The organism is Paenibacillus sp. PAMC21692, assembly GCF_014303795.1.
Classification (GTDB): domain Bacteria; phylum Bacillota; class Bacilli; order Paenibacillales; family Paenibacillaceae; genus Pristimantibacillus; species Pristimantibacillus agaridevorans.
The window spans coordinates 5,176,339-5,291,681 of record NZ_CP060293.1; the positions used below are offsets into that span (position 1 = coordinate 5,176,339).

Sequence of the window (115,343 nt, forward strand, 5' to 3'; positions counted from 1 at the left end):
CCACGGCTTCCGCTTCGCGCGGGATCGCATTCGCCTTCATGCCGCCAGTTATACTCGCAAGATCGAACGAGACACGGCGGTCAAGCTCGCCCAGCGCTCTCCCGAGCAGCTTGTTCGCATTCCCGCGTTCATGGATGATATCGTCGCCGGAATGGCCGCCCCGCAGTCCTTGCACAACGATGACATAAGAATCGCCGTCCTCCTGCTTGGCTTCGCGCCAGCCGATAGGCACCGTATGGTACAGATTCACTCCGCCGGCACTGCTGACGAACAATACGCCCTCGCGGTCGGAATCGAAGTTGATCATACGACGGCCCTTCAGCGTGGAAACATCCAATGCGAATGCGCCGCCCATCGTCGTTTCTTCTTCCGTAGTCATTAAAATTTCCAGCTCCGGATGGGCCAGTTCGGCGGAATCGATCAAAGCAAGAGCGGTTGCGACCGCAATGCCGTTGTCGGCGCCCAGCGTCGTTCCATCTGCATAGATAAAATCGTCTTCCACGCAAAGCGTTATGGGGTCATTCTCGAAGTCATGTTCTGTGCCTTTATTCTTCTCGCACACCATGTCGAGATGCCCCTGGAAGATGACGGGCTCCGCGTGTTCATAGCCGGCCGAAGCCTGCTTGCGAATAATGAGGTTATGGCGTTCGTCCTGCAGGACCTCACAGCCTCTTTGCCTGGCGAAATCCGCCACGAAGTCGCTGATCGCCTTCTCGTTGCCAGATCCTCGCGGAATCGCGGACAACTGTTCGAAAAGCTGTAGTACTTTCAGATCGCCGGCATACTTTGCGTTTACGGATTTTTTCATCGTGGTACCCCCTATGCGCTTCACTTAGAATTCCTCGGATTCCATCAGTTTAACACAGTCGCTCATCCGTTCGACAGCTCGATCCGTTCTGTCGCGATGGCATTGGTGAATTCTCGATCGTGTTCGACGAACAACAAGGTAGGCGCATAGTCCAGCAAGAGCTGCTCAATCTGCATGCGGGAGATGACGTCGATAAAGTTTAGCGGTTCATCCCAGACGTGCAGATGCGCTTGTTCGCATAAGCTTCTGGCGATCAGCACCTTCTTCTTTTGTCCGCCGCTGTATGCCGATATATCTTTTTCGAACTGCACTCTGGAGAAGTCCAGCTTGCGCAAAATCGACTTGAACAAACTTTCGTCAATCCCATAATCGCGTGCATATTGGCTCAGATTGCCGCTAAGATGCGATGTATCCTGGGATACATAAGAGACGACAAGCCCGCTGCCTCTTCTCATCGTTCCCGTATATTTCAGCTCCTCCCCGCAGATCAGCTTAAGCAAACTCGACTTGCCAGAGCCATTGCGTCCCGACAATGCGATACGTTCGCCCCGTTCGATGTCGAAGCTGATTTCGCCGGTTACGGGCGTTTCTCCATAATAGATCGATACGCGATCCAGCTCTACAAGCCGGCTTTTGTGATAGTGCAGCTGCGTCAGCTTCAGGCTGTCGACACTTTCTACGTTTTTGAGCAGCCTGGATTTCTCTTCGATGGCATCCGATTGTCTGCCTTCAATCGATTTGGAGCGTTGCATCATTTTCGCGGCTTTATGGCCGACGTATCCCTTGTCGAGCTTCGATCCGGAATTTAATGTGCCGTTTTTTGATTTCTCCACTTCATCGGACCAGTTGCTTGTGCGTTTCGCCGCCTCCGACAGCCGCTTAATATCCTTCTTCAGCTTATCGTTTTCGGCGAGCTCGAAGTTGTCCTGCCGCTTCTTATTCTCCCACCAATCAGAGAAGTTGCCTCTCTGCACCGTAATATCCGTTCGGTTGATGGACAGGATGTGATCGACGCAATTGTCGAGAAAGGCACGGTCATGGGAAACCAAAATATATCCTTCCTTGCTTCGCAAATATTGACTGACCAGCTCCCTCGCTTCCATATCAAGATGGTTGGTCGGCTCGTCGATTAACAAAAAATGATTGTCCTTGAGGAACAGCGCCGCAAGAAGCATCTTCGTCTGCTCCCCGTTCGACAGCGTTTCGAAGGATCGATACAGGACATCTTCGCCAACCTGGAGCAGGTTCAACTCGCGCATCAGCTTCCAATGCTCATAATCCGGAGCGATGTCTTCGACAACCTCGATCGCCATCCGATCACGGTCCTTTACCTGAAAGGGGAAGTAATCAAATTCGACGGAAGCGGATATCGTGCCCTCGTACTCATGTTTGCCAAGCAACAGATTGAGAAAGGTGGTTTTCCCCCTCCCGTTGCGCCCGGTGAAGCCTAATTTCCAATTCGTATCGATCTGGAAGCTGACGTTCTCAAAGATGGGATCATAGCTGCCTTCATATGCAAACGTTAATTTCGAAACTTGAATTAATGACATTAAGGATTACCTCCCGTATGGAAAAAATAAAAAAGCCGCAAGAAAGTTACTCTCTCGCAGCTCATTGCCATACAACTTTAATATCCGCGCCAGAACAAAAGGCGGGTCCATTAGAGATATGCCGTATGAGACTGAAGCCGATGAAGTAACTTTCTTGAAGTCACGCGACAAAACAAACGGATGATGTCCTCATACGTTCGCCCATTTGTCTACTCGCAACGATCAAGAAAATCCTACATCCTGCATTCAGCTCCATTCATGAAATTAACAGTAGATTATCACAATCATGTGCCGCTGACAACCCTAATTCTTTGTCAGGCTCGATCGGATATCCTTCAAAAAAAATTTTTTGGTCAGAAAATGGCGTCATTATGCGGAAAAAGTCAATTACCATTTTTTACATGACATTTCTTTTGAATAGGCATGTATATCTTGTTCTATCATGCACACAATAACCTCACATCCCATTAAGGAGTGATAATCAATGAGCAGACAAAGTTCAAACAACCTGGTAGTACCGCAAGCTAAAGCAGCACTGAATCAAATGAAAATGGAAGCGGCATCCTCGCTTGGCGTATCCCTCTCCCAAGATGGATACAACGGCAACCTGACAACTCGTGAAGCTGGTTCCATCGGCGGTTACATCACGAAAAAATTGGTCCAAATCGCCGAGCAACAAATCGGCGGCGGCCAACGTTTCTAGAAGTCGGCGACGAGCAGGATAACCAAGGTGCAACGGCTGTCGCCGCCCTTTGGCGGCGCAGCTCGTTTCATCCCGAGAATTATAGGTCAAGTATGGCGAACACTTATACTTTTCTATAATTCAAGAAGGCAGCCGGTCATCCGGCTGCCTTTCTTATTTTGTGTGTATGATGTTGCGATCCCGCAGGCCGTTTACGGCATCTAACAAGCCGGAAAACACATAATCCGGCTCAATGCCGAAAGGAACGTTGTCGCCAATAAATACCGTATGAACGCCTGCGCTGCTTCCTGCCATGATATCGGTGTCGCGATCACCTACCATGAAGCTTGCTTTTCGGTCAATATCGTACTTTTCGATCAGCTCAAGCAGCATGCCCGGTCTTGGTTTGCGGCAGGAGCAGCCCGCACGCGGCTTATGCGTGCAATAACGAGCTTCCACAATATCGCCGCCTTTTTCACGAATAAGAGTAACCATGTAACCATTTATGCTCTTGAGGGCCGACTTGGTCATGAAGCCCAACCCGACTCCTCCTTGATTCGATGCCACGAATACGCCAAAGCCCATGCCGTTTAACGCTTTGATCGCCTCCGTTACGCCGGGCAGCAACTGGAATTCGGATTTTCGGTTGATGTTCCCCCCTTTATTGATGACTCCGTCGCGATCCAAAATAAAGGCCTTCATGCTTGTGGTATTCGCTCCTTTTAGTTAAAGGGATTAATTAGTAAGTTGTTTGCCAGTCCGCTCATAAACAGCTATCGTTTGTCTGTTATAAGTTTCTCCTATAAAGATGCCGTCGATTCTTTCCGGCTTAACGTTCAGAAAGGAACGCCCGGTCAGGACGCTCCTCAAAATGACTTATGATTGTCTTTGAATCAAATAATGGAGCAGATGCGCCAAAAAGGCCGAATCACGAGGAAGTTCGTTCAGAGCTTCCGACGCAAAACAAAAATGCTCCCACATGGTCTTCGTTGCACCGTCTTTGCCAAACAACGTCACGAACGTCGAGCTGCTATTGCTCTCGTCCTGTCCAACCGGCTTGCCAAGCATCGCGACGTTACCCTCGGCGTCAAGCAAGTCGTCCTTGATTTGGAACGCAATGCCGGCATGATAAGCGTATTTCTTTAACGCTTGAATTTCCTTCTCATCCGCACCGGCGAGAATGGCAGGCATAAGGAGCGATGCTTCGAATGCGATACCGGTTTTGTAATAACATAAGATGTTAAGCTCTTCGAGCGTAAGAGCCTGACCGCGCGTGCGCAGATCCATCTCTTGGCCTCGGCACATATCGGCCGCCTTCGAAGATGAATATTGGATCAATTGCAGGACGGATTTCGGCGAGAAGCCGGTCAACGAAGATTGCTCCTCGATTGCCTTCTGAATCAGGAACAGACCGGTCAGCTCGGCTGTTGCGCTATTGTGCACGAGATGAAGCGTCGGTTTTCCTCTGCGGGAGGAGGCATTATCTTGCGTCGGCAAGTCGTCGAAGATGAGCGACGCCGTATGCATATATTCGAGCGAACGGATGAGCGGAGCGATCGAGGACGGCGATAAACCGTATTCCTCTACGCACATCACCCATGCGACAATGGGCCGTAATCGCTTTCCGGAGCCTTCGAGACTATAGTTGGCCGCATCGGTTAAGAATTCGCCGAGTATTTCGGATCCTCCCTGTGCTTGTAACGGCAGAAGTGCATTGATCTCTTCGCGTAAGCCTTTAACGGTGTCGGAAAATCGTTCTTTTTGTTCGCGATTGGAGCGCAGCGTGGACACCATCTGTTCCCGAAGCAGTTTATCGAAAAAATCGACGCGATCGGCCTTTTGTATAAGACGTTCCAGCATATTGTCGAAAGAGGCATCGCCTACGGCGAATACGCGCATGAACGACTGATAGGTATCCACTCCGACCTTTTGCTTAAATCGCTTAATTCCGCCGATCGCCCTCTCTAGAATGACCTTGCGGGCAGTGGGTTGCGACCGATACACCCGATGGATCAAGTGAGCCACTACAGCCCAGTATAATTCAAAAGGATTAAGCAGATCAGGCCGTTCGCGATGGTTGTTCCAGTAGTAGGTGTATGGCGTTACAGCGCCTGCCGCCAAATCATCGTACATATCCGCGAAGTCGTCAGCCAATTGGTTATATAGGCCGTAATAGAATGTTCGCTGATCGAAGGCCTCGTCCTCTTGCGCGCCGATAACCGAACGGACGATCAGCCGTGAGGATGCTGATTTAATAATGATAGGCAACAGTAATTCTTCGTTCGTGTAATTCGTTACTTTCGGCGATTTATCCCGATCGATGTCCTGGGATTGGAAGAAAACATAAGACTGCTCGTAGAAAATGGGCAGAGACTCCGGGTTCTGATGTTTCCTGATCGTCTCAAACGCTTCGCGGAGCTCGCCATGCACATATTGGATCAGACCGGCGTTGTTCCCCGTCCAATTCTTGACATCCGGCACGGAGCCGTGCAATAGTGTGTGACGAATCATGCGCGCATATTGCGATTTCTCCGCGTCGTCAAGTACACCGGAATCCATTAAATCGTCAATGAACGGATAAGTTAATCCATAGGAATACCCTAATCGAATGCCTTGATCCAGTCTGCGAGAACGTTCGGCGGGCGGTATATGATCGTCCATGTCATCCATGACGTGAAGGACGACGCCGATCATGATTTTGATCAGTTTGCGTACCGCATGCTCGGCATTCATCTCGGGCGGAATGCGATCGGAAACTCGTCTAAGCTTGTTAATCGCCCAAATGACGGCCAACTCGACACCCTCCCGCTGCGCCCAACGATAGATCCCGGCCAGACTCATATGGTCTGGAATCCCTTTGCTGTCGTTCGACGAATCTGATGAAGGAATCAGATGCTGCTTCAGGAAGGCAACCAGCTTTTCGATTCGCCTCTGAGTGCTGGGCGATGCAAGGTCTTTGCCAAGATCGCGCATGTACATATAAGTAACGCTGCGTTCCAGATAGTCGTCAAGCCCGCCTGTAAGCCGCTGCCATCGCAGAAATTTTCCGTAATCCTTGTAATCGGGTTTGCGGCCCGCCAGTGATAAAGCGGATTGCCAAGCGGAAGGTTTGATAAGCTCCTTCTCCCATAGCCGGAAATCAGCCAAAAGCGTGTCCCTGTAAGATTGATGTCCAAGCTCTTCTTGCAGCAGCGCCAAGTAATGGGCGGCTTTGCGTTCCGCATTCGTATACCAGCTATCAGCAAGTTCTGTCGTCGTATTTAATTGTTTCATCTCGGAAACGCCCCTTAATTGTTGCACTTAATCATACTCGCGCTTCGGCAAGTAGTTGAGTATACGCGCTCACCCTTGGCCGGGTTGCTATTAAATATTGTATAAGTTATTGCGCTATAAAAAAACCGACCTCGGAAGGGGATTTCTTCTTTGGTCGGAAATATGTTATTGCTTAATCGTTCCATTCCCTTTCGGATAATGGGATATGTTAACGGTCTTGTCTTCTTGTCCATAAGAAATCGTAGCTTCAGCGTAGACCTTATCGTCATACATTACATAAGTAAACAGTGTATCTAGGCCCTCTTTAAACAAGTCGCCCCCCAATATTTCTATAAATTTGTTTAGGAAGGTGGATTGGGCTGGACTCGGCAAGCTATTAAACAAGGCAAGATCTTCTTTGGCTGGTAATTCAATAAATATTATAGCTTCATTACGATCCAAATCAAATTCAGTCTCGAGCATACCATCTACGATATTATATCCAGCATGTTTCAATAAAAGCTTAACATGATAATCGTCTGTGACTGGAGGTGCCTCTTCACCAATGTAATTATCATTCTCCCAATAGCCGACGTCGGTGATCGTCGTACCGTCTGGTTGAACAATGAAGCCAAAGCCGTCCATAGTGTCGTTAAACACTTCTCCAATGTAGCGTGAACCATCGGCCAAGTAATATATACCTATTCCAGTAATGATATTATTTTTCACTTGACCACGATAGTATTTCTGACCATTTTTCGAAAAGACGGTACCATATCCATGAGGAATATTATCCGCAAAAAAACCTTCAAAATTTAATGCCCCATCAACATAGTTTTTTCCGAAAAATCGATTGTTATCTATGAACTCTCCAGAAAAATCAATTTTACCATCAATATAATATTCCCCTTGCCCGTTAAGCGTTCCATGTTGAAAAGACCCTTTGTAATAAGTGCCCTCACTGTAATAGATAGTTCCTTCACCATGCAATTTATGACCGTTAAAGTCACCTATATATACAAGTGAACCATCCGCGTCTACGATTTTACCAGAACCCTCAAGCAATCCATTGACAAACTCACCTTCAAAGTAGGATCCGTCCCGGGTGACAAGTTTTCCTTTTCCATGGAACAAATTATTTTTGAATTCACCTTCATAATAGGATTTACGGTGGCCGGGGTCATACAATGTTCCTCTCCCTTCTATAGCTCCGTTGACAAATGTTCCTTTATAAAGCTGCAATCCTGAAATGTTAAGAGTTCCAGACCCATGAGGAACACCATCTTGTGTCTCACCTTTATGTTCGGTAAATTTTGAATATACGGCATTCGAATAATAAGTTGCATATGTGCTGTCGATGCGAATCGTTCTGCTTTCGCTATCCCATGAAACATTACGTCCAGTCGCTTCACCAATAAATCGAAGCGGGACCATTGTGGTTCCCGATTCTAGAATAGGAGCGGTGGCCAAAGAAACCGTACGTCCGGCGACTGTTGCCGTTTTACTACTAATGACCAACTCAATCTTGAATTTATCCTTGGTTCCAGTTACTTTCTTAGTTGATTGATCCCAACCAACCTGAAGTCCGAAAGCCTCAAACAACGTTCGGAAAGGCACCAGCGTGGAACCATTCTTAACAATGGGATCTATGTCGAATTGAATTAACTGTCCGTCAATATAAACAACAATAGGGGACTGAGATGAATTATCCGGATCAGCCTTCAAATCGACGATGTTGACACCTTTACTTTTCAATTCATCAACGATCTTTTGTCCGAATGAATTTAATCCACTGCGATCAATGCCCAATACAGATAATTGCTCGACTTCCTTCAACGCAGTAATGTCCATCTCCCCATGACTTCCGTTAACTATGATCGTGTGAAGGAACAAGGCTTCTTCGAGACCTTGAAAACTTTCGATATGCGATCCATCGTCGATATGAAGGCTTGTCAGGATGGCAACTTCATCGTACGTAACTTTTTCTTTGACCGGCAACCCCAGCTCTTCTCGGATTTCTGATTGCAGCCCCATATCCAAGGTTGGTTTGGATAGTGCCAAAGCCCCTCCCGAGGTGCTCCAAACCATTGCTCCCCACGTGACTGTGCTAGCAATCACAATCTTGCTTAACTTCCCGAATATACGATTCAATGTTACTTCCACCTTCCAACGTGCAATAGGATATTTGAACTACTTGATAATTACGCGATACTTGCAGGAAATCCTTCCATTCTTGACCAGAGATTGAAATTTTTTTTGGAGGTTTGTCTTTGGCCAAGTACACCTCGACTAACGGACATAGAAAATAAACTTTTAGACTAGAGTCGTTGATTTAACGTGGTTTTTGAATTGAAGAATCGTTAGCTTTTGAGAAATAAGTTCTAGACTGATCCATTAAAAAAAGCAGCGGTGGACCAAGACTTGAAAAAGTCTTAGACCGCCGCTGTTGTCATTATTACTATCGTTCTCCGTTAGTTTAATCGATCGGCACCTTAGCTTTATACAACCCCTAAAAGTACTCAATAAAATATCCTTCCGTGGTCCAACTATCTTCAAGTTTTATATACATGTCATCTATAGTTTGCTTTGATTGCCCGAATCTTCTCATCAAGTCTTCCCTATATTGGCTCATTGAATTTCCTTCATATATCGAATCAGTTGCGCAAAACTCATCCGACATATAGATACAGTAATTGGTATCGAAATAAGTGCAAAGTTCTTTGCAAACATTTCTTAATATCGATTGTGTTTCCATATCCTTCAAAAAAGAACGCCACCTAATATAAGAAGAGAGCTCAATGATATGTAAGTTAAAGTTCATTTCAAGAATTGAATCGGGTCCTTTTAAGCTTAATCTGTCTTCACTGATGAGTTCTTCCCAAATGTTCGAATACTTGTATCTCTTCTGTAATTTTGCCGCCTCTACTTTTCTTTTCAAATCCTTTACCCAGCTGGTCATTTGATTTCCAAAGGAAATAGGTAAGTCTAATTCCCGTATCCACTCCCACTGGTCATTTTCATGGTTTGTTAATTTATGAATGGCTGGAAAGAGGTCTGTTCGAAAAATTAAATCTTCAAGAAACTTTTCAAGGCTATTTTTATCTCGAAGATTATGTTCTATTACCGCTGAAAAATTCGCTCCCATATTTCCTCCCTTATTTAGGGTCGAACAAGTACACTTACTTGCCATTGTATTTTAACACAAATTGGAACTAAACTGCCCAATAGCTTAACGACACAAAGAGCAGCTGCCGCAGCGGCAAACTACTCCTGGATCGTTGAGCTAAAGTTCTCCGTTAGTTCAATCACCTGTTACGTACTCAATAGTCCCATCAAGGCACTTGCCTATTCCTTACAAGCATCTACAAGTTTTTTTGCCGCCATTAATGACATACCTGTTTCTACTCTCACAAACTTTACAGTTTTAACCTCACCAATGGAATTCAACTTTTCTTTTACTAAGGAAATCAATTTCTCGCTGAATATTTCAGTATATTCCATCTTTATGCCCTCCTTTCAATCAAAATATTATACGATTTTATTGCTTTTTCTGTTTCAATTTTATTTTACTGCCCGTTACTTCAACGGACAAAGGCAGCCGATCGCGTAGCCGGCTACCGTCATGTCGTGGCGCTATTGTCTCCCGTTAGCACAATACTTTAGTCAAATGTGGATCGATGAATAAGTCCTTTAATAAAGGACTCAAAATCTTTTGCTAAAAGGGTAATTTGGTAATCCGCTTCTAGATCAACATGTACGACTTCAGGCTCCCCATCATTTCCACATTTCCGATAGTCAAGCATTATTAAGTCGTGTCCAGCAGACGGGCAATTGCATATTACTACTCCAATTTGTGGATACTCCCATTCGTCAATCATAAATTGACTTCCTAATTCTCCACAAAGGGAGCAGGTTCTATTACGCCCGATACCCATGATTCCTGTTATTTGTATATGATCTTCTGCCCATGATGTTGGGCTGTTTGTAGGAAAACAAGTGTATTGGGGAATCCCCCCATTTTGTTGTTTCATTAAAGCTATAAAAGCAGTCGGCAATTTATAGCCCAGTTCTTCTTCAATTGAATTTATTAATTCTTCCGAAGGAAAATCTTCCACGTACTTATTTCTTGCATATTCACTCTCCTTCCAGAAATCGGCGAGATTCATATCCGAAAAGCAACTCATAATTGTATATACCCCCCTACAAATTTATACTTTAAGTTCAGATATTACTTTATAATCCCCAAGTTCGACCCGCCTTTTGAGCGAATCCAATGTACTTAGTACAACCTCAATGGAACCAAATTGCGACCATATGACATTAGTATTTGGCGAATCAATTAAAGTCCTCACCTCACCTAATAAACCCAATAAATCATTGATATTTCGCAATTCGAACCACTCCGATAATAAATTAGTATGTTATCTGAATATTTCTATAGATAATCGAACTATCCTGCCCGATAGTTCAACGACAAAAGGAGCAGCAGCCGCAGAGGCAAACTGCTCCTGGATCATTAGATCATTAGACTAAGATTCTCAGTTAGCTCAAATACCAAGGTAAATAATTTTGTATTCGCCCGACTCCACTATGGTTGAAAATTCAATTATCCTACTTAGAGTATCAAGCATTTCTTTTCTGTTAAATGACAGTTTATCATATGCCCCAGTTGTTTGTGGGTTCTCATCTTCACTCCACGTATACCATCCCGTTAAATTTATTTCTTCGGGAGATTCTGAAAACATAAGATACCAGGCTTTCATCAGCTATGTTAATTTTGTTGCTCCCGTTTTTTCAATTATAGACCATCCATAATAATTAAATCCCATAGCAATTTCGTTTTTGTCAGGATTTATGGTCTCTATCCATTTCAATGTATCTTGCATGTATCCAAACATGTCATCATGTAATTGAACAACATTTTCTGAATTACTGTCCCTGTAATTAAATATCCCACTTAAAGAAATCTCTTCAAATTCTTGATTTGAAATAAGTATGAAGTCATGAACTAAAGCTATATTGATGTCCTCCTTTTGCAAAATAAGTTCTTATATTTATACTACCATGAATTGGAACTATTCTGCCCGTTAGCATAATGATGCTCACCATGTGTCAACAAGCAATTCAACGAGAACGACCGTTCATCATTGTCATATACAAGCCCGCCACGTCTCCGAAATTCAACCGCCCGACCAATAAAAAACCACCCTTTCGGGTGGTCATAAAGAGACGCTCATATGTAATCTGCTGCGCCAAGAACAAGAAAACGCAAGCATCCACTTGCTCCCAGGCTGCCCTCCCATGCTTTCTTAACGTCATTAACCATTATCGACATTAACCAAGGATTTCCTCCAAGCCTCGACGCCGAGCGCCAAGGATCCGCATAATGCCGCATTATCGCCAAGTCCAGGAGAAACGACATAATTATTTATGTCATTAATTATAGCATCAACCTGAACGTATCCGTTCAAATTCCGTTGGACTTCTTGCCGAATGAGTGGCAGAAGATGCTTCTGATGCATGACGCCGCCTCCAAGGATGACCCGTTTCGGAGAAAGCAGCAATATCGTCGATGTGACGGCTTGTCCGATATAGTAGGCTTCCATCTCCCATGCCGGATGGTCAGGAGCAAGCTCGCTGCCCTTCACTCCCCACCGCTTCTCGAGCGACGGTCCTGCCGCCAGACCCTCCAGGCAATCTCCATGATAGGGACACGCACCTTCGTAACGATCGTCCGGATGCCGTCTCGGCAGAATATGACCGCCTTCCGGATGAGCCAATCCGTGCACAAGCCGTCCCTCCGAGTAAACGCCGACGCCGATGCCGGTACCGATCGTGAAGTAGACGCAGCTATCCAGTCCTGCCGCGGCTCCCCATACCGCTTCGCCATATGCGGCGGCGTTAACATCCGTGTCCCAGCCCATCGGCACATCAAAGCTTTCCTTTAACGTGGCGAGGAACGGAAATCCGGACCACCCCCGCTTCGGTGTCGTCGTTACATATCCATACGTCTTGCTTGCGGGGTCAATATCGATTGGGCCGAATGTCCCAATGCCAATGGCTTCAACGTCTTTGTTGCGGAAGTAGTCGATAATGGCAGCCATGACTTTCTCCGGCTCCTCCGTGGGGAAGCTGATCCGGTCTTCGATTACGCCTTGTTCATTGCCGATGCCGCACACGAATTTCGTGCCGCCCCCTTCAATGGCTCCGATTCTCATTGTTGTTCATCCTCCTGTTTCGTTCATGTTACAACAAAATGACTGTCCGAGCGGACAGCCAGGTCACTTCTACAATCTAGCCACAAAAATCGCTAATTGTCTATCCTTAATGCCTAATCTTCTACCGCGAACCGATACCCGATTCCGGGCTCCGTCAAAATGTACTGTGGTCTCGTAGTGTCGGTCTCCAGCTTCTTGCGTAGATGGCCTACGTATATGCGCAGGTAATGCTGTTCCGTCTCGCCATAGTGACGGCCCCATACTTGCTGCAGCAATTGGCGCTGAGTCATCACTTTGCCCCCGTTGGAAGCCAGCGTTTTGAGCAAATCGTATTCGGTCGGCGTCAACTTGACCCGTTCCCCTCCAAGCTCCACGTTTCGCATAGCGAGATCGATCGTTAAGGCACCGAAACGAAGGACGGGTTCGCTGACGGAACCCGCGACATGCCTGAGCGCGACGCGTATGCGGGCGACGAGTTCCCCCATGCCGAACGGCTTCGTCACGTAATCGTCCGCGCCTTCGTCGAGCGCGGCGATCTTGTCCTCTTCCCTGTCTCTCGCGGTCAGGACGATGATGGGAGTCTGCGACCATTCGCGGATCCGCCTTAGTACGTCCATGCCGCCCATATCGGGCAAGCCCAAGTCGAGGACGATCAAATCCGGATGCGACATCGACGTTTGCAGAATGCCTTCTTCGCCGCTGCCGGCTTCGGCCACATCATAGTGATGGGCATGAAGCGTTACTTTGAGCAGCTTGCGAATTTGCGGTTCGTCGTCTATGATCAATATTTTGGCTCCTTTATCGGATGCGCTCATGGTGCGTCCATGCTCCTCTCCAACATATGTTCCAGTGAATTTTCCTGGTTTTGCAGCGGGAGACGAATCGTGATGACCGTACCGCGTCCTCCGTTGGGTGCCGCCGATATACGGCCGCCGTGCAGCTCGACAATTCCCTTGCATATGGCAAGTCCTAAGCCCGTTCCCGGCAAATGACTCGTTTTATCGGCCCGATAGAATTTGTCGAAGACGCGCCCTATCGCAGCCGCTTCAATACCCATGCCTTGGTCGGCCACGGCAATCGACAACTCGGCACCGACGGTACGTACTTCAATGACAATTTCACTTCCGTCAGGGGAATACTTGATCGCGTTGCTGACCACGTTCGTAAGTACTTGCTCCAGGAGTACTTCGTCTCCCGGGACGGGGGGCACGGTCTCCGCAATGATCACCTTCAGCTTCCTGTTATGTTGGAAGTCCCTGACCTGAGACAGCACGACGCTAATCATGTCTTCCGCGTCGCACCATTGCTTGCGAAGCCGCAGCATGCCGCTCTCCAGTTGGACCATTCCCAGCAGGTTGGAGACGAGCCGGTTCATGCGAAGCGCGCCATCCCGGATCGTGCCGAGCAGTTCCATTCGGTCCTGCGAAGTAAACAAGGCATCATTGTCCATTAAAGCGCCCGCTGAACCGATCATGCTTGCCAGAGGCGTTCTCAGCTCATGGGAGACTGAGTCCAGTATCGCGGTACGCAGCTGTTCCGATTCTGCCGTCAATTGCGCCAGCTTCGCCTCCTCGCTCAACTTGACTCTGGCCATGGCAATGGCCGCAAGCCCCCCGAGCGCCTCCAGGAAAGAGACGGAGTCCGAAGACAGCACGACATCATCCAGCTTTACGCCAAGTACGCCATGAACGCGATCCTCGGCGCGCAAAGGCAAATACAACCCCTTCGAAGCATTCAGCGTCGAAGTTCCTTTTCCCGCTCTGTACCCGTTTCTGTAGACCCAATCCGCAATCGTCAGCTCTGCATCGCCGCTCCCCCAATCGTCTGGTTGTTTGGTGGATGCCGAAACCGCCAGAACATCCAGGTCGTCCGGCAAAAAAATGACGGCTGGCGCCCCTACGCTGATAGATACTTGATCCGATACGTTATGCAGAAGCGATTGAATGTCTGTAAATGCGCTCATTTCTTTGCTAATCGCGTATAACGAGGCGGTATAACCTTCCTTCCGCTCGGATTCCTTCAACTGAGCCTTGAGCCGTGAAGCGAGACTAGCCGTTAATACCGCTACGACGTAGAAAACGACAAACGTCGATAAGTTGCGAAGATCCGAAACGGCGAAGCTGAAGAATGGCGGGACAAAAAAGTAATTAAACGAAACCAGCCCTAGCGTTGCAGCATACAGAGAAGGACCTTTCCCGCCGTACACTGCCCCCATCAGCACAGGCAACAAATAAAGCAGAGCGATGTTTACAAGTTCAACCGTCGGCCACCACTTCGAAAACACGAACGTCAAAATCACGTTCGCAACGGTGACCCATAGGTATACCTGCTGCCTCATGACCTTCATCCCTCACACGTTAACTTTATAAACACCATCATACACAGGAGAACGAAGGCATGGCAACTTGGCTACGACAAGCACATCCATATGCCTCCCGCGGCTCAGTAAGGTCTTTACGACGGAACCTCGTTGCAAGAACGGCATCCAGCGTTTGGACGGCTGTCCTACGATCATCTGCGTCGTTTCATACGCTGAAGCCATATCTAACAGGATGCGGGGAATATCGCATTTCGACTCGGTTGCAGCGTATTCGAAACGCCCTCCAAGCCTCGCTGTAAACGCACAAATTTCGTCGACACGTTTCTGCTCTTCCTCCGTAAGCCGAGAATTGGCGTGGATATAGACGACATGCCATACCGCCTTCAGCCGATGCGCGATGCGGAAGCCCCGCCTAACGAGCCGTTCCGCGCCCGAACCCAGCGTAACCGCTACGAAGATGCTCTCCCGCCTTCGCCATGGTCCCCGCAAATATTCCTTCCGATCCCACGCTTCCAGCCGTTCGTCGACGTCGTCCGCGATTTCCCTTAAAGCAAGCTCGCGAAGCGCGATCAGATTGCCTTTCGAGAAAAACCGGCCTAACGCCTGTTCGATCTTGTCCGGCGCGTAGATCCGGCCTTCGCGCATCCGTTGCCGCAGCCGGTCGGGCGAGACGTCGATCAATTCGACTTCGTCGGCAATGCCCAGCATCCAATCCGGCACGGTCTCTCTCACCCGAATGCCGGTGATTTGCTCCACGGCATCATTTAAACTCTCCAAGTGCTGGACATTCATAGTGGAGATGACGTTAATGCCAGCGTCCAGCAGCTCCAATACATCCTCGTACCGTTTTTTGTTTTTGCTTCCCGGCACGTTCGTATGAGCCAGCTCATCGACCAGAACCACCTCCGGATTTTCCCCCAAAATAGCCGGAACGTCCATTTCCCTGAGCTGCGTCCCCCTGTAATCGATGACGGATTGCGGCACGACGGGAAGCTCGCCTATTTGAGAAACGGTCTCTTGCCGTCCATGCGTTTCCAGCAGTCCAATTACAATTTGAACTCCTTTGCGTAGAAGAGCATTGCCTTCTCTCAGCATCGTATAGGTTTTGCCAACGCCGGGGGCGGCGCCAATATATACTTTGAACGACCCTCGACTTATCCGATCGATTCGTCGATCCCTCTCTTGTTCGTTCAATCGTTTATAAGACTCGGAGCGTTCCGCTACCCGGTTAGACTTTGCCGGCATAATACGTTCGCCTTCTTGATCCGCCCTGTCTGCCACAAAAAAGACATCCGTACTGCAGATCTTATTCAGCAATCCGTTTACGATAGAACCTTGCCGCCATTCCTTCCACGGACCGTGCTTGGAATGTCCAATGACGATTCGCGTTACGCCATTGTTTATCGCGTATTGGACAAGCGAGTCGGGGATGCGGCGCCTGCCGGGGTACGGCAGCTCTGTAAAGGTTGCGCCGATCTTCGAAGTTAATTTCATTATGGAGTCCTTGAACATGGTCTCTTCCTTGTTTAGCGCAGAGCTGCTTTTTGCAAACGAAACGACATGCAGATCTCCATTCAATCGCTTGGCGATCTGCTGGCCGCGGCGGACATAAATAGACCCGTTCCAGTGATATTGAGCGGATACGAGAATCCTCTCGCTGGCTCCCGATGGACCGGTCAGTCCCAACTCTCCCCGATGCTTCTCCAACGATTCGTTGACCTCTTCGGCCATCTGCCGCAGCGCAAGCTCCCGCAACACGCCGAGATTGCCTCTTGCCAGCATGGATGCTGATCGGACGCCGGTCAGATTGCCTTCTTCGATCCGTTTCAGCATCGTCTCCGGCGTGACGTCGATCAGTCTCACTTCATCGGCGGATTCCAGCGTCTCGTCCGGCACCGTCGCCTCCCCTTGTATTCCCGTCAACTTGTGCGCTACATGCGATACGCCTTCCAACTCGTAGACGTTTACGGTCGTCATTACGCTGATCCCTCTGCCAAGCAATTCGCGTATGTCCTCCAACCGGGTTGGATTAGAGGCCCCTTTGCGATTCCGATGCGCCAGTCCATCGACCAGTACGATTTCGGGATTGCGGGCAATCAATGCCTCCAGATTTAAATCCTTCTGCGGGACATCGTCTTTCTGCCAATGAATGCTTGGCACCCGTTCCAGCGTCCCCAACTGCTCCATCGTTTCGGGCCTCCCCATAGTCGAGACCGCGCAAATCACGACGTCCATGCCTTGCTGCTTCAGGCGTTGCCCTTCCCGCAGCATGTGATAGGTTTTGCCCGAGCCGCTTACCGCGCCGATAAAGATCGTCAATCTGCCTTTGCGCAGCTTGGTTATAGTAGACAATATTTCTTCAGGCGTCTTGCGTCTGTAAGAATTCATGAACGGGAAATCATCGCTTGAAGCGCCATGTTGAGCTTTAATACATTGACCCTCGGCTCGCCGAATAAGCCGAGATCGCGATCTTCCGTATGCGCTTTGACAAGCGAACGAAGCTGCTCTTCCGTCAGATTCGTCAGGCTCCTTATTCGCGGAACCTGCACGTAGGCTGACTCAGGCGTGATATGAGGGTCAAGCCCGGAACCCGAATTGCTTATTAGCGCGATCGGGAGTTGTTGGATCGGGACTTCGGGATTGTTCTGCTTCCATTCGTCAATAGACGCCCGGGTTCGCGCCAGCAAATCAGGGTTCGAAGGAGCGTAGTTGTTCGATCCCGACGCTTCCGCCTTATAGCCGATACTGGATACGCGGCCATGAAAGTAAGCGGGGTCTGTAAACTTTTGTCCGATCAGTTCAGACCCGACGACATCCCCGTTCCCGTTTTTCAGCAAGCTTCCGCCCGCCTGATTCGGCATGAGCAGCCCGGCAAGACCCGTGCATAACAGCGGGTACAGCAATCCGCACAAGACAATAAACGTGACGCCCGCTCGGATTGCGATGAGCAAAGACGTTCTCCCCGAACGAAGTTGATCAGTATGATTTGACATTAGTCGCGTCTCCTTCCTTACACCCAAAGTTGTACGATCATATCGATTGCCTTGATGCCTATAAACGGCACGATGACGCCTCCGAGCCCATATAGAAACATATTGCGGCCAAGCAGCCTCGAAGCGCTCAACGGTTGATAACGGACGCCGCGCATGGCGAGCGGGATTAACAGAGGAATAATAATGGCATTAAATAGCAGCGCCGACAAGATCGCGGATGCGGGAGATCCCAGATTCATGATGTTAAGCACGCCCATCTCGGGAATCGCAAGCATGAACATCGCCGGGATAATTGCAAAATATTTTGCAATGTCGTTTGCGATGCTAAACGTCGTCAATGCTCCGCGCGTCATGAGCAGCCCCTTGCCGATCGCCACCACCTCAATGAGCTTGGAAGGATCGGAATCCAGATCCACCATGTTGGCCGCTTCCTTGGCGGCGGCAGTCCCGCTGTTCATCGCCAGCCCGACGTCGGCTTGCGCAAGCGCGGGCGCGTCGTTTGTGCCGTCTCCGGTCATCGCGACGAGCTTGCCTTGCTCCTGTTCTCGGCGAATAACGGCAATTTTGTCCTCGGGCGTGCTTTCCGCGATAAAATCGTCCACTCCCGCTTCCAGTGCGATCGTGGCCGCCGTCAACGGATTGTCGCCGGTGCACATGATCGTCTTGATGCCCATCTGCCGCAGCTGCTCGAACCTCTCGCGCATGCCCGGCTTAACCGTATCCTTCAAATAAATGAGTCCGTATACGCGGCCGTCGACGGCTACCGCCAGGGGCGTTCCCCCTTTGGACGCAATAGCATTCCCTTTCTCTTCCAGATCCTTGGGGATCGTGCCGCCCGAAGCCGTTACCCATTTCTTTATGGAATCAACAGCGCCTTTGCGAACCTTGCGGCCGTCGGCCAAGTCCATGCCGCTCATCCGGGTCTCCGCTTGGAAAGGAATGAACGCGGCGCCTTTTCCAAGCTCGGCCGAATAATTCCCTCCCGTGTTTTTCATGTAGTCAAGCACGGAACGCCCTTCCGGCGTCTCGTCCAGCAGCGAGCTGATCGCTGCCCACCCGGCCAGTTCGCTCTCCGTTGCATCTCCCACGGGAATAAGGGCGCTGGCCATCCGATTCCCGTACGTGATGGTTCCCGTTTTGTCCAAAATCATTGTATTAATGTCGCCGGCAGCTTCCACGGCTTTGCCGGATGTCGCAATCACATTAAATTGCGTCACGCGGTCCATGCCGGCGATGCCGATAGCCGACAGCAACCCGCCGATCGTCGTCGGGATCAGACATACGAGCAGCGCGATAAGGACCGGCACTTCCAGGTCGACTCCCGCATAACTGGCGATTGGCGGAAGCGTAACGATCACGATAAAAAAGATTAGCGTCAGACTTGTCAACAGCGTGTTCAACGCCAGCTCGTTCGGCGTTTTTTGGCGTTTCGCTCCTTCGACCAACGAAATCATGCGATCGATAAACGATTCCCCGGGGTCGCTCGTAATCCGCACCATGATCCGGTCGCTCACGACGCGAGTTCCTCCCGTTACCGAGCTGAAGTCGCCTCCGGCTTCCTTAATGACGGGGGCCGATTCGCCCGTAATCGCGGATTCATCGACGGAGGCTAGCCCGTCGACGATTTCTCCGTCGCCCGGGATCCATTCTCCCGAAGCGACCACGACCATATCCCCTTTGCGCAGCTCCGTGGAAGGAACGACCTTTATCCCGCTTCCGACGATTTTGTTCGCCATCATCTCCCCCTTCGACCTCTTGAGCGTATCGGCTTGCGCCTTGCCCCGCCCCTCGGCGAGCGCTTCGGCGAAGTTCGCGAACAGCAGAGTAAACAGAAGGATCAGGAAGACGGTTAAATTAAATCCGAATTGTCCCCTTGCTTCGAAGTAGTCGGGAAAGATCGTCATCATCAGGACGACGAATGTTCCGGCCTCCACGACAAACATGACGGGATTTTTGATCATGGACATGGGGTTTAATTTCTTGAAGCTGTCGATCGCGGCATTTTTTACGATAGCAGGCGTCAACAGCGCTTTGCGTTGCTCATTCATTCTTTTCGTCACCTCATTCTTCGCATTAACGAAGCGTCAGCTGTTCCGCGATCGGTCCCAGAACGACCGCTGGCAGGAACGTGAGCGCTCCGATGATAACAACCGTGCCAATCAGTATGGCTGCGAACAGCCCGTTATCCGTACGGAACGTCCCGATCGCCTCGGGCACCCATTGTTTGGCGGCCAGAGAACCGGCTACGGCAAGCATCGCGATCATGGCGACATACCTTCCCAGCAGCATGACGATCCCGGTAGATATGTTCCAGAACGGCGTATTGTCGGCGAGACCCTCAAAGCCGGACCCGTTGTTGGCGGCGGATGAAGCGAATTCGTACAGAACCTGCGTTATGCCATGGAAGCCGGGATTCGTGATCGACCCTTGACCAAGCTGGGTCAGAAACGAGATGGCCGTCGGTCCCAGTATAATGAGCGGATGCACGAGTATGACGATTGCGATCAGCTTCATCTCCTTGGGCTCGATCTTTCTTCCGAGAAATTCCGGCGTCCGCCCCACCATTAGCCCTGCCAGAAACACGCCGAGAATGGCGTACATCAGCATGTTCACGATGCCGACGCCCTTGCCCCCGAACACGACGTTCAGCATCATCTCGGCCAGCGGCACAAGTCCGCCGATCGGAGTCAGCGTATCATGCATATTGTTGACCGTACCTGTCGTAGCGGCAGTCGTAACGGCCGTAAACAAGGCGGATTGCGGAATGCCGAATCGCACTTCCTTGCCCTCCATGCTGCCTTGCGAGGCATCGATGCCTAACTCGTTGAAGACCGGGTTGCCTCGCGTCTCCGCTATATATACAGTTGTAAGGAATAGGAGGAACAGCGTCATCATGGCGCTGAACACGACCCAGCCCTGCTTGCGATTCCCTGCGAACAGCCCGTATGTATAGGGCAGCGCAGCTGGCAATAACCACATGGATAAAATTTGGATGACATTCGTCAGCGGACTTGGATTCTCAAACGGATGGGACGAGTTGGCTCCGAAAAAACCTCCGCCGTTCGTTCCGATATGCTTGATGGCTTCCAGCGAGGCGACGGGTCCAATTGCGATGGATTGCGCCTCCCCCTCCAGAGTCGTAACATTTAAAGTCGATTGAAGCGTCTGCGGGACCTGCAGCGCAACAAGAACAAGTGTTACGAGAACAGCAGCGGGAATGAAAATACGGGTATGCGCCTTGACGAAATCCTGGAAGAAGTTCCCGATCGTCGTTCCTCTGCTCGTTAACCCGCGAATGAACGCGATCGCAACGGAGAAGCCCGTTGCCGCCGACGTAAACATCATCATCATAATGACGGCCATCTGGGAGAAATAACTAAGTCCCGTTTCGCCGCTGTAATGCTGCAGATTCGTATTCGTCATGAAGCTGATGATGGTATTGAAGGCGAGCGTCTCCTCCATGCCGTCGATTCCGCTCGGATTGACCGGCAGCAGATTCTGCGTTCTAAGAACGATGTAACCTATGGCTACTAATACAACGTTGGTAAGCAAGACGCTTAAGGCATAGGCCATCCATGTCATGCCCGCAAACGATTTTAAGCCAATAAGTTTGTACAACAAGTTTTCGATCGGTCCGAATACGGCATCGCTCCGGTTCCGCTTATTCGAGAACACGTGATAAACGTAAGTGCCAAGCGGCTTGACAAGCAGAATAAGCACGATCAAGACGATGGCGATTTGTACAATGCCCATGAGGCATCCTCCTTTGGGTAGGTTTGGGCCGGGTCAGAATTTCTCCGGATGGATCAGCGCGTATATCAAATAAACAAAAACGAGCAGGGCACAGATCAGCAGCAAAGTCACAGGGAATCCTCTCCTTTATCTTCAATGACATGCCCGCACCATGCCGCGAATCCGTAAAATACGACAAACGCGGCAGCCAGCGTCGCAGCCATGTACACATCCATCATTTCGTGTCATCCTCTCCCGTTGGTTCTTGACCCGTCATCTCGTCCGTTATTAAGAAGTTGGAATCCTGGCCGCTTGCATAAATAACGTAGTTGGCGCCTAGACCTCGGTACATCAGCTTGGGCCTCACCTGTTCCGTAATGACATAGATGGGATTGTTGCTCCACTTCCTGCAGATCAAGAGATAGCGGCAGATTTGATTCAAGCTTCGTTCGAACAAATACACTCGGCCTATGCCGATGTCGGGGGCCGCCGACCAGACTCCTTCGTCCGACGTGTCCACCGCTATAATCGTCTCGACGCCTAGTCCCAGCAGCCGCTCGTATTCCTGCTCATTGTTGACGATCGCTGTAAAAGGAATATGCCTATGGAGAAGAGCTCTTACGAACTGCTCTCCCCTCAGGTTAGGAGCCGAAACTAATATGACATTCTCGTGTTTGTTCATGTTCGTTTTCTCCTCTGTTTGCTTCTGGCCCAAAGCTGAAGCTGCGGCATTTCATGAAGTCCGGATTCACACTTTCATCTTAGAACGGGTTCGGGTAAAAAGGGGGTAAAGAAATAACGCCTTGATATAAAAAAAATATAAAAATCGCCAATACTCTTCTGTACGCAAAAAAGCCCTTGAGCAACATGCATGCATGCTCAAGGACCTTATAATGTTTTTTTCGGTTAATCGCTTATGCTTGACGAGGCATTCGCGTATACATGCTTTGATCCTGGAGTCGGATGAGCACCTTCCCGAATCGTCCGCCCTCCTGGTATTCCACATGACCGTCAGGGTATGTTTGCTGCAAATATTCCGAAATGATGGATAGGCTGTTTTCGTCCGCCGGCAGACCGTGGATTTTCAGCCAGTTTATTACCTCCTTATAAGCAGTCTCACGGTCGCTTTTTGTCGTTTTGACTTCACGGGAAAGGAGGGATTCGAACGAATATCCCTTCAGATAGAGAAGGTGCAGCAAATAGGCAAATTCCATGATCTCGTCACGAATCGGCTCCTGCGTGACTAGCGTTCGCACATCATCCAGAAGGCTATGCTCCCTGCGTCCTGCCGGCATGCTGATATAACAGAAACCTCGGGCGCAGCCGAGTACTTTCTCCGCGCCCTCCCAATCATTAATGACTGGACACATAGAGACGAACACGAGATCGTATTTATTTAGCCAGCCTTTGCTCTCCAGGTCGATATCTTCGAAAGGTTCGGCGATCACTTCGACGCTTCCTTCGGGCAAGTGCTGAATATTCTCTTGCAGCAGCTCTCTTAGAGGACCGTTTGGCTCGACGGCTGTGACGCGGGCTCCTCTCTCCGCGAACGCAACAGAGAATCCGCCGGACGCGGCTCCAATATCCAGCACCGTCATTCCATTAAAGTTCACATTCTGGCCTTCAATCCAGCTCAAGATACGATTGGTACGTTTTTTCCCCCCTTCGCTGAACACTTCCTTATTGAATGCGACCGCTCTTTTATCAAATACGCGTGTCGGGTCCATGCCTGCGTTCAACATTTTGTTAATGGCGGTATTACGGTCTTCCTTCCAGGCTTTCTCCCACACGGATGCGTCAAAAAAGTCATTCATCATTATTCCTCCGATTTTATTGAGATTTTGTAGAGTTGTTATATCTATGATTAAAGCCGAGAAAAAAACGTCCGTTAAGGCACGTTTTTTATCGACTGGGCCAAATCGTATATGGTCTGTTCGCGCAAGCGCCGCTCCATCTGATCTTCCGCAGCCAGCACCACCTTCTGAATAACGCATTCCGGACCATGGTCCAAGCTGCATTCGAACAACGAGGTCGTACCTTCAATAGCATGGATGATATCGAGGAACGATATTTTTTCCCAATTTCGTTTGAGCCGGTATCCTCCGCTCGCTCCGGATGCGGATTCGATCATGCCGGCTTTGACGAGCTTCGTCAATATTTTGGACAGATAGGTTGGCGAGACATTCTGCTTTTCCGCAAGCTGCTGGACGCCTATGGGCTTCTCCGGAGTGGCTACGGCGAGAAAAAGCATGCTGTGAAGCGCGTAATTCGTCGCTTTGGAATATTTCAACGGTATCCTCCTTCCGATTTCATTGCAGATATAATGAGTCTATAATAACTTCATTTAATGGATTCGTCAATTCCGCTTTCGATTTGATGCGAATTTTCTTCAAAACTCTATTGATCACTAGTCAACCAAGCTATGCAAAAATCCCGGCACCTTCCCTCCCACTTGGGACAGACATTGTGCCGGGATTTTCTCAATTAAAGGAGTTTAAGTCCTCTCCATAATTGATTTATTATTCATCTTCCTCCAAATAACGAACCAGTCTTAGAATAACGGTAACTGCTTCCGCTCTCGTCACCTTATCCAAAGGCGCGAATATGTTGCCCGGGCGGCCGTTCATGATGCCCAATACCTTTAGCAATCGAGCTGCGGGTCTCGCCCATGCCGGAATAGTCGCTTCGTCGGCGTAGCCGGAAGCCGAATTCACATTAGGAGCGTCGGTGCCAAGCGTCCTCGCAAGGAGTACGGCGAGCTGTGACCGCGTTAATTCGTTTTTCGGTCGGAACGTTCCGTCCTCGTAGCCGGACATTAATCCCATCTCATCCGCTAGTGCAATAGCTCGCGTTGCCCACGATGATAGATCAGCACCATCTTTGAATGATGGAGCAGCCGAAGCTTCTTCGTTCGGTCTGAGCGCATTCATGACCATCACGATAAATTGTTCTCTTGTGACGGACTGATTCGGACGGAAAGTTCCGTCGCCGAATCCTTGCGCGATGCCGCGTTCGATCACTTCATGAATCTCTTTGTTCGCCCAATGCTCCCCAATGTCTTTTATCGCCGGCTTCGCGCTCGACTTCGGCGTGGGACCCGGAGTAGTAGACGGTTTAGGCGCGTTTGTCGGTGCCGGAGTGGCCGAAGGACTCGGCATGCTGGCTGGCGGCGGCGTTGATCCTGTCGACTCCGATGGCGACGGCTCCGGCGTCACAGCAGGCTCCTCCTCCGTCTCGACATGAATCATGACGTACCCATTGTTCGATGTAAACGAAATCGCTTCGCCGTTCCAACGAACCTGCTCCGCGCCAGGCGCATAGATGACAAACGTCCCGCGATCAATCTCTACGCCATTGTTTAATGTGACATTAAGAGTCGCGCCGTCCATATAAGCAAGCAGACTAACATCCGAGGTGTCCATCTCGGCGCCCTCAAGGAAAACATATTGAAGCTGTCCCGGCTCAAGCTCTCCGAACTCGTATTGGAACAGATTCGTGCGCCCATCCGTCAGCTTCACTTCAATCTGTTCGATGGGCTTCGAGTTCAGCCGACGAACCGACTGGATCTTGCTCTCGCCGCTAAAGGGCTCCAGTACCGACACGTAGCGGGCCTCCGTCCCGTTCACGCGATTGACGACCGTTGGCGTATAAGCATCCGTATCGTTGCCAGGACCCGGCGACTCGCCCACAATCATCGTAGTCGGCTGTTGTTCAGAGCTCGTCAGGCTGAACAGCTTCAGGCCGTTGCCTGCCGAAGTGCGCCATGTCCCTTCCCAGATGCCGTCTGCCTGCGCCGAATGTCCATTGCGGAAAAAGGAATAAGCATCCTCCGTGCCAAGCGGCTCAGTCATCGGTTCCATCTCGCCGTCCGTCTCGAAGCTTCCGATTCCGCGCATGATCCAGTCGAATTGGCGTTCGCTCGCGGATGCCACTTTGAACAAGTCAATCATATAGTCCGGGGTGACAGCCACGGTACGTTCGTATTGGCTCATATTGTCATAAGCTTTGCTCGATGTATTCGTCATGATGCCGAAGCTCTCCGAAGGGAGATACAGCTTGGTCGGTTCGTAGCTTTCAACATTATTGACGGTAGGAATATTTTACGTCTTTCCGTCAACAGCTACGGTATTATGAGAGAAGGACATCTTGTAATAAGATGTGTACATGGAATTGCTGTAGGGCGGAATGCCGAGATCGGGCGCCAGACGCTCGCCTTTGCCGAATATATCGAGATGCAGCTTGTCCGGATGTCCATGATACCCGCCGTGCAGACCGTAGTCGACCAAAGCGAACAACTGGTCGTTGCCCTCGCCTACGCGAATGACGGAATGGCCCAAACCTTCGAAATTCATGCTTTCGGAAGGCAAGCTTCCCCCTGACAAGATATCCGTCTTGCCGTAAAACACCGCCTGTTCGCCGACGATTCCGCTGGAGGAATTGTTCGAAACAACATAACCACCGCGCGGTCTCTCCTTGTCGATATATAGCGTATTCAGCAAAGCCGCATAAGAAGAATCATTGTATTCGGCATACACAGCTTCGTAATCCATCGGCACGACTCGGCCGGGAGCGCCCAGATTCGTCGGATATTTGCCGGAATCGTTGCTGTTGATGATGCCGAGATCGGGATAAGCATACTGCAGCGTAACGTCGAACGTCTTTTTGAAGTTCGCGTTGCCGAACAGATCGTAGCCCATCTCCTTAAGGGATTGCGCATGAAGCAATAACGCCATCTGGGCGTAGAAGTGATAGCCGATCGCTCCTTCGTACCAGAAACCGTCGGACAATACGCTGTTCGTCATTTGATAATCGAAGCCGCTTCGCCCCAGGACGGAGAAGTCCATAAGCGTCTTGTCCTCCAGCACGGCGCCGATGGCTCCAATTGCGGCGTTATGCCACGTTTGCCAGTTGGACTTGCCTACATCGTAGCCTTGCAACGTCTTCGCCGACGCCGCGAACAAGTTCTGTTCGATGCCATAGGACTCTGAAACGTCAAGCACTCCGCTTGGCTTGATGAGATCATAAGCTTGCACGAACTGGATCATTTGTACCGCTTCGTCCAACGTCTGGAAAAACAGCTTGCCGTATTGCGGCTGCACGGGATAACTTGGATACAGCTCGGAATAACGGACCAGGATTTCCTTCGCTTTCTCGGCGTATTTCTCTTCGCCCGTCAACGCATACACAATGGCGAGATTGCGCGCCGCTTCCGTATTCAGCGTGTGGGTCGTAAACCGCCAGCCTGTATCGACCTGATCGCCCGTTACATATTCATTGGTGGCGGGACATAGATGGCTGTTAGGCGAGTCGTAGTTGTACGTCAAAGTCACGTCGCCGCAGACGAACCAGGTGGTCTGCCCTGCCGGCTGAGTCGGATAATAGATTTCCTTCTCCAGCCAAACATCCGCTTTCGCCTTAACGGCTGCAAGATAGTCGGCTGCCCAGTCGTAATGCTCAATCTTCTCCCTGGATTCCTCCAGTTGTTCCTTCGTAGTCATGATGTACGGATGCTGCTTCGTCGCGCTTCGCTCCGAGCCTATGGAGACATTGAGCTCAAGCTTCAACGCTTTGCCGCCTGCGGAAGGCTGAACGGAAATAATCGCCTTCCTGGTTTCGCCAGGCTCAGCGTCCGCCGGTACTTGCACTTCGAATTCGATGTCAATTGAGCGTCCTACCTCAACAATGTCCGTTACGCTGTCGTACGTGACCAGATATTCCGTACCGAAGCCGGACTCTGTCGTCAAGCTATAGGCCGTGCTCGCCTCTCCTATGTTTTTAAGGGATAGGCTGTAATGCAGTGTGCTGCCCGGGAGCGCGCTTTGGCTGATTTGTTTGATTGAAGGCTCGACCACGTTTTTGGCTAAAGCAAGATTGTCGAAATACAGCTTGTCCGTCGGATCCGGCGCGGGATCGAAGCCGTACCATTGCGGGTGGACGATCAGCTTGCTGATCTTGTTCATCTCCGCGCTTCCTGTTGAGTTCAAAAACTTGTTGAACGGCAGCTCGATTTTTTTCCAGCCTTTCCAATCGACAAAAAAGGATGTCATAAAATATTCGTTGCCCGGCGTTGCGGGATCGTTGGCATAAAGCAGAAAATACACCTTTTTGTTGGAGGCCTTCTCCGAATACAGCCAGAACTCGATTTGATCGTAATTTTGCCACTGGATTTGGTTGAGCTCGGTAATATGCCCCGCGTTTGTCCCATCATGCCCGACAATGTCGATCGGAGTCGCGGGATTCGCCCAATAACCGGAGTATTGACCGTCAGCCGGCGAAGCGGCGTTGGTCGTATTGGTCCAACGGATAGAGCCCGTCGTAAAGTTTTCATTGTTGCCGAGCGGCGTGCTGCCCGCGCTGGACAGGTCGATCGTATAGGCGTATGTCATCAGCTCGCTTGAGTAGCTTCCGATCATCGCTTTTGTCACAAGCACGGCGTTCTCGTCGATCACGATCGGGCTGTTGTACAACCGGTAAGCGGAATCCTCCTCGCCTTCGTATTTATAATAAATTTGCGCATCTTCCGATTCGGACGTCAATGTAACGTTCTGTGCTTGCGGGAAGGTTCCCGATTTGGGAGCTGCCTCGACCTCGCCGACGAAGTTCGGATCGATATCCACCGTGTAGCTATAGGTCGTTTCGGCGCTGCTCACGCCGTTCATGACGGACTTGACGACCAACTCCGTTGTTTGAGTCAGTTCCAGAGCGCCGGAATACAGTTGGAAGTCGCTGTCTACTTCTGAACGTTTGTAGTAAATGCGGTTCGCGCCAGAGGGCGTGGACGCACTGACGAGATTCACTTTCACTTTGTTCATATAGGTGCCGCTAGGCTTGTCCGCCACGGCTGGGAACAATTCGCCGCTTCCGGTCAGTCGGAAGTCATCCAGATATACCGCCAATTCGGGGTCATTCGTCGTGCTGCCAAGCGCAATAGGATTAAATCGGAGGTAGTCAAGGGGACCAAACGGTTTTGGAGCCCCCGTAATTTGCGATTTTATCGTGGCTAGCGGAATTTCGATTTTTTTCCACCCCGTCCAATCCAGCAATAGTCTGTAATAATAATAGGCCGACGCGTCGCCTTTCATATAGAAACGAATTTCCACCGGTCTGTCGGTTTGATTGCCGGTACGCTGTTTGACCGAATAAGCCCAGAACGACAGCTTATCGTAGCTGTTCAAGTCGACGCTGGGGTCCTCCTTGGAATAAATCATGGCGCTTCCCGGAACCAGACTCCCCGGGTTAGCCTGATCCGGGATGGCCAAAATCCATTTTTTTGAACCCGTCCCTTCGTGGACATAATCCGGATCGGTATTGATTTGGACCGCGAGACCGGAGGTGCTTGTCGTATCGCCGGCTGTATTATGAGCGCTGGAGTCCATATTGTTCATTTGGAAATCCAGATCGAGCGGAATCCCTCCCGCCGCTTGAACCGCGGTCGGCATAGCCAGATTGGCTGATGTTATTAACCCTAACAGCAAAGTGATTACAAGCAAGAAAGATAACGGTTTCATAATTTGTGATGATGCCACTAATCCTCATCCTTTCGCTTGACAGTTTGTCGGAAGACAAGCCCCGTTAAAGCTAACGAGGCTTGTCGAATCATTGCAAAATATTACTTTACAGCCGCAAGCGCACGTTCATGCGCCGTCTTGTACAGACCTACGATCTCTTCGTAGCCAAGCTTCTTCTGCTCTTCCACAAAGCTGCTCCACTCATCGAAGCTGCGCGTGCCCATGATAAACTTCGCGAAGTTCTCATCGCGGTTGCTGTTGAGCGAATCGCCTTTCGTGCTCAGAATTTGCTGCTCTTCCGGCGTAAAGGAGATGGAGATTTTTGGATCGCTGTCGTATTTCGGCGCTTCCGCGTAAGCAACCTTCAGCTCCGGCGACGACAGAGAAATGTGGGCGTCGTAATCGAACCAAGCATAAGTGCCGTCCGTAGACAGTCCGGTTTTCTTGCGCATATCGGCAACGTCGGCGTATTTCTCGATGAACGCGCCGTTTGAGGATGTCTCGCCTTCTATGCCCCAGCTGGACAATTGTTTGCCTTCTTCGGAATAGAAGAAATCGATGAATTTCACGGCATCTTCGATTTTGTCCGTCGTCGACGCGATCATAAAACCTTCTTCGCTCGTTTGCGTATACGCGTTCTTCTGAGGTCCGCCTTCCCAGCCTGCAGGCGGCGCCATAAAGTTCATGTTAAACGCGGCGTTAGCCGGACGAAGCGCGTTGTTGTAGAAGTCGATCCGTCCGATATAATCCAGCGTGACGAACGCGCGATCCGTAGATACGATATCCTGCCACATCTTCGTATCGATCGTCAGGAAGTCTTTCGGAATCAGATTATCTTTGTAAAACTTATTGAAGTACTCCAGCATTTTTTTGTACTCTTCTTGAATGGCAGCATACTTCCACTCGCCTGTAGCGTTATCATGGATCACGCTCGCCTTGGAAACTTCGACGTCGGCGGACACGTTGAAGGCCGCGCCGAAGTCGTAGAAGTAACGAAGTCCGTTACGGAACGTAAGCGGATAGCTGTCCGGATACTTCTCTTTGAGCGTTTTCAGCACGCTGTAGAGCTCGTCCCACGTTTTCGGCGTTTGCAGGCCGTTTTCTTTGAAAATATCCTCGCGATACATCCAAACGCGGCGGTTCGTATCGCCGATGCCTTGGTTCGGAGTCATGTACATCTTGCCGTCAGCAGAGATAAAGTTTTGTACTTCCTGCGGATATTTCTCCATAAATGCTTTGAAATTAGGCATTTGATCGACATAATCCAAAATGTTGGCCAGTGCGCCTTGTTGGCCGAACTTGTCAGCTGCCGCTTTGGATTGAATCCACATCAGATCCGGCATTTCGCCGCCCGCGACCGCCAAGCTGATGGAGTCTTCCAGCAAGTTGCCGGATGGAAGCTGGATATCGAGCTTAACGCCCGTCTTCTCCTTGATCATATCCCATACCATCCAGTTCTCATCGTACGGCCAGCTCGGATTGCTGTAATTCAAGAACGTAAGCGTTGATTGCTTAAGCGGCTCGCTTGTCGCCCCTGCGCTGTCGCTCGGCTTCGTCGTCGCGCTAGCGTCAGGCGTATTGCCTCCATTGTTGTTGCCGGAACAGGCGCCCAGCGCCAAACTTGATCCCAGCACGGTTGCGAGCATAACGGTTGACCATTTCTTCTTCATACTTTGCCCCACTCTCCCTTAATTTGGTGTACAATGACTTGCCCGCTTGCTTGGTGTTACTTCCCATGGATTCTATATTAACCTTTGACCGACCCGATTAGCGCTCCTTTTGCAAAATACTTTTGGAGGAAGGGGTAGACCAAAAGGATGGGAACCGTCGTCACGATAATCGTGGCGTACTTCAATGCTTCGTCGACGATCATGCTGTCGCCGCCGATATTGCCCGCGCCGTTTGCGCCGCCGGCGCCTTGAAGCACCATGTTGCGAATAATGACCTGGAGCGGCAATAGATCGGCATCGCGCAGATAGAGCAGCGCGGAGAAAAAATTGTTCCAGATGGCGACGCCGTAGAACAGACCGATCGTCGCGATGATGGCGCTGGATAGCGGAAGCACCAGACGGAAGAAGATCCCAATGTCCGTCAATCCGTCGATTTTGCCCGACTCCTCTACCTCCTGCGGCATGTTCATGAAGAAGGTGCGCATGACGATAAAGTTCCAGGAGCTAACCGCCGTAGGTATGACCATGGCCCAGATCGTATCGATCAAGTTATAGCTTTTGACCACCAAAAACGTAGGAATCATCCCGCCGCTAAAGAACAGCGTAATGACGATCATGATCATAAAGGGGCGCTGGAACAGCATCGTTTTTTTGGAGAGAGCATACGCTCCTGCTGCTGTAACAAACAAGGAAATCGTTGTGCCGAGCACGGTATAAAGGATGGTATTGATATACGCTTTGCCGATATCGGGATTGTCGAATACGACGGAATACGTATTAAGCGTGAACTCCTTCGGCCACAAGAATACTTCGCCTCTTAATACGGGCACCGTGCCGCTAAGCGAGACGGCGATCATATAGAGGAACGGGTACAAGGCGGATAAGGCTACGCAGAAGATAACAAAATAGATAATGACATCGAATACCGTAAATTTGATTTTCATAGTCCCGCTCCTTCCTACCATAAGCTCGTGTTGCTGACTTTGCGGCTAATCCAGTTGGCGCTGAGGATAAAGGCAAGGTTAACGACGCTCGTAAACAAGTCGATCGCCGTACCGTAGCTGTAATTCATGGCTTGTATGCCCGTACGGTATACGTAGGTGCTCAGCACATCCGCCGTGTTGTAGATGGATGGATTCAACATCAGCAATACTTTCTCGAATCCGATGTCGAGCACTTGCCCGATATTCAGAATGAACAAGATAATGATGGCGGAACTGATGCCGGGCACCGTAATATGCCGAAGCTGATGCCATCTGTTCGCGCCGTCCACTCGCGCTGCTTCGTACAGCTGCGGATCGATCGCGCTTAGAGCTGCCAAATAAATGATCGTCTCCCAGCCGATATGCTGCCATATTCCCGAGAGGACATACAGAGAACGGAAGTAATTATCATCCTGCATAAAGTTGATCGACTCGTAACCGAACCACTCTACAAGCTGGTTGACGATTCCGTTCGACGGCGACAAAAACAGGAACATCATGCTGACGACAACGACGTTGGAGATGAAATGCGGCAAATAGCTGATGGACTGCGCCACGCGTTTGACGACTTGAATTCTTACTTCGTTTAATAGAAGCGCAAGGATGATCGGCGCCGGGAATCCGAAGATGATCTTGTAGACGCCTAGCAGAATCGTGTTGCGAAGCAGCTTCAGAAAATCGGGACTCTCGAAAAACATCTTGTAATATTTGATTCCGACCCAATCGCTTTCCCATACGCCCTTAAACGCGTTGTAATCTTTGAAAGAGATCAGAATGCCGAACATCGGAACGTACTTGAACATGATGTAATACACAAGCGCTGGCAAAAAGAGTATGAGCAAGTATTTGCTTCGATTGAATCTGGTTAGGAATTGCGCCATCCCTTATCCTCCTGTCTGGTCTGCATAACGTGTCTATGCCGTTAACGATAGCGGGTCAATGGCCCCTTGGACAATCGCCAGTGCTTGCGAAACCTTGCAATTATGCGAGCACTCGCATTTTCGACAATGATCTTAATTGTTGCGAAGCGGCAGCTTAAACCAGTACCTCCGAGCGCAGCTCGCTGGAACGGTATAGTCCTTCGACGGCCGCAACGACGCTTCGCGAATAGGCCATCGAGCATTCCGGCTCCTCGCCGCTCTCGACGGCATGCAGCAGATCCAGGATCTGCATGGCCAGCGCCGGACCCGGCAATCTCTCGGCATGGACCTCCGAATAAGCTCCGCCCGTGCTGATCCAAACTCCGATGCCGGTTCGAAGCCGCAGGCTACCTCCCGTAAAGAGCAGCTCCGTCTCGTCGATGGCAGCCCCCGGGTATCCCGATTGGCAGACGATCGCCGGTATCCCGCCGGAGGTTTCCAGATAAGCCAATCCCCCTCCCTCCACATCGCCACGGCCCAAACCGTAATCGACCGATGCCCGCACCTTCGTTATCGTATCGTTCGTCAGCCATTGAATTTTGTCGATGGAATGGGAGCCCAGGTTCATCAGAATGCCTCCGCCGGCTTTGGCGCGTTCGAAAAACCATTGCGGACGCTGCGGTTTGTCGTAAGGCAGATGTCTGCGATCATTGATCATGACCAGTCTTCCGAGTTCGCCGCTTTGCAGTGTTTTTTTGGCCAATACGTTTTCGGCGGAATAATGCTGCGTGTGCCCAACCATCAATTTGACGCCTGCCGTTCCGACGGCCAGTTCGATCTCGTCGCACTCCTGCACGTTCATTGCCATGGGTTTCTCAAGCAGAATATGGCAGCCTTGCTCCGCCGCAAAGATCGCCGCTTCCTTGTGCAAATAATGAGGCAGCGTAATAATCGCGATATGCGGCCGCTCGGTTTTAATCATCACTTTGTAATCGATATAAGGCGTAATGTTGTAAGCGACGGCCAACTGCTCCGCTCGTTCCTCCGCAATATCGGCTACGGCGCAAGCCTCCGCCTGGCCCATTTCCTTAATCGCCGTCAGATGCGAAGCGGCAATGCTTCCGCCTCCGACAACTGCAATCCGGTATTTTGCCGTCATAAAAGTTTCTCCCCTCGTCGTTGTGTTCGGAGGTTAGCTTACAAGACGTCGGCTCTTTTGTGTATCGTGGAATCTTGGTTTCCTTGTCCGATTTCCGTCAAAATCGCGTTATTTCGCCCATTTCATAAGAAATGATAAGGATCGTAAGCGTTGATTATTGAGCCATTGTTAATACCTCGTGCTATACTCGCTATATGAATTTTGTAAAGCTGTAAAGCAGAGCAATTAATGAAAGGAATAATGGCATGAAGCGACTGATCCCGTTCCCGAACATTTCGAACAACCAGCTGTCACTTTTTTACACCTTACTCTGCAGCTTTATCGCCATCATTCTGCTGCTTGTTTCCATCCACCTTGTCACGTATTCTTTTTTCCGCGATCGGATCAAAGAGGAGATTATCGTCAACAGCGGTCTTAACCTAAACACGACGGTCACCAACTACGAGAAACACTTTAAGCTCATGCGAAGCTTTATGCTCAGCAACCTGTTCGAAAACGATACGCAAATATTGAAGAACGGCACCAGCGCGTTTCATTACGATATCGTATCGCGGGTTCAGCGAGAGCTTCGCAATACGATGAACAATTCGTTGCTCTACCTGGACAACATTATTTATTACTTCAAAGACACGGGTTTTGTGTTCGATAAGGAAGGGACGAGGAACGCGGAGACGATGTTCGGCAAATTCTACGTCAGCGATACTTATTCCGTGGAATTCTGGAAGAGACAAGCGGAGTCCGTCGACAGTTTCAAAGTTTATCCCACTACGAACTTTCGTATGGAGACGGCATTCGAAAAATTCTCTTACGGCAATCTGACTCCTATTCTGGTCAAAAGCGCTTACGATGATCGTCTGGCCTTCATTCTGCTCCTCAAAAGCGCCAGAGCCTTCGAAGCGTTCCATCAGCCCAAACCCGGCAGCAGCCTGCTTATACTGGATGAAGATCAGCAAGTCATCTACTCCTCTTCTCCTTCGATCAGCATGCCGGACAATCTGAAGATGGAGGCTGGGACCTACCCGGGACTGGGCGGGTACGCCAAGCTGGACGACAAGTATTATTTTTTCCGTAGCGGCTCCGAGACGGGGTTCACTTATGTTGAGGTCGTGGCAGACAGGGGGCTGACGAATCAGCTTCGCAATTTAAACGTGCTTATGTTCGTCCTGTTGGCTCTGTCGATTTTGATCAGTCTGGCCGTATCCTATATCCTTGCGAAAAAGTTCCATAATCCGCTTGCGAAGATGATTCGATCCATTCAGACCTACAACGTTCTGGGAGGTCCCGGCGCGGCGAGCAGCCGAATCAAGGAATTTAATATGCTGCATTCGACTTTGCGCGACTTGTCGCGCTCTAACGAGAAATTCCATCATGATCTTCAGACCAAAAACACCATGCTCCAACAGTTCGCCTACATGTCCAAGCTTAAGAAGATCGGCGGCGGCGCCGGGCTGGAGACGAGAATGGACGAAGATCGTCCCTACAGACTAGTGTTATTCCACCTTGAGTTCAAAGAACGTTTCCTTCTGGAAATCTCAAGTTCGGTGCATCGAGCTTTCAATACGTACAAGGAATTGATCGATGCGCATTTCACCAGTCTGTACGGCGAATCGTTGACCTTCCAGCTCGAAAAGGATCAAATCCTGACGATTCTGTTCCTGGATGACGATCAAGCGGATAAACCGGAAGCGGAGATGCGCACGTTGATCCGGATCTTCGATTCGGATGCGCCCTACTGCAACTTCACGATCGCGCCAAGCCCCGTTCGCAAATATGCGACGGATTTCGCGGAGACGTATCAGAACGCGCTTGATCTGATCCGGCAGCGCAAGCTTGGCGAGGACGTTCAGATTATTACGCAATGGGAAGCACATCCTTCCCTGCTCGTCCCTACTCCTTCCGAAGAGACGGAGCTGGTAGCCAATCTGCAAGCCGGCATCGAAACCGTAACGATCCCGCTAGTCGAGCGATTCCTCGATCATCTGGATAAAGCCGGCGCAACAGCGGGGCAGTTTCAGGAGTGGTCCAAGGATATCGTCAATCGAACAATCAAGGCTATGTATGCTCAGAATGTGTCGGTGGCTTCCGTCGTGGATGGCAGTCATCTGCATGAGCAGCTGAAATCCTGCTACACGTTGGAGCAATACAAAACGTTTTTCAGACGTTTGCTCACAAGGTCCGCGATTGCCATTCAGGAGAAGAAGTCCGAGACGGATGCTATTACGAAGTTTGTTTTCGAATACGTGGAGGCGAATTATGGCGGCGATCTGTCGCTGGATGCCATTGCGCACAAGCTCGGCATAACCGGACCTTACTTGTCGAGTTACTTCAAGGAGAAGACGGGAACCAACTTCAGCGATTACATCTACACCGTACGCATGAACAAGGCGACAGAGATGCTTATTGAAACCGATCTGCTTATTCAAGATATCGCTTCTCTGGTCGGCTACTTCACGGTAGCCTCCTTCAACCGCGTTTTCAAGCGGTATACAGGCATGACGCCCAGCGAATTTCGAAGACAGAACATCAAATGGGAGGAGTAATCCTTGCAGCCACTATTGCCGCTCGTATAGCGGACAACCATTTACGACCAAAGCAAAAAGGCAGTTGACCAATTAATGGGCAACTGCCTTTAATCAAGGCAAATTTAATCTTATATCGTCAACCTTCGTGTTTGAAAATTGTTGAATAAAAAGATCCATTACCGTAGCATCCACTCTTAGGAGCAAATAGGGGTTTTCGCCAAACCGCGGATCTTTATTTTCAATGCTCGCGTATTGGATCCTCATCAGGCTTTCATTCCCGAACACATTCAACAACTCAACAGAATGTTCCTTGCCCGCTACCAGCAATATATAAAGCGTATCGTCTGCGGTAAAGTGATGATGTCCCGCGTTTCTAGCCGAGATTTTTTCGTTGGCTTCCTTTAAAATACCCGGATCGCCAATGCTTGCAACATCAATAAATTCATATTTGACCGATTGTTCCGGGGGCATGGCTCCGTCTTCTTTAAACTGTGCAAAATTGGTTACTGTCCAAATGCCGTTATAATTGTACCATTTTCGAAGCTCAAGCATGTAGGTGTTTCCTTCCGTCGTCCCCACCACCACTTTTCTTGGATTGTAGGTGCCATCCACACTATCTAGATAGCTGGCTTCGTGCCCCAATTCCTGCCGCATATAATTTTTAATGACGGCAACGTAATCCTTTTGCATGTCGTCCTTAGCCCAATTGGCCATATCCGCTTCGGTATACTCCCTGGATGTCCCCGTAATTATCCCGTACTGTTCTAATTGGTCCAGATTAAGAAACGACACATTGTCTGGCTGTGCGGTTTCATTCGAAACTGACTCGTTGGGTATGCCGGTTTCGCTGGTGACGCTAGTTGCCAAGCTTCCCCCGGAGTCGTTGTTGCTTTCCATCGTGCATGCAGGCAATATACATATTGCCGCTAAACACAGCAAATAAACAGATACTTTCAACCCTTTCCCTCCATTCCCTGATTTACAATCATTCACCAAATTAGACGGAAAGATTTGCATATTGTTGCGATTATACAAACCATTGTCAAATCCGCCGATCCAACACAAAAACTTGATCTTTCAACAAAAATGGAGCCCAGAACTGTTGCCAGTCTGTACTCCATAATAAATATCCATTATAACGGTCATTCTGGCCGAAACGTGGAACTACCCGTAAGATCGATCGTTTTCTCGAATTTCGCATAGGTTCTCCAGCTTGTATACCCAAGCTTGCCATAAAAATCGACGAACGGCGTCGTATCGATTACGATATGGCGACTGCCCCGCTCCAGCAAGTAGTGGATCGCCGCCTGCACAATGGAGATGCCATATCGATATCCGCGATAGGTCTCGTCGATGCCGAGCGGCCCTATTCCTCCCAAAGGATCGTCGAAAAGCGGAGCCCAATAAATATTTTGCGCAAGCAGCGGCGAACGTTCGTCGTTCATTCTGCAAAACCCGATGATGTTGCCTTCTCTCTCCAGCAATACGTATTCCCTGCCTGTTCCGCCGCGCTTCCAATACTCCTGGTGCTGATAGTCCCACGTCCCCGGGAAACAACGTCTCATAAAATCCGTCATTCGCTCACGATCCTCCGGGATTGCGACTCTAAACTGCGCATCCTGCACTTCGGGCAGCGCCACTCCTGCTTCATCCCCATACCTGTTAAGCAAATCATAGACTTCTTCTTTAAAAGCATACCCTCGTTTCTCGAACCAGCTTTTCGTTGCCCCTTCCGGCCCCGGCAAGCCGGGAAACAAGCGGCTTTGCAAGTCATTGCCAAGCGATATGCGTTGAACGCCTAACCTTCGAAGGGCTTCCTCCCCCCGGCGAAGCAGCTCGCTCCCTATGCCGATGCCCCGGCTGTCCTGCTCCACGATGAGAGCTTGAATCCATCCCGCGTCGGACTTAAGGCCATATTGCGCAAGTTCTTCCCGGTACGCCTTCGCTACAACGAATCCGACAAGCCGATCTCGCTGTTCATCTATGGCTACCCACGAACCATGACGCAGCCAATTGGGATCCTCGAACACATTTTGAGCGATTAATGGCTCTCTCATGGGAAACACCCGGACCCATTCTGAATTCCAGACGGATACCATTCCATCCAGATGTTTTTCCGACATTGCCTCGTAACGCATGACATCGCCCTCCTCGAAAGTTTCGATCCTATAGGGCAACTTTAAACGAAAGCTCGTCAAGTTCCAATTGTCTTTTCTTTCGAAACTTCGTTCGAATCCGCCTTGGACGGCTGTCTATCTTTACGAAACAAGATGGTTGTTCCAGCTGCTAGATTAATCAACTAAAATGTCATATGTATTGCGGGAATGGCTCGTGAAGTGGCGGCCCCGATCCTTTTGACTGGATCGGGGCCGCCATTGAGTATTTCGAATGGTTTATTGCTTATTGCTTGAACTGGAACCAATTCAAATTCAATCCGGCCGTATAGACCAGGTACACATCATGTACGCCCGATACGCTGCTTAATGCGGCTTGAGCCGTTGTATAGGTTTGATAGGAGCCGGTATTTACCCCGTTCACCGTACCGATCAGCGTACCCGTCGGACTGCCGAGTCGTATCTCGATCTTGCCTACAGTCGAACCGGCGATACGGGCATCCACGGAGGTTGCGCCCAAGCCGAAGTTGACATCCTCATAGACCGTATAATCTCCCGTTCCGATAAAACCGAGATTATCCGACCCTTCGTTGCTAGGCTCGGCCTGTACGGAGCCGCTTTTGGAGCTGTAATGTTCCGCTTCGATCTTAGAAAAGGCACTGGTCAACGAAGGATTGCCGGTTCCTTTGAGTGCGTTATATATCGCTGTGGCGATAGCCGTCGACCCGGCATCGTTGGGATGGACATTGTCGGGGAAGTTATGCCCCATGTTCTGTGTGCCCGGATTGACATGAATGACAGTGCTTCCCTTGTTGGCCGCAGCTTGAATCTGCAGCGGCACCACCTGACTCGTCACGACGTTTCCCGGCCAATAATTATGAGGAGAAGTCGCAACGTAGACGGTCGGCTGCGAAGCCAGGCCTCGATAATGGTCGATCATGTCTTCATAATCGGACACAAACTCCGAGCTGTACTGCCAGTTGATCGCCGTAGAATCGTTAGTGCCGAGCATGATGACTACGATATCCGGCTCCCAGTTCGAGCTGTTGACGAATTCCCAGCTGTCCCAATACGGGTGATCGCCGTTTTTCAGCATCGTCGTACCGCCAGATCCATACGGATTAATATAATAGTTCGGGCCAAGGAGCGTTTGCAGCTGCGCAGGGTAACTGCCCGTCGTAATGCTGTCGCCGATAAGCGCGACATTGATCACTTGAGGCGGCTGTCCCCCAGCCTGGCTCAACGCGAACACCTCCTGATCCGTCAGCGTTCTCGGATACATCCGGAGCTCGTCGATGGCGCCGTGGAATACCTCGGCGGCGCCCTGCGAGGCGGCATTTTGCCCGCCGATTCGGAACGGATTCGGATTATTGGTCTGAACGATATCCGACGAAGCCGATTTGGTCAAGGCGAGCTGGCCGTCAATGTACAATTTGAACTGGCTTCCCGCCTTCGATACGGCAACATGAGTCCATTCGTTAAGCGGAATAGAGCTGCTTGCGGTCGCGAAAGGCCATAAGGAATGGCCCTGGCCAAGCGCATCCGCCATCAGGAATTCCAATTTGCCGTTTGCGATCCACCAATTGAACATGTTCGTCTGGCTGCCGGTAATGCCTTGACCGAGAATGATCCGATTCGCGCCGTCGGACTCCGGCTTGATCCAGGCCGCGAAGGTGAAATTGTCCTTGACGATGGAATCCGTCACGATCGACGTATCCGATCCGTTGAAACGCAGCGCCTGGCCGACTTTGCCCGGCACCCAGCTGTAGCCGCCCTCAATGGACAGCGCCTGCCCGCTTACGCTTTCCGTCGCCGTGGAGCCTTGGCCTTCATCAAAGTCGAAGTATTGCTCGCGGTCTGCATCCTGGCTTCCGCCGCCGGCACCCAGCTCGCCGATATCGTATACGCCGGCAAAGTTAAGCAGAGGCGATGCCTGGGAAGAGAGAATATTAATGCGAACCTGATCCGATTCCACTTCATCAAACGTGACGATGCGCTTGTAGCCAATCGTTGTGCCGGTCGCTACCGTCGTCCAGTTGCCACCTATCCGCACCTGCACGTTGAATCCCGATATGCGCTGACCGAGCGGAATATACTCCTGCAGCGTAACCGCATTAAACGTTTTCGTCGCTCCCAGATTCAAATCGACATGAGCCGAAGTCACCTGGTCGTCCGTTGCCCAATAGCTGTCATATTGGCCATCCGTCAGTTTGCCCGCCGCGTATGCGGAAGCATTGCCCCTGACATTGCTTGCCGAAGCGGATGACCCCGCTGCCAGATTTACTCCGTAAGCCTGGTCGATCCAATTGCGCAGCTCCATCAATCTGTTAATGTCGCTGTCCACCAGCTTGCCTCGTTTATCCGGCGATACGTTAAGCAGCAGGTTGGCCCCTCTCCCTATCGATTTCTGATAAATATCGATCAGCTCCGGCAACGTTTTAATATGGGTATCCTCCCAATCATGGTAGAACCAGCCTGGCCGCAGCGGTACGTCGGCTTCGCCGGATTGCCATGCCGTGCCGTTCGGATTGCCCTCTCCATATTGGTTGGGCGTCCAGTAAGGATTGCCCGGCTGTTGCGGGACAACCTTGGCCCAGTTCGTTTCGCTTGCGATTCCGTCTTCGTTGCCGATGTAGCGAGCATCTCCAGGAGCGCCCCATATAACGATATTGGGCTGCAATTGCTTAATGACGGAATACCATCTTTCCGTATCGTAATCCTGCGGGGTATTGTCTCCCTTCGCGCCGTCGAACCAGATTTCGCTTATTTCGCCGTAGTTCGTCATCAGCTCGGTCAATTGGTTGACGAAAAAATCATTATAAGCCAGCCCCGAACCGTAAGTCGGCTCGTGCATATCCCATGGCGACACGTAAAGTCCGAATTTAATGCCGAACTCCAGACAAGCATCGGAAACTTCCTTGACCACGTCGCCCTGCCCGTTTTTCCATGGACTGCTCGCTACGTCATGCGTCGTGTAAGCGCTCGGCCACAGCGCAAAGCCGTCATGATGCTTTGCAGTCAGAATCAGCAGCTTAAATCCCGCATCCTTAAGCGCGCTGACCCACTGCCTCGCGTCAAAATCCGTGGGATTAAACAGCGACGGACTCTCGGTTCCCGTTCCCCACTCCCGGTCCGTGAACGTATTCATGCCGAAATGGGCAAATGCGATCGTCTCCATCTTCTGATAGGCAATCTGCGGCTCCGTCGGAATCGGCAGATGCGGTAGGACGGGCGCCACCGCAGGCGGCTGGTACGGAATCTCTTCCCCGTATACTTCGAACTCTTGGACGCCGTAGCCGCCGGTTCCGTTCCGTTTCGTACCGTAAACGCGGACGAACCTGACATCCGTATCCTGGAAGCTGACATCCACCACGCTGCCGTTCCCCGTCGTCGTGGAATATACGTCCGTCCATTGAATCATATCGTTTGATACTTGAATCTTGAACGCCCGACCCGACCCGCCGCTCCCCCAAGAGAGCTTCGTGCGGTTGATCCGGTGAGGTTTACCCAAGTCGGCAATCAGCCACTGCGGATCGGAGGCCTCGCTCTCCCATTTCGTTCCGGCAGACTCGTCGAATGCGCGCGATCCGACGTTGCCGTCGCGCGACGACGAGACAAGCGCGGTTTTACCGTAAGCCACGTTGGAAACGGCCATCAGCGTCTCCACCTCCTTTATTGCCGGCTCCCCTTCGGTTTCGATCCCGCTCAGCTCCCGAATTCGATCCGCCGATAGCGCCTCGGGATAAAGCCTCAACTCGTCGATTGCGCCGTGAAAACCTTCGGAAGGACCGCCCTCGCCATTGTTCTGCGCGCCAATCCGGAACGGATTGGGATTAATGAGCTGATTTTGATGATGGGGCACGGTTTTCGTCAACACATTGTCGCCGTTTAGATACATCTGGAACGTATTGCCTTCTCTCGCGACGGCCACATGAGTCCATTCGCCCAGCGGCACGGAGCCAGGCTCCGTGTTGAACGGCCACATGCCATGTCCGGCACCTTCCGCATCGCTAACAAGGAAATACAACTGCCCGTTAGTAATCCACCAGTTGAACATATTCGCCTGGCTTCCGGTAATTCCCTGGCCTAGGATCGTATGGTTGTGCATATCGGATTCCGGCTTGATCCATGCCATAAAGGTAAAGTCGTCCTTGGCAATCGGACTGATTTTGACCGAATTCCCGTAGAACAGCAGCGCCTTGCCTTCTTTGCCGTCCACCCAGACCGGCTCTCCCTCGATGGCATAGGAGATGCCGCTTGCGCTGTCCTTCGTCGTCGTTCCCTCTCCTTCATCGAATGCGTAATATTGCCCCAAATCCTCGATTACCGCGCTGACCGACGCTTCCTTTCCCCGGTAAGACGCCGTTATCGTAACCGGTCCTTTCTCGCCCGTGAAGGTCACGGTTCCGTTTGCGACAGCGGCAATATCGGGATTGCTGGACGACCACTCGGCATGCGTAATCCGCGATACGAAGCCGTCATCGAAGGTTCCCGTCGCCGTCAAAGTCACGGGCAGGGCGCTATAAGCAAGCGGTTCATTGATCGACAGACTTTCCAGCACGCGGTCAACCTGGCCGATCAAGCGCATCGGCTTGAATTGGCCCGGGTCTTTGATGCCTCCGATGCCGCCGCCCCACTCGATCCATCCTTTGCGCCCGTGACCGTCATTGTCGTTCGCCAGCAATGAAAGGCCGAACAATCTGTCATCAGGCAAGATTGGCGAAAGCTCTGTCCAAGGGAGAGCAAGCTCGTAATATGTTTCTTGACGCGTCTCGTCTCTTGCAACGGCCAGCGCTGCATCCGCAATCAACCCGGCTTCGCCTCCGATGGCTGACCAGCGATACAGTTGTGGCCCGGAAGGAGTCAGTGCCATCCCGAACTCGTACATGCTTGCATGGTCGCCAGGCATTCCAGGAGACAGGGCAAACTGGATACTGTCGCCAAGCCATATTTGGCCTTCCGATTGCTCTTGCGAATGGACATTGTCTCGAATGGCGGCAGCTATGTTCAGGTACTCTTCATCCCAGGTCACCCATACGCTGCCGCTTGCATCCGCCGCACCGCCATACCCCGGAATTTGGACCGCTCCTTCCTCCGCCAGTTGAATAACCGGCAAGTCGGCCAAATCGTCTCGTTCGCCATCAACCGCGATGCTCTTGTTCGCCAGCAAAGTGGCGAGAGTCACTTGTCCTTCGTAAGCGAGGGATACTCCTCCGGCGGCTTCCAGCGTAATCTTGACCGGGTAGCTGCTCGAAGGGCGATAGGCATCCAGCGGGAGCAGGGCAACATAATCGCCGCCTGCCGGAACGGAGGCTTGCTGCGCTTCGATTCCGTCCTGCTCGCCGATCGTCCATAACAGCCCATTGAGAACTCTGTTCGTATCCGAGACATTGCGGATTCGGACTCGAAGCGCTTCCCCATTTTCATTCAACTCATGCTTAACCTCCATCTGCAGAGGTTCAAGCACTTCAACATTTGCAGCGATCCGGGCAATTGCCTTCCCATGGGAGACGATCTCTCCAACCAGCCGCAAGCTGCCGGCCAACTCGGAAGCAGGAACACTCACTTCGATTTCGGCTGTCTTGCCAGAAGCCACCTTAACCGGTATCTCCTGTCCCTCAATGAGAAGCCGGGCATTGATCGCCGAGCGGGGCTTGCCCGTGTTATCCACTGTGAGCTTAAGACGGATCGCATCGCCGCGGTAAGCGCTGCTTGCCTGCAGCGCGTATTTGCCGCTTGGCCTTATCTCCTTCACTTTGCCCGTCAACTCCAGGGCAATTTCCGACAGGGTCAGATAAACATAACCGGCGTTATCGGGAGAATAAGACGTTGCTTCCCCGTCGGCATCCTTTACAATCAACTTTCCATTGACTCGGATCGCAACCTCCTGTGGCATCGAAGAGGAGAGCATGCGGACTTCCTTGGCTTCCTTCTTGAAGAGATAGCTGTTAATTCCGCTGCCAATCTGTTCGTTTTCAACGCCTTTGCCGTTATAGGCACCGCGGTTCGGAGCCTGGGTGGAGGACACGGCATTGCCCCAATAGTCCTTGCCACCGTTGTCCGCAATAACCGAACCGCTGCCCAGCGAAGGAGAACCTTCTCCCAGCCGGTAACCGTCGACGGTCGAACGCCCGGTCCCGCCGGAACCGGCTCCGATCAGGAGCGGGTCGGAAGTCAGCTTGTTGGGATCGTCCGGCTCGCTTGGATCATGGTTGCCGTAGAAGGTATTGGAGTCGAACGTACAGGTCGCATTGCCGCAGTAATAGGTCATGTCTGTTCCCAGATTATAGATGATGTTGTTTTTGAAGCTCATCGTGCCCTGGGGCATGTTGTTGCCGTCAGGCGCCTTCAGAAATTGAACCTTCATGTCCTCCGACGTGTAGAAGGTATTGTTGTATACCTGATAATTATCCATTCGGCCGACAGCTTGAACGATCGCGTGGTCATCGTTTTCGCTTATGTTGTAGCGAACGATGCCGTTTTTGTCGTAGCCCGTGCCGTCCCCGCCCCTCCTGCCTACAAGCAGCATAAAGCCGCCTTCGTTATCATGGCTGTAATTGTGCTGCATCACGCAATTGTTGCAAAGCTCGTCAATGTCGAAGCCCATCCCGTCCATTGTCGTACGGGTCATATAGGCCTCGTTGTACTGGAACAACGCGTTATCGGAATTGATCGCCCATATCGCGGCGTGGTACCCTACCGAATCGTAATAGCTGTTCGCCGCGACGTTGTATTCGATAAGAGGCCCTTCGCTTTCGCATACGATGATCGCGTCTCCGCCGGTTCGGTTCAGGCTGTTGCCTCGGATAACCACTTCCGTGAAACCGAGCCACGGTCCTACACCGTCCGTTCTTGTATCGCGGTTGCGCCAGTTGCTGCGCACGTAAATGCCTGTACTGTCTACGTCCACGAACGTATTGTCCTCGATGAGCAGATCGTGGAACTTGGTCGGGGTCGCGCTGCCGGTGACGCGTACGATGATGCCGCCGGATTCCAGGTCCTGCACCTCGGTCTGGCCGTTTACGTCATGGATATCCAGATTTTTAAGGTAGATATGGTTGGCCGTTCCGATATCCTGGGCTTCGATCCATACTGCCCTGCGCGTGTCTCTGGCCTCCCCGGTGTTTGTAATCTCCAGATTGTTAATCTCCCAATACTGCTGGTTGAATAGCTTTACCGTCTCTTGGTATAAGCCGGCTCCGTGTATGACCGGTTTGGGGCCGGATCCGTACTTGTCGATGACGATCGGACGCCCGTTAGAGCCGGAGCCCTTGGGCCAAAGCTGGCCGGTCCAAGCGGAACCCGCCTTCAGCAGGACCTTGTCGCCCGGCTGGAACGTCATGGCGTTTACCTTGTCCAGCGTCCTCCAGGCGGAGCCTTTGCTTTTGCCGGATTTCGTATCGTTCCCGCGGGACGAGTCTACGTAATAGGTCGTGCCGGAACGTCCGCCGACGTGCCTGTCCGCACCTTCTACCGAATCCTCCTTGGCTGCCACAGCGTCTTGCGCGGTTGATGGATTGGCTGCCGCCACCCCGAAAGGGAAAAGCAGAAGCGCAACGGAGAGCAGCAGGCACAACATTTTCCCTATTTTGGATTTTGTGATCATTTTTTCATGTACACCTCTTTCTAATAGGAGATGGCTGCAAGCCGGCAGCCCTACTGCAGCGTAACCGGATGGAACAACGCGGTATTTTTGGAGCCGCCGATGCCGCCGCCCCACTCTATCCACCCTTTGCGCCCGGAACCGTCGTTATCGTTCGCCAGAAGCGACAGACTGAAGGTTTGATTCGCCGTTATAATCGGGGATAATTCGGTCCATGGCAGCGCAAGCTCATATACCGTTTCGTTCAAGATCGCGTTTCTGGTAATAGACAGCTGTCTATTCGTTACCGTACCGCTTGAGTTGTTGATCCCGGACCAGCGGTATAGCTGCGGACCGCTCGACGTTAGCGCCATACCGAATTCATTCATCCCGGCATGCTGGCCAGGCAGCCCCGGCGATACCGCGAACTGGATGCTGTCCCCCAGCCAAATATTGCCGCCCGATTCCGGCTGGTGAAAGGTATCATCCTTGATTCTCGCAGAGAGATAGAGATGATTGGCATCCCAAGTCAGCCATACCATTCCGCTGAGGTCGCTCGCTCCGCCGTAACCCGTCATCACAACCGTGCCTTGCGTCCCCAGATCGATTCCCGGAACGGACGTAAGGTTATCCAGCGTACCGTCCACGGTGATGGTTCGGGCTGCAATCGGCGCCCCTGCCAACCCTGGTCCGCCGTAGGCACCGCGATTGGGAGCCGCCGAGGAGGATATCGGATTGCCCCAATAATCCTTGCCTCCGTTGTTCGCAATGGGCACTCCGCTGCCCAGCGCGGGAGAACCCGCCGCCAGCTTGTAGCCGAACACCGTATCCCGACCCGTGCCGCCCGATCCGGGATCCAGCAGCATCGGATCCGTCGTCAGCTTGTTGGGATCGTTTGTCGGCTCGCTCGCGTCGTGGTTGCCGTAATAGATGTTGCCGTTATACGTGCAAGTCGCATTTCCGCAGTAATAGGTCATATTCGTGCCCAGGTTGTAGATGATATTGTTTTTAAAGCTCATCGTTCCCTGGGGCAGGTTATTGCCGTCAGGCGCCATCAGAAACCGGACATTCATGCCGGGAGAAGTATAAAAAGTGTTGTTGTATACCTGATAGTTTTGAACGCGGCCGACGGCTTGAATAAGCGCAAGCTCATCGTTTTCGCTGATGTTGTAGCGTACGACGCTGTCCTGATCGTAGTCGACGCCGTTGCCGCCCCTCTGGCCTACCAGCAGCATAAAACCGCCTTCGTTGTCATGGCTGTAGTTGTATTGCATAATCGAATTGCTGCTCAGCTCATCGATGTCGAAGCCCATTCCGTCCATCGTATTCCGCGTGAGGTAAGCCTCGTTGTACTGAAAGACGGCATTATCCGTGTTGATGCCCCAGATCGCTGCATGGTACCCAACCGAATCGTAATAGCTGTTCGCCGCGACGTTGTATTCGATGAGCGGAGCGTCGCTCTCGCAGACGATGATGGCGTCCCCGCCGGTCCGGTTGAAGCTGTTGCTTCGGAGCACGACTCCGGTAAATCCGAGCCACGCGCCCGAACCGTCCGTCCGGGTCAGCCGGTTTCGCCAATTGCTGCGGATAAACACACCCGTGCTGTCGACATCGGTAAAGGTATTGTCCTGGATCAGCAGATCATGGAATTTGGTCGGCGTCGCGTGGCCCGTTACGCGTACGATGATTCCACCGGACTCCAGATCCTGCACCGCGGTCTGGCCGTTTACATCGCGGATATCCAGATTTTTGAGATGAATGTGGTTTGCCACCCCGATGTCCTGCGCTTCGATCCAGACAGCCCGCCTCGTCGTCCTGGAAGCTCCCGTGTTCGTCAGCTCCAGATTGTTGATTTCCCAATATTGCTGGTTATACAGCTTGACCGTTTCCTGGTATTGTCCGGCCCCGTGAATGATCGGCTTATTCCCCTCGCCGTATTTGTCTACAATGATGGGGGAGCCGCTTGATCCCGATCCTTTGGGCCAAAGCTGTCCGGTCCAGACCGACCCGGATTTTAACAATAAGCGGTCCCCGGGCTGGAATGTCGTCGAATTGACTTTGGCCAGCGAAGCCCACGCCGTCCCGGCGCTTGTTCCCGAATTGGCGTCGTTGCCGTTCGCGGCGTCCACGTAATAGTCCGTTCCTGCCTCCACGAAGTCCTCACCCTCCATCACCATGATGATCTCCACGTCTGTAAGCGCTTCCCCAAATACGTTGAATTCATCGATCAGGCCATCGAATACCCCCATCGGTCCTCCGCCCGACGCGTTCTGCGCTCCTATCCGGAGCGGATTCGGGTTGCCTGACAAATCAAGGTTGCCCGAAGCCGACTTGCTTGCCGCCAGGACACCGTTCAAATAAAGCTTGAACAGATTGCCCGAACGCGACACGGCCACATGCGTCCATTCATTGAGCGGGATCGAGTTCTCTGTCGTAGAGAAAGGCCATAAGCCGAAGCCGTTCCCCGATTCGTCGCTGAGCAGAAAAAACAGCTTGCCTCCGTTTACCCACAGATTAAACATGTACTCCTGTTCGCCTGACACGCCTTGCCCGAACACAAAATGATTGTACGTGTACGAATGCGGTTTAATCCATGCCGCGATCGTAAAGGCTTCCTTGTTTACCGCATCCATGACTACCGATGTGTTCACTCCGTCGAAATCCAGCGCATTCCCTTCCTTACCCGCCACCCAGGCAGGCGTGCCCGTAATCGTACGCGCTTGTCCGCTCACCCGCTCCTCCGTACTGCTCCCCGATCCCTCGTCAAACGTATACGATTGACGGAGAACAGGCCCGTCTGCGCTTGCCCGGTCAGGTGCCGCGCTCATGCCGGCAAGCAAAGTCACGCTCATTGATGCTGCCAATAACAGGGATAAGATTTTCGAACGCCATCTTCTCATTTACACAATCCCCTCTCCTCATTGGACTTGTGTCCCGGCATTGCTCTGCCGGCCTATTATCGCTGCCCCGGATCACCTCCTTCCGGCGGAGGGTCGCAAAACCCTCCGCCGGAACGATCATCATCTACTTCGTAACCTGAACTTGGCTAACGTTCACTCCCTGTCGCGTAGCAGCTGAGTCTTCGAATAAGAGGCGTGCCTACGGAAGACATTACGCGCAGGCGCAGTCCGTCCGCATGCACCGGTCCGACGCGGTCGATTTTTTTATGTCCGATAGCCGATCCCGTCGCAAGCAGAACCCATTTGCCATCCACTCTGGCCTCCAGCTTATATTCCCTTATTCTCTCTCCTTCAGCAATTTCCTCCATAAGCACGACATGGTCGAAGGTTTCTGCTTGTTTCCACTCCAGGCTAACCGTCTCTCCGGTACCAGACGTCTCGCCGATCGGATTGCTGAATCTGCGCCGCATCTCTCCGCTGAGCTCAAGCAGCCGATTAACGTCCGGGTCGGGCAGCAGACCTCTGTCATCCGGCGAAATATTTAACAGCAGATTCGTTCCGTGTCCGACCGAACGGTAATAGATGTCTATCAGACGATCCAGCGATTTTAAGCTGTGCTCATCGTCCGGATGCCAGAACCAATGGAGTTCGCGGATCGGGACGTCGCATTCCGCTGGAACCCAGCCCGGCGTATCCGGCAGCCAGGTCAACATATCCTTCGTGAACATGCTGACCTTGGCCGTCTCCGCGGTATTCCAGCATGGATAAGGCGCTACGCCGTCTTCGTTGCCGACCCAACGGATCGTGGGACGTCCCAAGTTAAACACCATGGCCTCCGGCTGATGCTCCGTCACCAGCGACATGATGCGGCCCCAGTCGTATTCCCTGCCTTCCGATCCCGCGCCATCGAACCAAACCTCCACCAGCGGGCCGTATCCCGTCAAAAGCTCCGTTAGTTGCCTGCAATAAAATTCGTCGTACGCTTCTTTGTCCGGATAACAGGATTCGTGTCGATCCCATGGAGACAAATAGATGCCGAAGAGAATGCCGGCTTCCGCGCACGCATCCGCCACTTCGCGGACCACGTCCCCCCCGCCGTCCTTCCATGGACTCGCCTTGACGGAATGATCGGTCGTCGCCGTTGGCCACAAACAGAATCCGTCATGATGTTTCGCGGTCAGAATCAGGTAGCGGAATCCGGCGTCCTTGGCCGCCTTCACCCACTGGGTCGCGTCGAAAGCGGTCGGATGAAATCGCTTTGGATCCTCCGTTCCATGCCCCCACTCCTGGTCATAAAACGTGTTGATGCCGAAGTGGCAGAACAATCCAAGCTCCAGGTCCTGCCAGCGCAGCTGTGCCGCCGTAGGTTTAGCCAATTCAGTTGTCATCGCATAAGGCTCCCTTTGGTTTATTCCAATCCCAATTCCTTGCGGACGGTTGGCGAATGAGCGTTAAATTCTTCTCCCCATTTCTGGAATACGCTGAGATCTCCGCCGTTATTAAACAAACCGCCGGTTTCGCCCGCCCACCATTGAATATATTTGTCTTCCCCTGGCATCGTGCGAATCCAGCTGTCCGCCTGCACCGCGTCCTTAATGCTTTTGCCTGCCCAGCTTCCGGTTTGCTGCACTTCTTCCCATAGCGCCGGATCTGTCGTGAGCGGAATGTTGCCGTCCGACATCAATACCCGCTGTCCGTCTGGGGATAAAAGCCAAGAGAGGAACTTTGCCGCAGCGTCCGCGTTTTGCGTGCCGTTTAGGATGCCGATCGGCGATATGGCGTTGTAGCCGACCTGGCTCTGCGATCCTCTCGGAAACGGAATAACGTCCCAGTCGAATTGTGCGCCGGCCTTGCGCGCCGTGCCTTCCCACGTTCCCATAATATCGAAGGCGATCTTGCCGGACAGCCAGCTTCCCCAGCCGTTGGGGTCGATTCCCGCATCCTGCGATTGCTTCTCCGAGGGACGGGAGCCGTCCACCCAGCCCAGCTCTGCATACCATTGCACCGCAGACAATACATTGGGATCGGCAATAAGGCTCTGCGTCCAATCCTCGTTCATGAAGTTCAGATTCGGCGCCAGCCCGTTAGAAACCGCGTACACCTGCGGAGTCGTCATGTAATTAAACGGGCCGGGGGCAAGACCGTATTCTCCGGCGGTGGCATCGGTAGCTTGTTTGGCGATTTCCCGGAATTCGTCCCAAGTCCAGTCCTTGGACGGCATGTCGATGCCGTGTTTGGCCAGAAGATCCTTGTTGACGAACATGACATGCGCGTCAACGGCGCGCGGCAGAGCGACAAGCTTGCCCTTCCAGGAGAGCGCATCCTTTACCGGCTGGCTTAGCTCGGCGGTCGACAGCACCGGGTCGGACTGCATATACGGGGTCAGGTCGAGAAGGAGGTCATCCTTCATAAAATCCGGAATGCCCGGAACCCATGTCAGATCGGCTGGCGTGCCGGCAGCGCTCAAGGCCGTAATTTTTTCCAATACGGAAGCGTTGTCGCCGCCGTCGATTTTCTCCACCTGCAATGTAATATGGGGGTACTTCTCATTAAATTTCTCCGGAATTGTTTTCGTCCAGAGCTCGGGTCCCCAAACGACCAGGCGAATTGTAGCAGGCGTTTCCGGAGCAGGAGGATCTTCATCCGAGTTTCCGCTTTCGGTCGGCGCGACACTGGGCGGATTGCTCCCGGTTGCCTGATTGCCAGGCGTATTGTTGCCTCCTGAGCAAGCAGCAAGCAATGCGACGATCAGAATGTACATCATAATGTAAACGAACCTTTTGTTTTTAACCATGTTCACATCTCCCTTTTTCACATTTGGACTCGCTTAACCCCTTGCAAAATGCCTTGCTCCAACCCGCTTCGATTTCAAGTATGCAACCGCGCCCGCATCACCTCCTACAATAAATTTTGTTTCAGGCTTTTAATCGACCAGTCCGGTGCGTTCGATTCCTTCGACGAACCACCTCTGAGCGATCATATAGACTAGCAGCGGCGGGAACACAATCAGAAACGCGCCCGCCATCTTCGTTCCTTCCGTTACGGGATTAACCGCAAGCATCTCCATCGACGGCGCTTGGCCGAAGATCTCCGTCTCCAGATTGGACAATCGGGTAGAAAGAGGGATGAAGTCATGCGTCAGAAACATGGATGAGAGATATCCTTCATTCCAGTGCCAGACAAACGAGAACAGGAAAACGACAAGGCAGGCCGGCACCGATAAAGGGATGATGATCCGGAAGAACAGCCTGAACATCGACGCGCCGTCAATCATCGCCGCTTCTTCCAGCGCTTTGGGCAGCGAGAGGAAGAACTGCCGGAAAATAATAATAAACAGCGCGCTCTTGAGTCCCTGTCCGAATAAGGCCGGGATGATAAAGACAAACGGCGAATTCAGCCAGCCCAGCTTGCTGTAAATCACATACAGCGGAATGATGATAATCTGAGGCGGGATCAAAAAAGTAATGAAGATGAGCGCAAAAAACAGATTTTTGCCGGGGAATTGAAGCCGGGCCAGCGCATACCCCGTAAGCGAGCAAATCAATACCGAGATGAGCGACGGTACAACCGCCAGCGTCAGCGTGTTGACAAGCGACTCCGAATAATTTAATCCGTCGAGCGCCTTCCGAAGATTTCCCCAATCGATGACGCGCGGAATCCATTGCACGGTAGGGTCCAGAAGGTCGCCAAGCGACTTGAGCATGGTAGAGATCATGTAAAAGAAAGGCTGCAGGTACAGGTACGACACGATCGAAAGCATAAAATAAAGAAACAGCTTGGCGGCCATGCCGTCGTTAATGTGCTGTCCCAGCAGCAGAAGCTTCAGCTTCTGCGAGCGCCTGCCAATGAGAATGAGCCTTGCCTGGGACGTGAGCTGCTTCATAACGGTTTCCGCTTTCATCTTCAACCCCTCCTCTCTCTGCTCGAGCGGTTTAGAAACCATAGAATAATCAGGATCAGTACGATAATAAGCACAAAGTAAAACCAGGCTAGCGCGCTTGCGTATCCGTAACCTGTCGACACGTTGAACATGTTCAACTTGATTTGCTCCATCACCGGATTAAACGGGAAGGTAAACAAGTCAACCATGGTGTATAGCAGGTTCAAGCCGATGAACGGCTTGATGCCGGGAAGCGTTATTTTCCAAAAGCTGGTCCATGGCGATGCGCCATCGATTCTGACGGCCTCGTAAATTGACTTCGAGATGGTCTGGAAGCCAGCAATAAAAATCAGTATTTGCACGCCGGAAGACCAAAGAATCAGAATCGTCATGCCAAGCAGCTCCGTTATCGTAGCCGCCATGGCGGGACTGAAATTCTCCTTGATAAACGCGTCCGCTCCGTATTGGGACAAAAATGGCACATTGCCCGCCCCTTGCTGAAACAGCTCGGTCAGCACCTGGCCGGTCGAGAAGATGACCGGCAAAAAGAAAATCGCCCGATAAATAAACCGGCCCTTGAAGTTCTGATTCAGCATGACGGCAACCAGCAGCGAAAAGATAAGGATGACCGGAACCATCAAAATCATCTGCTGGAAAAAGGAGATAAGCTCGATCGGATAAACATTGTCCTTAAACAGGGCGTCCTTGAAATTTTGCAAGCCGACAAATTCGTAGGAGAACAACCCTCCGCCGGTCAGCTTTACCTTCTGAAAGCTGAGATAAAGCGACCAGCCGATCGGGAATGCCATAAAAGCGCAGAAGCCGATCATCCAGGGGAGCATAAACAGGTACGCCGTCCCGCGGCTTCTCCACATGTAGTGCCATCTCGCCTTGCGGTGCCGCCTGGCGTTCGCGCTCATGTACCTCCCCCTCTCTCAACGCGAAACGTCTTCTCGTTGTAATCGACAACGACGACAGTCCCGTCCGCGTATTCCGTTTCGTAAACCCCTTCCGTCCGTTTGCTGTGGCCGGTCATCTGCAGATGATGGAGAGAGGCCAAACGGTTAAACGACTCGTATTCCGCCGCCGCCTTCTCCTTCCATTGCGAGAATTGGCTTGTAAATAGGCCCCAGGTTTTCGTCTGCATCAACGTCCGGCTGCTCTCGGCCGTCAAAATAAAGGAAGGAACAGCTCCGTATTCGATCGCCCGCAGAAATTCGTCGTCGTACTGGCTGCGCAAATTGCCCGGCACCATGGAATAGGTTATATGGCCGTGCACCGCCATCGGATAAAAAGGAACGGTCTCGTCAATCGCGTAATACTGATGCGTCTCGCCGGGGAACTGCTGGATATCGCTTAGGTAGCGGAGCGCATAAGCATTGCCGAGATAGGCGCTGCCGGCGCCTAACGTTCCCTGTGTCTGTTCCAGTATCCGGTTATAGAGATAAGCCGTATCGTTTCTTGTATAAGCAAATCGCGGATTATAATCGCGGAACACCGTTTCTCCAATACCGCTATAATGGATGCCGTCCGCCTGGAGGACGGCGGCTTCGCTAATCAATTCCTGCGCATAGTTGTAGGTAATATTGGGATTCAGAAAGAAAAACTCGTAATCGAACAAGGTATCTCCTTCCACGGAACGGATCCCGTACGTCTTGGGCGGCAGCTCCGAACCTTCGGAATCCGCATGAGTCAATACCGCGTTCAGGTACACCTTGAAGCCCAGCCCATGCGCGGCATCGATAAACGACTGCAATCCCGGCTTGCCGCCGAGCTTGCGCTCGACATTTAGCCTCAAGTCCGGCGCAAGAGTTCCCTTGTGCTGCCAATTTTGCCAAGTGATCCGAAGTTCATGCACGTCCGCGTCCTTCAGCTCCCGAAGGATCTCTTCCCCCTGCTCGAACGTTGTCGCGATCTCGTATTGGCTGTCACCGTAATAGATCGTGTCTCCGCCAACGATGGTCAGATGCATCGGAATATTGGAGCTGGGAGCAAGAGCCGGTCCAAGCCCGCCTGTATCCAGCAGATGTTTCCTATACCGCCGGGCCATCCCCGAGTAATCCGCCTCATCCTCTTCCATGAAATAATATTGGATCTGGCGGTCCTCCCGGAGCAGCTCGTTCTGGAAGACGCGGATCGCTCTCCCCCCCAAATTCAGGCGTCGGTTGTATTCCTCCCTGTAAATAAATCGGGTATTGACCGAATTGAATGTGCTGACCAAGCCGGGAGTCAACGCGCGGATGGCCGAAGCCTTTTCCCCCTCCGTAATAACGGCCAGGAATGCCTGCTCCCCTTTTTTTATCCCGAATACCGGCATGGAGACGGTAACCGGGTCAAACGATTTGTTCGTCAGTTCAGGTCCGTAGACGTATTGGTAATAGCCCGCGCCTACGCGCTTCTGTTGCTGCGGGTACCGAATGAGCGCGCCCGGCCCGTCCGGTATGAACATATATCCCGGCTCGGCGGGATCATCCTCCGCCGCTCCGAAAAACGGCAGCGGATCGATGGACAAAATGCGGAATGGACCCGATTCCGTGATGCTGGCTGCCGGAATAGCGACGTGGAAGCCGTTGTCCGTCAATCCGTACACAAGGCTGAACCGGAAACCCAGCTTCTCGAATTCGTAGTTTGCGGCAACCCCGTTGTCCGTCGCGGAGAACGACAGCTTTACGCCGGGATCCTTGCCGTTTACAACCAGACGCTGCGCTTTGTTCTGCTCCGCGTATTCCAAAATAAACGGCGACTCCAGATTCGTCCGAAGGATGCCCCCTACCGTCTGACTCTCCAACTGCACGGTCGTTGGATTGCTTCGCCATTGAACGCCGGACCGCAGCTCTTGGACGATAACTTGCCCTGACGCCGGATTGACTAACAGCTCGTGGCGGCCGGTTCGGGCCGCGGACGCGAAACCGGCAACGTCCCGTTTACCGCTTAACCATGGCGGCCCCGAAGGGTCGGCCATAGCTGAAGCTTCATACGCGGGGATGTCCAGCTCGCTGGATATGCCGGGGCTGGACAGCGACCATAACGCCAGCCCGACAACGATGATTGCCAATGCCAGGCCGCCAAGCAGCCATGTTTTTCTCCCGCCCGGATCCGCAATAGCCTTAATATTAGGCAAGGACTGTCACCTCCTTGTAGAGCTGATAGAAGAAGTCGTAGAGATTGTATGACAGCCCTGTCGTCAGGCTGATAAACAGGAACAATATTCCGATCGTAACGACTGTAATGGTGCTATTTGCGATATTCTCTACAAAATCAAAATTATGGATAACCTGAGAGCTGATGATAAACAAAGCGCCGATCCAGAGCCACATGACCGTATGCAAGGAAGAGTAGAGAATGCCTTCCTCCAACACCAAGATGTTGGACAATAAGAGAATCGGCATGGTAAGCGTAATGTACGGAACAACCGCGAACAGGCTTGCCTGTACGACATCCCTGAATCGTCCCTCGCCGTCCTTAACGGTGCTGACCAGATAATTGGCGACAACCCAGGCCAGGATGGGCGCCAGAAAACCGATCAGTTCGGGCCAGAGTCTAATCCGGCTTAGGTCGACGGGGCGGAAAATAAATCCGGTCCAGTACAGTGCCGCCATCTTCGCAAGCACCAGTAGCAGCAAAAGCAGCAGCATCGTAAAGACGGAAAGCTTGCGCCCCTTGATCCGGTAGAAGCCCTCATAAGGATGGAACAGCGTGTACCATGCGTCTTTAAGCTCCCCCACGACACGAGCAAGATGCTCCGGCATCCTTCGTGTCGACCTTCTCGCCAACATTCGAAGCCCGTATCGAAAGAGCAGCCATAAGGCAACAATAACTCCTGCGGCATAAGCAAAGTTTTGTTGAATCCATTCCAGTCTGTACGTCCAAAACGCTTCCGAATATCCCTGATTGTCGTACGACATCTTGAAGTATGCCATGGCGTCGCGGGTACGCTCCTGCTTCTGCGCCACTTCTCCCAGACCGACATAAGTCAGGCTGATGATTTCGTTAAGCGACTTTACCTTGTTCCAGTTTGCTTCGCTCTTTTCGTAATCGCCGATGTAATAATCGGCGGCAGCCGTAAGCACCGCATCCCCGAACTCCGTACGGTCATAGGCTTGGGCCAGGCTTTGGTCGGAATCCAGCACCCATAGCCGGTTCCCCGAGTCGATGCCGATGCTTGCCGGATAGGAGAGCACGCCCCGCTGCTGCGGAACCTTTCGGCTCTTGCCAAAGGAAAAAAGCTGGGTGCCGCCTGGACTGTAGATGGAGATCATCGCATCGTATCTGTTCTCCTTGCGGTCCAGCACGTAGAAAAAATGGCGCTTATCCGTCGCGACATCCACCATCTGGTCCGACGCCGCGAAACGGGCGGACTTTAACGATTCGAAGCGATTTACCCCTGCGGCTGTCAGCTTTCTGATCTGATCGTTTAACACGCCGGTCGTCGTGGCGAAAATATAACCGTCATGGTCAATGGTAACGTTGCCGATCTCGGCCGGTCGCTTCAACTCCTCCCTGGCAAGCTGCTCCTCCGTAAAAATCTGGCGCTTTAGCCGGTCCATCCAGGTCCCGCTTGTTTTGTTGCTGCCGAAAAAACCGGTAAACTCGCCGTTGTCCCCTCTCATCCGGACCATTCCCTGATAAGAGCCCTTAGACACGATATACATAACGCCGCGATCGTCGACGGCCACCTTGACCGGCACGAAGAAGTAGCTGGCGGGCATCAAACCTTCCTCCGGCTTCTTGTACTCTCGGACGAAGGTTCCCTCTTTATCGAATACGGCAATGCGCTGATTGCCCGTGTCCGCTACGTAGATATCCCCGGATGGAGTGACGAACACCCCCTCCGGCGCCTTCAGCGATCCGCTCCCTTCCGCGTCGCCGATCGCCCTTACCCACTCGCCATCCCGGTTCAGCTCGATAACCCGGTTATTGCCCTTATCCGCAATATACAAGTGGTCGTCGGCCGCTATAAACAGGTCGGCCGGCTGTTTCATCGCCTGATCGCCTTGGCCGACAGCCGTATGGGACACCGTGTACACGTCCTGCATCCAGAACGTTCTTGTGCCCGCTCCTCCCGTCCCGTGGGAAATAAAGAAGGTATCGTATGGCTGCCAGGCCGAGGAAGTACCGGGAAACAGGAAGAAAGCGGCCATCAGAACAGCTATGAAACGTGTGTATTTAGCCATCACGTCAACCTCTTTCCTTAAAAATGCCTTGCGCCTTTATTTCACGCCGGAATGCACCATCGTCTCCATAATTCGTCGCTGGGCGAACAGGAAGATGATGAGATTAGGCAGAAACATAAGCAGCCCGGCAGCCGCTGCCATACCCTGACCGGCTACGGTATTCGCCATGCCGCTCGTCAGCGTCGTAATATAGTAGGGCAGTGTCTTCATCGTTTCGTCCTGCATAAACAGCGTGGAAGCCGAAGCGTCGCCCCATACTCCCTGGAACGTAATGATCGAGATGGTTGCTATCGCCGGCATCGATAACGGTATGATAATGCGGATAAAGATGCGTAGCTCGGAAGCGCCGTCCATCTTGGCTGCTTCCAGCAGCTCCGCCGGTATCTGATCGATAAACTGCTTGATCAGGAATACCGCGACCGGAGAGGCGATAACCGGCAGGATATGGCCAAAGTACGTATTGTTCAGCTGCAGCCAGCCTACGATCAGATACCTCGGAATCGCTACCGTCTCCGGCGCGAACATGAGAGCCAGCATAATCATGGCCATTACCGCCTTCTTCAGGCTGAACTGAAGCTTGGAGAGCACATAGGCAGCCATGCAGCTGGAGAGGATGACGGCGACCATGGATAAGGCGGCTACGATAATGCTGTTGTAGAGATACCTAGAAAACGGCACGATTCTGGCCACCGGCCGCATAAACAGCTCATAGAAGTTGGTCAGCGTCGGGTCCTTCACCAGGAAGGTGGGCGGAAACAGGAACAACTCATGGAACGGCTTGAACGCATGATTAATAATGAACACGATCGGCAGCGACATAAAGGCCGCCAACAGGAGCAGGGCCAGAAGCAGCAACGTCTCGAACAGAGTGAGCCTTCTGATTTGTTTTACGATAGCCATCATGTTATTCACCGTCCTTCGGGCCGAATAGCCGGTAGCTGAGCTTCATCGCGGCATACGAGAACAGCAGCAGGACAACCGACAGCATGGAAGCATATCCGAGCTCGAAGCGAATGAAGGCATAGTCGTCGATATGGTTCAACATCAGATGGCCGGCATATTGCTTCGTAATCGGCATTCCCGTCAGTTGAACGGAGATGGCGCCCGCTTTGAGCGTGCCGACAATCGCCATAACGGCGCTGAACAGCATCTGCGGTTTCATCGACGGAACCGTAATATAATAAACCTCCTGCAGACGGGTGGAGATGCCGTCGATGCGCCCCGCCTCGTAAAGCTCCCGATTTACCGTATCGAATCCGGCCAGCATCGCCAGGAACCCTACGCCGAACCCCATCCAGATCGTAACGACAATCATCACGTTGAGCAGATATTTGGGATTTTGCAGCCATAGCACCGGCGTTTCGATCAAGTTGTAATTCATCAAAAATTGGTTTAAGTAACCTACGTAGTCGCCGCTGAAAGCCGCTTGCCATACGACGACAAGAGCGATGCCGCCGGCGATCGAAGGCGCATAGATCGCAAGGGTAACCAGATCGCGAACGCTCTTGGGCAGCTGATAGATCAGCCAAGCAATAAAGAAAGTGAGCAAGTAGCCGATCGGTCCGACAAAAAAAGCGAATTTGATCGTATTCGGCAGCGCGTGTTTCATGAACACCGTATCCTGCGTGATAAGCGAGATATAGTTTTTGAAGCCGGTAAAATGCGGGATTCGAAAGGCATCATACGACGTAAAGCTCATCAGGATCGCCATCAGGACGGGCAGCAGGATAAACGCCGTAAAGCAAAGCAGAAACGGCGCCATAAACAGATAAGCGATGCGCTCGCGATATAAACTTCGGACTAGCCGCTGCAGCCGGGTTGGCGGCGCCGGATGTTTTAGGGCTGCCGAGACCGCAGCTTTATATGCAACCTGTTCTTTCATTTTGGCGCTTCCCCCCAATCATAAGGCTGATCAACGACCGGGAAATCCAGTCTCTGCCCGTTCCGGATGCCCAAATCCTGCTGCTTTCTTGCTATCTCGCGGGCCATGGCTACAAAGGAAGTGTCCAGAGAATCCTTGGCCGGAATCTTCTGCACAATCGTCCGGTTAAACGCAAATTCCATCTCCCGGGCGAGCAAGTACCCTCCCGGAAGGAACGGCACGTTGCGGTTCCATCGGTTCTGCTCCTTAATGGCCGCGATATGCTCCGCAGGCCAAGGCATGGCTGCCATCGCCTTCATATTGGCCGTATTCCAACGATATTCCGGCCCGTAAAAGGATTCGATCGCGTTGCCGTATTCCAGCTGAACGTCCGTGGACGTCCACCAATCGATAAAGCGCCATGCCTGCTCCTTCTTATCGCTTTTGTTCAAAATCATCGCAGAAGTCATCGTGTTCATCGCCCATCTCGCTACGCTGCCGTCCTCTTGCACGGTCCCGGGCATCGGCGCGATCTCCCAGTCTCCGAGTATTTCGGGGGCGGAGGTCAGCAGTTGGACATACGTATTAAAATCCGATACGCCAATCGGCATCGTGCCCAGCTTAAAGTGCTGGAAAAAAGCCGGAACCTCCTGGGGCAGATCGTATTTGCCGAACAGCTCCGTCCATAAGGAAAACGATGCATAAGCCGCTTCCGTATCAAACGCCGCTTTCATCCCGTCCGGCGAATAAAACTCTACGTCATTCTGATAGAAGAAAGGAACAAAGTCCTTTGCGTTGTAATAAAATTGCATGCCGTTTTCCTGCAGGGTCGGCAGTATCCGCTGCAAATCCTCCCAAGTATCCGGCGCCTCCAGCTCCAACTCCTTCATAATGCTCTTGCGGTAGAAGAGCAGATGGTAAGACTGGGTTTCCGGCAGCGCATATACGCCATTTTTATAACCAAATGAGCGCATGACGCCGGGGTGAAAGCGTTCGGCCACTTCTTTAAAGTTTGCGAATTGCGTCAAGTCGACGGACGCTTCGCGCATCGCGTAATCGACGGGCATATCCTGTACAAGACCAAGCGCGACATCCGGCTGATCTCCCCCCGCGTTGCTAAGCGTAAGCGCGTTCGCATCGGGCATGAAATTAACGTTGACCGCAATGCCGGTTTGAGGCGTGAAGCTTTGATCGATCATCTCTTGCAGCAGTGAAGCATAGTCTCTGCCCCGGCCAACCCATATCTCGATCGCGTCCTTATCGTTTAGATCCCTGGCGTTATAATTCAAATAGAAGGTGCGCGCAAAATTGATTAACGTGTAAGGTACCTTGGACAGAGTGGAGGTTTCCTTATACGGATGGACGGCGGAAGGACTCCTGACGACGATATAATCCGCGGACATTCCCCCGTTTGCCATCTTATCCATCCAAGTGCCGATTCTCATTTGCAAGTCAGGGAACTTGCCCAGCCTGTTCGGAATTTGATTGATCTCATCTAACAGTCCGTCCAGAATCGCTACCCCGATCTTGAGAGACTCGGTCGTATCGTTCGTTTGGCCGTTCAATCCGTTTAGATAATCCATGCTCAGCTTCAATTGATCCCGAAGGCCGGCAAGTTGATCCTCCAGATCAGGGAAGTAGCTCATCATATCCCATGTGCGGTTCGCATCGCCCGTATTCGTTCCATAGTCGCCCGTCAGCTTGCGAAGCTTCTGCTCGATGCCGTACAGCTTGCGGATCGCCTCCTGCATCGAAAGCACGACCGGATTTAACGGCGAGATATCCGTTACCAGCCGCAACGCGTGCTCTCCCTTATCCAGATAGAAGCGGTAAGGCTCTCCGGCGCGGCTGCCGAGCGTATGCATCTCCAGCTTGCTGTTGTAAGGAAACGGATAATGAAGCAGCTCTTCGAAAGGCGTCTTGCCGTCAATCAGCACCGTCCGGAATGCATTGGCTTTGCCGACGAAGCCCTGATAATATTTCACGTCGATTTCATACCAGCCTGCGGACGGCACTTCAAAGGTCCACTCCGCCCACTCCCCTGCCCTTTTCCATCGCTGGCCGTCCAAGACGTTATACAGCAGGCGCCCTTCGCCATCCGGAGATACGTTTGGTTCGTTGATCGTTCCGGTTTGCACCGAGGGGTGGGATTTCTGCTCATAACGCTCCCCTTCAAGCAGCGCGTACCATGTTTCGATAGCCGGTGGAGCGTCCGCCCGATCGGGAGCGCCAGCCTGCTCCGATGTGCCTGCCCTCTCCAGATATTCCGCATAAGCGGGTATCGCTTCCGGAGCCGTCAGACGGATTGGCCCCCAAGACATCGGTTCGTTTTGTGCGGCGAACCTCAGCGTATGTATGCCTTTGGTCAACGGCAGCCGAAGCGGGACGGACGAAACCGCATAATTTGTTGCCGGAGCCGTTAACCAGCCCACCGTTTCCACTTGCATCGATCGAATCTCGTTGCCGAGCGCATCCTTCCGGTAAGGAACATCCTTGTCCCTCCATCGTTTCAACAGCTCGATTCCATTTGCCTCCGAAAACGGAATCTTGCCATCGACCGATAGAGCGTAGAAAACCGAGCTGCTGCTATCCCTCTTGGTCGGCATATAGGTTAGTTCCAGCTCGTACAAGGCATCCGCCGGAATCTCGACCGTCCATTCCACCCATCCCTTGCCATTTGTCCAGTGAAGAACTTCCCCATTTATATCCGCATCATATCCCGTCCGGACAATCGCTTCGGCAGAAGCCGCGCTGTAAGCGATCGGCTCTTTTGCAATCGGCGGTCCCGTATACGGCAGCATGCCCGACTCTTCCGCTTTCCTGAGCCGATCCGCGTAGAATAGGATGCCATCTCCGTCTCCGCTGCCGAAATCCATCGCATCGGCGCTGACGACGGGGAAGTTCTCTTCTTCCTGCAACCATGACCTGGCGGCATAGCCCAACACAATTAAAGCCAGCAGAGCGGTATAAACCATCCATTTGCGAAGCATGATGCTCTACCTCCCGTATTGTGGTCAAAAAATGCCAAGATTGCCGCCCGATTCCGCATCAAAAAAATGAGCCATTTCCATCCGGAATCCGATGTCGATTTTGTCCGTCACATGAAATTTCGAGCCTGGTTCGATCGCCCTGGCGATCACACGGATATCCCCCATGCTCAAATACAGGTAAGAATCGGAGCCCATTAGCTCTATAACGTCGATAACGGCTCCATAAGAATCATTGGAATCCTCCAGCGCCGGCTCTAGCAGCACATGCTCGGGACGAATGCCCATGACGACGTTTCTTAACTTGCCGGAAGCGAGGAACGGCTTATATTGGGGCGGAATTTCCAACCGCAGGCGCCTGTTGCTGAAATAGTGCGTTCCCCCGTCCTCCTCGATGCTCCCTTCGATTAGATTCATGGCCGGGGAACCGATAAATCCGGCGACGAACAGATTGGCCGGCTGCCGATAAATAAATTCAGGCGCTGCCGCCTGCTGAATGATGCCGTCCTTCATGACTACGATTCTGGAGCCCATCGTCATCGCTTCCGTCTGATCATGGGTCACATAAACCGTTGTCGTCTGCAATTCCTGATGCAGCCTGATCAGCTCCGATCTGGTTTGGGTTCTCAGCTTCGCGTCGAGATTGGACAAAGGCTCATCCATCAGGAAAACCTCCGGCTCGCGAACGATCGCCCTGCCGAGGGCAACCCGCTGCTTCTGTCCGCCCGACAGCTGATTAGGTTTCTTATCGAGCAAAGCGGAAATTTCCAAAATTTTTGCGGCCTTCTTTACCCGGAGTTCAATCTCGTGTTTGGCCGTCTTCCTAAGCTTTAGGCCAAGCTCCATATTCTCGTAGACGGATAAATTGGGGTATAGCGCATAATTTTGAAACACCATTGCAATATCTCTGTCCTTTGGAGAGACATAGTTGATATAACGATCCCCGATGTAAATCTCGCCTTCCGTTATGTCTTCAAGGCCGGATAGCATCCGGAGCGTCGTCGTTTTCCCGCAGCCGGAAGGGCCTACCAGCACCACGAATTCCCCATCCTCTATCTCCAGATGAAAGTCGGTAACCGACGTTTTCTTTTCGGAGCGGTACTGTTTGTAAACATGATGAAAAGATACCCGAGCCATTTAATCTCTCCTTTATATCACTTTAATGTTTTTGTTTAACAGTTTATAAGTGTAAATCTCCCTTCCCAAACCTATTTACATGAAATTTGAGCAGGCTTAAATTGGCTTACGACTAGCGCAAGCCCTTTAAGTCACCTTTTTTATAGTCGATGCTGAATTTTTATTGTTTATATTGGCTGTAAGAAAGCTTCAATTCTTCGACAATTTTACGATAATCTTCGGAAGCCGTCAGTTCGTTAACGTAGCTGTCCCACTCCGCCTCCGACATAACGCCCATGACGTACTTCACCTTGTTCCGTTCCAGATCCCGAGTCAGGTCGCCCCACTTGTCGCCCACAACGGGCGACGATAGATTAAACGCCGGATTTGTATACGTCGATTTGAGCTGCGAATCTTCGAACACTTCCTTATACCATTTCACCCGTTTCGGATCGGCGTCCCATAGCAGATAATTGTCGGCTCCCGTATACGTTCCGTCATTCCATGTATAAGCCTCGATGCCTTCGCTTTTGTATTTCTCATTGCGGATGATCTTGCCGTCCTTCACTTCGTGATGGATGCCTTCGATCCCATAGAGCGCAAGTTTTTGATACTCCGTCGATGAGGTATAATCGATCAGCCTGAGCAGCCGGGGAATATCCTCCTTGGGAACCTTCGAGTGGATCATCAAGTTGGTCCAAGAGCCTGTCGCTGCGCTGGTCGTATATCCCCGAGGACCCTTTAGCACTTTAAGCGTCAATACATCCGATCCCGGCTCGTTGCGGTTCAGGGTGTCCAGCCAATCCGGTATTGTAAACATATGAGTATTGGATGCGACGACGGCGTACGTGCCTTGCTTGAACAGATCAGTTTCGCTGCCTTCGACAATGGGAAACTCGGGATGAATAGCCCCTTTTTCGTACAGCATCTTCAACCAGTCCAGATATGTCTTGAACGTCGGCATAAAATCCCGGTATTGAAAATTCCCGTCCTCGTCAACCGACCAGTTCTGAATGCCGGTAATGGCATTGGCAATGACATCCCCGCTTGACGTCGACTTCATGGCAATCCCGTATCGCTCCGGCGGATCGCTAAGCTTCAAAATAACATTCGTCAACTCTTCCAAAGTGGTCGGCGGCTCCAAACCAGCTTTCTCCAGCAAATCCTTGCGGACATGAACGGTTGTAAAGATCGGCGGATTGGGATGTCGGGGTATGCCCCAAATCTTGCCGTTATATTGCATGTTGTTCCATATTTCATCCGGGTACGCCGCAAGATTCGGATAGTCCTTTAGGCTCTCTCCCGTTAAATACGGAGTAAGATCATGGAACTTGCCGGCCTGAATCGCATCATGCGTCGCTGTCTCGTAAATAGGGTTGCTCGTAGGCACTTGGGTAATTTCCGCCAAATCTCCGGTGTTCAGCGCGACTCCGAGCCTCTCCTTGTAGCCGTTAAGGGGAATCCACTGCCAGCTGATCACCGTATTCGTCTTGTCTTCGATTTGCTTGCCGACGGCGTCTCCGCCAAGCGGCGGCGTGCCGTAAGCGATATTCGTCCATCGGACCTCTAGCGGCTTCTCGTCGGCTTCACGATCCGCGCCAGCCGATCCTCCTGAGCCGGAGCAGGCGGCAAGGAACAGCATTGCAAACATTGCGGCGCACGAAAGCCGTTTACTTTTATACGGTATCATTCTTCGGACCTCCCGGGTTTATGAACACGCCGCCGACGGCTCATACGAACGCAAGCCTTCTCTCTTGGGTCTCATGTCGTCAAAGGTTCTAGTGAAACGTTTCTTACTTGTATAGTAAATCTTGGCGGTCGACAGTTACATGTCGGTTTGAATACATTCATGATGTTTTCATCACCATTCCCTTTGTTCGCCATGCGAACCCCTCCTTTGCGGCAGCAATTCATAGTATAATAGGCTCATATTTGACAACGCTTACACCAGTTAGGAGGATCTGGCATGCCGGTCAAGATGACGATTTTCCGCAAGCTGATCATCATGCTGCTGCTTTTAATCATCCCGATACTTATTCTGCATACTTATTCCAACCAGGTCAGCGTCAATGTTGTCCGCAACGAAATCAAAGAATCGAATCTGCAGCATCTCTCCTTTCTGTTAAGCCAGGCGGAGGCGACGTTGGAGCAGCTGTCCATTGCCGCCAATACGATCGGGCGATTCCAGGTCATCGATGATTTGATCCATATCCATGAGAAGGATAATAATTACGACAAGGTGGTGATCAAGCAGGATATCATCGAGAAGCTGCGCTTGTCCGGCGCCTCCAGCAATTGGATCAATCAGTTTACGGTTTATTCCCCGCAGGCCGGAACTGGCGTAACGACCCTAAATGAAGCCGACTATACGAAGATGTTCGCTCCGGATCGGATAACGGAGAACTGGCTTTACAGGGAAACCTCCGAGAACGGTACTCCGATCGAACAATTCGTCAAACATACCGTATATCCGGGTTCGCGGCTCATTGTTGAAATCAGCTTTACGGTTAACAATATCCGCAACATGCTGGATCAGATCAAGATGACGGGCAAAAACGACCCTTTTTTCTATCACGAAAATAATCGGCCCATCCTAAACCGGTCAGCCGATCAGTCGTTGGCACATGACGTCGTCCATTTTCTCAATGGAAGCGAGACAAACCATAGCGGCACGGAATACGTGAAGCTTCAAGGAAAGCAGTACATGGTCAACTACGTAAAGTCGGACGCGCTGAACTGGACTCTCGTGGATTACGTGCCTATGGAATACCGGTTAAGTCCCATTAAAAACAGTTCGCTATTATTTTACGCGTCCATGGCCACCCTACTTGCGATGGGTATCGTGGTCGCGCTTATGCTGTACCGCAACGTTCAGGTCCCCGTATCCCAATTGCTCCATGGGGTAAGAAAATTAGAGATGGGCAACTTCTCCGTCCGGCTGGAAAACAAGCAAAGAAACGAATTCGGGTTTTTGCTCCAGCGATTCAACCAGATGGCCGCCCAGATCGAACAACTGATCGAGAACGTCTACTCGGAACGGCTGAGGTCGCGGGAGGCTACTCTTAAACAGCTGCAATCGCAGATTAATCCCCACTTCCTTTACAACTCTCTTGCTTTCATCAAAAGCATGACCGAGCTTGAAGAGAAAGAGGCTGTCATCGCCATGACCTTGAACCTGAGCCATTATTACCGGTACACGACCCGCGTGGAAAATCAGGAAACAACGCTGCGGGAAGAGCTGGAGCTCGTTAAAAATTATTTGAACATCCAAAGCTTGCAAATGCAGCGGCTGGAGTACGAGATCCATATTCCCGAAACGATGCTGCAGCTTTCCATTCCGCGTTTGCTCCTTCAGCCGATCGTGGAAAATGCGATCATTCACGGGCTGGAGCCCCAGATGAAGTGGGGCAGGATGTCCGTAACCGGCGAACGGGTTAATAACAAAGTCCGATTGATCATAGAAGACAGCGGCGAATCGCTGAGCGATCAAGAGCTGGATCGACTCAAGCAAAAGCTCGAAGCCCCGCTCGACGGCGAGATGGGCTGCGGGTTATGGAACGTGCATCAGCGGCTGAAATTCCGGTTCGGCCAGGACGCCGGCGTCCTTCTGTCGCACGCCGCTCTCGGCGGACTATGCGTGACCCTTCAATGGACGGTCATTGACTAATTTTATCGGAGGTGGATTGCCATGCATCAAGTATTAATCGTTGACGACCACATGCATCTCGTGGACAGCATGGAGAAGACATTGCCCTGGAGCGATATGGGGGTAAGCAGCGTGCACAAAGCCTATTCCGCCTTCGATGCGATGGAAACGCTGGAATCTCATTCGATCGATCTCGTCATTACCGACATTCGCATGCCAGTAAAGTCCGGCCTGGAGCTTATCCGCGAAATTCGTTCCCGTTGGAGAACCATCAAAATCATCCTGCTGTCGGGCTATTCCGACTTCGAATACGCCAAAGAGGCCCTGCGCCAGGATGTCGAGGATTATTTGCTCAAGCCGGTTCCCGATGAGGAGCTTATTGCTTCCATTCGGCGCGTTTTGGAGAAAGCCTCGGTCGAATGGCACGCCGTCATCTCGAACCAAAGGGCGATTCAAACGCTTCAGGCGCATCTTCCGCTGCTTCGGCAAAACTTGCTGCTGGAGCTCCTGCAGGGCCGGAGCATGACGGAATCGGCGCTGCAGGACAAATTTTCGCTCTATCAGCTCCCCTTCTCTACTGGCATCACTGCTTCCATGGCTCTCATACGGTTGGAGGATGATTTCGCCCGCCATGACGAGCACTCCGTGTCCTTATTCGAATACGCGATCGCCAATGTAGCAGCAGAGATCTTCCAAGACGACTTCAATCTGTGGAACTGTCGGGACGATTACGGCTATCTGGTCTTCATGATAGCTGCCACAGACAAGCTGAAGGAGCAGACGGCCGACAAGAGAAAGCAGCTTCTGGAGCAGCATGCCGTCCAGCTGCAGCATTACGTACATGTTTACTTAAAGGGCAGCATCTCCGTGCTGGTGAGCGAATGGTTTATGTTCCCGAATGATATCTCCGTTTATTACCAGAACTGTTTGTTCGCTTTCCGTCAGCGGATCGGGGACGAGCAGGATTTATTTATGACGCTGACCGGCAGCGAGAACAATCAAAAGATCGCCTCCTTCTCCAGCCTGTACGAACCGCCAACACTCAAACAATGCATAGAAGCCGGCCAATGGAAGGAGCTGCACGCGAAGCTCGAGAGAATTTTTGAGGAATTATTGCGGGATTGGTCTCATTCCGAAGAGCATATTCTCGAGGTTTACCTCGAAATATGCGGGATGCTCACTTACATCGCCCACAAAAACCATAAGCGGCTCTCCGAGCTGATCGGCGAGGAATACGAGAAGGTCGTCGGCGGGCTTCCGTTCAAGACGGTCAAACCTCTGCGCGACTGGACTTTTCGCAGATTGGAACAGCTCTCCGACATCGTCGACCGCGAACGCAAGCATTCCCATGCCGCAATCGTCAGTCAAGTAAATGAATATATCGAACACAATTTGCAGCATGACGTATCCATTCAAACCGTGGCGAACCACGTCTTCCTGCACCCCTCCTACCTGTCCAGAATATACAAGACGGAATCGGGAGAGAGCTTTAGCGACTATGTGCTCAAGGTCAGGATGGAAAGGGCCGTCTCCCTGCTCCGCAATAAAGGAATCAAGGTATACGATATTTCCACGGAGCTGGGATACAATCAGACACAACATTTCATCAAAATGTTTAAAAAACATTTTGGCCTGACGCCGCAGGAGTACCGCGAGCGAATGCTTTAAGTCTGCTTTAAGGCAGCGTTACTTCGTCGAATTGCGCTTGTCTAATCTCGATGGACGCTTCCCGAGTCTTTTGGTCGATAAGCTCCGTATAGCGGTAGTTCATATATTTGTTTTTTACGTCTTGCCGAACCTGATCGAAGGGCTGCGCTTCCGCAGGCAGCCTGTTCAAGCAATAAAGCAAATACAGCGCATTGTTGGTTTCGATAATCCCGCTTGTTCCGCCCGCCGCAAGCTTCATCGCTTCTTGCCTCAAAACGCCTCCCGACATTTGGTCTTCGCGGGCTGTGGTACGATCAAAAACTTGCACTCCGTAGCTGCTCTGCTCTTCTTCCGTCTCATTGAGCTGCTCCGCAAGCGCGGCGAAGCCTTCTCCTTGTTCCAACCTGACTTGCGCTTCCCGCATAAGCTCCCATGCCTGTTCCTCTTTCTCGGGGTTAATCGCTCCGTCCTGCCCAATGTATGAAATTCGGATTTTGTGTACCTGAACGGCATCCTCCCCCGTGTAATATTCCTCCTTGATCGTCTCGTAATATTGCTTCAAAAGCGGCTCCGTTAGTGGAATCTCGGCTCCTTCCAACCGCGATTGCAGTTGAATCAGCAAATTGGCCGTCACGTATTCGAAGTATGCCTCCTCCGTGTACTGAAGCGGTCCGTAGATGACTTCATTCTTCTTTACCGCCTCCTTTCTGCGCTCGTTTTCTTTCATTAGGTTTTTGAGAAAAGCGGGATAGGATATATCCTCGATTAGGCCTTTTCTGCGCGCCATCATCATCTGCTGCTTCGTCCGAACCACGCTTTGAAGCGCTTTCATTCTTAGCCGTTCGATAGGCGTCTCTCCTTCATACCGGCTTGTCCAGAATCCAGGCTTTTCCTCCAGTCCATGCTCATGGTAATAATACATGGCAATAGCATGACGTTCCTTCTCCATGCTTTTCTGCAGCTCTGCGGCATAGATCGGCTCTCCGTCTACATACGCAACGATAACGGATTCCGGCTGTTCGGACAGGCGGTCTGCCAGAAAAAATCCGGACAGCAGAACGATCAAGACGCCGACTCCCGATGCGACCTTCGAGCTCTTGCTCCATCTGGGCATTGTTTTCCCTCCACCTTCGCAACGAATACAAAATATCATTTAACAAAGCTGCAATGCCGTAGATCAACATGCCGAGATGCCGGGCCAGCTTTACCTCAATATACTTATCGCTTATATCTGCTGTCAAGATGCGTTTTTCAATCGAAAAAAGGCCAAGGGACATACCCTGGCCTTCTTTCGATTTTGCCCAAAAATCGTTCGTTGGCTACACGCCTACCGAATGTTTTTCGCGAGCGAGCTTCGTCGCGTCAACCATGTTGCGCAGCGACGCAACCGTCTCTTCCAGACCGCGAGTCTTCAGGCCGCAATCCGGATTGATCCAGAACAGCTTGGGATCCAGCACGCGCAGCGCGCGATCGATCATATTCGTCATTTCGTCGACGCTCGGCACGCGCGGGCTATGAATGTCGTAGACGCCAAGGCCGATGCCGAGACCGTACGTATTCTCCTCGAAGCTGTGGATCAGCTCGCCGTGGCTGCGCGAGGTTTCGATGGAGATGACGTCCGCATCCATCGCCTCGATGGAGTCGATCATGTCGTGGAATTCGCAATAACACATATGCGTATGGATTTGCGTCTCCGGCTGTACCGTGCAAGTCGTCATGCGGAACGCTTTGACCGCCCAGTCCAGATAGTTTGCTTGATCCTTCGCTTTCAGCGGCAATCCTTCTCGAACGGCCGGTTCGTCGACCTGGATCATGCCAATGCCCGCTTTCTCCAACGCTTCTACCTCTTGTCTCAGCGCATAGGCCAGTTGATACGCGATTTGCTCGCGCGTTATATCTTCGCGAACGAACGACCAGTTCATGATCGTGATCGGACCCGTCAACATCCCTTTAACAGGCTGTTTTGTCTTGGATTGCGCATATTGCGTTTCTTCTACCGTCATCGCTTCCTCGAAAGCAACGTCTCCGTAGATGATCGGCGGCTTCACGCAGCGTGAACCGTAGGACTGCACCCATCCGAATTGCGTAAAGGCAAAACCCGCCAGCTTCTCTCCGAAAAATTCGACCATATCCGTTCGCTCGAATTCTCCGTGTACGAGAACGTCGAGGCCGATGTCTTCTTGCAGTCCGATCCAGACATCGATTTGCTCCCGAATAAACGCGTTATATTGCTCGTTGCTCCACTCGCCTTTGCGCCACAGCTGACGCGCCTTGCGCACTTCGGCCGTTTGCGGGAAGCTGCCGATCGTCGTAGTCGGGAAAATGGGCAGTTGCCATTTCGATTGCTGCGCGGCATGACGATCCCCGAACGGTTTGCTGCGAACGGGCTCTTGACCGCTAATGGCTGCGACAGCCGTTCTGACTTCCGTACGATTACGGGCTGCGGAACGGCCAAGCGCACCGACCGCCGCTTCACTGCTCGACAGCTCTTGCTCTACAGAAAGTTCTCCTCCGTTAATTGCTTTCGTGAGCACAACCAGCTCGGACAACTTCTCGTCCGCAAAAGCCAGCGCGTTCTTAAGCTCTTCGGGAAGCTTCGATTCCGCTGCAGTGGTAACCGGTACATGCAACAAGCTGCATGACGATTGAATAATAAGCCGATCGGACGTTACGATGCCTTCCAGTTCGCGAACCAGCTTCAGCTTCTCGCGAAGATCCGCTCTCCAAATTCCGCGACCGTCGATGATGCCGGCGCCAAGCGTTTTGTCCTGCGGGAAGCCGAACTCGCGAATGGCGGCCAGATTGCCTTGCAGACCGTGCACGAAGTCAAGACCGATTCCCGCAACAGGCAGAGCAACGAGGTCCGGGTAAAACTCTACGGATTCGAAATACGTTTGCAGCAGGATCTTCAAGGAAGGCACTGCGCTTGCTATAGCTCCGTAGATGCGTTTCACGCGCTCGATATCTTCTGCGCTTACGTTCGTGGCAAGCACGGGTTCGTCGACTTGGACCCACTCAACGCCTTCTTGCGCAAGCTCGTTTAGCACTTGGATATACAGGGGCAACAGACGGTCGATCCAGCCATCGAGCTCAGAAGGCTTGTAGCCTTTGGAGAGCTTCAGGAAGGTCAGCGGCCCGATCAGGACGGGACGGCCCTCGATTCCCAAAGTTTCCTTGGCTTCTCTGTAAGCAATAAGCGGCTTGTTCTCTGTCAGTACAGGCTGTGCTCCGTCGAGCTCAGGTACGATATAGTGGTAATTCGTATTAAACCATTTGGTCATCTCGCTGGCCGTCGCCTCTTTGGTGCCGCGAGCGATCCCGTAATACAAGGATGGCTGTACGGGACCGCCTTTGTAGCCGAACCGGACCGGTACGATGCCGAACATGGCCGCCGTGTCCAGCACTTGATCATAGTAGCTAAAGTCGCCTACCGGAATGTAGTCGATGCCCTGCTCCTGCTGCTTGCGCCAGTGATTTACGCGGATGTCGCGCAGTTGACTCTCGAATTCATCTTGCTCCAATTTGCCGGCCCAAAATGCTTCCAACGCCTTTTTCCATTCCCGGTTTCCGCCGATCCGCGGATATCCCAATACGCTGCTTTTTGCCATCCTCCAACACTCCCTATCTTTGTTACCAACAAGATAACACGGAAACGGAGATATAGCGTAACTTGTCTTTTCTATATCTGGTCATAGCTATTACCTATAACGGATGGCAAGTTGAACGGGTAATGACGTACCTTGGCGACAAAACGTGTTGCAAAAAAACGCTCAATCACGGAGCCACCGCTTCCTTGAGCGCTTCGATATAGGCCGCTCCGAGAACGGATAACGGCATGTTTTTCTGCGCGATCCACCCGACGTTGATCACTTCGTCGATCGCCAGCGGCACGGGGATGATTTCGTTGCCGTTCAGATCGGAGCTCAGCACGCCGGTCGAGATCGTATAGCCGTTCAAGCCGATCAACAGGTTGAACAACGTAGCACGGTCGTTGACGGTAATGCTCTTTTTGCGCGACAGCGTGCTCAGAATTTCTTCCGAGAAGTGGAAGGAATTGTATTCCCCCTGATCGAAGGACAAGTACGGATAATCCTGCAGATCGTCGATCGTCACGATCTTTTGCCGCGCCAGCGGGTTATGAATGCTAATAAATACATGCGGCATGGCCGTAAACAAGCTTGTAAATTGCAGGTTCGCCGACTTAAGCAGTTTATCGATGACCCCTCTGTTGAAATCGTTTAAGTATAAAATCCCGATCTCGCTGCGCATCGTCTTGACATCTTCGATAATCTCATAGGTTTTCGTCTCGCGTAGCATAAGCTCGTATTCTTCATGGCCATGTTCCCTTACGAGGCTGACGAAGGCGTTGACGGCAAAAGCATAATGCTGCGTGGATACGGAAAAATGTTGCGGCGAAGGTTTTGCATTCAAATAACGACTCTCCAGCAGCTCCGCCTGCTCCACTACCTGCCGGGCATAGCTCAGAAATTCGACGCCTTCCTTGGACAAGGTTATTCCCTTGTTTGTCCGCTCGAAGATCGAGATGCCCATCTCTAACTCCAGTTCCTTGATTGCGTTCGACAGACTCGGCTGTGAAATAAACAGTCGTTTCGCAGCTTCGTTAATGGACCCTCTGCTCGCGACTTCAATGACGTATTTTAACTGTTGCAGTGTCAACGGCACGCCCCCCTTTCACCTCGCGAAATCAGTAAGAACGCTATTTTTTGTTCCACGAATCCTTAAGCGGTACGATGCGGTTAAACACCGGCCCCTCGTTAGTTGAAGGCCTTTCGTCCGCAACAAAATATCCATGACGGAAAAACTGCAGCCGGTCTCCGGGCGCAGCCTTGCCCGCAATCGGTTCGAACTGAGCGGCATTCAAGCTGATTAGCGAGTTGGGATTCAACCACTTCGACCAATCTACTGCATCCTCCTTGGGTATGTTCTCATCAAGGAGCAGTCGATCGTATAGCCGTACTTCTCCCGCTACCGCATGCGCCGCCGATACCCAATGAATGGTGCCCTTCACCTTGCGTCCGGTAAAACCCGTTCCGCTCTTCGTCTCGGGATCGTATGTGCAGTGAACCTCCAAAATTTCGCCGCTTCCAGGATCGTTTACGACCTTCTGACAGCGAATGAAGTATGCGCCTTTAAGCCGCACTTCGCCTCCGGGCTGCAGCCGATGATAACCCGGCACCGGGTCCTCCATGAAGTCATCCTGTTCGATATAGATCGTTCGTGAGAAAGGGACCTCCCTTGATCCCAGCTCGGCATTCGAAGCGTTATTCTCGACTCGCAGCATCTCTTCCGTATCTTCCGGATAATTTGTTATCACGACTTTCAGCGGCCGAAGCACGGCCATAACGCTTAGAGTCGATTCCTTCAGGTCTTGGCGCAGGCATTGGTCCAGAAGCGAGATATCGACCGTGCTGTAGGATCGGATACTCCCGATTTCCTCAATAAAGGAACGGATGCTTGCCGGCGTATACCCCCTTCGTCTCAAGCCTCGAAGAGTTGGCAGTCTCGGATCATCCCAGCCATCTACATGTCTTTCCTCTACAAGCTGGCGCAGATAACGTTTGCTGGTCACAACGCCGGTCAACCCCACTCGCCCGAATTCCCGCTGTCTTGGCGGTTCCTCGTAACCAAGCTCCGCAAGTACCCATTCATACAAGGGGCGATGATCCTTGAATTCTAGCGAGCATAACGAATACGTAATCCCTTCGATCGCATCCTGAATGGGATGGGCAAAATCGTACATGGGATAGATGCACCAAGCCGCCCCGGTTCGGTAATGATCGGCGTGAATGATCCGGTACAGCACGGGATCTCTCATATTCATATTCGGCGACGACATGTCGATTCGCGCACGCAGCACCTTGGACGCCGTCTTATACCGGCCTTCCTTCATTACTTGGAACAACGCAACGTTTTCTTCGATGGAACGATTGCGGTACGGACTATCCGCGCCCGGTTCGGTCAACGTGCCCCTGCCCGCCGCCAACTCGTCAGGCGACAAGTCGCAGACGTAAGCTTTTCCCTTCTCGATCAGCGTCAGGGCGGCTTTAAAGATCATCTCGGAATAATCCGATCCGTAGTAGACATGGGGCCCTGGATCGAAGCCGAGCCACTTTATGTCTTCGAGGATCGCCTCCGCGTAAGCGGCATCCTCCTTGAGCGGATTGGTGTCGTCAAATCGCAGATGGAACCGGCCTCCATACGATCTCGCGATTTCCGCATTCGTAATGATCGCGTACGCACTCCCGATATGGAGATAACCGTTCGGCTCCGGCGGAAATCGTGTTGCCATAGGGCGATGAAACGGGTTAGTATGCAACTCTTCGCGAATAAGATTGGCCAAGTACCCCTCGTCGGGTTTGTTGATATCGGTTGACATGGCAGACTCCTCCTTATGAGCATAGCAGCAATTTGAACCAAGGTGAAACGGCTGTCGCCGTCCTTTGGCGGTGCAGCGCGTTTCATTCCGAGAATTATAGGTCAAGTATGGAGTAAACTTATACTTTCCTGTAATTTAAAAAAACTTCACCTCCAAGACTTGTCGTCTTGGGGACGAAGTTGTTCGCGGTGCCACCCCAGCTTTATCAATATGTCGCCATATTAACCTCTTCAAGTACGGCATGCGCAAACTCACCGCATGATTATACTCTAGCTCTGTAACGGGAGCTCCCGTCTTACCATCCTCGGGTCCGATTCCGGTAAGCCGCTCTGAGGCTTGGTTCGGCGAATGTCACTTGGCTCCTTCTCAGCTGCCGGAGCTCTCTGTACAAGATTGTTTTCCCTACTCTTCTCGTCGTCGCATTTAAGATATGGGGATTATTCTAACAAATGAAGCTCCTGTTTGTAAATAGCTCTCATCGATAGGATGGATATTTGGCGTTAGCCGCACATATTCATGATACGATGATTTCAATCGACACGGCAATGTCCGTAAGGAGGTCTCGGTTCATGAACGATAACAATTACCAACCGTCGGCACCCGTTCCTATCCCCCAGCCCATTCGGAAAGACGGAGCGGGCGGCGTCGACCAAGGTCCGCGGGATGTGCTCAGGGATATGCAGAACCCGGATATGTTTGTTCCACCGAAGACGGATAATGGTCTGCTGCCGAACCTCCGGTTCTCCTTCTCCGATACCCATATGCAATTGAATCATGGCGGATGGTCGCGCGAGATTACGGTGCGCGAACTTCCGATCGCCACCACGCTCGCTGGCGTCAATATGTACTTGAAGCCTGGCGGCGTTCGCGAGCTTCATTGGCATCAGCAGGCGGAATGGTCCTACATGCTGCTGGGAAAGGCACGGATTACAGCCGTCGATCAAAATGGCCGCAATTTCATTGCGGATGTCGGCCCCGGCGACTTGTGGTATTTCCCTCCGGGTATCCCCCACTCCATCCTGGGACTGGAGGAAGGCTGCGAGTTTCTGCTTGTTTTCGACGATGGAGCATTCTCGGATTTGAACACGTTATCGCTCTCCGATTGGTTTGCCCATACGCCCAAGGAAGTGCTGTCCGCCAACTTCGGCGTGCCGGAGTCCGAGTTCGATGGAATTCCGAAGGAACAGGTCTATATCTACCAGTCGATTGTTCCCGGCAGCGTCGCCTCTACAGCCGTGCAATCGCCTAATGGCGCCGTTCCGCTTCCTTTTGCGCATCGAATGCTTGCTCAGCCGCCCATGAAAATGCCCGGCGGCAGCGTCCGCATCGTCGATTCCACCGTTTTCCCCATATCCAAGACGATAGCTGCCGCTCTGGTGGAGATCGAGCCTGGCGGCATGCGAGAGCTGCACTGGCATCCCAACAACGATGAATGGCAATACTATTTGACCGGTCAAGGACGAATGACCGTTTTCGGCGGCGAGGGCAATGCGAGAACCTATGACGTGCGGGCCGGAGACGTCGGTTACGTGCCGTTCGCCTTTGGGCATTATGTACAGAACACGGGTACGGAATCGCTCTGGTTTCTGGAAATGTTCAAGTCCGACAGGTTCGAGGACGTCTCGCTTACTCAATGGATGGCGCTGACGCCGCATGCTCTCGTCGAAAGCAATCTTAATGTTTCTCCCGCATTGATCTCCAAGCTGAACAAAGTGAAGCAGCCCGTCGTCAAACATCCGGGTTATACCTATCAGAACAGTCATGATTGATGAACGAAAGGCATCCCCTTAGACAAGGAGATGCCTTTCTCATGCAAGTCGATGCCGCTAAGTCGCCTGTTCCCGACGTTTCGCGTTCGACCATAACAAAACCGGAATAAGCAACAAGGACAGGAGTCCTCCGGCAAGCGACAACGTAGCGTAACTTGAGTAATCCACGATTACGCCCGACAAGGCGCCTCCCGAAGCGCCTGCAAGCGCAACGAGGACATCGATGTTCCCCTGCGTTTTGGCTCGAACGGATAACGGAGTTGCATCTACGATTAGCGTCGTGCCGCTTATCAAACCCAGATTCCAGCCCAGTCCAAGCAGCGCGAGTGCCGTAATGAGTATCGGCATGGAGTCGCCAGAACCATACGCGGACAAGAGACCGGCGGCAAGCAATACGATTCCCGCAGCCGATGCCATCCGCATCCGCCCGATTTTATCGATAAGAAGACCTGTAAACAACGACGGCAAGAACATGGCGCCGACATGGATGCCGATGACGATGCCGACTTGCGACAAGCCATGTCCGTGATGCTTCATATGGACGGGCGTCATGGTCATAATCGCGACCATGACCATCTGCGTAAGAAGCATAACGGTCGCTCCTGCCGCTAAACCTCTTTTATTGATTACATTCAATAGCTCCGGACCTTTGCCGCCGCTCTTTAATTGCTCCTGCTCCGCAAGCGTGCGTGCCGCGAAAAAAGGATCCGGACGAAGCAAAATAAACACGATCAGTCCAGCCAACAGAAAAGCTGCGGCTCCTAAAATAAACGGACCCGCTAGCGGAGGAATGCCCCACGACCGGGCTACGTTCCCCATCACTTCGACGAGATTAGGACCCGCCACGGCTCCGAATGTCGTTGATACCAACGCCATGCTGACGGCGGTCGCGCGTTGATTCGGTTTCGCCAGATCCGTGCCCGCATAACGGGCAAGCAGATTCGTAGCAGTACCTGCTCCGTAGACGAACAAGGATACGAATAACAAAACGATGTTTCCGTAAACTGCTGCTACAATGACGCCGATCGCTCCCAAGCCGCCTGCTCCGAACCCGATGACAAGACCCGGTCTTCGCCCCAGACGTTGCGTAAACCGGCCAATCAGGAAGGCGGTCAGCGCCGAACCTAATGTCAGAAGTGCCGTTGGTAAGCCCGCATAACTGGCCGTCCCTAACATCTCTTCCGCAAGCAGAGCGCCGACCGTAACCCCTGCTGCCAATCCCGCTCCGCCGAACAATTGCGACAACAGTACGACGATCATCGTCCGTTTAAATAAGTATTGCTGATTTATAGATTCAATAAGACAAACCTCCTCTGGTCCTTTCATTCACCATGAATAAAAGTATTATGAACGATATCGGCAAGTTCCGCCATACCCGCGAGCAGAAAATGAATGAAACCGGACAAAAATGGTTATTTAAAAGGTAGGTCCCAAACCAGGTCCAATCTTATGAGGAGTTGATTACGATGGCAGGATTAAATATCGGTATCATTTTGGGAAGCACGAGACAAGGTCGCGTTAGCCCGCAGGTTGGCCAATGGGTAAAGGAGGTTGCGGATCGACGCGGCGACGCCAATTACGAAATCGTCGATATCGCCGACTACAAGCTGCCTCTTCTTGGCGAAGAGGACGCGACGGAACAGGCGACGGCGTGGAATACGAAGCTGGCTAGCCTTGACGGCTTTGTATTTATCGTTGCAGAGTATAACCACAGCATCACGGGGGCGCTTAAAAACGCGCTTGATTACGCTCGCGACTCCTGGAACAACAAAGCAGCCGGCATCGTCAGCTACGGCTCCGTTGGCGGCGCTCGCGCAGCCGAGCATTTGCGCGGAATTTTGGGAGAGCTGTCCGTTGCCGATGTTCGCGTACACGCCGCATTGTCCTTGTTTACGGACTTCGACAATGGCGAGTTTAAACCGGCAGATCTGCATCTGACGAACGTAAACGGCATGCTGGACCAAGTACTCGCTTGGAGCGGCGCCCTTAAAACTCTGCGCATCTCATAATCCACCATCAGCAAACATCATGATAAAAGGCTGATCCACGTCACAATATGGAGACGATGAATCGGCCTTTTTATTTTTCCATCTAAAAAGAATTTATTTGGTTTTTTGGACTGCATCTGCGAGAACCTGCAAGCGGTTGACCGCTATCTCCGCAAGCAAGGCTGCTCCAATGGGAAGGCATTCCTCATTCAACGTATATTTCGGATGATGCAGGCCGTATGCCGATTCGGCGTTGTCCGGCGGACCGGAGCCCAGCCAGAAAAAGCAGCCCGGAATCTCGTTCAAATAAACGGAGAAGTCTTCTCCGGCGAGCGTCGGCTTGGCTTCTTCTCTCGCTTCTCGTCCGATCAGGCCGTCAATAATCGCTTCGGTCGCCTCTGTCTGTTCCCAATGATTCATGAGTACCGGCACTTGCTCGATGTATTTCAGTCGCGCTTTGCATCGATGACCCTCAGCGACGTGATTGACGATTCGTTCGATCCGCTCCGGCAATGTCACGCGGACTTCCGGATTAAACGTGCGCACAGTGCCGGTCATAACGGCATACTGCGGAATAACGTTGTTGGCATTGCCGGAGGTTATGCTGCCTATCGTAACGACTACGGGATCGAACGGGGACAATTCCCGGCTTACGATTCCCTGCAATGATTGAATGATGGCTGCGGCGCAAACGATGGGATCGATGCTCTGATCGGGGATGGCGCCATGACCGCCTCTTCCCTCCAGCGTAATTTCGATCCGGTCCACGGATCCCATCAGCGGTCCTTGTTTCGTCGCCACCTTGCCAGCCGGCAAAGTCGGCAAGTTATGCAGCCCATACAACTCGCGAACGTCTTGCAGTGCCCCATCCATTATCATGGCGTTCGCCCCGGCGTTCACTTCTTCGGCGGGCTGGAACAGCAGACGCAAGGTGCCGGGCAAACTTTGTTGCCGGTACAATTGCTCCAGCAGCTCCGCAGCTCCGATCAGCATCGCCGTGTGGGCGTCATGCCCGCAGGCGTGCATCAGACCGGGTCGTTCCGACGCGAAATCGAGACCTGTCTCCTCCTGAATCGGCAGCGCATCCATATCTGCGCGCAACGCGATCAAGGGACCGCCGTTTTCGCTTCCGATTTCGGCGATAATCCCATGTCCTCCGACATTGGCACGGTATGGTATGCCGATTCGATCTAATTCGCGGCAAATCCTTTCTGCCGTTTCAGACTCTTCCAAGCTTAGCTCGGGGAATCGATGGAGCTCCCTGCGCCACTCGGTCAGGGCGGGAGCCAGCCGTTTCGCTTGTGCCAGCATATCGAATGGATTCTGGGAAGATATCATTCTTTTGTCTTCCCTCCCTTGCCATAAAGCTGGTTCATAATTTTTCGGCCCGTAGGCGTCTGAGCAAGTCCGCCCTTGGCGGTCTCCCTGTGCTTCTCTGGCATAGCCGCTCCAACCTCCAGCATGACATCGATCACTTCGTCCGATGGAATGACGCTGCGAACGCCGGCGACAGCCATGTCCGACGCGGCCAGCGCCGTTACCGAACCAAAGCCGTTGCGCACGATGCATGGAATTTCGACGAGGCCGCCTACCGGGTCGCAGATGAGACCCAGCGAATTTTTTAAGGCGAGTCCAACGGCATGCACCGCTTGCTCCGGCGTTCCGCCGCGAAGCTCCGTTAATGCCCCTGCCGCCATCCCGATGGCGGAACCAACCTCTGCTTGACAGCCGCCCTCCGCCCCGGATACAAACGAATTGTTGGCAATGACATAGCCGATTGCGCCTGCCGCGAACAACCCGTACACCATATGCTCATCGCTCCAGCCGAATCTCTCCTGCGTGCTGACGAACACGCCGGGGATGATGCCGCAGCTGCCGGCGGTTGGGGTTGCGATCACGCGCCCCATCGAAGCGTTTACTTCCGATACCGCAAGCGCATAAGCCATGGCCGTACAAGCCGATTCGCCGAGCGCAGGCATGCCTGAATCCGAGAAATGCGTCAGAACCCGTTTGGCATCTCCCCCCGTTAAGCCGCTCCTGGACGTTGTATCCTCCTGGAGTCCCTTACGTACCGCCTCTTTCATCACACCGTAATAGGCCGTCATTTGTTCCATGACGGCGGCTTCGCTTGCGCCGGTTTCCAGGGATTGCTCCAGAACCATCAGCCGTCCCATCGTTAGCGATTCGGTCAGACACAGCTCCTTCAGCTCATTGAGAGTCGAAAATCTCATGACTGCGCCTCCTTTTTCATCAGATCGATGATGCAGACCTCGTTGACGTCGGTCAGTTGTTCCAATCGTTGCTTGGCTTCCGGCAGTAGCCTTTCGTCGCTTTCGATGACGGTCAGCGCTTCGCCGTTGCGCATCTTGCGGTCCACTTCCATATAGCTGATATTAATGCCGGCTTGTCTGGCGATATCCGATATTTCTGCAACCATCCCTGTACGATCCTTGTGGTAAATCAGCAGGGTCGGATAGACGGCCGTAAATTTCACGTCGAAACCATTTACATTTATAATTTCAATGCTTCCGCCGCCGATGGAACAGCCCGTCATCGTTACTTTGCGACCTTCTCCTTGCAGAAGCATGGTTACCGTGTTCGGATGAACGTTCGGCCGTGTCATCGGCATGAATTTAATTTGCATGCCGAGCTGCTCGGCATGCTGTATGGAATGCCGGATACGCACGTCGTCGGTGTCCAGATCCAACAGTCCTGCAATGATCGCGAGATCCGTTCCATGGCCGACGTAAGTGTCGGCGAACGATCCGTAGAACCGGATTTCCGCCTCATTTGGCATAACGCCTAGCGCTTGCCTGGCGCATCTGCCGAGCCTTACGGCGCCGGCTGTGTGTGAGCTGGAAGGGCCGATCATGCTCGGGCCGATTATCGAAAAAACGTCCTTGAATCGCAAGCGGGTTCCCCTCCGTAATGTGCGCCTTTAATCGTTCGTCAGCCACTTCGTTACATTCGCCTTAACGAATTCATCGTCATGCAGATGCGGGTATTGCTCATATACGCGGTCGATCTCTTCCGATTGCCCAGGGGAAAGTTTCTCGTCCGGGTTCAAGCACCAGGTGCCGCGCAGCAAGCCTTGTCTTCTTAACACTTCATGAATGCCCGGAATGCAGCCTTCGAAACCATGCGCCGGGTCAAAAAATGCCGCGTTGGAATCCGTCACCTGGATATTCCGAGTCAACCATTCCTTGTTGAAGACGCCTTCCTTCCTCACGGCTTTAATCTCTTCCAGCAGTTCAACGGCTTTATTCGTCCATACGGCCCAATGGCCAAGCAACCCGCCGACGATCGGCTTCTCTACGGTCTCGCCATCGACATTGAACCGATACGTCGTGAGCAGGTCTGCCACGATATTATCATCGTTACCCGTATACAAGGCGATCTCGTCCCGACGCGATGAAGCGCATACCGCACGCACGACATCGATCGTCTGATATCGATTAAACGGAGCCATCTTAATAGCTATGATATTAGGGATTTCGGCAAAAGCGCGCCAGAATTCATAGCTGAAAATCCTTCCTCCGACGGACGGCTGCAGATAGAAGCCGATGACCGGCATGATCGCCGCGATGCGCTCTGTCCGCTTGAGGATATCGGCTTCGCTCCAGCCCTGCAGTCCGCCCATGCTGAGCAATGCCGCGTCGTAGCCCAGTTTTTGGGCAAGCTCGGCTTCCCCGATCGCTTGCTCCGTACCCCCGCATACGCCGGCAACCTTGATAAATGGCCGGTTCAGCGCCGCGGCATCCACTTCTTCCGCTGCCATTCGCAGAACGGTCTCGAACAAATTATGCTGCGGTTCGCGGATTTCGAATTGCGTAGAGTGAACGCCTACGGCAATCCCGCCCGCTCCGGAAGCGATATAATATCTCGATAAGGCTCGTTGGTAGTTTTCGTCCAGTTGACGGTTCTCATCCAATGCGAGCGGATGCGCTGGAATGACGAGCCCATCCTGCAAAGCTTTCAACAGCTCCGGCGATAACGTTTGTGCAGCCATTAGAAGTTCCCCTTTCGTTCTTGGAAATGCGTCGGCTTATTCCAGGTTGCGCCGCCCTGCAGCACCCACTCCGCCGTCCAATCGATCATTTGAAGCAGAGACACGCGCGGATAGCCGAATAATTGATGCGACTTGGCCGCATTATTAAGCAACGCTGTCTCGGATTCTGTGCCTTCAAAGAGCGCTTCCTTGCCAAGCCGCTTCGCAATTTCGGTTGCCGCCCAACGAATGGAAACTGTCTCCGGTCCCGTAATATTGATCAGCGTCGGCGGGCTGGAGCAATGATTTAAGCTTCTAAGCGCCATCGCATTGGCATCGCCTTGCCAAATGACGTTGGCAAAGCCCATCGTCAAATCGATGGAGCGGTTCTCTTGGATCGCCTTCGCCAGCTCAAGCAGTACGCCGTATCTCATGTCGATGGCGTAATTGAGACGGTACATAGCCATCGGCGTGCCGTTTTTGTGGGAATGGTATTCGAAGATCCGTTCTCTCCCCAGCGTCGATTGCGCGTATTCGCCAAGCGGCTCCGGCGCGACCGATTCGCTGGCGCCGCCGCTGCCGACCGGCTTGAACGGATAGATATTGCCTGAGGAGAACACGACGATCCGGGAATCCTTGAACTTCTCCGCTACGCGGCCGGGCAGATAAGTATTCATCGCCCAGGTAAAATGTTCGTTGCCCGTTGTACCGAACTTGTTGCCGGCCATATAGATAACGTTCGCCGCATCCGGGAGCGAAAAAAGCGACTCGTTATCCAGCAGCTCGCAGGAGATGGTCTCCACGCCGAACTCTTCCAGTTCTCTCCTTGCTTCCTGATTGGAAAATCTGGAGACGCCGATGACCCGTTTATTCAAGCCGCCTTCGCGTATCGCATTCATCGCCAATCTGGCGAGACTGGGCCCCATTTTGCCCCCTACTCCAAGCAGAATAATATCGCCTTCCACCTTCGACAAATCGTTCACCAATGCTTGTGACGGCTCGGCCAGCTTGGCTTCCAGTTCCGTTATCGTTTTCATATATGTTATGACCTCCAATCGTATGATTACGTTCATCTTACGACCGGGAGCTATATAAAGACAAGTCTTTTAATTGACTTTATGTGGCGACAAAAAAAGGACAAATCGCTGTCATTACAACGATTTGTCCTTCAGGAAGGCGAAACGGAAGAGTTGGCGCGGCCGGCCTTTAGGCACTTTCTCCACTCCCGAGACCTCCACCAGACCGTTATCCGTCCATTGCAAGACCAAGCGATGCGCGCTCCGAACCGAGATGCCGAGCGTAGCCGCCAAGTCGTGAACCTTGTATTCGTATTTGCCCGTCTTGGCCATATTCGCAAGCAATCTGCTGAGATAAGCACTGGTCATGCCGGCATCCTCCGCTTGCCGAATCAGGGCTGGTTCAGTAGGAGCAAGCACCGATTGCACCGGATCGGACATCTCGAGCGGGCCGATTACCGTAGCGTCTTCCCTGACGATAAATCCGGTATTGCCGCCTGCCTCCCGGGATTTGCGAAGCGCAATTCGCGCGTTCGTGCCTGCTTCGTTTGCAGTCAAGCCGAAACCGATGCCGACGCTTAGCGAGATGCCGAAGCTCTTGCTTGCATCCTTCGCCAAAGGAATCGTCTTGTATCCGCCCGTCTCCCTCTCGAATATGCCCCGGGTCGTGCAGAATAGAAATTCGTCTCCGCTTGCAGACATGGAGTAGCCGTCCAGTGATTCGACATATCCAAGCACCATCCGATGGATGTCCAGCTTCAGCTTCTGAACCTCGTGTTCGTTATGTCTCTGCATGACAAGCTTGCCGAAGTCATCGACTTTGATCATGCCGACGACTATTTGCGATTCCTTGCTTCGACGCGATTCCGTCGATAGAAGCGCGCGCTCCAAGGTTACGATAATATCCTGCTCCGAGGGCAGCAGCCACTCGTTCGGAATACCCTTAATGTCTAACAGCTCCGCGACGTCTCCATTGCCGGTAAACGCAATGGAGCAAGCTCCTTCGGTTACGTTCGCGGCATGGAAGGCGACCAGCTTATCGGAGCCCGCATGCGCAGGTCCGTCATAGACGATCAGCTTTGTATCCTCGAGCCCGAGATCCTGGAGCGTTCGCGTAATGATATTGCGGGTTAGCGTATCGATTGAGATGCCGTTCTCGAGCTTCCCGGCTTGCATGGCTTTAAAGATCGCCTTATACAAGCCGGCGCCGGTCAACGGCAAGTAATGAACGGGAATGGAAGCTGGCAGCATCTCCTTCACTTTGCGATGCGCCTGGGGCCCGGATAGCAGCAGCACCTCCACTTCCTCGCTAAGCCGCGTCGCGACGGCGGGCACCTCTCGCTCATGTTCGACGACGACAGATACGGGCATGAACGTTGGGAACGACTTTAATACGGCAAGCGTCTTCGAGACAATCGTTTCCGTACCGATAATTCCGATCTTGATCTGCATACTAATCTGCACCTCTTAGCCCGGCATAGTTGAACGCTACTCTTTGGCATTCGCGAAGGTTAGTCCTTGTTCCTCTTTATAGCGTATCCGTAACATCGATTGCTTTAGGTTTGTACCATATCCCCCTGATCGCAAAGAGGGCGAACGCCAGTCCCAGAAACAAGAACAAGCTATTAGGCGAAACATATCGAAGCCCAATACCGCCAAGCATCGGCCCTGCTATGCTCCCCAGGCTGAAGTGTACGGAGGCGATCACATTGGCGGACGGCAGCATGCTCCGTGGCACAATATCGGCGGCATAAGCAAGGCCCAAGGAGAAAAACGATCCCACGACTCCGCCGGCAACGATGAACAAGATAAACAATACGAGTAGTTCATCTCCCGCGATTGGCACTGTCAGAAAGGCTAAAGCCCCAATCATGGCGCAGCCAATCAGGACAGGCTTACGCCCGATCCGGTCGCTCCATATGCCAAGTGGCAGCTGCAGAACAAGACCGCCGATCCCGAATGCCAGCAGCAGAAACGAGATCCAATGCTGATCCAGACCAAGGCGAATCGCATACAACGGGAAACTGCTGTTCATGGAAGATTCCATCAATCCGTACAACAGTCCGGGAATGAGGACGAACCAAGCCAGCTTGTACGTCTTCAGATGACGTCGGCCCAAGGAAGTCGCCGTCGCCGAGCGCTCCGGCCACTCGTTTGGCATTCTCAGGACAAGGCATAATACGATGGCAAAAAAAAGACTACTGACCAGGAACGGAAGCTTTTCTCCGTAAGGCAGCAGATTGATGCCTAGCGGTCCCAGGCTAAAACCCGTTCCGTAAGCCATGCCGTAAAGCGAGATCGTTCGCCCTCGTTTCTCGGCGGGACTGGAGCTGACGATCCACAGCTGGGTCGCAAAGTGGAGCGAACTGTCCCCGATTCCGACCAGCATTCGCAAGAGAAACCAGACCAGGAGGGAATCCGTTGTCGCAAATAACAGGGTGGAGAGCGTAACGAGCGTAATCCCCGCAACGATCACCCTCTTGTACCCGAACCGGACGACAGGCTTCTCGATCACGAACATGGTGACGAAAATCCCGATATACATGGCGGCCGAGTTCATGCCGTTCAACTCGGACGAAAGGCCCGACCGGTCTAATAAAATAGACAATAACGGCAGAAGCAGGCCTTGGCTCATCCCCGCCACGACGACGACGAGCAGCAAAGCCCCTAATCGAAATTTGGAAGATAGCAATGCCGGTGCAGATGTCTGTGCTGTCAAATCTTATTGCACTCTCCTTGTTGATTGGAAGAATCCTAGGTTGTCGTTCGCCTATTGTATCGCGAGTACCGAGGATTCGCAATAAGGAGAATGCAGATTAAGGCGCAAGCCCGTTAAGCTGCGTCAGAAGTTCATTTACCTTGCCAATGGTATCCGGTATGCCGGTCGCGTCGAATGCCGCCCTGCCTTGCTCGATGTTGGTTAACGCCTGATCCAGTCCTTGTTGGAGCGTATCGTTATACTGAGCGATCGAAGCGTGCAGGTCCTTCGCGTAATCCGGTACGGTAAGGTTGCCGTAGGCGACCACCTGATCCTTCAGCTCTACAATACGCGCCTTCAGATCCGTTCGGGCATCGATATCCGCAACCGCTTTTTCGGCGAGTCCGTTCATGTCTTCGCCGAATGTCTTTAATTCATTCATATACGTCGTTGTTTCCGTGGCGAAATTGACCGTTTGTCCAATCCCGTCCAGCATGCCGCAGCCTTGCGCAAGCAATAACGTAACGGCAAGGATGACCGCGAGTCCTTTTGCTCTCAATGGTACCGCCTCCTTCTTCTTGATTACAGACGCCACCGCAGATGCATCCTACTCTAGCTGTAACCATGTCTCCCTCTACGCAAACCATTGCATTCAGGTTCCATGACACGAAAAGGTTGCAGCGACAATAAAAAAGGCGCAAGCTCTGCCGGAACGGCAAGCTCGCGCCTCGTCGCGATTCTCCATACGCGACGTTATTTCCGCCACTCGGCGGCATATTTCTTTTTGTATTTGGGGTCGGCCTCCAGCTCGATTAACTCAGCCGCCAGCTTGCGAATCTCTTCATCCGGGTAACTGTCGTACAGCTTGCGCAAGCCAACGAGCAAATCGTAACGGATAAGCGTGTAATTCTTCTCGCCCTCGCAGGTCTCGAACCGATGAGCAACGACATCCAACAGCATCCGCTTCTGCTCGGCGCCGCCAAGACCAATGCGCCAAAGATGTTGGATCGTATGCCTGGCGGTCACGAACATGGGATCGCGGGTCACTTCCATAATGGCCGCGATATCCTCCATGATTCGTTGCTCCGGATCGCTGATCGCCAGATTGCATAGCAGCTGTGCGCCGATTGTACGGAGATGATTGTCCTTGTCCGTTAGCTAAGACCGGAACGAGTCCCATGTCTCGTAAGCCCAAGGCACGGGAGATTTCGTCATCTCCAACAGTTGAAGATAGGCTTCTGTGCGACGATGTTTGTCGCCGGACATGAGTGCATCTATAAGAGCTTTTACTTGATCGTCCATGACTTTCTCTCCTACCAGCCCAGCCGAACAGCCAAGCTTGTGATCTGAGCCAGATGATGTTTCCCGTGCCATGCGTACATGCCCAGGCATCGGTCCAGCGGTACCGTCTCGCCGGATCCGGGATGGTAGAAAGTGCGAGCGAATTGCTCAGCGTTCATGGATTCAAGCAACGTTACCCATCTACCGTGCAGCGTGGCGATGAGCGAGATCGAAGTATCGACCGGCTCCTTCAACGAGTCCGCCAATTCCGCCCAAAGAGCTTCGTCATAGGGTCTGATGGTAGGATGATCCTCGGTCAGGGCCAGCTTGAACCGCATGAGACTATTCATGTGACTATCCGCGAGATGATGAACGACTTGCCGAACCTGCCAGCCGCCCTCCCGATAGGGTGTGGAGAGCTGATCCTGAGTCAGATTCGCGACCGAGTGCTTAAGCAGCAACGGAAGCTCCGCAATCTCCTTGATCCATGCCGCTCTCTGATCGGAAGTAACCTCGCCTTGGTGTTGAAAAGTTCCAATGGGATACCTGTCATCCATCTTATTGACTCCTCTCATGTCGGGTCTGGGTAAGAAAAAGCCGCGAGCAATCGCGGCTTCCTTCGGGCGAGTCCGGAAGATTAATCTTCCAGCTCGACGTTATGAAATACTTGCTGAACGTCTTCCAAGTCTTCCAGCGCGTCGATAAGCTTCTCGAATTGCGCTTGCGCATCGCCTGGCAGCGAGATGTAGTTCTGGGCAAGCATCGTCAGCTCCGCCACCGTGAATTCATCTACCCCGGCCTTCTTGAACGCTTCTTGCACGTTGTGGAATTGATCCGGCTCCGCATAGACGATAACGGCATCCTCTTCTTCGAGGATGTCGCGCACGTCGACGTCCGCTTCCAACATAATGTCCATGACTTCGTCCGCCGTCTTGCCGGTTACGCCGAATACTGCCGTGGCGTCGAACATATAAGCGACGGAGCCGCTCACACCCATGCTGCCGCCTTGTTTGTTGAAAGCGGCACGAACGGCCGGAGCCGTGCGGTTCACATTGTTCGTCAGCGTGTCCACAATCACCATCGAGCCGTTCGGTCCAAAACCTTCATAACGCAGCTCTTGGTAATTATCGTCCGCGCTTCCCTTGGCTTTATCGAGCGCGCGGTCGATGATAGCCTTCGGCACGTTGTACGTTTTAGCTCTTTCCAGAACGACCTTAAGCGCGCGATTGGATTCCGGATCGGGTTCGCCCTTCTTTGCCGCTACGTAGATCTCGACTCCGAATTTGGCATATATGCGGCTTGTATTGGCATCTTTGGATGCTTTCTTTTCCTTGATATTATTCCATTTACGACCCATGCTGCTCCCACTTTCTACGATAATCTATCCTTCAACATTATAACCGATTTTTTATGGGAATGGACAAGTGTCGACGAGATTTTGAACAAAGTTGGCGTTTTGTTTGGATAATCATCCCAACTATTGTATACTGTTGGTGATTAGGATTCGAGATACACGAAAGGGTGAAATTCGTTGAAACGAAGACAAACCTTAATCACGTTAACCATTGCGGCGGCCGCTGTCGCTTTCATCTTATATGTGGGATTAGCGAATTGGGGAGGCAAAGCGGAGACGGTGCAAGCCTCTTCCATTCAATTGCAAGAGTTGGGAAGCGAACAACAAGTCACGGTCGATTTCGCAGAGAAACCTACCGTTATCTCGCTGTTCACTTCATGGTGTACCTATTGCAATGAAGATGCGCCGAAGATGTCCGTCTTGCACGAGAAATACAAAGATCGTTTGAATCTGATCGGAGTCAATATCACGAACCGCGACAAGCTCTCGGAAGTCCGCAGTTATGTAGAACGGCATAATTTGTCGTACCCGATTCTTCTAGATCGTGACGGATCAGTTTATTCGCAATACGGAGGCAGCGGCTTCCCAGCTTTATACTTCGTTAATACGGCTGGCGAAGTCACCGATGCCATCATTGGGTCAACGGATCTGGAGACGTTGGACGGACATTTCGCTCGTTTGGCTAACGCTCCTTAACAAAACAAGGAAAGGCTCGCCCCCGTCTTATCGACTGGGGGTCGAGCCTTCTTCTTTGTCATTTCTTTTGGTTCCGGGTAGCAAATTAGGAAGAAAATGCTCCACAACCGGGAACGGGTCATAATAATGATGCAGCAGGCTCTTCCACTCCTGGTAAGCGGAAGATTCGCGGAACCCGACGGTATGATCCTCCAGCGACTCCCATTGAACCAACAACAAATATTTGTGATCGTCCTCGACGCAGGCGCGAAGCTCATGTCCCAAATAACCGCGCATGCCGGCTATAATGGCGGATGCTTGAATAAAACTAGCTTCGAACTCTTCCTTCCTGCCTGGTAGGATCGACAAAAGAACGGATTCAAGTATTGGCTGCTCATGATCCTTCGACCGAGGAGCCGCACCGATTCGATACGTCATATGCGCTTCGTCCAAACACTCTCCGTCGACTCGAAGCGCGCACGGCTCCGTGCCATAGGTTACGAATCCTAACGAACGATACAGCTTAAGCGCGCTCGTGTTCGTAGTAACGACGGAAAGTGTAACGATTTCTAATCCGTTCATTGCGGTCGCCCGTTGAATAACCTCTTCCATCAACAATCTGCCAATCCCCTGCCCGCGATGCGAAGATGCGACGTACATGCCCCAGATGAATGCTTTGTGACGCTCCTTGATCGACGTTCCCCGCTTGAAGCCGATCATGCCTACCAAGCGATTGTCCTGGTACGCGCCTAACACGAATCCGTTATCGTCGTTACGGAGTCTGTCACGTATACCTTCATCGGCCGTGTCTTTCGCCTCTTCCCATGAACTGCCGAAGGCGGTAGGATGCTGGCGGAGCGCTTCCAGACGAAGCGTCCAGAAGGCTGCTGCTTCCTCATATGGAATGATTCGTATGGTAGTCATGTCGAAACTTTCCCTTCTCTCTCGAGCACCAGTTGATATTGCCATTCTCGAATGGCTTCCACCGCGCCTCCCGGCCCCACTGCTCCTGATGAGTAAGCAGCTGCTTTGGCTGCATAGGTAGCTGCATGAACCGCATGTCCTGTTACATGTGATGTGGCAGCTGCATGCCCTGCAGCTCGAGCAGCTGCAGTCGCCGCATCGTTACCGGCATCTCGGGCAGCTGCGTGCGCGGCAAAAGCGGCCTTACGCGCTTCGCTCATCGTGATTTTTTTCCTCGACCACGCCCTTCCGGCTTCGATCGCTCTTCTAGGTCGATCATCTCCCGGAACTTGCTGCTCAAATAATGGCAGCACTTGCTCTGCACAGTCGGCTGCCCAGGCTACCAATGTCCGCTGTTCCCAATGTTTCACGGCATTAATTATATCCTTGCCTCGCTTGGCATCCTTAAATTTGATTGTATTCAACTCCATCCCTTCGGCATCATGATGAATTCGCACGATTTATAGAAACTTCTCGCCAATAGGTGTCAGAATACCGTCCATACTTGTTGCGTTTTTGGCTTTACGGTATTCCGTAAGCTTCTCTTCCCCTTTATTGCCTGCCCATTGCAGTAAAGTTTCCCGTTCGCCTTCATAACTGTAGAATGGTACGCTGAAGCCGCATGAGGTCTTCACGATATCAATATCCGCCACAATCATTTGCCGATGTCCCGGCATCAGCTCGAAGCTTGGAGCAAGCCCCTCCCACTCTTCCGTATCCGGCAGGACAACCTTTCCTCTCCCATACAATCTCAAAATAAGCGGCTTTCCCTCGAACGCTACGAACATAAATGTTATACGATCCAACACGGAGAGATGTGCGCTTGTCTCGTTGCCGCTGCCTGTCAAATCCAGATAAGCCACCCGATTGGGAGATAGAATTCGGAATACATCATGTCCTTTTGGAGATAGATTGACATGGCCGTCAGGAGCGGCAGTTCCTACGAAAAACAGATGCTGTTCCCGAATAAACGTTTCATGATCAGGTTTAATGCTGTCATAGACAGTTCCCATCGTTTGTATCCCCTTTTTCTTTTCGAATGGCATCCGCTAATTGATACAACTCGGCAAGGTCGGAACGGCCTACGCTATGGAATCTTTGTAAAGCCTCTTCAAGGCTCACGACTTCCACGGCCACAACTTGTTCGCCATCCGGCGGATTTAAGGGCTTACCCACCAATTCCACTTGGCCATACCCCATCAATCTTACAAACCGGGGATGAGGAATATGCGTTTTGTATGGAACCGCGGCCTTCGACTCGCAATTGAACTGCCCAAAGATCGTATAGGAAACAAGTTCGCCGCCGAGCTCTTCCAACACTTCGCGTCGCAAGCCATCCAAGTAATGTTCTCCCGGCTCTAAAGTCCCACCAGGAAGCTCCCACATTCCGTTCTCCACCTGAAAGATGATGTATTTATCCCCTGAACAAGGCACAATACTAACATTGCTTACTCGCGTCTCGTCCGTCCCCGACGCAAACACGAACGAAGCATGCACAGGCCCCCACTCAATCGGATTGGATAAAGTCGGATACAGCGCTAACGTTTCGAGCGGCATTTTGGAAATCTCCTCTATTTACATAATCAATCCCAATAGTATTATCATATCATTGATCAGGCTTGTTTTCGAACCATACTCTTATGAAATAATTAGCTGCGAATGTAATAATAAACACGGCGCCGCCTATAATCCAAAAAGACCCTCCGGAAAATGCGCCGAATTCAACCTGATGCTGAAGCATATCTACTTGTTCATATGCTTTTACTATGTCAGGAACATAATTTCTTGACTTAAAATATCCCTGTACAACAGGTATAATTACAACGATTGCCGTCACAGCGATTGCGGCCAGTGTGGCTTCCATTACATATCTGAACTTTTTAGACATATACGCCCCCATGACGAATCAGATATTCCAAAAATCGTTTTTTTGATGACTATTGACCAGCATCGAAGTCATCTTTCACCTTTTTCGATACCTCAAACGGTTTAATTCTATCGTGAATAAGGATGAGTAAAGCAGTCACTATCGAGAAGTTTACAATGAGAACACCGGGGATTCCAAAATTGTAATACACAACCGCATTAATTCCGATCATTGCAACAAAAATGAATAGATAACTCATTTGAACTCCCCCGCCCTAGAGGTCAGTATAAAAAACCGACTTGCTATTCTTACGTTCCTTACCGTTTGAGTCGCTCGCAGGGTCTCATAAATTAAATTCGTCCCGAATTTTTTGGGCCGCTTCATCTGGGGACATATTAATATTGTTGATTTTAATATAATTGCTCCTTGTAATTTCTCCAGGATTAGAATTTAGCCGATGGTTTTCGTAAGTTGTAATTAAATCCTTTTCCGACCTTTCTACATCCCTTTTAGTTGGTTTATGCTCGAGTCTATTTGCGGTACGATTCCGTTGCAGTCTTTCTTCTACGCTGGCTTCCAGCTCAACCCAATATACCTGGCCGCCCTTTGATTCAAAGAGCTCCGTTATAGAATGGATGTAATCCCAATCGGATTGGAGATCGAACCCCCACAAATAGGTGAAAATGAACCCCTCTAAATCACTTTTTGAAACTTCTTCGAATATTTCCTGACGGATTAAAGCAACTAATCGCTTTCCTGACGCAGTCCCATAATCAAAAAATTGCGAAACAAAATCAATCGACATATGATTATGAAATAACTTAATATTTAGCAGCTTGGATAAGCTTTGACCTACTGTCATCTTGCCTACGGCTTGAGGGCCAAAAATAATAAAAAATTTCATCTCATCCCGCCTTCTAGAACACGAATTGCTTATGACTGCTTGGTCGCTTCAATCCATTTGGTTATTACATCGATTAATTTGTCTTTTTTCGCCATAACATCCGTTAGATCAGTAATCTTAACAATTGCACGGTCATCTGCCGCCCATTCGAGCAAACCGGTATGATCCTCGATTAGTTTACCTGATTGCTTACGTGTCTGAGCTTTAGCCCCTGTATGGAATATAAGTCGAAAGAAGCCCTTCCCTTGCAATTGGAATGTAATTCGGTCCTCGGCTGCGTAACAGAAGCTTGGCGCATTCCATTTGATATGCTCTGTGAGCTCTGGTACAGCCTCTAACACAATTCTCCGCACTTCTTCGATTTCAGCTTTGAGCGGATGTTGCAATTCGCTTAGAAAGGCGGCAACCTGCTCTTCGCCGTTTTGTTTTTTTACCGTCATGGCGCGATCTCCCTTCTTTCTCATTGCTATTTGAATGTTGTGGTGTTTATCATTTTGTCAGTTGAAGTTGGGGAACCTTATCTATTGCTTACGTTTGATGAGATAAGCGTTCTCGGCCTTCTCGAATCCAATCTTCGGATAATAGTCCATCGCTCCTGGTGCTGCTAAAAGGAGAAGACAACATTCGTCTCCGATTCGATCATGAACATGCTGAACGAGTTGCTTGCCCACGCCCACCTGTTGATGCTGCTGGATTACCGCAAGGTCGGATAAATAACAGCAGTACGAGAAATCGGTTATCGCTCGTGCAATGCCGATCATTTTCCCCTTCTCCCAAGCCGATACAATGACATGAGCATTGTCAATCATCCTCTGAATCCGTTCCAAGTCCGCAAATGGCCGTTTCATACCCGACAATCGGAAAACTTCCGCTACATCTGATGCTTGCAGATTATGATCAAAAGAATATTGGATCATTTTGCCCTGGCCTCCTTTGTTTCTGTTTAATTCGTATTGCTCCGATTGAACGGCAGTGCCTGACTACATCTCAATAATGTGATAACCAAAAGCATTAATTATTTTCGTCGTTTTATATTGATGAATTCTTTGGCCTTTACCGTAATTCAAATGCTGATGTCCATGGAGTAACAACTTGGGATGATATTTTTCCATAAAATCAATTAAACATTGAAATCCCCTATGACAGGGATCATCGCCATCTCCAATTTTATAGACTGGTGCATGTGTTAACAAGATATCGATTCCTTTGTTTTTCCACAATCTAAACTTGAGTTTAGTTATTCTCCATTTCATCTGTTTTTCGGTGTATTGATGGCTACCCTGGCTGTATCGATTGCTGCCACCGAGTCCCATAATTCGAACTCCATTAAATTTGACAACTTTATCTTCAATGCTCTCGCAACCTTCAGGAGGCTTTGTTATATATGTCGTATCATGATTTCCATGCACATAGAATAGAGGCGCCTTAATCATTGTGACCAGAAAAGACAAATACTTGGCTTTGAGATCTCCGCATGATAGGATCAATTCAATTCCCACGAACCTGGATGGTTCAAAATGATCCCATATGTATTTGGACTCTTCGTCGGAGACAATCAAAATTTTCATCGGCTCTCCTCCATCTAATTCTTCCCATGCAATTGTATGATGAGGTTGTTATGAGAAGTTCTCGCCTTTTTCGAAAATACCCGCACCTAATGTCTTAACTTGCGCTAGAAAAATTTTCACTTCTTTCGGAGATTTAAATACAATAATATGTTTGTCACTATAATCTCTTAGTTTTTGAATGATGCTTGGAATCCTTGTTTTTCTGAAATTCCACACCCATTTTATAAATTCAAAGTCCAGACTTTCCGGACAATCTTCATTTAAGTCGGGTCTGGTCTTGCCATGATACATAATCCTTCTCTTGAACACTCTGTACACTGTTATCAATCTTGAAAAATCCAAGAGAATAATAACATCTGCTCGTTTTATTCTAATATCGAGAGTACGGCCATAATTTCCATCTATAATCCAATGTTCTTCTAGTACAAGCTTTTCTTGAAACGAATCCCAATGTTCATTAGGAGTAGGATTCCAGCCAGCCTTCCAGTAGTACGCATCCAAATGATGAACTGGCAATTGTAATAACTCTCCCAGTTGTCTGGCAAGAGTAGATTTACCAGCTCCACCAGATCCAATAATCATGATTCTCTTCATTGAAACTTCACCTGACAGTTCCCTTTGATATTATTATATAAAGCTTCTTTAAAAACATTGATTGGTTCATTATATTCTATCGGTTTATAAATTAATCGGTTCAGCCACTTCATTCTTTGCATATTGTCTGTAAAATTATCTGTTTCAAAAATGGATATTTCAGTCATTGTTCCTAGCACACTTCTGTTGTTGGTTTTTGAAATACTTAATTCAGAACCTTCTTTCAAAAACCTATCAATCATGTTTTTTTCAATTTCTTCTTCCTGTAAATATGTTTCCAGTGTTATCAAAAATTTCTCCTTTAATAAAGAAAGTTGCGATGATCTAATTCCATCAATGATTAGACAAAGCCTTGATAAATCATTAACAAATAGTATATGTTTTTTGTTGTTTAACTTATATATATTCACATGCCAACTGAAAAGAGGTGAAATATCGTCGACTTGAATTTGAGCAGACTTCATGTCCTTCAATAAAGATTGCGTAAATCTTAATACGATCAATTTAATTCAATCCCTTCTTTATTTTTCTAATCGAACTTATTTCTTAAGAATCTTTAGGTTTAAAATCATCTTCTTTGTTTTTTAATTCATTGATTATAAGGTCTAGTCTATTAATTATTTTTTCATCATTTTTCGTTTTTTTTCTAAGGGATCCATCTATACTAGCTAATCCTATAATAATTATTATCATAAAGATGTAAATGACTATACGATCAACTCCTTAGCGACTAGTTCGGATCTGCTGGACGTTATGCAACTTACTTTGTTTTCTTAGCTACAAATGTTATACAATCAGTAGTCAGCAAAACGTTTTGTCCCTTTCTGTCTATTTCATATTCTAATTGTTTTACAAACCGATTTTGAACTACCCATCCGGCATAACATTGATCCAATAATGTCAGCATTCTTTCGGTAGATATATTTACTTCAAACATTGGATCTAATTCTTGCCCATTTTCAAGGTTTACTTCTCTTATATTCGATCCAATAATAATGCAGTTTGCCCCTTTTGATTTGGTTCCACATGTCATTTCATTGAGTTTTCTTTCCAGTTCTCTCTCCGAGCTTACGTGCTCCAGGGCAGACACAGCAATAATAATGTCGAACTTTTCTTGTTCGATAGTAAATTGTTCAATGTCAGATAATATTGCCTCAATATATTGTTCAACATCATATTTCTGACTATTATAATGTAATTTATCTATAGCGGATTCTAAGATATCAACACAAATGACCTTGCCATTATTATTCTTCAATGATTCAGCTATAGGAATGCTATTCCTACCAATTCCTGAACCTAAGTCTAATACACATAAAGATTGTTGATCTTTATATTCTGCTAAAAGATCAATTACAGTTTTTACTGGTCTATGCAGCCAGGAACCTGATTCAAATAAATTGTAATTATCGTAACAGAAATCATGATATTTCTTCTCTTCTATTCTTATACTCGCTACTCTGTCCATATCTTCCACCTCGAGCTTTCTGCAAGTATATCTAAATTTCGTGTATTCACGAAGTCCGACGAATGTCTTAAATGTCCGGCTGGACCTGCTTCCTTGCCAATTACTTCTGTCTGGACCGAGGGCGAATGCTCCGATACGTGAATATCGTGTAAGTGAAGTCACCCTGCGCTGCTTTCAAAATGACTTAATCCTTCCCTTAATTCTTTGATTCCTTCAATTACAGTTTTCATATTCTCTTCATTATTCATTTGATTTCTTGCATGTAACAATACTGGTCTCAAAGATTCAACGGAATTTCCAAATTGTTTCATCCATTCATATCTCGGGACCATCCACATATGAAAATGATGTGTTGTATCTTCATTATAAAAATAATATACCTTATCAATTCCTAGTTTTGATCTTTGTTCGCTTCTAATCTTTTGTATTAAAGATATGTATTCCAATCTTTCTTCTACCGAGAGTTCGTCCATACAGTAAAAATGCCTTTTAGAAGCAAGTATTACTAATCCTCTAATTGGATATGCAACATCTTGATGTACATGAAAATGTTTAGATTCATAAATCACTCCGCCTGTGGGAGCAATTAATCCACTTGTCAAAGCACAACTCAGGCAATCTACTTCGACAGTTCGTCCATCAGCCAATGTGATCTGCCGTGGCATTCGAACACCTCCAGGTTTTATTTATAGATCTCTTCGTAATTTCGCCGAGTGCCGAATGGATCGAAGCGTGAATATGGTGTTATGTGAAGCCGCCCTTCTTCGCTTATCCAACAACTAATACTTCATCCAATCTGTCCTCAATGTAATCAACTGATAACCATTCAAAATGTACTAACCCTAGTTTAGTGGCCAAAACATGTGCTGGTGGTTCTTCAAAATCAAAATCGTTTAAATCAAATAATTCTTCAACATCACTTATTGAATTTCCTTGGCTTGCGATTAATTCCTTAATAAGGCTAATGTCAAAAAGTTCTTTCTCAATTGTGATTTCATCTGTCCAATCGCATTTATATTCAAAAATTAATTCATCTTTATTGAATACTCTAAATTCCCATCCGTGATCTTCTGCATAAATATAATGAACTAATAATCCAGGATTACATAAGAGTACTGATTCATTAATATTAAAAGCTGGGCCATCAATTAAAAATGTAACCCAGCCATTAGTTTCTTCAAATACATATCCCTTATTTTCTGAATCTTTAATTAGGTCTACAACTTTTGTTCTATCATTCGTTCTAATATGATAGCTTGCACTGAATTCACTCATGAGAATTCTCCCCCATCTACTAACAAAATATACTCTTTCGAGTCCATCAGCCAACAATCCCTTAGCTCTCCCTCATGCATTTCATAGTTTTCCAGTTTCATTATTTTCTTAAATCCACATCTTTCATAACAAGTGATTGCTCGTAGATTTCGCCTAATGTTTCGTTAATGATTTTATATACTTTTCAATTTGTTTTTTATGATGCTTGTCATGGGAAATAAATCCTCTTAAATATCCCCGAATCGAAAACTTCTTTTTATCCCCGTCTTTATATTCCTTAATATAATGTTCCTCTGGTAATACTGAAATGTCACTAATGATCTTTTTCCTATATTCAAGGAATTGGTCAATAATTTGATCCCTGGTTTGGGTTTTTGCATACTCCCTTGCATTGGCGTTGAATTCATCAAAGTTTAAATGCCTTACCGACACGGGCTGCCCAAGCTTGATCTTCTTTATGCCTTCCTCATAAAAATACTTGTCCCAAAGCATGATGTGACTTATTACATCTTTTAAAGTCCATTTCCCCTCAGAAAGAGGCCTATTCCAATGGTCTTCATCTGTTTTTTTAAGATCTTGTACGAAATTAATAAAGGATTTGAATTCTTCAACCATTTCCTTAGACGTCTTCGCCATATAATTTGCTCCTTTGAGTATTTTATGATGTCTATAGCTCCAATTTCTTACTTACAATATCCATTATCGGCTTTGTGTAACTATCAAGATAATTAATACCTTTTTGTGAAATCCATTTAACCTCAATTATGTCTTCATTATCTTTATTATCTTTATCTAGTTTTATTTGCCCTTCAAATTTGGTTATTAGATATGTGTATTTTTCATTCTGTTCATGTATTAGATATAATCCTTTTACTTCAATTCCCGTCTCTTCTTTAACTTCTCTTATACAAGCCATTTCAGGAGTTTCATTTATTTCAATTCCGCCTCCAGGAAAATTCCATACGATATCTCCTCGTTGTACATATTGTCTAACCATCAAGAGGCTGTCGTTTTGTAAGATAACAGCTTGTGCAATGATAGAATACACCTTCCAACATTATTTAATGAGGTTAATATGTTTGATTCTGTTGGTTTTATCAGTAAAGGCTTTTTCAAACCGTCACTTACTTATTTGTTACCGAGTTCTTCCGCCAAACCGATTAGAATTCCTTCGGTACCACGAATGTAGCAGAGCCGATAAGAGTCCTCATACTGAACCACTTCGCCAACGAGCTGCGCACCATATTTAGTGAGTCTGGATACCATCTCGTCAATGTTTTGAACAGTGAACATGACGCGTAGATAACCAAGGGAGTTTACTGGAGCCGTCCGGTGATCTGATATAGTAGGTGGGGTGAGAAATCGCGAAACTTCAATTCGGCTGTGACCATCTGGGGTAACCATCATAGCAATCTCTACGCACTGAGAACCTAGTCCGGTTACGCGACCAGCCCATTCACCTTCGACAGTGGTTCGCCCTTCGAGGTTCAAGCCAATCTCCTCAAAGAAAGAAATTGCGTCATCAAGGGATTCTACAACTATGCCGACATTGTCCATTCTCAGTAATTTATTATTTTCCATGGTTTTTCCCCTTCGGATATAAAGTCTTTACCTGCTTAAAAAATGGTATAGGAAAATGGTGTTAGAGGATTTGGCCGACTGCTGAATAACGCTTAAGGTTTTATAGCTTTCCATATGTATTTATATTCCTTCAATTGTATAATTCCATTTATAGTATTCTCATTAATACTAATTTCAAGTTCTTCTTTCATATGGTCTTCTGTATAATTGGGGTTTCCAGGAATGTCAGAGAGGAATTTCGTAAATTCTTCTCGGTTAGGAAAAATAATTTTTGCATCCTTATACTCTCTGATCTCAATATTCTTAAAACCGTTGTGATCAAGCCGTTCCTTTACTATATCAAGTGCGCCTGAATGAATACCGATAATCGTACCTTTAGATCTCAAAATCCGGCTATGATTTATAATAGAAGTAGGGCCTCTACGATCATATATAAAATCGAATTGTTCATCTTTGAATGGAAGTTCTTCCTTTGTTGTGGCATATACAAATTCCAAATTTGATTTATCCAACTTATAAGACTGAGCTATCTTAATCATCTCGATTGAATTATCAAAACCAATGATTGATTTAGCGAATTGAGACATTTTTATTGTAAAATCACCATGACCACAGCCAGCATCTAGAACGTGACTATAGTTTGGCAGCATATTAGTTAATTCTGTTTCGAAAATATTCTCAGCGGAAACACCTTTAATTAAGAATTTCGCATCTGATTTATACCCGCCATTTCGGCGGGCGATAGAGTTATACCAATCTACTCCCATGAAAGCCCTCCATTGTTTACGATTTAGCTGTTTCATCTAACGTTTTGTATTTTCACGAAGTCGACATAGTTGGACGTTTCTGGCTGAAAATTCACCTGCAGAACAAAGCATATAAATTGCTCCTTTGAGTGGTGCCAATAACTCCAGGCGAGGGTCGGATGTCCCAATGCGAGGATTTGATGTTATACGGAGTTACTTTATTCCGGATTAAGCTTAATTTTATTAATCTTTTGGATCTTCCTTGTAAAACGTCCATTCGTCTCCTCTACCAAATTTATCTTTAGCGTTAACATTGTTTATTGTCTTGGTAGCAAGATACTCAGCATTGTACTCTTTCCCATTAATCTTATATTTTATAGTGTACTGTATAAAGTGACTTTGAATATCTGTGGTAATATTAATTACTTCCCCACCTTTTTCTTTGATTACTTTGTTGATTTCTTCCTTATGGAGCTTTTCTAAGTTATTATTAATTGGAATTGATAATAATAGTATTAATCCAACTGATACAAAAACAATAAATGAACCTGCAATTTTATTTCTCTTGCCAATTAGAAATGTAATAATAAAACAAACTAAAATAACTACTATTGAGATAATTGCCCAAACCAGAATGAATCCCCTCCATTTTCAACTTATTATAATTTCGTATAACGTTGCCATGTTCACAGTGTATGAATCCTTATTGAGTTGCTGTCAAAAATGTTTGTATAGGTCCTTCCCAACCATCCTCTCTTATTTCCTTGTAGTTATTATTAGTATATCTATCAATTGTCTTTCTCCAAAAAATCTGTGCTGGTGTATTTTCTTCTACTTGCGCAATCTTCCATTTGCCACGGAATGTATTAAATAATTCATTAGAAACACTCTGTCCAACTCCTCGCTTTCTATACTTCTTCATTACAAAGAATTCAGCCATTGAAAATATTTTTTGATTATCTTTGGTTCCAATCTCTCTTATTAATGCTAAGCCCGCTAACTTTCCATCAACTCGAATAAAAAACGGATGTCTGCCTTCTTCCGTCCAATAGTGATCTAGATACCTATACTCATATAGTCCATTTTCATTGACATCATCTGGTTCAAAATCACTAAAATCATATTTATACAATTCAAGGAGATTTCTCAAAGATGATTTTTGATCATATTCGACCCTCTGAATAGTTATCATTTTATTTCCTTCTTTCGCTCTTTGTCATATTTGTGTTCCCTAACCGTCACTGTCTTAAGTGATCAAGGGAACGTTAAATGAAGCCAGTTGCTCCCTCGAGTTAACTAAGTCCCTCTTTTACTATTCTCAATAATTCTTGTTTGTGGTCTGGATGGCAAGCAATTATGTAAGGCTCTTCTCTCATTCCTGTAAAAGGGTTTCCATCAAAATCTATTACGATGCCCCCAGCTTCTTTAACCATTAAAATACCTGAATACAAATCGTCACCTTCAGAATTATAAAGAATTATTCCGTCTATGTCCCCTTTGGCAAGCATGCACCATTGAAGTGTTGGAGCCCATAATCTCATCATTCTCTTGAAGTTTACATCAATAAATTGTCTTAATTTAACTGCCCTTCTATCGTTCTGTACTTTGTGGCCTTGAATCCAACCAATATTCCCTTTTAAAATATTGAAATTACTTTTTATCTGAACCTGACGTTTATTGCAATACATTCCTTCTCCAAGGACAGATACAAATAATCTATCGGTCAACGGCTCGTAAACCACCCCAAGTACGGGTTCTCTTCTATACATCAACGTTATTGAAGTCGTAAAAACGGGCAATCCTATTGCAAAATTATTAGTTCCATCCAAAGGATCAATAAGCCAAAGCCAATCGTTTTCCGTTCCTATTATCCCTGCCTCTTCACTATGTATCTGATGGGTAGGAAATGTAGTGCGAATTTGTTTGATTATCATTTCTTCAGCTAGATGGTCAACTTCAGTGACCACATCGCCAAATTCGTCTTTTGATCTTAAATCTACAAAATTATCAAATTTCTCTTTAGAAATCTCTCCTGCTTGGCGAATAGTTCTTACTGATATTTCTTTTGCTTTATGGATAATCTTGTAATCCATTTGACACCCCTTATTTTTTTTGCATCTACCGTTCTCTCGCTCTCAATATCATCAGATTTCAACTGAATTCTGTACTGATTCACGAACTTTTTAATGTATTGAATTTTTCAAGTTCCTTTAAATCCACCCAAAAGTGCTACTATTAGCAATTGTAATTCTATTAACCATTAAGATCTCCTATTCTGATGAAGTAAAGTAGTTTGTGTACCAACATTTGGAGCCTTCACAGGCAACAAAAAAGTAGGGTATTCTCGGGATTGCTGAGATCACCAAGAAGGAGCCCTACTCGATGACTACTATACCCGAAAATGCGTTCAATGATCTACTTGAAAATGCTGTAATTAAGCTTGTGCAGGAGAAGTTGGAGTTACTCCTGCGTGAAGAAATTAAAAATTACATTAGTAACGAACACAAGGGACCGCGTACGACGTTAAATGGCAACTACAAGCGCACTTATCAAACACGCTACGGCGCCATCAACGAGCTTCAAGTGCCTCGAGACCGCAAAGGATTTTTTCAAACTCGACTGTTCCAGCCCTACCAGCGCCGTGAAGGCTGGCTTGAGGAAGCCATTATTCACATGTACAAAGGCGGAATGAGCACACGGGAAGTCGCAAAATTCGTAGAGAGCATGTTTGGCTCGCAGTACTCGCCTACAACCGTCAGCAACATTACCCATACGGTTATGGAGGATATTGAGCAGTGGCAGAAACGTCCGCTTGAGAAACGCTACTCTGTCATTTACCTCGATGGCCTTTATGTGAAGCTGAAGCGCAACACCGTAAGCAGTGAGGCGGTTTATTTGGCCATGGGCATCGACGAGAAAGGCATTCGCCAAATCCTCGGCTTCTACGTAGGCGGCCACGAGAGCTCAAATGGATGGCGCGAGGTTCTTAAGGATCTCAAGAATCGCGGAGCTACCGACATCTTGCTAGGTGTCTTCGACGGCTTGCCAGGGCTTGAAGAGGCCTTCCGTGAAATCTACCCCATGGCCGATGTTCAGCATTGCGTTGTTCACAAAGTACGTGCGACCTTTCCAAAGATCCGTGTAGCGGATAAAACAGAGTTCTTGGATGACTTGAAGCTGGTGTATACCGCCATCGATGGAGACGTGGCACGCGCTGTATTCGACGGATTTAAGGATAGATGGCGTAAGCAGTATCCAAAGGAAGTCGCGTCCTGGGAGGAACAACTCTCGACGCTCTTAACCTTTTACAAGTACCCGACGTTGACTTGGCCCGCCATCTACACCACAAATCCGATTGAACGAATGAACAAAGAACTGCGTAAGCGCCTCAAACCGATGAACAGTTTAACGAACATTGAAGCGGCGGAGAAGATCATTTATCTACAAGCCACCGACTACAACGAAAAATGGTGTGGTCGAGCGATCCGTGGCTTTGTCGATGTCGATACGAAAGCTGCTTTCGAGAAAATGTACAACGAGCGTTATGGAAACCAATAGCCTCCCGCGCCTTCGCTTGGGCTACGCTCACCATTAAAAGAATGCCATCGTCCCGATGGAAAAACCTACTTACACAAACTTCTTGACGCTACCCCTATTCTGTTTATTATTGAGCATCTCTGCTATTATCCCCTGCCAAATCATGGCCCAAATCGTGATAATAGTGTAGATAAGGTACCTTGAGATTTTTACATTCATTCTATGATCAGTTTAATCAGTTCTTCTTCAAGTACCTTCACAACTCTTTCCCTATTTTTTTGATCCTTGAATTTATCAGCTCTTCGAACTGAGACTGAGTAATTTTAATTTGTTGCATTGAGTTCACCCTCATTAAGTATTTTCTTTCGTATTTTCACCTTATTGCTTCCTAGCGTCTTATTCTACTTCTTCGTTGCTTGCTTCATTGAATTACTTCCAGATCCTACTTAAACTATATTGTTCATTTTTTGAATTTAAAATCTTTAGTTCATATACATCTGGATTGCTTAATTTTTTCCATTCTTCAAATCCAAATTTATTATCAAAATACTTTATTATTAATGACATTAAATTTCCGTGCGTTACAATCGCAATACTACTTTCAATTCGTTCACTTAATTCATTAATTACAGACAACCCTCGTTCCATTGCTTCCCTTGATGATTCACCGCCAAATAATCTTAAATCTAGATTTTCATACGTTTCTGATAATCTATCCATCCAGTTTTCTATATTTTCTGAGCTTAAAACTCTCTCACATAACCTCTCTTCAATATTTATTTTCAATTTATTTTTCTCTGCTAAAGGCTGGATACTCGACACAGCTCTAACATAACTGCTTGAAATAATATAATCTATTTGCTTTTCATGAAGAAAATCAGCTAATTTAATAGCTTGTTCGTTTCCTTCAGTCGTTAATTTTGCATTCGCCTCCTGCCCTTCAGCCTTGCAATGTCGTATAAGATAAAACCGTTTCAAAGATATCACTTCCAAACATTTTTATTTTGTTTTTGGCAATTGCACATCATGTCTCTCGCGTTCACGAATCTCCGAAGGAGGTTGTCCGAAGCATCCACTTCCCGAGATCACTACTGCGGATGACTCCCGCCGGACCGAGGACCGAATCCCCCGATGCATTATGGTGTTATAGGATGTTGCAGACCTCTTTGAACCACTTTTATAATACTTTTATACCTTCTACCAATTCTTTATATATCCAATTTTTCTCAATGTCAATTCTGTGAATGGGTTGATATTTTCTATTGGTTCTTCTAATGAAAAATAATGAAGTTCAATTCCCTCGTCATCATTTATCTTTGCTTGTCCTTCAACATCTATTGCTTCATATACTGCCATTACATTATAGATTTCATCGCCATGTGGATATTTATAGTACATGTCCTGGCCTGATAATATTGTTATGAATCTTAATGACTTTACTTTCAATCCAGCTTCTTCGTAAAGTTCTCTTGCTGCTGCTTCTTCCAAGGATTCACCAAGTTCAAGGGCACCACCAATAGTTCCCCAATCATAACTATCCGCTCGCTTCTGGAGTAATAAATGTCCAAGTGAATTGAATATTAACACACACGACCCAACCATAATCAATGGTTGAGTTCCTACTTGCTTTCTCAATTCCATGATATACCCGATGAAAATCACCTCATATTTTTATTCGTTTAGCTTTCTGCGATTCCTATAAAGTTTCGTATACTCACGACGTCCGATGGAGCACTGATGCTTCCCTGCCAATATTATCTGTCTGGACCGAGGGCGAATGCCACGAAGCGTGAATATGGTGTTATACGAGTCATTCCCCGAAAATCTCTGACCATCATAATACCCAGAAACCCATATGTATCAAAGATTTCATCGATTTTTGAGAAAAGCGAATATCCTTCAACCCGGTTTTTCGTTGTTATACGAATACCGCTCCCCTCCTTCGCATATCCGCTTTGACTTTTTACCTGGCGGCAGCCGTACGATGATTGCTCGCTATTGCCAATCGGCTAAATCGAATTATTTGCCAGTGACTTGCAGGCCCAGCATGAGAAGTTCAGTCCTGTCGAATATTTAGCTGAAACTCTTCACCTGCTTTCTGAAAGCGAGGTAAATGGCAAATGAATGTTCGCCGTCGACAAAACAAGCTGGAACATGCAGAGAATCCAAGTCTAGCCAAACAACAACTCAATTTTGAAGATCTGCTTCATTCTTTTATTCTCGATTGTAAGGCAAAAAACCTTTCACCGCTAAAACCTCGTTTCTATCAGGACAGAGCCAAGCAGATGAAAGAAGCCTTCTTGGCGCAGCAAGTGCCGTTTGATATCTATACACGGTATCGATTTGCGAAATCAAGATTCATTTTTATGCCTATCTGTTCGATCAAGGCAGGTCAGACAATACGGTAAACGGACGAATCAAGGCCATAAAGCAGTTCTTCAAGTATTTATTAGAAGAAGGTTGGCTGACAGAGAACATCGCAAATGATCTCCATGTGGTCAAGGCCAAGAAATGGATGATTCAAACGTTTACGAAAGAACAAGTGGTCTCCATCTTCGAGCAACCAGATAAAAAGACATTTACGGGTTACCGGGATTTTATAATGATGATGGTATTACTTGAAACGGAGATACGAATAAGTGAGCTATGCAATTTGAAGACAGGTGACATCTTCTTTAAAGAGTTGGAGATTCGAATTACGAATGGTAAAGGCGGATGGGCGCGCAGAGTGCTGTTCCAACAAACCTGCGGGAAAATCATTCGCAAATATTTGGACATAAAAGGTGACCTGGAGACGGCTGCCATGTTCGTCAACATGGACAACGAACAAATCAGTACACGAGCGTTGCAAGTCAAAATGCAGGTCTACGGTAAAAATGGCGAACATTACCTGTGTCAGAGTTTCCCCGCATACGTTCCTCCATACGATGGCCAAAATCTATTTTCTGAATGGCGGTGACCCATTTACGCTTGGACAAATTCTTGACCATGCATCATTAAATATGGTCGACTACTATGTAGAATTATTCAGCAGCGATATCAAGCAGCAGCATAAGAAATTTAGTCCTGTTGAGAATATGAAACGAATCTTATGAACGATCAGAGAGAAGGCATGCGTTGCCTTCTCTCTGACAAAGCAAAGTAAACCGGGCCGCGTGTCCGGCAGCAAAGTGAAAAGTTTCAGCATACTAATATGAGTTCAGTCCTCCTGATAGAATATAGTATCCATTTCCATACTGTATACATAGAAACGTCCTCCATGTACTTATTGGAAAAGTAAACTGACCTGCTAATCACCACTGCTATTAAGAATCCTGCTTGCCTTCAACGATCAACGGCACGCGATGTTAGCCATTACTCTAAGCTTCCCGATATCTAATCCTTCAATTTCAAAATCTAGTAGGACATGCTCAAAGTAAGTTCAGTCGTTATTCTCATCTATTAATATTATTTCTTTTATTAATTCAGAAAACGTATCAATCCCCACTATATCCAATGCATAGTCTTGCTAATTTTTTCAAATCCATCTGTATGTAATCTGCCCGTTACTTCAACAAGTAACGGCAACCGGTCGTGTGGCCGATTGCCGTAGGTGTCTTGGTGCTATCCTGCCCTTAATAAAAAATGGAGCAGCTACCGCTCAGGCTAAACTGCTCCTAGATCATTAAACTAAAGTCTCCCGTAGGAGTTTAACTATCGATAGCTGCCAGTACAAAAACAAAAATAAGTACATTTACATTATCGTCGAACTGCGACACAACTGGAGTAGGAGATTCCTAACGGGAGGATAATGTAATATTCCATCATGCAACCGGCGAATATTCGGTTGCATATTCAGTTCTTGGGTAAATTGGCTCAATGAATTCTATAAATAAGATTATCTATGGTATAATATATAAATATATTTTATGAATACTAAATCGTTATGAAAGGTGGACTAAACGAATGGAACGCACAATTCAATTAATGGAAACCCATTTAAATATCGATCTTGGAAATCCGCCCTTTTTGAAATTAGATAACGGGTTGCAAATTCCATATTCTTCGATTATGGGGATAACAACAGGTAGACCCATACCAGATGCTTTCAAGCTTTATGGTGTTTCTTTTAGAGGAACAAGAAATGGATTATTTAGATTCAATGGAGGTTATCATCTCTACTTTTTTTATAATGAGGTTGATACCCTTCATTTTGACTTGAATAATTTCTGGTTGGTAAATTTAAAATATCAAAGTTAATCATTGATGTTAAAAACCCTGAAGAAATAAGTAAAACTATCTCCGAAAGATTGACATGATAGTTTAATACCGAAAGGTCCACCGCACTGGCTTTTCTCAACTATTCCCTTTGCCGCAATATGGATTAACAATCTAAGCAGTACTCTAACCTGATCGGCCCTAACAGCTTCATCTTTATTAGTTTAGTTAAACTATAGTCTCAAGTTAGCGCAATATTTCCTTGCTGATGATGGATACACCTACCACTTTATTTTTATCATAAGTATACGGATCGAGAATGGCAGCGAACCTCCAACGATTTGCATTCCGAAAGGACTACAAGTCGTAAACTCAATAACGGCAGTGCTCAATCTTATGTCCGGGAAAAACCTCGCCTAATGAGGATATATCTGCCATCTTCGAATTTCCCCGTAATACTCTCTTCATTTTTATTCAAATAACTGAACTTTAATTTCTTTAAAATCAATAGAAATATATGAATGTAATTGGCTTCTATGATGATATAAATGACTTAGGATTTCTAAAAGCCATTCAAATCTCGTGTACCTAACTCCCCAATAAGACTCTTTATATTCAAACAATTCCTCTTCCGAATAATTAGAAAATTCTTCAACTAATTCATTGTAATTCATTGTCAGATTCTTTTTTATTTCTTCAATTGTTCTAAGAGTATTTCTTTCATAATATCCTTGCATCTCTTTTTGACTAGCTTCATTTAAGATTAATAAATCAGCTTTACATATAAGCGAAATATGAGATAACAATTCTATATAGGATCTTTTATCGTTTATAGGTTTTGATTTCAAATCAGTTTCAGGTAATTGGTTGATTATTTCAATAACTGAATCAACAGCAATTTTTATTTGATGAAAAACTGAAGATAAGTATTTATTCATAGTTCTCCTCAAATTTTTTAAGTTTTTGTTTTGCGGATATTCCCTCTAACGTTCTTGAATTCAACCTTCACTGCCTTAAGTGAGTGAAGGGAACGGCCGCAATGCGGCTAGGCAGTGCAAGGTTGTCCGGCTGAATAAACTTCCCTGCAACTGATTCAGCTTCTCCGAAACCTCATCTTATGCTTCGGCCTGGACCAAGGAGCGACAGCGGCGCAGCGTGAATGCGGTGTTATAGGATGTCAGCGTCTTCTTCGAAATACTTACCAAGTTCTTGTAAAGAAGAAGTATGATTTAAGTTTATAAAATATGGTAATTGCCATCTTTGTGTTGCTATAGCTTGTTTACTGGTAAGTGTATCCCAGCTAGGATACACTCTTATTGCCATTTTCCCATTTGAAGTATCTGTTTTGAGAATATTATGTTTTAACAATACATCTTTGGGAAAAATGAATTGCCCAAACTTATGATTACTTCCGAAGGTATTAATGACTAACAAATCAGTAGCATTTTCATATGAATATGCTTGATTTTTGTTGTCACTGCCTTTTTCCCAACAGACGACAAATTGACCTATCTTCTTGGGTGTTTTTCTCGCAACCCTAAATCTAACCGTTTTAGAATTTATTCGAAATATGCCTGAACCATATTTTTCATTTTGAATTTCTTCTTGGATATCCTTGATCATCAAGTTGTTTGGCTTATAAAAATTATCATTTACATATGTTAATACCTCATAAAAATCATCCAATACTGCACTTCCTTTTCTATACTTTCATTCTTCCATATCTTCTCAACAAAGCTACTAGTTTAACATCAAACATAATATGGGTTGTGTTTCTGGTCTAGCGCTGATTCCCTATAACGTTTTGTATTGACGACGTTCTGGCCCCTAAAATTCGCTGCTTATAGTTGTGAGGCTTACCGAACACCTAATGCAGTGACGTCCCGACGGACTTAGGGGCTGGATGTGGTCACTCGCTTCTAAGAGTGACCCTGAGCGTTAATATGGTGTTAGCCCAAGGAAGTTCTGGAAGCAGCCATTGCATTTAAGGCGTTTTCAAAATAGCTATATACTTCATCTGCAATTTCCAGAAACTCTTCAACAAGTACATTACTATCCAAGTAACAAGCATACAGATAATCAACTAAAGCGGAGTCAATCTCACAATAGTTTAATATGGCATTCTTCATCTTAATAATGTCATCTTGCCATACACCTGTATTTTCTAAAACCAAAGAGTATAATGCACGAATTAATCTTTTAGAGTAACCTTTAATATATCTAGTTTTCATTGTGCTATCACTAACATTAGAAAGTAAAGTATGTATACGATCAACTTCCTCCTTGGTCTCTGTATTTAAGTCTATAATGAACTCTGGAGAAATAATTATCGGTGGTACTTTTTCACCAACGTCATGACCATATATGCAAACACAAATTATCTTAATCCAAAAACCCCACTCATTTGGTTTACTTAATACATCGTCAATCGAACAAATTATCGTATCAATCTTAGTTACTACTGGATATTCTTCCAAAAGCCTGTCTTTAATATTTGACAATCTTTCGTAATCAATATCTTTGGGATTTACACATACAATAGTAAAGTCTGCATCTGACTTAAAAGGTTTAGCAGTTCCTTTTGGAATCGAGCCACACATATAAATGCTATGAATCTTACCTTTAAATTCGGTAAGTATATTATCTATATACTTATCAACAAAATCCTTATATTCACTTTGAATTACAATTCTATTTATAACTTTTTCTAATATCATATAGACACCTCCTAAACTAAGAACTTCTTTCGGATAACGTTTCGTATATTCACGACGCTCGACGAAGTCGAATGTGTCCGGCTGATTTCGCTCCCCTGCCCTTTTGCCGGACCGAGGGCGAATGCCCGTTGCGTGAATACGGTGTTAGATGAAGTCAGTTGCTTCTTCGAGTTAACTAAGTCCCTCTTTCACTATTCTCATTAATTCTAGTTTGTGGTTTGGATGGCAAGCAATTATGTAAGGTTCTTCTTTCATTCCTGTAAATGGGTTTCCATCAAAATCTATAACGATGCCTCCAGCTTCTTTAACCATTATAATACCAGAATACAAATCGTCCCCTTCAGGATTATAAAGAACAATTCCATCTATGTCCCCTTTGGCTAGCATGCACCATTGAAGTGTTGGTGCCCATAACCTCATCATTCTCTTGAAGTTTATATCAATAAATTGTCTTAATTTAACTGCCCTACTATCGTTCTGTACTTTATGACCTTGAATCCAACCAATATTCCCTTTGAAAATATTAGGAGTACTCTTTATCTTTATCTGCCGTTTGTTGCAATACGTTCCTTCACCAAGGACAGATACAAATATTCTATCTGTCAATGGCTCATAAACCACTCCAAGTACTGGTTCTCTTCTATACATCAACGTTATTGATGTCGTAAAAACAGGCAATCCTATTGCAAAATTATTAGTTCCATCCAGAGGATCAATAAGCCAAAGCCAGTCGTTCTCCGTTCCAATTATCCCTGCCTCTTCACTATGTATCTGATGAGTAGGAAATGTAGTTCGAATTTGTTTGATTATGACTTCTGCTAAATGGTCTACTTCAGTAACCACATCTCCAAATTCGCCTTTTGATATTAAATCAACAAAATTATCAAATTTTTCTTTAGAAATCTGTCCTGCTTCGCGAATAATTCTTACTGATAATTCTTTTGCTTTTCGGATAATCTTATAATCCATTTGGCACCTCTTATTGTTTTTAAGATCTCAACTGATTTCATCTAACGTTTCGTATATTCGCAACGTCCGACATAGTCGGATGTGTCCGGCTGATTCAGCTTCCGCCCGATGCGTGAATATGGTGTTAGGTGAAGTCCCTGCCTTCTTCGAACAGCTGATCATAATTTATTGAATTCCTGAAGTCCCATATGTATTAATAATTACAATTTCATAATTTTTCCACTTAAAACAAAAGGTCCTAATACTATAGGTTTTATTATCAGGTTCAAGTTTAAAATCTCTCCATACTACAATATCCCCTTCTCTTTCAATAAATACTGAAATAAAACCGCATTCTTCATCTCCACACCAAGAACAAACTAGGATTGGATATCTGTAGAACAAATACGTGTGCATTTGATTTAATAAAAAGTAATCGATCATTTGTTTTTGGTGCTCTTCGCTACCCCAACCTAGCGAAGGGACCATATCGTACTTTTTAGCATTTGATAAAGTGATCTACCGTCAATTATCAAATCAGCAAATTTAGTATTTTTATTTACTTCATGTTCGAAATCATGATCATCATATCGACTAGAAGGTAATGTCTCTAAGTTATTTATGTATTTCATATTGTTCCTCCAAGGTTGTACAGGGATTTCACCTAACGTTGTTGTGTTCATGAACGCGAAAGGCTTAAGCTGCCCTTCAATCAAGCGCAGCAATTGATTCCTGCCGGTGGCTCCGCCACTTAGCCTTGCAGGGTTGTCCGACTGAATCCGCTTCCCCGAAATTCCTCTGCCGGACCGAGGAGCGGATGCGACGAGGCGTGAACATGGTGTTAGGCGAAGTTACTGCCTTCTTTGAATTTTTCCAGAGTATTTTATGTAAAGTTCACATTATTCTTTCCTACATGTAACGGGCTACTATTATTATTAATTTCTAACCATTTAGTATAACCGGCTATTTCAGGCCCGCCATAATTAATCACAAACTCCAAACCAAACAAAGCCAAAACAAAATAATACTCACTATCATCCGTCTCCAAAACATCGTATTCATAAATTACTTGGATAGGTTCTTCGTCTTCACCCCATTTTTTATCGGCGTTATAAATCCTTCGTATATTTACAGGCCAATCTTTTACATTCCCTTTTCTCACATAATCACGAAGTGGATCAAATTGTTTCTCATTCGCAAGATATTCAAGACCATCTGGGGAATTCACAAGTCGTTGAGCCATAACTTCAAGTGCAATTTTCCCCATAAATCGTGATACGATTGAACTATCTAAAATCGGTGCTTCATTCTTAAATAATATTATGTTTTGTTCTTGAGACGTTACTTTATCAAATGCTTCGGTCGATACATCAATTGTTGAGATGAGATCTCCATTTTTAATATATTTATTAACTGTCACTTCTATATTTGGAAGGATGATAGCTTTCGTTGAAGGTATCTTATTCCTTTTATTAGGTATACCTTGGTAAAACCTCAAATATTTTATTGCATCCAACTCAAAAAATGGCTTCTCAACATTGATTGCAAAATAATTATTACACTTGTCACATACCACCCCTGGAGGTAACACCTGCTTTATATTTCCCAACGACTCTGGGATAATATGTTCGACACTTTTAGAGGTATCCGATTGTCTCTTGCAAAATAAACAAATCAAAACGAGTTACTCCTTTATTTTTGCAGTAATTTTGCCTAACGTTCCTCGCATTCACGAACCTCCGTAGGAGGTTGTCGCAGCAACCGCTTCCCCGAACCACATCTGCGACCAAGGGCGACAGCCCGATGCGTGAATGCGGTGTTAGCTGAAGTTGCCGACTCCTTTGAAATTTTTGAAAGCATTAATTGAATTCAAAGAAATCGTTAGGAATAAATTTTTCTCTCTCATAGTACTTTCTGATTCTCCAGATATACACCTGATACGTATTTATATTTACATTTATTGGATATGGACCGCTTCTTTCTAACAGTATTGTTTTTGAAATTTCTAATGTTCTGTATGGTTTTAATACACTTGTATAAAGATCTTTCCTAAATTTAGGTGTCGGAACCATTCTAACTGACGATTTTGAGTAATTTAATATCTGTTGGATGGGGTTGAAATTGTTCCTGCGCAAAAAGCTCCTCGAAATCTCCTCTCCTTCCTGCAACAACTAATATACACTGCTTAGCGAATCCCGGGTTTAACATGTCTAATCTAATAATCCTAGCGGGTTGGCAAGGTATGCTTCTGAAAATAAGTTCTTTCTTCCAGCCCTAACCTCAAAGTTCAACCAACTTGCTAACCCATCTGCAATTTTTGAAAATGTATTCATCATTGATCTCCTTATGTCTTTTGGCAATTTCAGCTAACATCTCATGTATTCACGACGTCCGACGAAGCCGGATGTGTACGGCTGTCCCAGCTCCCCTGCCAATATCTCCTGCCGGATCGAGAGCGTCAGCCCGATGCGTGAATATGGTGTTATGCGAAGGACTGAACTTCTTGATATACTCCATAGTTTTATTTGTTAATATGTTTTTCAAAAAGATGAGCATATGATGTTTTGTTATACCATGAAAGATATTCTCTTCCTGAATTAGTTATGAAAAATCGAATACCTTGACTTCTTAATGACTGATCAATAAAT

At 49.2% G+C, this 115,343-nt stretch carries 98 protein-coding genes, 2 pseudogenes and 1 other annotated feature (2 of these 101 only partly in view); of the genes and pseudogenes, 12 read left to right on the forward strand and 88 right to left on the reverse strand.

The window, feature by feature from the left end; all coding sequences use genetic code 11:
• Together H7F31_RS20800 and H7F31_RS20805 are read right to left on the reverse strand one after the other, a co-directional pair.
• On the reverse strand, positions 1–808 hold the 5' portion of the coding sequence (locus H7F31_RS20800; protein ID WP_187100349.1) for an aminoacyl-histidine dipeptidase. It extends 680 nt beyond the left edge of the window; only the first 808 of its 1,488 coding nucleotides appear in the window; it begins with the start codon at positions 806–808; the stop codon falls past the left edge of the window.
• A gap of 62 nt (positions 809–870) precedes the next feature.
• Positions 871–2,358, reverse strand: a complete 1,488-nt coding sequence (locus H7F31_RS20805) for an Lsa family ABC-F type ribosomal protection protein (RefSeq protein ID WP_187100350.1) — start codon at positions 2,356–2,358, stop codon at positions 871–873.
• 484 nt (positions 2,359–2,842) lie between these two features.
• Between H7F31_RS20805 and H7F31_RS20810 the strand changes: the two genes are divergently transcribed.
• Positions 2,843–3,061, forward strand: a complete 219-nt coding sequence (locus H7F31_RS20810; protein WP_087568652.1) for an alpha/beta-type small acid-soluble spore protein — start codon at positions 2,843–2,845, stop codon at positions 3,059–3,061.
• 153 nt (positions 3,062–3,214) lie between these two features.
• Here H7F31_RS20810 and H7F31_RS20815 read toward each other — a convergent pair whose 3' ends face one another.
• The 24 genes from H7F31_RS20815 to H7F31_RS20930 form a co-directional block, all read right to left on the reverse strand.
• Positions 3,215–3,742, reverse strand: coding sequence for a D-glycero-alpha-D-manno-heptose-1,7-bisphosphate 7-phosphatase (locus H7F31_RS20815; RefSeq protein WP_187100351.1), 528 nt, complete (start codon positions 3,740–3,742; stop codon positions 3,215–3,217).
• Positions 3,743–3,916: 174 nt separating this feature from the next.
• Positions 3,917–6,313 carry a polyprenyl synthetase family protein gene (locus H7F31_RS20820; protein WP_187100352.1) on the reverse strand — a complete coding sequence of 799 codons (2,397 nt, stop codon included), beginning with the start codon at positions 6,311–6,313 and terminating at the stop codon, positions 3,917–3,919.
• 165 nt (positions 6,314–6,478) lie between these two features.
• A complete protein-coding gene (locus H7F31_RS20825) occupies positions 6,479–8,443 on the reverse strand; it encodes a stalk domain-containing protein (protein ID WP_187100353.1) in 1,965 nt (654 codons plus the stop codon).
• A gap of 358 nt (positions 8,444–8,801) precedes the next feature.
• Positions 8,802–9,437: a hypothetical protein gene (locus H7F31_RS20830; protein ID WP_187100354.1), complete on the reverse strand. Its 636-nt coding sequence runs from the start codon at positions 9,435–9,437 to the stop codon at positions 8,802–8,804.
• Between the two features lie 200 nt (positions 9,438–9,637).
• Positions 9,638–9,793 carry a hypothetical protein gene (locus H7F31_RS20835; RefSeq protein WP_187100355.1) on the reverse strand — a complete coding sequence of 52 codons (156 nt, stop codon included), beginning with the start codon at positions 9,791–9,793 and terminating at the stop codon, positions 9,638–9,640.
• Positions 9,794–9,951: 158 nt separating this feature from the next.
• Positions 9,952–10,476, reverse strand: a complete 525-nt coding sequence (locus H7F31_RS20840; protein ID WP_187100356.1) for an SMI1/KNR4 family protein — start codon at positions 10,474–10,476, stop codon at positions 9,952–9,954.
• Positions 10,477–11,058: 582 nt separating this feature from the next.
• On the reverse strand, positions 11,059–11,331 hold the full coding sequence (locus H7F31_RS20845; RefSeq protein WP_187100357.1) for a hypothetical protein: 273 nt from the start codon (positions 11,329–11,331) through the stop codon (positions 11,059–11,061).
• A 279-nt stretch (positions 11,332–11,610) separates the two neighbouring features.
• Positions 11,611–12,510: an ROK family protein gene (locus tag H7F31_RS20850; protein ID WP_187100358.1), complete on the reverse strand. Its 900-nt coding sequence runs from the start codon at positions 12,508–12,510 to the stop codon at positions 11,611–11,613.
• 113 nt (positions 12,511–12,623) lie between these two features.
• Positions 12,624–13,325: a response regulator gene (locus tag H7F31_RS20855; protein WP_187100359.1), complete on the reverse strand. Its 702-nt coding sequence runs from the start codon at positions 13,323–13,325 to the stop codon at positions 12,624–12,626.
• The gene (locus H7F31_RS20860) at positions 13,322–14,848 is read right to left on the reverse strand and encodes an ATP-binding protein (RefSeq protein ID WP_261800085.1); all 1,527 of its coding nucleotides are present in this window, start codon (positions 14,846–14,848) and stop codon (positions 13,322–13,324) included. Before H7F31_RS20860 ends, H7F31_RS20855 begins: the two co-directional genes overlap by 4 nt.
• Positions 14,849–14,860: 12 nt before the next feature.
• Entirely contained in the window at positions 14,861–17,218 is a 2,358-nt protein-coding gene (locus H7F31_RS20865; RefSeq protein WP_187100361.1) for a histidine kinase, read from the reverse strand.
• The gene (gene kdpC, locus H7F31_RS20870; protein WP_187100362.1) at positions 17,215–17,823 is read right to left on the reverse strand and encodes a potassium-transporting ATPase subunit KdpC; all 609 of its coding nucleotides are present in this window, start codon (positions 17,821–17,823) and stop codon (positions 17,215–17,217) included. Before kdpC ends, H7F31_RS20865 begins: the two co-directional genes overlap by 4 nt.
• Positions 17,824–17,840: 17 nt before the next feature.
• Positions 17,841–19,871 carry a potassium-transporting ATPase subunit KdpB gene (gene kdpB, locus H7F31_RS20875; RefSeq protein ID WP_187100363.1) on the reverse strand — a complete coding sequence of 677 codons (2,031 nt, stop codon included), beginning with the start codon at positions 19,869–19,871 and terminating at the stop codon, positions 17,841–17,843.
• 25 nt (positions 19,872–19,896) lie between these two features.
• On the reverse strand, positions 19,897–21,576 hold the full coding sequence (gene kdpA / locus H7F31_RS20880; RefSeq protein ID WP_187100364.1) for a potassium-transporting ATPase subunit KdpA: 1,680 nt from the start codon (positions 21,574–21,576) through the stop codon (positions 19,897–19,899).
• A gap of 33 nt (positions 21,577–21,609) precedes the next feature.
• A complete protein-coding gene (kdpF, locus tag H7F31_RS34600; RefSeq protein ID WP_187105457.1) occupies positions 21,610–21,687 on the reverse strand; it encodes a K(+)-transporting ATPase subunit F in 78 nt (25 codons plus the stop codon).
• A gap of 103 nt (positions 21,688–21,790) precedes the next feature.
• Positions 21,791–22,237, reverse strand: a complete 447-nt coding sequence (locus tag H7F31_RS20890) for a potassium channel family protein (protein ID WP_187100365.1) — start codon at positions 22,235–22,237, stop codon at positions 21,791–21,793.
• Positions 22,238–22,469: 232 nt separating this feature from the next.
• Complete coding sequence (locus H7F31_RS20895) at positions 22,470–23,372, reverse strand: class I SAM-dependent methyltransferase (protein WP_187100366.1); 903 nt, start codon at positions 23,370–23,372, stop codon at positions 22,470–22,472.
• Positions 23,373–23,443: 71 nt separating this feature from the next.
• Positions 23,444–23,845 carry an Rrf2 family transcriptional regulator gene (locus H7F31_RS20900; protein WP_087568665.1) on the reverse strand — a complete coding sequence of 134 codons (402 nt, stop codon included), beginning with the start codon at positions 23,843–23,845 and terminating at the stop codon, positions 23,444–23,446.
• Positions 23,846–24,074: 229 nt separating this feature from the next.
• Positions 24,075–25,580, reverse strand: coding sequence for an S-layer homology domain-containing protein (locus H7F31_RS20905; RefSeq protein ID WP_187100367.1), 1,506 nt, complete (start codon positions 25,578–25,580; stop codon positions 24,075–24,077).
• Positions 25,581–25,655: 75 nt separating this feature from the next.
• A complete protein-coding gene (locus tag H7F31_RS20910; protein WP_187100368.1) occupies positions 25,656–29,081 on the reverse strand; it encodes a carbohydrate binding domain-containing protein in 3,426 nt (1,141 codons plus the stop codon).
• Between the two features lie 83 nt (positions 29,082–29,164).
• Positions 29,165–30,733, reverse strand: coding sequence for an extracellular solute-binding protein (locus H7F31_RS20915; protein ID WP_187100369.1), 1,569 nt, complete (start codon positions 30,731–30,733; stop codon positions 29,165–29,167).
• Between the two features lie 77 nt (positions 30,734–30,810).
• The gene (locus H7F31_RS20920; protein ID WP_187100370.1) at positions 30,811–31,677 is read right to left on the reverse strand and encodes a carbohydrate ABC transporter permease; all 867 of its coding nucleotides are present in this window, start codon (positions 31,675–31,677) and stop codon (positions 30,811–30,813) included.
• Positions 31,678–31,691: 14 nt separating this feature from the next.
• Positions 31,692–32,597 carry an ABC transporter permease gene (locus H7F31_RS20925; protein ID WP_187100371.1) on the reverse strand — a complete coding sequence of 302 codons (906 nt, stop codon included), beginning with the start codon at positions 32,595–32,597 and terminating at the stop codon, positions 31,692–31,694.
• A 154-nt stretch (positions 32,598–32,751) separates the two neighbouring features.
• Positions 32,752–33,735: a Gfo/Idh/MocA family protein gene (locus H7F31_RS20930; protein ID WP_187100372.1), complete on the reverse strand. Its 984-nt coding sequence runs from the start codon at positions 33,733–33,735 to the stop codon at positions 32,752–32,754.
• 245 nt (positions 33,736–33,980) lie between these two features.
• On the opposite strand from H7F31_RS20930, the gene H7F31_RS20935 reads away from it, so the two are divergent.
• Positions 33,981–36,275, forward strand: a complete 2,295-nt coding sequence (locus H7F31_RS20935) for a helix-turn-helix transcriptional regulator (protein ID WP_187100373.1) — start codon at positions 33,981–33,983, stop codon at positions 36,273–36,275.
• A 93-nt stretch (positions 36,276–36,368) separates the two neighbouring features.
• Here H7F31_RS20935 and H7F31_RS20940 read toward each other — a convergent pair whose 3' ends face one another.
• The 15 genes from H7F31_RS20940 to H7F31_RS21010 all read right to left on the reverse strand — a co-directional run bounded on the left by H7F31_RS20940 (position 36,369) and on the right by H7F31_RS21010 (position 65,561).
• A complete protein-coding gene (locus H7F31_RS20940; RefSeq protein ID WP_187100374.1) occupies positions 36,369–37,214 on the reverse strand; it encodes a hypothetical protein in 846 nt (281 codons plus the stop codon).
• A gap of 185 nt (positions 37,215–37,399) precedes the next feature.
• The gene (locus tag H7F31_RS20945; protein ID WP_187100375.1) at positions 37,400–38,395 is read right to left on the reverse strand and encodes a GNAT family N-acetyltransferase; all 996 of its coding nucleotides are present in this window, start codon (positions 38,393–38,395) and stop codon (positions 37,400–37,402) included.
• Between the two features lie 262 nt (positions 38,396–38,657).
• On the reverse strand, positions 38,658–45,977 hold the full coding sequence (locus tag H7F31_RS20950) for a LamG-like jellyroll fold domain-containing protein (protein ID WP_187100376.1): 7,320 nt from the start codon (positions 45,975–45,977) through the stop codon (positions 38,658–38,660).
• 50 nt (positions 45,978–46,027) lie between these two features.
• Positions 46,028–48,853, reverse strand: a complete 2,826-nt coding sequence (locus H7F31_RS20955) for a LamG-like jellyroll fold domain-containing protein (RefSeq protein ID WP_187100377.1) — start codon at positions 48,851–48,853, stop codon at positions 46,028–46,030.
• Positions 48,854–48,999: 146 nt separating this feature from the next.
• A complete protein-coding gene (locus H7F31_RS20960; RefSeq protein WP_187100378.1) occupies positions 49,000–50,241 on the reverse strand; it encodes an alpha-L-fucosidase in 1,242 nt (413 codons plus the stop codon).
• A gap of 20 nt (positions 50,242–50,261) precedes the next feature.
• On the reverse strand, positions 50,262–51,647 hold the full coding sequence (locus tag H7F31_RS20965; protein WP_187100379.1) for an ABC transporter substrate-binding protein: 1,386 nt from the start codon (positions 51,645–51,647) through the stop codon (positions 50,262–50,264).
• 129 nt (positions 51,648–51,776) lie between these two features.
• Positions 51,777–52,754, reverse strand: coding sequence for a carbohydrate ABC transporter permease (locus tag H7F31_RS20970; RefSeq protein ID WP_187100380.1), 978 nt, complete (start codon positions 52,752–52,754; stop codon positions 51,777–51,779).
• A 2-nt stretch (positions 52,755–52,756) separates the two neighbouring features.
• A complete protein-coding gene (locus tag H7F31_RS20975) occupies positions 52,757–53,653 on the reverse strand; it encodes a carbohydrate ABC transporter permease (protein WP_261800086.1) in 897 nt (298 codons plus the stop codon).
• Positions 53,650–55,854, reverse strand: coding sequence for a DUF5696 domain-containing protein (locus H7F31_RS20980; RefSeq protein WP_187100381.1), 2,205 nt, complete (start codon positions 55,852–55,854; stop codon positions 53,650–53,652). Before H7F31_RS20980 ends, H7F31_RS20975 begins: the two co-directional genes overlap by 4 nt.
• A complete protein-coding gene (locus tag H7F31_RS20985) occupies positions 55,847–57,907 on the reverse strand; it encodes a YIP1 family protein (protein WP_187100382.1) in 2,061 nt (686 codons plus the stop codon). Before H7F31_RS20985 ends, H7F31_RS20980 begins: the two co-directional genes overlap by 8 nt.
• 36 nt (positions 57,908–57,943) lie before the next feature.
• Entirely contained in the window at positions 57,944–58,810 is an 867-nt protein-coding gene (locus H7F31_RS20990; RefSeq protein WP_108992611.1) for a carbohydrate ABC transporter permease, read from the reverse strand.
• A gap of 1 nt (position 58,811) precedes the next feature.
• Positions 58,812–59,789, reverse strand: a complete 978-nt coding sequence (locus H7F31_RS20995) for a carbohydrate ABC transporter permease (protein WP_187100383.1) — start codon at positions 59,787–59,789, stop codon at positions 58,812–58,814.
• Entirely contained in the window at positions 59,786–62,758 is a 2,973-nt protein-coding gene (locus H7F31_RS21000; RefSeq protein ID WP_187100384.1) for an extracellular solute-binding protein, read from the reverse strand. The genes H7F31_RS20995 and H7F31_RS21000 overlap by 4 nt, the downstream gene beginning before the upstream one ends.
• Positions 62,759–62,782: 24 nt before the next feature.
• Positions 62,783–63,892, reverse strand: a complete 1,110-nt coding sequence (locus tag H7F31_RS21005) for an ABC transporter ATP-binding protein (RefSeq protein WP_187100385.1) — start codon at positions 63,890–63,892, stop codon at positions 62,783–62,785.
• A gap of 160 nt (positions 63,893–64,052) precedes the next feature.
• The gene (locus tag H7F31_RS21010; protein ID WP_187100386.1) at positions 64,053–65,561 is read right to left on the reverse strand and encodes an extracellular solute-binding protein; all 1,509 of its coding nucleotides are present in this window, start codon (positions 65,559–65,561) and stop codon (positions 64,053–64,055) included.
• A 276-nt stretch (positions 65,562–65,837) separates the two neighbouring features.
• Between H7F31_RS21010 and H7F31_RS21015 the strand changes: the two genes are divergently transcribed.
• Positions 65,838–67,538 carry a sensor histidine kinase gene (locus tag H7F31_RS21015; RefSeq protein ID WP_187100387.1) on the forward strand — a complete coding sequence of 567 codons (1,701 nt, stop codon included), beginning with the start codon at positions 65,838–65,840 and terminating at the stop codon, positions 67,536–67,538.
• Between the two features lie 21 nt (positions 67,539–67,559).
• Positions 67,560–69,185, forward strand: a complete 1,626-nt coding sequence (locus H7F31_RS21020; RefSeq protein ID WP_187100388.1) for a response regulator transcription factor — start codon at positions 67,560–67,562, stop codon at positions 69,183–69,185.
• Between the two features lie 7 nt (positions 69,186–69,192).
• On the opposite strand, the gene H7F31_RS21025 is transcribed toward H7F31_RS21020, so the two are convergent.
• The 4 genes from H7F31_RS21025 to H7F31_RS21040 all read right to left on the reverse strand — a co-directional run bounded on the left by H7F31_RS21025 (position 69,193) and on the right by H7F31_RS21040 (position 75,561).
• Complete coding sequence (locus H7F31_RS21025) at positions 69,193–70,278, reverse strand: peptidylprolyl isomerase (RefSeq protein ID WP_187100389.1); 1,086 nt, start codon at positions 70,276–70,278, stop codon at positions 69,193–69,195.
• 205 nt (positions 70,279–70,483) lie between these two features.
• The gene (gene metE, locus H7F31_RS21030) at positions 70,484–72,772 is read right to left on the reverse strand and encodes a 5-methyltetrahydropteroyltriglutamate--homocysteine S-methyltransferase (protein WP_187100390.1); all 2,289 of its coding nucleotides are present in this window, start codon (positions 72,770–72,772) and stop codon (positions 70,484–70,486) included.
• Positions 72,773–72,938: 166 nt separating this feature from the next.
• Positions 72,939–73,841 carry a LysR family transcriptional regulator gene (locus tag H7F31_RS21035; protein ID WP_187100391.1) on the reverse strand — a complete coding sequence of 301 codons (903 nt, stop codon included), beginning with the start codon at positions 73,839–73,841 and terminating at the stop codon, positions 72,939–72,941.
• Between the two features lie 40 nt (positions 73,842–73,881).
• Entirely contained in the window at positions 73,882–75,561 is a 1,680-nt protein-coding gene (locus H7F31_RS21040) for a glutamine--tRNA ligase/YqeY domain fusion protein (RefSeq protein WP_187100392.1), read from the reverse strand.
• Between the two features lie 166 nt (positions 75,562–75,727).
• Positions 75,728–75,988 (reverse strand) — a binding site (T-box leader).
• A gap of 142 nt (positions 75,989–76,130) precedes the next feature.
• Here H7F31_RS21040 and H7F31_RS21045 point away from each other — a divergent pair.
• Positions 76,131–77,330: an oxalate decarboxylase family bicupin gene (locus H7F31_RS21045; RefSeq protein ID WP_187100393.1), complete on the forward strand. Its 1,200-nt coding sequence runs from the start codon at positions 76,131–76,133 to the stop codon at positions 77,328–77,330.
• A gap of 57 nt (positions 77,331–77,387) precedes the next feature.
• On the opposite strand, the gene H7F31_RS21050 is transcribed toward H7F31_RS21045, so the two are convergent.
• On the reverse strand, positions 77,388–78,656 hold the full coding sequence (locus H7F31_RS21050; protein ID WP_187100394.1) for an MFS transporter: 1,269 nt from the start codon (positions 78,654–78,656) through the stop codon (positions 77,388–77,390).
• Between the two features lie 140 nt (positions 78,657–78,796).
• Here H7F31_RS21050 and H7F31_RS21055 point away from each other — a divergent pair, with 140 nt between their 5' ends.
• Entirely contained in the window at positions 78,797–79,339 is a 543-nt protein-coding gene (locus tag H7F31_RS21055) for an NADPH-dependent FMN reductase (protein WP_187100395.1), read from the forward strand.
• A gap of 93 nt (positions 79,340–79,432) precedes the next feature.
• Here H7F31_RS21055 and H7F31_RS21060 read toward each other — a convergent pair whose 3' ends face one another.
• The 12 genes from H7F31_RS21060 to H7F31_RS21110 form a co-directional block, all read right to left on the reverse strand.
• Positions 79,433–80,656, reverse strand: a complete 1,224-nt coding sequence (locus tag H7F31_RS21060) for a M20 metallopeptidase family protein (RefSeq protein WP_187100396.1) — start codon at positions 80,654–80,656, stop codon at positions 79,433–79,435.
• Positions 80,653–81,549 carry an L-serine ammonia-lyase, iron-sulfur-dependent, subunit alpha gene (sdaAA, locus tag H7F31_RS21065; RefSeq protein ID WP_187100397.1) on the reverse strand — a complete coding sequence of 299 codons (897 nt, stop codon included), beginning with the start codon at positions 81,547–81,549 and terminating at the stop codon, positions 80,653–80,655. Before sdaAA ends, H7F31_RS21060 begins: the two co-directional genes overlap by 4 nt.
• Positions 81,546–82,229, reverse strand: a complete 684-nt coding sequence (sdaAB, locus tag H7F31_RS21070) for an L-serine ammonia-lyase, iron-sulfur-dependent subunit beta (RefSeq protein ID WP_187100398.1) — start codon at positions 82,227–82,229, stop codon at positions 81,546–81,548. The genes sdaAA and sdaAB overlap by 4 nt, the downstream gene beginning before the upstream one ends.
• A 27-nt stretch (positions 82,230–82,256) precedes the next feature.
• Positions 82,257–83,327, reverse strand: coding sequence for a dihydrodipicolinate synthase family protein (locus H7F31_RS21075; protein WP_187100399.1), 1,071 nt, complete (start codon positions 83,325–83,327; stop codon positions 82,257–82,259).
• A complete protein-coding gene (locus H7F31_RS21080; RefSeq protein WP_187100400.1) occupies positions 83,327–84,343 on the reverse strand; it encodes an NAD-dependent epimerase/dehydratase family protein in 1,017 nt (338 codons plus the stop codon). The genes H7F31_RS21075 and H7F31_RS21080 overlap by 1 nt, the downstream gene beginning before the upstream one ends.
• 114 nt (positions 84,344–84,457) lie before the next feature.
• Positions 84,458–85,774 (reverse strand): hypothetical protein, encoded by a 1,317-nt coding sequence (locus H7F31_RS21085; protein WP_187100401.1) that lies wholly within the window; start codon positions 85,772–85,774, stop codon positions 84,458–84,460.
• A 76-nt stretch (positions 85,775–85,850) separates the two neighbouring features.
• Complete coding sequence (locus tag H7F31_RS21090) at positions 85,851–87,041, reverse strand: MFS transporter (protein WP_261800087.1); 1,191 nt, start codon at positions 87,039–87,041, stop codon at positions 85,851–85,853.
• A 97-nt stretch (positions 87,042–87,138) separates the two neighbouring features.
• Positions 87,139–87,579 carry a DUF6376 family protein gene (locus H7F31_RS21095; RefSeq protein ID WP_108992631.1) on the reverse strand — a complete coding sequence of 147 codons (441 nt, stop codon included), beginning with the start codon at positions 87,577–87,579 and terminating at the stop codon, positions 87,139–87,141.
• A gap of 194 nt (positions 87,580–87,773) precedes the next feature.
• A complete protein-coding gene (locus H7F31_RS34275; RefSeq protein ID WP_261800088.1) occupies positions 87,774–88,094 on the reverse strand; it encodes a hypothetical protein in 321 nt (106 codons plus the stop codon).
• An 84-nt stretch (positions 88,095–88,178) separates the two neighbouring features.
• Positions 88,179–88,322 carry a hypothetical protein gene (locus H7F31_RS34280; protein ID WP_261800089.1) on the reverse strand — a complete coding sequence of 48 codons (144 nt, stop codon included), beginning with the start codon at positions 88,320–88,322 and terminating at the stop codon, positions 88,179–88,181.
• 11 nt (positions 88,323–88,333) lie between these two features.
• Positions 88,334–88,858, reverse strand: coding sequence for a YfiT family bacillithiol transferase (locus tag H7F31_RS21105; protein WP_187100402.1), 525 nt, complete (start codon positions 88,856–88,858; stop codon positions 88,334–88,336).
• An 80-nt stretch (positions 88,859–88,938) separates the two neighbouring features.
• Complete coding sequence (locus tag H7F31_RS21110; RefSeq protein ID WP_187100403.1) at positions 88,939–89,658, reverse strand: YebC/PmpR family DNA-binding transcriptional regulator; 720 nt, start codon at positions 89,656–89,658, stop codon at positions 88,939–88,941.
• A gap of 174 nt (positions 89,659–89,832) precedes the next feature.
• Here H7F31_RS21110 and H7F31_RS21115 point away from each other — a divergent pair, with 174 nt between their 5' ends.
• Positions 89,833–90,351 carry a TlpA family protein disulfide reductase gene (locus tag H7F31_RS21115; RefSeq protein ID WP_187100404.1) on the forward strand — a complete coding sequence of 173 codons (519 nt, stop codon included), beginning with the start codon at positions 89,833–89,835 and terminating at the stop codon, positions 90,349–90,351.
• A gap of 27 nt (positions 90,352–90,378) precedes the next feature.
• On the opposite strand, the gene H7F31_RS34285 is transcribed toward H7F31_RS21115, so the two are convergent.
• From H7F31_RS34285 to H7F31_RS21215, 22 genes and pseudogenes are all read right to left on the reverse strand, one after another.
• Entirely contained in the window at positions 90,379–90,768 is a 390-nt protein-coding gene (locus H7F31_RS34285) for an antibiotic biosynthesis monooxygenase family protein (protein WP_261800545.1), read from the reverse strand.
• Between the two features lie 18 nt (positions 90,769–90,786).
• Positions 90,787–91,299, reverse strand: a pseudogene (locus H7F31_RS34290) (GNAT family N-acetyltransferase); the annotation flags it as partial.
• The gene (locus tag H7F31_RS21125; protein WP_222622716.1) at positions 91,251–91,751 is read right to left on the reverse strand and encodes a putative immunity protein; all 501 of its coding nucleotides are present in this window, start codon (positions 91,749–91,751) and stop codon (positions 91,251–91,253) included. The pseudogene H7F31_RS34290 and the gene H7F31_RS21125, both read right to left, overlap by 49 nt.
• Before the next feature lie 3 nt (positions 91,752–91,754).
• On the reverse strand, positions 91,755–92,306 hold the full coding sequence (locus H7F31_RS21130) for a pyridoxamine 5'-phosphate oxidase family protein (protein ID WP_187100406.1): 552 nt from the start codon (positions 92,304–92,306) through the stop codon (positions 91,755–91,757).
• Positions 92,290–92,850: an NUDIX hydrolase gene (locus tag H7F31_RS21135; RefSeq protein ID WP_187100407.1), complete on the reverse strand. Its 561-nt coding sequence runs from the start codon at positions 92,848–92,850 to the stop codon at positions 92,290–92,292. Before H7F31_RS21135 ends, H7F31_RS21130 begins: the two co-directional genes overlap by 17 nt.
• Before the next feature lie 49 nt (positions 92,851–92,899).
• Positions 92,900–93,181: a hypothetical protein gene (locus tag H7F31_RS21140; RefSeq protein WP_187100408.1), complete on the reverse strand. Its 282-nt coding sequence runs from the start codon at positions 93,179–93,181 to the stop codon at positions 92,900–92,902.
• 322 nt (positions 93,182–93,503) lie between these two features.
• The gene (locus H7F31_RS21145) at positions 93,504–94,064 is read right to left on the reverse strand and encodes a DEAD/DEAH box helicase family protein (protein WP_187100409.1); all 561 of its coding nucleotides are present in this window, start codon (positions 94,062–94,064) and stop codon (positions 93,504–93,506) included.
• A gap of 29 nt (positions 94,065–94,093) precedes the next feature.
• Complete coding sequence (locus H7F31_RS21150; protein WP_187100410.1) at positions 94,094–94,504, reverse strand: DUF1801 domain-containing protein; 411 nt, start codon at positions 94,502–94,504, stop codon at positions 94,094–94,096.
• A gap of 81 nt (positions 94,505–94,585) precedes the next feature.
• Positions 94,586–94,981 (reverse strand): GNAT family N-acetyltransferase, encoded by a 396-nt coding sequence (locus tag H7F31_RS21155; RefSeq protein WP_187100411.1) that lies wholly within the window; start codon positions 94,979–94,981, stop codon positions 94,586–94,588.
• Positions 94,982–95,044: 63 nt separating this feature from the next.
• Complete coding sequence (locus H7F31_RS21160) at positions 95,045–95,632, reverse strand: metallophosphoesterase family protein (RefSeq protein WP_187100412.1); 588 nt, start codon at positions 95,630–95,632, stop codon at positions 95,045–95,047.
• A gap of 48 nt (positions 95,633–95,680) precedes the next feature.
• Positions 95,681–96,226: a DNA topology modulation protein gene (locus H7F31_RS21165; RefSeq protein ID WP_187100413.1), complete on the reverse strand. Its 546-nt coding sequence runs from the start codon at positions 96,224–96,226 to the stop codon at positions 95,681–95,683.
• The gene (locus tag H7F31_RS21170; protein WP_187100414.1) at positions 96,223–96,729 is read right to left on the reverse strand and encodes a DUF6933 domain-containing protein; all 507 of its coding nucleotides are present in this window, start codon (positions 96,727–96,729) and stop codon (positions 96,223–96,225) included. Before H7F31_RS21170 ends, H7F31_RS21165 begins: the two co-directional genes overlap by 4 nt.
• A gap of 257 nt (positions 96,730–96,986) precedes the next feature.
• Positions 96,987–97,694, reverse strand: a complete 708-nt coding sequence (locus H7F31_RS21175; protein WP_187100415.1) for a class I SAM-dependent methyltransferase — start codon at positions 97,692–97,694, stop codon at positions 96,987–96,989.
• Between the two features lie 158 nt (positions 97,695–97,852).
• On the reverse strand, positions 97,853–98,359 hold the full coding sequence (locus H7F31_RS21180; RefSeq protein ID WP_187100416.1) for an HIT family protein: 507 nt from the start codon (positions 98,357–98,359) through the stop codon (positions 97,853–97,855).
• A 103-nt stretch (positions 98,360–98,462) separates the two neighbouring features.
• Entirely contained in the window at positions 98,463–98,969 is a 507-nt protein-coding gene (locus H7F31_RS21185; protein ID WP_187100417.1) for a hypothetical protein, read from the reverse strand.
• Positions 98,966–99,121 (reverse strand): annotated as a pseudogene (locus H7F31_RS34605) (GNAT family N-acetyltransferase); the annotation flags it as partial. The pseudogene H7F31_RS34605 and the gene H7F31_RS21185, both read right to left, overlap by 4 nt.
• A 1-nt stretch (position 99,122) precedes the next feature.
• Positions 99,123–99,605 carry a DinB family protein gene (locus tag H7F31_RS21190; RefSeq protein WP_187100418.1) on the reverse strand — a complete coding sequence of 161 codons (483 nt, stop codon included), beginning with the start codon at positions 99,603–99,605 and terminating at the stop codon, positions 99,123–99,125.
• Between the two features lie 31 nt (positions 99,606–99,636).
• Positions 99,637–100,017 (reverse strand): NUDIX hydrolase, encoded by a 381-nt coding sequence (locus tag H7F31_RS21195; protein WP_261800090.1) that lies wholly within the window; start codon positions 100,015–100,017, stop codon positions 99,637–99,639.
• An 80-nt stretch (positions 100,018–100,097) separates the two neighbouring features.
• Entirely contained in the window at positions 100,098–100,550 is a 453-nt protein-coding gene (locus H7F31_RS21200; protein WP_187100419.1) for a VOC family protein, read from the reverse strand.
• Between the two features lie 92 nt (positions 100,551–100,642).
• Positions 100,643–101,317 carry a class I SAM-dependent methyltransferase gene (locus H7F31_RS21205; RefSeq protein ID WP_187100420.1) on the reverse strand — a complete coding sequence of 225 codons (675 nt, stop codon included), beginning with the start codon at positions 101,315–101,317 and terminating at the stop codon, positions 100,643–100,645.
• Positions 101,318–101,999: 682 nt separating this feature from the next.
• Positions 102,000–102,488: a GNAT family N-acetyltransferase gene (locus H7F31_RS21210; RefSeq protein WP_187100421.1), complete on the reverse strand. Its 489-nt coding sequence runs from the start codon at positions 102,486–102,488 to the stop codon at positions 102,000–102,002.
• A gap of 100 nt (positions 102,489–102,588) precedes the next feature.
• Entirely contained in the window at positions 102,589–103,389 is an 801-nt protein-coding gene (locus H7F31_RS21215; protein ID WP_187100422.1) for an inositol monophosphatase family protein, read from the reverse strand.
• Positions 103,390–103,678: 289 nt separating this feature from the next.
• Here H7F31_RS21215 and H7F31_RS21220 point away from each other — a divergent pair, with 289 nt between their 5' ends.
• Positions 103,679–104,854, forward strand: a complete 1,176-nt coding sequence (locus tag H7F31_RS21220) for an IS256 family transposase (RefSeq protein ID WP_187100423.1) — start codon at positions 103,679–103,681, stop codon at positions 104,852–104,854.
• A 408-nt stretch (positions 104,855–105,262) separates the two neighbouring features.
• On the opposite strand, the gene H7F31_RS21225 is transcribed toward H7F31_RS21220, so the two are convergent.
• Positions 105,263–105,820 carry a histidine phosphatase family protein gene (locus tag H7F31_RS21225; protein ID WP_315970509.1) on the reverse strand — a complete coding sequence of 186 codons (558 nt, stop codon included), beginning with the start codon at positions 105,818–105,820 and terminating at the stop codon, positions 105,263–105,265.
• A 210-nt stretch (positions 105,821–106,030) separates the two neighbouring features.
• Positions 106,031–106,486 (reverse strand): NUDIX hydrolase, encoded by a 456-nt coding sequence (locus H7F31_RS21230; protein ID WP_187105462.1) that lies wholly within the window; start codon positions 106,484–106,486, stop codon positions 106,031–106,033.
• Positions 106,487–106,953: 467 nt separating this feature from the next.
• On the opposite strand from H7F31_RS21230, the gene H7F31_RS34295 reads away from it, so the two are divergent.
• From H7F31_RS34295 to H7F31_RS21240, 4 genes are all read left to right on the forward strand, one after another.
• Positions 106,954–107,241: a hypothetical protein gene (locus tag H7F31_RS34295; RefSeq protein WP_261800091.1), complete on the forward strand. Its 288-nt coding sequence runs from the start codon at positions 106,954–106,956 to the stop codon at positions 107,239–107,241.
• A 107-nt stretch (positions 107,242–107,348) separates the two neighbouring features.
• The gene (locus H7F31_RS34300) at positions 107,349–107,792 is read left to right on the forward strand and encodes a tyrosine-type recombinase/integrase (protein ID WP_261800092.1); all 444 of its coding nucleotides are present in this window, start codon (positions 107,349–107,351) and stop codon (positions 107,790–107,792) included.
• Complete coding sequence (locus H7F31_RS34305) at positions 107,710–107,928, forward strand: site-specific integrase (protein ID WP_261800093.1); 219 nt, start codon at positions 107,710–107,712, stop codon at positions 107,926–107,928. Before H7F31_RS34300 ends, H7F31_RS34305 begins: the two co-directional genes overlap by 83 nt.
• An 850-nt stretch (positions 107,929–108,778) precedes the next feature.
• A complete protein-coding gene (locus H7F31_RS21240; protein WP_187100425.1) occupies positions 108,779–109,072 on the forward strand; it encodes a hypothetical protein in 294 nt (97 codons plus the stop codon).
• 428 nt (positions 109,073–109,500) lie between these two features.
• Here the strand turns inward: H7F31_RS21240 and H7F31_RS21245 are convergent, their stop codons facing one another.
• The 6 genes from H7F31_RS21245 to H7F31_RS21270 all read right to left on the reverse strand — a co-directional run.
• Positions 109,501–109,968, reverse strand: coding sequence for a DinB family protein (locus H7F31_RS21245; protein WP_187100426.1), 468 nt, complete (start codon positions 109,966–109,968; stop codon positions 109,501–109,503).
• 229 nt (positions 109,969–110,197) lie between these two features.
• Positions 110,198–110,716: a MepB family protein gene (locus H7F31_RS21250; RefSeq protein ID WP_187100427.1), complete on the reverse strand. Its 519-nt coding sequence runs from the start codon at positions 110,714–110,716 to the stop codon at positions 110,198–110,200.
• Positions 110,717–110,979: 263 nt separating this feature from the next.
• The gene (locus H7F31_RS21255; RefSeq protein WP_187100428.1) at positions 110,980–111,747 is read right to left on the reverse strand and encodes a nucleotidyltransferase domain-containing protein; all 768 of its coding nucleotides are present in this window, start codon (positions 111,745–111,747) and stop codon (positions 110,980–110,982) included.
• Between the two features lie 171 nt (positions 111,748–111,918).
• The gene (locus H7F31_RS21260) at positions 111,919–112,716 is read right to left on the reverse strand and encodes an inositol monophosphatase family protein (RefSeq protein ID WP_187100429.1); all 798 of its coding nucleotides are present in this window, start codon (positions 112,714–112,716) and stop codon (positions 111,919–111,921) included.
• A gap of 862 nt (positions 112,717–113,578) precedes the next feature.
• Positions 113,579–114,373, reverse strand: a complete 795-nt coding sequence (locus H7F31_RS21265; RefSeq protein ID WP_187100430.1) for an HNH endonuclease — start codon at positions 114,371–114,373, stop codon at positions 113,579–113,581.
• 843 nt (positions 114,374–115,216) lie between these two features.
• Positions 115,217–115,343, reverse strand: partial view of a YEATS-associated helix-containing protein gene (locus tag H7F31_RS21270; protein WP_187100431.1) — the 3' portion only. 599 nt of this gene lie beyond the right edge of the window; 127 of the gene's 726 nt are visible here — the last part of the coding sequence; its start codon lies off the right edge, out of view — the gene reads right to left on this strand; the stop codon is at positions 115,217–115,219.

Excerpts from the sequence above, each read along its gene's own strand:
- H7F31_RS21255 (WP_187100428.1), bottom strand. The coding sequence starts at position 111,747 with ATGATATTAGAAAAAGTTATAAATAGAATTGTAATTCAAAGTGAATAT.
- H7F31_RS20930 (WP_187100372.1), bottom strand. The coding sequence starts at position 33,735 with ATGACGGCAAAATACCGGATTGCAGTTGTCGGAGGCGGAAGCATTGCC.
- H7F31_RS20985 (WP_187100382.1), bottom strand. The coding sequence starts at position 57,907 with ATGGCTAAATACACACGTTTCATAGCTGTTCTGATGGCCGCTTTCTTC.
- kdpA (WP_187100364.1), bottom strand. The coding sequence starts at position 21,576 with ATGGGCATTGTACAAATCGCCATCGTCTTGATCGTGCTTATTCTGCTT.
- H7F31_RS21135 (WP_187100407.1), bottom strand. The coding sequence starts at position 92,850 with ATGCCGCTCGAAACGTTAGCGCTGTATCCGACTTTATCCAATCCGATT.
- H7F31_RS21260 (WP_187100429.1), bottom strand. The coding sequence starts at position 112,716 with ATGGATTATAAGATTATCCGAAAAGCAAAAGAATTATCAGTAAGAATT.
- H7F31_RS20970 (WP_187100380.1), bottom strand. The coding sequence starts at position 52,754 with ATGAAAGCGGAAACCGTTATGAAGCAGCTCACGTCCCAGGCAAGGCTC.
- kdpC (WP_187100362.1), bottom strand. The coding sequence starts at position 17,823 with ATGTCAAATCATACTGATCAACTTCGTTCGGGGAGAACGTCTTTGCTC.
- H7F31_RS20905 (WP_187100367.1), bottom strand. The coding sequence starts at position 25,580 with ATGACGAATACATCGAGCAAAGCTTATGACAATATGAGCCAATACGAA.
- H7F31_RS21175 (WP_187100415.1), bottom strand. The coding sequence starts at position 97,694 with ATGGACAGAGTAGCGAGTATAAGAATAGAAGAGAAGAAATATCATGAT.
- H7F31_RS20865 (WP_187100361.1), bottom strand. The coding sequence starts at position 17,218 with ATGAATTCTTACAGACGCAAGACGCCTGAAGAAATATTGTCTACTATA.
- H7F31_RS20830 (WP_187100354.1), bottom strand. The coding sequence starts at position 9,437 with ATGGGAGCGAATTTTTCAGCGGTAATAGAACATAATCTTCGAGATAAA.
- H7F31_RS34275 (WP_261800088.1), bottom strand. The coding sequence starts at position 88,094 with ATGGAGGATATCGCGGCCATTATGGAAGTGACCCGCGATCCCATGTTC.
- H7F31_RS20975 (WP_261800086.1), bottom strand. The coding sequence starts at position 53,653 with ATGAGCGCGAACGCCAGGCGGCACCGCAAGGCGAGATGGCACTACATG.
- H7F31_RS21110 (WP_187100403.1), bottom strand. The coding sequence starts at position 89,658 with ATGGGTCGTAAATGGAATAATATCAAGGAAAAGAAAGCATCCAAAGAT.
- H7F31_RS21060 (WP_187100396.1), bottom strand. The coding sequence starts at position 80,656 with ATGATATCTTCCCAGAATCCATTCGATATGCTGGCACAAGCGAAACGG.
- H7F31_RS21010 (WP_187100386.1), bottom strand. The coding sequence starts at position 65,561 with ATGATACCGTATAAAAGTAAACGGCTTTCGTGCGCCGCAATGTTTGCA.
- H7F31_RS20990 (WP_108992611.1), bottom strand. The coding sequence starts at position 58,810 with ATGATGGCTATCGTAAAACAAATCAGAAGGCTCACTCTGTTCGAGACG.
- H7F31_RS21160 (WP_187100412.1), bottom strand. The coding sequence starts at position 95,632 with ATGAAAATTTTGATTGTCTCCGACGAAGAGTCCAAATACATATGGGAT.
- H7F31_RS21155 (WP_187100411.1), bottom strand. The coding sequence starts at position 94,981 with ATGATCCAATATTCTTTTGATCATAATCTGCAAGCATCAGATGTAGCG.
- H7F31_RS21075 (WP_187100399.1), bottom strand. The coding sequence starts at position 83,327 with ATGGCTGCACAAACGTTATCGCCGGAGCTGTTGAAAGCTTTGCAGGAT.
- H7F31_RS34305 (WP_261800093.1), top strand. The coding sequence starts at position 107,710 with ATGGCGAACATTACCTGTGTCAGAGTTTCCCCGCATACGTTCCTCCAT.
- H7F31_RS20965 (WP_187100379.1), bottom strand. The coding sequence starts at position 51,647 with ATGGTTAAAAACAAAAGGTTCGTTTACATTATGATGTACATTCTGATC.
- H7F31_RS20960 (WP_187100378.1), bottom strand. The coding sequence starts at position 50,241 with ATGACAACTGAATTGGCTAAACCTACGGCGGCACAGCTGCGCTGGCAG.
- H7F31_RS21140 (WP_187100408.1), bottom strand. The coding sequence starts at position 93,181 with ATGTCTAAAAAGTTCAGATATGTAATGGAAGCCACACTGGCCGCAATC.
- H7F31_RS21145 (WP_187100409.1), bottom strand. The coding sequence starts at position 94,064 with ATGAAATTTTTTATTATTTTTGGCCCTCAAGCCGTAGGCAAGATGACA.
- H7F31_RS21055 (WP_187100395.1), top strand. The coding sequence starts at position 78,797 with ATGGCAGGATTAAATATCGGTATCATTTTGGGAAGCACGAGACAAGGT.
- H7F31_RS21220 (WP_187100423.1), top strand. The coding sequence starts at position 103,679 with ATGACTACTATACCCGAAAATGCGTTCAATGATCTACTTGAAAATGCT.
- H7F31_RS21005 (WP_187100385.1), bottom strand. The coding sequence starts at position 63,892 with ATGGCTCGGGTATCTTTTCATCATGTTTACAAACAGTACCGCTCCGAA.
- H7F31_RS21020 (WP_187100388.1), top strand. The coding sequence starts at position 67,560 with ATGCATCAAGTATTAATCGTTGACGACCACATGCATCTCGTGGACAGC.
- H7F31_RS21215 (WP_187100422.1), bottom strand. The coding sequence starts at position 103,389 with ATGGATTACAAGATTATCCATAAAGCAAAAGAAATATCAGTAAGAACT.
- H7F31_RS21025 (WP_187100389.1), bottom strand. The coding sequence starts at position 70,278 with ATGCCCAGATGGAGCAAGAGCTCGAAGGTCGCATCGGGAGTCGGCGTC.
- H7F31_RS21190 (WP_187100418.1), bottom strand. The coding sequence starts at position 99,605 with ATGGCGAAGACGTCTAAGGAAATGGTTGAAGAATTCAAATCCTTTATT.
- H7F31_RS20850 (WP_187100358.1), bottom strand. The coding sequence starts at position 12,510 with ATGAGAATCGGAGCCATTGAAGGGGGCGGCACGAAATTCGTGTGCGGC.
- H7F31_RS21080 (WP_187100400.1), bottom strand. The coding sequence starts at position 84,343 with ATGAAAACGATAACGGAACTGGAAGCCAAGCTGGCCGAGCCGTCACAA.
- H7F31_RS21205 (WP_187100420.1), bottom strand. The coding sequence starts at position 101,317 with ATGGGAGTAGATTGGTATAACTCTATCGCCCGCCGAAATGGCGGGTAT.
- H7F31_RS34300 (WP_261800092.1), top strand. The coding sequence starts at position 107,349 with ATGATTCAAACGTTTACGAAAGAACAAGTGGTCTCCATCTTCGAGCAA.
- H7F31_RS20915 (WP_187100369.1), bottom strand. The coding sequence starts at position 30,733 with ATGAAGAAGAAATGGTCAACCGTTATGCTCGCAACCGTGCTGGGATCA.
- H7F31_RS21165 (WP_187100413.1), bottom strand. The coding sequence starts at position 96,226 with ATGAAGAGAATCATGATTATTGGATCTGGTGGAGCTGGTAAATCTACT.
- H7F31_RS34280 (WP_261800089.1), bottom strand. The coding sequence starts at position 88,322 with ATGGACGATCAAGTAAAAGCTCTTATAGATGCACTCATGTCCGGCGAC.
- H7F31_RS20935 (WP_187100373.1), top strand. The coding sequence starts at position 33,981 with ATGAAGCGACTGATCCCGTTCCCGAACATTTCGAACAACCAGCTGTCA.
- metE (WP_187100390.1), bottom strand. The coding sequence starts at position 72,772 with ATGGCAAAAAGCAGCGTATTGGGATATCCGCGGATCGGCGGAAACCGG.
- H7F31_RS21185 (WP_187100417.1), bottom strand. The coding sequence starts at position 98,969 with ATGAGTGAATTCAGTGCAAGCTATCATATTAGAACGAATGATAGAACA.
- H7F31_RS21040 (WP_187100392.1), bottom strand. The coding sequence starts at position 75,561 with ATGTCAACCGATATCAACAAACCCGACGAGGGGTACTTGGCCAATCTT.
- H7F31_RS20840 (WP_187100356.1), bottom strand. The coding sequence starts at position 10,476 with ATGAGTTGCTTTTCGGATATGAATCTCGCCGATTTCTGGAAGGAGAGT.
- H7F31_RS21000 (WP_187100384.1), bottom strand. The coding sequence starts at position 62,758 with ATGCTTCGCAAATGGATGGTTTATACCGCTCTGCTGGCTTTAATTGTG.
- H7F31_RS21150 (WP_187100410.1), bottom strand. The coding sequence starts at position 94,504 with ATGACGGTAAAAAAACAAAACGGCGAAGAGCAGGTTGCCGCCTTTCTA.
- H7F31_RS21200 (WP_187100419.1), bottom strand. The coding sequence starts at position 100,550 with ATGGAAAATAATAAATTACTGAGAATGGACAATGTCGGCATAGTTGTA.
- H7F31_RS21180 (WP_187100416.1), bottom strand. The coding sequence starts at position 98,359 with ATGCCACGGCAGATCACATTGGCTGATGGACGAACTGTCGAAGTAGAT.
- H7F31_RS34295 (WP_261800091.1), top strand. The coding sequence starts at position 106,954 with ATGAATGTTCGCCGTCGACAAAACAAGCTGGAACATGCAGAGAATCCA.
- H7F31_RS21085 (WP_187100401.1), bottom strand. The coding sequence starts at position 85,774 with ATGCAGATCAAGATCGGAATTATCGGTACGGAAACGATTGTCTCGAAG.
- H7F31_RS20890 (WP_187100365.1), bottom strand. The coding sequence starts at position 22,237 with ATGAACAAACACGAGAATGTCATATTAGTTTCGGCTCCTAACCTGAGG.
- H7F31_RS20950 (WP_187100376.1), bottom strand. The coding sequence starts at position 45,977 with ATGATCACAAAATCCAAAATAGGGAAAATGTTGTGCCTGCTGCTCTCC.
- H7F31_RS20895 (WP_187100366.1), bottom strand. The coding sequence starts at position 23,372 with ATGATGAATGACTTTTTTGACGCATCCGTGTGGGAGAAAGCCTGGAAG.
- H7F31_RS21245 (WP_187100426.1), bottom strand. The coding sequence starts at position 109,968 with ATGAATAAATACTTATCTTCAGTTTTTCATCAAATAAAAATTGCTGTT.
- H7F31_RS21240 (WP_187100425.1), top strand. The coding sequence starts at position 108,779 with ATGGAACGCACAATTCAATTAATGGAAACCCATTTAAATATCGATCTT.
- H7F31_RS21130 (WP_187100406.1), bottom strand. The coding sequence starts at position 92,306 with ATGGGAACTGTCTATGACAGCATTAAACCTGATCATGAAACGTTTATT.
- H7F31_RS20835 (WP_187100355.1), bottom strand. The coding sequence starts at position 9,793 with ATGGAATATACTGAAATATTCAGCGAGAAATTGATTTCCTTAGTAAAA.
- H7F31_RS20995 (WP_187100383.1), bottom strand. The coding sequence starts at position 59,789 with ATGAAAGAACAGGTTGCATATAAAGCTGCGGTCTCGGCAGCCCTAAAA.
- H7F31_RS20815 (WP_187100351.1), bottom strand. The coding sequence starts at position 3,742 with ATGAAGGCCTTTATTTTGGATCGCGACGGAGTCATCAATAAAGGGGGG.
- H7F31_RS21050 (WP_187100394.1), bottom strand. The coding sequence starts at position 78,656 with ATGAAAGGACCAGAGGAGGTTTGTCTTATTGAATCTATAAATCAGCAA.
- H7F31_RS20855 (WP_187100359.1), bottom strand. The coding sequence starts at position 13,325 with ATGAGCGCATCCGATAAAGGAGCCAAAATATTGATCATAGACGACGAA.
- H7F31_RS21045 (WP_187100393.1), top strand. The coding sequence starts at position 76,131 with ATGAACGATAACAATTACCAACCGTCGGCACCCGTTCCTATCCCCCAG.
- kdpB (WP_187100363.1), bottom strand. The coding sequence starts at position 19,871 with ATGAATGAGCAACGCAAAGCGCTGTTGACGCCTGCTATCGTAAAAAAT.
- H7F31_RS20955 (WP_187100377.1), bottom strand. The coding sequence starts at position 48,853 with ATGAGAAGATGGCGTTCGAAAATCTTATCCCTGTTATTGGCAGCATCA.
- H7F31_RS20820 (WP_187100352.1), bottom strand. The coding sequence starts at position 6,313 with ATGAAACAATTAAATACGACGACAGAACTTGCTGATAGCTGGTATACG.
- H7F31_RS21015 (WP_187100387.1), top strand. The coding sequence starts at position 65,838 with ATGCCGGTCAAGATGACGATTTTCCGCAAGCTGATCATCATGCTGCTG.
- H7F31_RS20860 (WP_261800085.1), bottom strand. The coding sequence starts at position 14,848 with ATGAGGCAGCAGGTATACCTATGGGTCACCGTTGCGAACGTGATTTTG.
- H7F31_RS21105 (WP_187100402.1), bottom strand. The coding sequence starts at position 88,858 with ATGGATGACAGGTATCCCATTGGAACTTTTCAACACCAAGGCGAGGTT.
- H7F31_RS34285 (WP_261800545.1), bottom strand. The coding sequence starts at position 90,768 with ATGACGTATCGAATCGGTGCGGCTCCTCGGTCGAAGGATCATGAGCAG.
- H7F31_RS20810 (WP_087568652.1), top strand. The coding sequence starts at position 2,843 with ATGAGCAGACAAAGTTCAAACAACCTGGTAGTACCGCAAGCTAAAGCA.
- sdaAA (WP_187100397.1), bottom strand. The coding sequence starts at position 81,549 with ATGAGATTTTCGACTCTCAATGAGCTGAAGGAGCTGTGTCTGACCGAA.
- H7F31_RS20805 (WP_187100350.1), bottom strand. The coding sequence starts at position 2,358 with ATGTCATTAATTCAAGTTTCGAAATTAACGTTTGCATATGAAGGCAGC.
- H7F31_RS20945 (WP_187100375.1), bottom strand. The coding sequence starts at position 38,395 with ATGCGTTACGAGGCAATGTCGGAAAAACATCTGGATGGAATGGTATCC.
- H7F31_RS21210 (WP_187100421.1), bottom strand. The coding sequence starts at position 102,488 with ATGATAACTATTCAGAGGGTCGAATATGATCAAAAATCATCTTTGAGA.
- H7F31_RS20920 (WP_187100370.1), bottom strand. The coding sequence starts at position 31,677 with ATGAAAATCAAATTTACGGTATTCGATGTCATTATCTATTTTGTTATC.
- H7F31_RS20925 (WP_187100371.1), bottom strand. The coding sequence starts at position 32,597 with ATGGCGCAATTCCTAACCAGATTCAATCGAAGCAAATACTTGCTCATA.